The 115,343-nt window shown below is 57.0% G+C and carries 96 protein-coding genes, 4 tRNA genes and 1 pseudogene (2 of these 101 cut by a window edge); 34 read left to right on the top strand and 67 right to left on the bottom strand.

The features are described 5' to 3' along the window. The 11 genes from dapC to BBOMB_RS06835 form a co-directional block, all read right to left on the bottom strand. On the bottom strand, positions 1-563 hold the beginning of the coding sequence (gene dapC / locus BBOMB_RS06885; RefSeq protein ID WP_044087873.1) for a succinyldiaminopimelate transaminase. It extends 631 nt beyond the left edge of the window; only the first 563 of its 1,194 coding nucleotides appear in the window; it begins with the start codon at positions 561-563; its stop codon lies beyond the left edge, outside the window. A 339-nt stretch (positions 564-902) separates the two neighbouring features. Continuing rightward, positions 903-1,226, bottom strand: a complete 324-nt coding sequence (gene fdxA / locus BBOMB_RS06880) for a ferredoxin (protein WP_044087872.1) — start codon at positions 1,224-1,226, stop codon at positions 903-905. Positions 1,227-1,278: 52 nt separating this feature from the next. Next, positions 1,279-2,790: an amino acid permease gene (locus BBOMB_RS06875; protein ID WP_044087871.1), complete on the bottom strand. Its 1,512-nt coding sequence runs from the start codon at positions 2,788-2,790 to the stop codon at positions 1,279-1,281. A 616-nt stretch (positions 2,791-3,406) separates the two neighbouring features. Beyond that, complete coding sequence (locus tag BBOMB_RS06870; RefSeq protein ID WP_052377584.1) at positions 3,407-4,930, bottom strand: FAD-binding protein; 1,524 nt, start codon at positions 4,928-4,930, stop codon at positions 3,407-3,409. Between the two features lie 204 nt (positions 4,931-5,134). Then, a complete protein-coding gene (gene rpmG, locus BBOMB_RS06865; protein WP_044087870.1) occupies positions 5,135-5,305 on the bottom strand; it encodes a 50S ribosomal protein L33 in 171 nt (56 codons plus the stop codon). Positions 5,306-5,353: 48 nt separating this feature from the next. Then, positions 5,354-5,427, bottom strand: a tRNA-Met gene (locus BBOMB_RS06860). A gap of 4 nt (positions 5,428-5,431) precedes the next feature. After that, positions 5,432-5,503, bottom strand: a tRNA-Thr gene (locus BBOMB_RS06855). A 1-nt stretch (position 5,504) separates the two neighbouring features. Next, a tRNA-Tyr gene (locus BBOMB_RS06850) sits at positions 5,505-5,586 on the bottom strand. Between the two features lie 81 nt (positions 5,587-5,667). Further along, entirely contained in the window at positions 5,668-6,786 is a 1,119-nt protein-coding gene (locus tag BBOMB_RS06845) for a histidinol-phosphate transaminase (protein ID WP_044087869.1), read from the bottom strand. 406 nt (positions 6,787-7,192) lie between these two features. Continuing rightward, complete coding sequence (gene groES, locus BBOMB_RS06840; RefSeq protein ID WP_044087868.1) at positions 7,193-7,486, bottom strand: co-chaperone GroES; 294 nt, start codon at positions 7,484-7,486, stop codon at positions 7,193-7,195. A gap of 261 nt (positions 7,487-7,747) precedes the next feature. Beyond that, positions 7,748-9,199, bottom strand: coding sequence for a prolipoprotein diacylglyceryl transferase (locus tag BBOMB_RS06835; RefSeq protein WP_044087867.1), 1,452 nt, complete (start codon positions 9,197-9,199; stop codon positions 7,748-7,750). 305 nt (positions 9,200-9,504) lie between these two features. Between BBOMB_RS06835 and BBOMB_RS06830 the strand changes: the two genes are divergently transcribed. From BBOMB_RS06830 to BBOMB_RS08555, 3 genes and pseudogenes are all read left to right on the top strand, one after another. After that, complete coding sequence (locus BBOMB_RS06830) at positions 9,505-10,200, top strand: 5-formyltetrahydrofolate cyclo-ligase (protein ID WP_052377580.1); 696 nt, start codon at positions 9,505-9,507, stop codon at positions 10,198-10,200. 113 nt (positions 10,201-10,313) lie between these two features. Further along, positions 10,314-10,520 carry an FmdB family zinc ribbon protein gene (locus tag BBOMB_RS06825; RefSeq protein WP_044087886.1) on the top strand — a complete coding sequence of 69 codons (207 nt, stop codon included), beginning with the start codon at positions 10,314-10,316 and terminating at the stop codon, positions 10,518-10,520. Between the two features lie 486 nt (positions 10,521-11,006). Next, positions 11,007-11,396 (top strand): annotated as a pseudogene (locus BBOMB_RS08555) (SAF domain-containing protein); the annotation flags it as partial. 395 nt (positions 11,397-11,791) lie between these two features. Here the strand turns inward: BBOMB_RS08555 and BBOMB_RS06815 are convergent. From BBOMB_RS06815 to BBOMB_RS06740, 16 genes are all read right to left on the bottom strand, one after another. Next, positions 11,792-11,995, bottom strand: coding sequence for a hypothetical protein (locus BBOMB_RS06815; RefSeq protein ID WP_044087865.1), 204 nt, complete (start codon positions 11,993-11,995; stop codon positions 11,792-11,794). Continuing rightward, on the bottom strand, positions 11,992-15,630 hold the full coding sequence (locus BBOMB_RS06810) for a helicase (RefSeq protein ID WP_044087864.1): 3,639 nt from the start codon (positions 15,628-15,630) through the stop codon (positions 11,992-11,994). The genes BBOMB_RS06815 and BBOMB_RS06810 overlap by 4 nt, the downstream gene beginning before the upstream one ends. 97 nt (positions 15,631-15,727) lie before the next feature. After that, entirely contained in the window at positions 15,728-17,410 is a 1,683-nt protein-coding gene (locus BBOMB_RS07770) for a variant leucine-rich repeat-containing protein (RefSeq protein WP_052377579.1), read from the bottom strand. 275 nt (positions 17,411-17,685) lie between these two features. Continuing rightward, entirely contained in the window at positions 17,686-18,066 is a 381-nt protein-coding gene (gene rplL / locus BBOMB_RS06795; RefSeq protein ID WP_044087861.1) for a 50S ribosomal protein L7/L12, read from the bottom strand. A 129-nt stretch (positions 18,067-18,195) separates the two neighbouring features. Next, complete coding sequence (rplJ, locus tag BBOMB_RS06790) at positions 18,196-18,717, bottom strand: 50S ribosomal protein L10 (RefSeq protein WP_044087860.1); 522 nt, start codon at positions 18,715-18,717, stop codon at positions 18,196-18,198. Between the two features lie 444 nt (positions 18,718-19,161). Further along, positions 19,162-20,556: an NCS2 family permease gene (locus BBOMB_RS06785; RefSeq protein ID WP_044087858.1), complete on the bottom strand. Its 1,395-nt coding sequence runs from the start codon at positions 20,554-20,556 to the stop codon at positions 19,162-19,164. Between the two features lie 287 nt (positions 20,557-20,843). After that, on the bottom strand, positions 20,844-24,434 hold the full coding sequence (gene dnaE, locus BBOMB_RS06780; RefSeq protein ID WP_044087885.1) for a DNA polymerase III subunit alpha: 3,591 nt from the start codon (positions 24,432-24,434) through the stop codon (positions 20,844-20,846). 406 nt (positions 24,435-24,840) lie between these two features. Next, positions 24,841-25,776 carry an RluA family pseudouridine synthase gene (locus BBOMB_RS06775; RefSeq protein WP_044087857.1) on the bottom strand — a complete coding sequence of 312 codons (936 nt, stop codon included), beginning with the start codon at positions 25,774-25,776 and terminating at the stop codon, positions 24,841-24,843. 215 nt (positions 25,777-25,991) lie between these two features. Further along, positions 25,992-26,522, bottom strand: coding sequence for a signal peptidase II (locus tag BBOMB_RS06770; protein ID WP_044087856.1), 531 nt, complete (start codon positions 26,520-26,522; stop codon positions 25,992-25,994). A 50-nt stretch (positions 26,523-26,572) separates the two neighbouring features. Continuing rightward, positions 26,573-27,868 carry a DivIVA domain-containing protein gene (locus BBOMB_RS06765; RefSeq protein WP_044087855.1) on the bottom strand — a complete coding sequence of 432 codons (1,296 nt, stop codon included), beginning with the start codon at positions 27,866-27,868 and terminating at the stop codon, positions 26,573-26,575. A 161-nt stretch (positions 27,869-28,029) separates the two neighbouring features. Then, on the bottom strand, positions 28,030-28,989 hold the full coding sequence (locus tag BBOMB_RS06760) for a tetratricopeptide repeat protein (RefSeq protein ID WP_044087853.1): 960 nt from the start codon (positions 28,987-28,989) through the stop codon (positions 28,030-28,032). 90 nt (positions 28,990-29,079) lie between these two features. Continuing rightward, on the bottom strand, positions 29,080-29,901 hold the full coding sequence (locus tag BBOMB_RS06755) for a hypothetical protein (protein ID WP_052377578.1): 822 nt from the start codon (positions 29,899-29,901) through the stop codon (positions 29,080-29,082). Continuing rightward, positions 29,840-30,133 carry a hypothetical protein gene (locus tag BBOMB_RS08550; RefSeq protein ID WP_156097158.1) on the bottom strand — a complete coding sequence of 98 codons (294 nt, stop codon included), beginning with the start codon at positions 30,131-30,133 and terminating at the stop codon, positions 29,840-29,842. The genes BBOMB_RS06755 and BBOMB_RS08550 overlap by 62 nt, the downstream gene beginning before the upstream one ends. Position 30,134: 1 nt before the next feature. Beyond that, positions 30,135-30,524, bottom strand: coding sequence for a hypothetical protein (locus tag BBOMB_RS06750; protein WP_044093330.1), 390 nt, complete (start codon positions 30,522-30,524; stop codon positions 30,135-30,137). Positions 30,525-30,654: 130 nt separating this feature from the next. Further along, positions 30,655-32,019 carry a hypothetical protein gene (locus BBOMB_RS06745; RefSeq protein ID WP_044093329.1) on the bottom strand — a complete coding sequence of 455 codons (1,365 nt, stop codon included), beginning with the start codon at positions 32,017-32,019 and terminating at the stop codon, positions 30,655-30,657. An 80-nt stretch (positions 32,020-32,099) separates the two neighbouring features. Next, positions 32,100-32,945, bottom strand: a complete 846-nt coding sequence (locus tag BBOMB_RS06740) for a YggS family pyridoxal phosphate-dependent enzyme (protein ID WP_044087849.1) — start codon at positions 32,943-32,945, stop codon at positions 32,100-32,102. Positions 32,946-33,424: 479 nt separating this feature from the next. Here BBOMB_RS06740 and BBOMB_RS06735 point away from each other — a divergent pair, with 479 nt between their 5' ends. Both BBOMB_RS06735 and BBOMB_RS06730 read left to right on the top strand, forming a co-directional pair. Next, a complete protein-coding gene (locus BBOMB_RS06735) occupies positions 33,425-34,384 on the top strand; it encodes a nucleoside hydrolase (RefSeq protein ID WP_044087848.1) in 960 nt (319 codons plus the stop codon). A gap of 32 nt (positions 34,385-34,416) precedes the next feature. Beyond that, on the top strand, positions 34,417-35,844 hold the full coding sequence (locus BBOMB_RS06730) for an MFS transporter (RefSeq protein ID WP_044087847.1): 1,428 nt from the start codon (positions 34,417-34,419) through the stop codon (positions 35,842-35,844). Positions 35,845-36,042: 198 nt separating this feature from the next. On the opposite strand, the gene BBOMB_RS06725 is transcribed toward BBOMB_RS06730, so the two are convergent. Genes BBOMB_RS06725 through BBOMB_RS08370 form a run of 3 tightly spaced genes read right to left on the bottom strand, consistent with a single transcriptional unit; the run spans position 36,043 to position 38,409 of the window. Beyond that, the gene (locus BBOMB_RS06725; RefSeq protein WP_269146621.1) at positions 36,043-37,323 is read right to left on the bottom strand and encodes a glutamyl-Q tRNA(Asp) synthetase; all 1,281 of its coding nucleotides are present in this window, start codon (positions 37,321-37,323) and stop codon (positions 36,043-36,045) included. Beyond that, positions 37,308-37,727, bottom strand: a complete 420-nt coding sequence (locus tag BBOMB_RS08375; protein ID WP_238549943.1) for a DUF3152 domain-containing protein — start codon at positions 37,725-37,727, stop codon at positions 37,308-37,310. Before BBOMB_RS08375 ends, BBOMB_RS06725 begins: the two co-directional genes overlap by 16 nt. Then, positions 37,708-38,409 carry a hypothetical protein gene (locus tag BBOMB_RS08370; protein ID WP_052377575.1) on the bottom strand — a complete coding sequence of 234 codons (702 nt, stop codon included), beginning with the start codon at positions 38,407-38,409 and terminating at the stop codon, positions 37,708-37,710. Before BBOMB_RS08370 ends, BBOMB_RS08375 begins: the two co-directional genes overlap by 20 nt. A gap of 283 nt (positions 38,410-38,692) precedes the next feature. On the opposite strand from BBOMB_RS08370, the gene BBOMB_RS06715 reads away from it, so the two are divergent. Then, a tRNA-Lys gene (locus BBOMB_RS06715) sits at positions 38,693-38,766 on the top strand. Here BBOMB_RS06715 and BBOMB_RS07940 read toward each other — a convergent pair. Next, positions 38,732-39,142 carry a helix-turn-helix domain-containing protein gene (locus BBOMB_RS07940; protein ID WP_161787712.1) on the bottom strand — a complete coding sequence of 137 codons (411 nt, stop codon included), beginning with the start codon at positions 39,140-39,142 and terminating at the stop codon, positions 38,732-38,734. The genes BBOMB_RS06715 and BBOMB_RS07940 overlap by 35 nt on opposite strands. Positions 39,143-39,257: 115 nt before the next feature. Here BBOMB_RS07940 and BBOMB_RS07935 point away from each other — a divergent pair, with 115 nt between their 5' ends. The 14 genes from BBOMB_RS07935 to BBOMB_RS06660 all read left to right on the top strand — a co-directional run bounded on the left by BBOMB_RS07935 (position 39,258) and on the right by BBOMB_RS06660 (position 48,096). Then, entirely contained in the window at positions 39,258-39,470 is a 213-nt protein-coding gene (locus BBOMB_RS07935) for a helix-turn-helix domain-containing protein (RefSeq protein WP_081867438.1), read from the top strand. 465 nt (positions 39,471-39,935) lie between these two features. After that, entirely contained in the window at positions 39,936-40,412 is a 477-nt protein-coding gene (locus tag BBOMB_RS08545) for a helix-turn-helix domain-containing protein (protein ID WP_414133082.1), read from the top strand. A 254-nt stretch (positions 40,413-40,666) separates the two neighbouring features. Next, positions 40,667-40,969, top strand: coding sequence for a WhiB family transcriptional regulator (locus tag BBOMB_RS07750; RefSeq protein WP_052377574.1), 303 nt, complete (start codon positions 40,667-40,669; stop codon positions 40,967-40,969). Beyond that, entirely contained in the window at positions 40,938-41,180 is a 243-nt protein-coding gene (locus BBOMB_RS08125; RefSeq protein WP_152570164.1) for a hypothetical protein, read from the top strand. The genes BBOMB_RS07750 and BBOMB_RS08125 overlap by 32 nt, the downstream gene beginning before the upstream one ends. 127 nt (positions 41,181-41,307) lie before the next feature. Continuing rightward, entirely contained in the window at positions 41,308-41,958 is a 651-nt protein-coding gene (locus BBOMB_RS07745) for a hypothetical protein (protein ID WP_052377573.1), read from the top strand. 726 nt (positions 41,959-42,684) lie between these two features. Next, a complete protein-coding gene (locus BBOMB_RS06695) occupies positions 42,685-42,870 on the top strand; it encodes a hypothetical protein (protein WP_044093328.1) in 186 nt (61 codons plus the stop codon). Further along, on the top strand, positions 42,867-43,061 hold the full coding sequence (locus BBOMB_RS06690) for a hypothetical protein (protein ID WP_044088157.1): 195 nt from the start codon (positions 42,867-42,869) through the stop codon (positions 43,059-43,061). The genes BBOMB_RS06695 and BBOMB_RS06690 overlap by 4 nt, the downstream gene beginning before the upstream one ends. Before the next feature lie 52 nt (positions 43,062-43,113). Continuing rightward, positions 43,114-44,589, top strand: coding sequence for a hypothetical protein (locus BBOMB_RS06685; RefSeq protein WP_156097156.1), 1,476 nt, complete (start codon positions 43,114-43,116; stop codon positions 44,587-44,589). Further along, complete coding sequence (locus BBOMB_RS06680) at positions 44,552-45,133, top strand: hypothetical protein (RefSeq protein ID WP_156097154.1); 582 nt, start codon at positions 44,552-44,554, stop codon at positions 45,131-45,133. The genes BBOMB_RS06685 and BBOMB_RS06680 overlap by 38 nt, the downstream gene beginning before the upstream one ends. A gap of 33 nt (positions 45,134-45,166) precedes the next feature. Then, positions 45,167-45,898 carry a hypothetical protein gene (locus tag BBOMB_RS06675; protein ID WP_044093325.1) on the top strand — a complete coding sequence of 244 codons (732 nt, stop codon included), beginning with the start codon at positions 45,167-45,169 and terminating at the stop codon, positions 45,896-45,898. 603 nt (positions 45,899-46,501) lie between these two features. Further along, the gene (locus tag BBOMB_RS06670) at positions 46,502-46,831 is read left to right on the top strand and encodes a hypothetical protein (RefSeq protein WP_044088039.1); all 330 of its coding nucleotides are present in this window, start codon (positions 46,502-46,504) and stop codon (positions 46,829-46,831) included. An 86-nt stretch (positions 46,832-46,917) separates the two neighbouring features. Then, complete coding sequence (locus tag BBOMB_RS07740) at positions 46,918-47,220, top strand: nucleotidyl transferase AbiEii/AbiGii toxin family protein (RefSeq protein ID WP_081867449.1); 303 nt, start codon at positions 46,918-46,920, stop codon at positions 47,218-47,220. 18 nt (positions 47,221-47,238) lie between these two features. Then, positions 47,239-47,766: a nucleotidyl transferase AbiEii/AbiGii toxin family protein gene (locus BBOMB_RS07735; RefSeq protein WP_052377571.1), complete on the top strand. Its 528-nt coding sequence runs from the start codon at positions 47,239-47,241 to the stop codon at positions 47,764-47,766. A gap of 27 nt (positions 47,767-47,793) precedes the next feature. Continuing rightward, positions 47,794-48,096 carry a hypothetical protein gene (locus tag BBOMB_RS06660; RefSeq protein WP_044088028.1) on the top strand — a complete coding sequence of 101 codons (303 nt, stop codon included), beginning with the start codon at positions 47,794-47,796 and terminating at the stop codon, positions 48,094-48,096. Positions 48,097-48,144: 48 nt separating this feature from the next. On the opposite strand, the gene BBOMB_RS06655 is transcribed toward BBOMB_RS06660, so the two are convergent. Together BBOMB_RS06655 and BBOMB_RS08120 are read right to left on the bottom strand one after the other, a co-directional pair. Further along, on the bottom strand, positions 48,145-48,837 hold the full coding sequence (locus tag BBOMB_RS06655; protein WP_238549940.1) for a tyrosine-type recombinase/integrase: 693 nt from the start codon (positions 48,835-48,837) through the stop codon (positions 48,145-48,147). Positions 48,838-49,237: 400 nt separating this feature from the next. After that, on the bottom strand, positions 49,238-49,459 hold the full coding sequence (locus tag BBOMB_RS08120) for a hypothetical protein (protein WP_152570189.1): 222 nt from the start codon (positions 49,457-49,459) through the stop codon (positions 49,238-49,240). 1,055 nt (positions 49,460-50,514) lie between these two features. Between BBOMB_RS08120 and BBOMB_RS06645 the strand changes: the two genes are divergently transcribed. The 3 genes from BBOMB_RS06645 to BBOMB_RS06635 all read left to right on the top strand — a co-directional run bounded on the left by BBOMB_RS06645 (position 50,515) and on the right by BBOMB_RS06635 (position 55,091). Further along, positions 50,515-52,794, top strand: a complete 2,280-nt coding sequence (locus BBOMB_RS06645; RefSeq protein ID WP_044088031.1) for an alpha-galactosidase — start codon at positions 50,515-50,517, stop codon at positions 52,792-52,794. 39 nt (positions 52,795-52,833) lie between these two features. Beyond that, positions 52,834-54,051, top strand: coding sequence for an MFS transporter (locus tag BBOMB_RS06640; protein ID WP_044088032.1), 1,218 nt, complete (start codon positions 52,834-52,836; stop codon positions 54,049-54,051). Positions 54,052-54,200: 149 nt separating this feature from the next. Then, a complete protein-coding gene (locus tag BBOMB_RS06635; protein ID WP_052377570.1) occupies positions 54,201-55,091 on the top strand; it encodes an AraC family transcriptional regulator in 891 nt (296 codons plus the stop codon). Positions 55,092-55,908: 817 nt separating this feature from the next. On the opposite strand, the gene BBOMB_RS07730 is transcribed toward BBOMB_RS06635, so the two are convergent. After that, on the bottom strand, positions 55,909-56,841 hold the full coding sequence (locus BBOMB_RS07730; protein ID WP_052377569.1) for a DUF4190 domain-containing protein: 933 nt from the start codon (positions 56,839-56,841) through the stop codon (positions 55,909-55,911). A gap of 251 nt (positions 56,842-57,092) precedes the next feature. Next, positions 57,093-58,367 (bottom strand): peptidoglycan bridge formation glycyltransferase FemA/FemB family protein, encoded by a 1,275-nt coding sequence (locus tag BBOMB_RS06625; protein WP_044088033.1) that lies wholly within the window; start codon positions 58,365-58,367, stop codon positions 57,093-57,095. Positions 58,368-58,895: 528 nt separating this feature from the next. On the opposite strand from BBOMB_RS06625, the gene msrA reads away from it, so the two are divergent. After that, positions 58,896-59,915, top strand: a complete 1,020-nt coding sequence (gene msrA / locus BBOMB_RS06620) for a peptide-methionine (S)-S-oxide reductase MsrA (protein ID WP_081867435.1) — start codon at positions 58,896-58,898, stop codon at positions 59,913-59,915. Positions 59,916-60,214: 299 nt separating this feature from the next. Here msrA and BBOMB_RS06615 read toward each other — a convergent pair whose 3' ends face one another. Together BBOMB_RS06615 and BBOMB_RS06610 are read right to left on the bottom strand one after the other, a co-directional pair. Continuing rightward, positions 60,215-60,934, bottom strand: coding sequence for a type 1 glutamine amidotransferase (locus BBOMB_RS06615; RefSeq protein WP_044088034.1), 720 nt, complete (start codon positions 60,932-60,934; stop codon positions 60,215-60,217). Between the two features lie 271 nt (positions 60,935-61,205). After that, entirely contained in the window at positions 61,206-62,744 is a 1,539-nt protein-coding gene (locus BBOMB_RS06610; RefSeq protein WP_081867434.1) for a DHA2 family efflux MFS transporter permease subunit, read from the bottom strand. Positions 62,745-63,111: 367 nt separating this feature from the next. Between BBOMB_RS06610 and cysS the strand changes: the two genes are divergently transcribed. From cysS to BBOMB_RS06595, 3 genes are all read left to right on the top strand, one after another. Further along, on the top strand, positions 63,112-64,821 hold the full coding sequence (cysS, locus tag BBOMB_RS06605) for a cysteine--tRNA ligase (RefSeq protein WP_044088046.1): 1,710 nt from the start codon (positions 63,112-63,114) through the stop codon (positions 64,819-64,821). A gap of 81 nt (positions 64,822-64,902) precedes the next feature. Beyond that, a complete protein-coding gene (gene ffh / locus BBOMB_RS06600; RefSeq protein WP_044088035.1) occupies positions 64,903-66,573 on the top strand; it encodes a signal recognition particle protein in 1,671 nt (556 codons plus the stop codon). 302 nt (positions 66,574-66,875) lie between these two features. Next, complete coding sequence (locus BBOMB_RS06595) at positions 66,876-68,129, top strand: endonuclease/exonuclease/phosphatase family protein (RefSeq protein ID WP_238549939.1); 1,254 nt, start codon at positions 66,876-66,878, stop codon at positions 68,127-68,129. A gap of 168 nt (positions 68,130-68,297) precedes the next feature. Here BBOMB_RS06595 and BBOMB_RS06590 read toward each other — a convergent pair whose 3' ends face one another. The 3 genes from BBOMB_RS06590 to BBOMB_RS06580 form a co-directional block, all read right to left on the bottom strand. Then, positions 68,298-69,239: a 3-hydroxyacyl-CoA dehydrogenase family protein gene (locus tag BBOMB_RS06590; protein ID WP_044093323.1), complete on the bottom strand. Its 942-nt coding sequence runs from the start codon at positions 69,237-69,239 to the stop codon at positions 68,298-68,300. Positions 69,240-69,435: 196 nt separating this feature from the next. Next, positions 69,436-72,018, bottom strand: a complete 2,583-nt coding sequence (locus tag BBOMB_RS07725) for a BspA family leucine-rich repeat surface protein (RefSeq protein WP_052377568.1) — start codon at positions 72,016-72,018, stop codon at positions 69,436-69,438. 472 nt (positions 72,019-72,490) lie between these two features. Then, positions 72,491-72,790, bottom strand: coding sequence for a hypothetical protein (locus BBOMB_RS06580; protein WP_044087618.1), 300 nt, complete (start codon positions 72,788-72,790; stop codon positions 72,491-72,493). A 480-nt stretch (positions 72,791-73,270) separates the two neighbouring features. Between BBOMB_RS06580 and rpsP the strand changes: the two genes are divergently transcribed. The 4 genes from rpsP (at position 73,271) to trmD (ending at position 75,736) form a co-directional block, all read left to right on the top strand. Beyond that, on the top strand, positions 73,271-73,738 hold the full coding sequence (gene rpsP, locus BBOMB_RS06575; protein ID WP_044087619.1) for a 30S ribosomal protein S16: 468 nt from the start codon (positions 73,271-73,273) through the stop codon (positions 73,736-73,738). Between the two features lies 1 nt (position 73,739). After that, a complete protein-coding gene (locus tag BBOMB_RS06570; RefSeq protein WP_044087620.1) occupies positions 73,740-73,973 on the top strand; it encodes an RNA-binding protein in 234 nt (77 codons plus the stop codon). Continuing rightward, positions 73,970-74,752 carry a ribosome maturation factor RimM gene (gene rimM, locus BBOMB_RS07720; RefSeq protein ID WP_052377567.1) on the top strand — a complete coding sequence of 261 codons (783 nt, stop codon included), beginning with the start codon at positions 73,970-73,972 and terminating at the stop codon, positions 74,750-74,752. Before BBOMB_RS06570 ends, rimM begins: the two co-directional genes overlap by 4 nt. 99 nt (positions 74,753-74,851) lie before the next feature. Continuing rightward, positions 74,852-75,736: a tRNA (guanosine(37)-N1)-methyltransferase TrmD gene (gene trmD, locus BBOMB_RS06560; RefSeq protein ID WP_044087621.1), complete on the top strand. Its 885-nt coding sequence runs from the start codon at positions 74,852-74,854 to the stop codon at positions 75,734-75,736. A gap of 351 nt (positions 75,737-76,087) precedes the next feature. Here trmD and BBOMB_RS06555 read toward each other — a convergent pair whose 3' ends face one another. After that, entirely contained in the window at positions 76,088-76,663 is a 576-nt protein-coding gene (locus tag BBOMB_RS06555; RefSeq protein WP_044087622.1) for an RsmD family RNA methyltransferase, read from the bottom strand. 422 nt (positions 76,664-77,085) lie between these two features. After that, positions 77,086-79,710: an ATP-dependent DNA helicase RecG gene (locus BBOMB_RS06550; protein WP_044087623.1), complete on the bottom strand. Its 2,625-nt coding sequence runs from the start codon at positions 79,708-79,710 to the stop codon at positions 77,086-77,088. 141 nt (positions 79,711-79,851) lie between these two features. Between BBOMB_RS06550 and BBOMB_RS06545 the strand changes: the two genes are divergently transcribed. Continuing rightward, positions 79,852-80,796: an AEC family transporter gene (locus BBOMB_RS06545; protein WP_044087624.1), complete on the top strand. Its 945-nt coding sequence runs from the start codon at positions 79,852-79,854 to the stop codon at positions 80,794-80,796. A gap of 207 nt (positions 80,797-81,003) precedes the next feature. Here the strand turns inward: BBOMB_RS06545 and BBOMB_RS06540 are convergent, their stop codons facing one another. The 10 genes from BBOMB_RS06540 to BBOMB_RS06490 form a co-directional block, all read right to left on the bottom strand. After that, positions 81,004-82,554 carry a Maf family protein gene (locus BBOMB_RS06540; protein ID WP_044087625.1) on the bottom strand — a complete coding sequence of 517 codons (1,551 nt, stop codon included), beginning with the start codon at positions 82,552-82,554 and terminating at the stop codon, positions 81,004-81,006. Between the two features lie 493 nt (positions 82,555-83,047). Beyond that, positions 83,048-84,301 carry a homoserine kinase gene (locus BBOMB_RS06535; protein ID WP_081867432.1) on the bottom strand — a complete coding sequence of 418 codons (1,254 nt, stop codon included), beginning with the start codon at positions 84,299-84,301 and terminating at the stop codon, positions 83,048-83,050. 507 nt (positions 84,302-84,808) lie between these two features. Continuing rightward, positions 84,809-86,158 carry a homoserine dehydrogenase gene (locus tag BBOMB_RS06530; protein ID WP_044087626.1) on the bottom strand — a complete coding sequence of 450 codons (1,350 nt, stop codon included), beginning with the start codon at positions 86,156-86,158 and terminating at the stop codon, positions 84,809-84,811. Positions 86,159-86,526: 368 nt separating this feature from the next. Continuing rightward, positions 86,527-88,170 carry a diaminopimelate decarboxylase family protein gene (locus BBOMB_RS06525; RefSeq protein WP_044087627.1) on the bottom strand — a complete coding sequence of 548 codons (1,644 nt, stop codon included), beginning with the start codon at positions 88,168-88,170 and terminating at the stop codon, positions 86,527-86,529. Between the two features lie 229 nt (positions 88,171-88,399). Continuing rightward, on the bottom strand, positions 88,400-90,253 hold the full coding sequence (gene argS, locus BBOMB_RS06520) for an arginine--tRNA ligase (protein WP_044087679.1): 1,854 nt from the start codon (positions 90,251-90,253) through the stop codon (positions 88,400-88,402). 598 nt (positions 90,254-90,851) lie between these two features. Then, positions 90,852-93,920, bottom strand: a complete 3,069-nt coding sequence (topA, locus tag BBOMB_RS06510) for a type I DNA topoisomerase (RefSeq protein WP_081867431.1) — start codon at positions 93,918-93,920, stop codon at positions 90,852-90,854. Between the two features lie 545 nt (positions 93,921-94,465). Next, complete coding sequence (locus BBOMB_RS06505; protein ID WP_044087630.1) at positions 94,466-95,659, bottom strand: glycoside hydrolase family 1 protein; 1,194 nt, start codon at positions 95,657-95,659, stop codon at positions 94,466-94,468. Positions 95,660-95,861: 202 nt separating this feature from the next. Continuing rightward, on the bottom strand, positions 95,862-96,776 hold the full coding sequence (locus tag BBOMB_RS06500; RefSeq protein WP_081867430.1) for a carbohydrate ABC transporter permease: 915 nt from the start codon (positions 96,774-96,776) through the stop codon (positions 95,862-95,864). An 8-nt stretch (positions 96,777-96,784) separates the two neighbouring features. Further along, positions 96,785-97,699 carry a carbohydrate ABC transporter permease gene (locus BBOMB_RS06495; protein WP_044087632.1) on the bottom strand — a complete coding sequence of 305 codons (915 nt, stop codon included), beginning with the start codon at positions 97,697-97,699 and terminating at the stop codon, positions 96,785-96,787. Positions 97,700-97,720: 21 nt separating this feature from the next. Then, complete coding sequence (locus BBOMB_RS06490) at positions 97,721-99,010, bottom strand: extracellular solute-binding protein (protein WP_044087633.1); 1,290 nt, start codon at positions 99,008-99,010, stop codon at positions 97,721-97,723. 245 nt (positions 99,011-99,255) lie between these two features. On the opposite strand from BBOMB_RS06490, the gene BBOMB_RS06485 reads away from it, so the two are divergent. Next, positions 99,256-100,383, top strand: coding sequence for a LacI family DNA-binding transcriptional regulator (locus tag BBOMB_RS06485; protein ID WP_052377565.1), 1,128 nt, complete (start codon positions 99,256-99,258; stop codon positions 100,381-100,383). 157 nt (positions 100,384-100,540) lie between these two features. On the opposite strand, the gene BBOMB_RS06480 is transcribed toward BBOMB_RS06485, so the two are convergent. The 9 genes from BBOMB_RS06480 to rpsF form a co-directional block, all read right to left on the bottom strand. Continuing rightward, positions 100,541-101,569, bottom strand: coding sequence for an alpha/beta hydrolase (locus BBOMB_RS06480; protein WP_044087634.1), 1,029 nt, complete (start codon positions 101,567-101,569; stop codon positions 100,541-100,543). 217 nt (positions 101,570-101,786) lie between these two features. Beyond that, positions 101,787-103,562, bottom strand: a complete 1,776-nt coding sequence (gene spxB, locus BBOMB_RS06475; RefSeq protein WP_202961861.1) for a pyruvate oxidase — start codon at positions 103,560-103,562, stop codon at positions 101,787-101,789. 363 nt (positions 103,563-103,925) lie between these two features. After that, positions 103,926-104,255 carry a carboxymuconolactone decarboxylase family protein gene (locus BBOMB_RS06470; RefSeq protein WP_044087635.1) on the bottom strand — a complete coding sequence of 110 codons (330 nt, stop codon included), beginning with the start codon at positions 104,253-104,255 and terminating at the stop codon, positions 103,926-103,928. A 514-nt stretch (positions 104,256-104,769) separates the two neighbouring features. Further along, entirely contained in the window at positions 104,770-105,324 is a 555-nt protein-coding gene (locus BBOMB_RS07715; protein WP_052377564.1) for an MFS transporter, read from the bottom strand. Then, the gene (locus BBOMB_RS06465; RefSeq protein ID WP_162176042.1) at positions 105,324-106,385 is read right to left on the bottom strand and encodes an MFS transporter; all 1,062 of its coding nucleotides are present in this window, start codon (positions 106,383-106,385) and stop codon (positions 105,324-105,326) included. Before BBOMB_RS06465 ends, BBOMB_RS07715 begins: the two co-directional genes overlap by 1 nt. Positions 106,386-106,611: 226 nt before the next feature. Continuing rightward, positions 106,612-107,058, bottom strand: coding sequence for a 50S ribosomal protein L9 (rplI, locus tag BBOMB_RS06460; protein WP_044087636.1), 447 nt, complete (start codon positions 107,056-107,058; stop codon positions 106,612-106,614). A gap of 9 nt (positions 107,059-107,067) precedes the next feature. Continuing rightward, complete coding sequence (gene rpsR, locus BBOMB_RS06455; protein ID WP_044087637.1) at positions 107,068-107,316, bottom strand: 30S ribosomal protein S18; 249 nt, start codon at positions 107,314-107,316, stop codon at positions 107,068-107,070. A gap of 64 nt (positions 107,317-107,380) precedes the next feature. After that, complete coding sequence (locus tag BBOMB_RS06450) at positions 107,381-107,998, bottom strand: single-stranded DNA-binding protein (protein ID WP_044087638.1); 618 nt, start codon at positions 107,996-107,998, stop codon at positions 107,381-107,383. 137 nt (positions 107,999-108,135) lie between these two features. Further along, on the bottom strand, positions 108,136-108,432 hold the full coding sequence (gene rpsF / locus BBOMB_RS06445; protein WP_044087639.1) for a 30S ribosomal protein S6: 297 nt from the start codon (positions 108,430-108,432) through the stop codon (positions 108,136-108,138). 214 nt (positions 108,433-108,646) lie between these two features. On the opposite strand from rpsF, the gene BBOMB_RS06440 reads away from it, so the two are divergent. Continuing rightward, positions 108,647-109,663: a ribose-phosphate diphosphokinase gene (locus tag BBOMB_RS06440; RefSeq protein ID WP_044087640.1), complete on the top strand. Its 1,017-nt coding sequence runs from the start codon at positions 108,647-108,649 to the stop codon at positions 109,661-109,663. A 306-nt stretch (positions 109,664-109,969) separates the two neighbouring features. Here BBOMB_RS06440 and BBOMB_RS06435 read toward each other — a convergent pair whose 3' ends face one another. The 6 genes from BBOMB_RS06435 to BBOMB_RS06410 all read right to left on the bottom strand — a co-directional run. Then, positions 109,970-111,409: an MFS transporter gene (locus BBOMB_RS06435; RefSeq protein ID WP_044087641.1), complete on the bottom strand. Its 1,440-nt coding sequence runs from the start codon at positions 111,407-111,409 to the stop codon at positions 109,970-109,972. 45 nt (positions 111,410-111,454) lie between these two features. Then, complete coding sequence (gene rihC / locus BBOMB_RS06430) at positions 111,455-112,378, bottom strand: ribonucleoside hydrolase RihC (RefSeq protein WP_044087684.1); 924 nt, start codon at positions 112,376-112,378, stop codon at positions 111,455-111,457. Between the two features lie 339 nt (positions 112,379-112,717). Beyond that, positions 112,718-113,536 carry an energy-coupling factor ABC transporter ATP-binding protein gene (locus tag BBOMB_RS06425; protein WP_238549938.1) on the bottom strand — a complete coding sequence of 273 codons (819 nt, stop codon included), beginning with the start codon at positions 113,534-113,536 and terminating at the stop codon, positions 112,718-112,720. Then, on the bottom strand, positions 113,530-114,378 hold the full coding sequence (locus BBOMB_RS06420) for an energy-coupling factor ABC transporter ATP-binding protein (RefSeq protein ID WP_044087643.1): 849 nt from the start codon (positions 114,376-114,378) through the stop codon (positions 113,530-113,532). Before BBOMB_RS06420 ends, BBOMB_RS06425 begins: the two co-directional genes overlap by 7 nt. Beyond that, positions 114,375-115,196 carry an energy-coupling factor transporter transmembrane component T gene (locus BBOMB_RS06415; RefSeq protein WP_044087644.1) on the bottom strand — a complete coding sequence of 274 codons (822 nt, stop codon included), beginning with the start codon at positions 115,194-115,196 and terminating at the stop codon, positions 114,375-114,377. The genes BBOMB_RS06420 and BBOMB_RS06415 overlap by 4 nt, the downstream gene beginning before the upstream one ends. A gap of 1 nt (position 115,197) precedes the next feature. Then, on the bottom strand, positions 115,198-115,343 hold the final stretch of the coding sequence (locus BBOMB_RS06410) for an ECF transporter S component (protein WP_044087645.1). The gene runs 535 nt beyond the window's last position; only the last 146 of its 681 coding nucleotides appear in the window; its start codon lies off the right edge, out of view — the gene reads right to left on this strand; it ends in the stop codon at positions 115,198-115,200.

The raw sequence follows: 115,343 nt of genomic DNA, 5'->3' as shown, positions 1-115,343 counted from the left end.
ATGGAACGCGCCGCTTGCACCACGGCAGCTAGCCGGTCCGGCGAAAGGACCTCACCGGTCGGATTGCACGGCGAATTGACCCAGACGGCCTTGACGCCGGAAACACCGACCCACGACCTGACATCCGAAACGTCGGGCACCTTCAACGCCTTGGCACCCGCAAGCTGCGTCCCTATCTCATATGTCGGGTAGGAGACCGCCGGCTGCACCACCACGTCACCCGGCCCCAAATGAAGCAAGGAAGCCATAAGCGCCACGGCCTCCTTGGAACCCATCGTGGGAACGACATCCGCGTGCAACGCCGCCAGATCCACCTGTCGTTTGTTTTCAAACCAGCGGGTGATGGCTTCACGCAGCATACGACCGCCTTTGGTCGCGGGGTAGCCATGCGCGTCCGTTCCATCGGCATGGGCGGCGAGCGCCTCCCGCACGACATCGGGCACCGGATCGACCGGCGAACCAATCGAGAGGTCCACCATGCCTCCCTCGGCCCGACAAGCCTTTTTCTTGTAGGAAGCGATACGCTCCCAATCATATTGGGTCGAATAAGCAGCAAAACCCATGAAAACCCACTTTCACAGTCCGAATCCAAATCGGAGTCAAGTCCAGAAACCACAGTCCAAAGCAATTTCGACGGATATGACGATGCGGTCTTGGAAGCGAACCCAAACAGTCACTGCGGCAGCCCAACCGCCTGCCCGCTGCAGGCAGGTCTACGAGAACAACACTGGACCTCAGCCAAGACGAGGCCATACGACGAAGCGAACCGAGGTCTGTTTCGTGTCGCATGGAAAGCGGACACTACGCCGAAATGCAAGTCCTACCTAGCATACGCCAACCAAGACCTATCCTAGAACCAGCACTCCTGAGAAGGCGGAATCACACCCCGGCTTGCCAATCAATCAATCCTGGTTCTGTGGAGGTAGCGCAGCTACCCTTGCCGGGTCCTTTCCGGACGGGCCGGCCGCCTGCGCACCACCCAAATCACCAATATCGTTGAAATATTCCACAGCAGCGTCGGTATACCACGCCCATTCCTCAGGCACATCATCCTCATAGAAAATGGCCTCAACGGGGCACACCGGCTCACAGGCTCCGCAATCCACACATTCGTTCGGATTGATATACAGCGAACGATCGCCCTCGTAGATACAGTCCACGGGGCATTCATCCACGCACGCCTTGTCTTTGACGTCCACACACGGCTCAGCGATCACATATGCCATAGCATCTCTCCTTACAGACTGATTCTCTTCAGAATACGCGGCGCGCATGACCTCAGACGGTGGCTGGACCATCCTTCGCAACGTCGAGGTCACCACTGCCCAGCCGCGAATGGCCGTACGAATAGCCGAAATAAATGAGGAAACCGATGAACAGCCAGACCAAGAAACGAATCCATGTCAGGATGTTGAGATTGAGCATGAGCCACAGGCATGCCAATGAAATGAGGACGGGCAGCCACGGGTTGCCCGGAATCTTGAACGGACGGCGCAGGTCCGGACGCTTTTTGCGCAGAATCGGTATTGAAAGCGAGACCAACGTGAACGCGGAAAGCGTGCCGATGTTGATCATGTCGGACAGAACACCGACATTCAGGCAGGAGGCCACAATCGCGACGATGACACTCACTCCAATCTGAAGACGCGCCGGAGTTCCATGCTTGCCAACCCTCGAAAGCACCGGAGGAAGCAGGCCGTCTCGGCTCATGGCGAAGACGATGCGGGTCAGACCCAGCAACATGACCATCACCACGGTCGTCAACCCGATGACGATGGCGAACGAGATGATCTTCGCCGCCCATGTAGCCCCTACCATCTCGAAACCGGTGGCCAGCGAGGGACTCTTGGCCTTGGCCAAGTCCCGGTATGAAACCATGCCATTGGTCACAATGGACACGAGCATGTACATGACGATCACGATAGAAATCCCCATGCCGATGCCGAGCGGTACGTTGCGACCCGGATTCTTGGTCTCCTCCGCGGCGCTCGCAACGGTGTCGAATCCGATAAACGCGAAGAACACCAAAGCCGCACCGGAAATGATGCCTGAAATACCGTAGATCGAGGGCTGCTGACCACTGATCCATTGGAAGAGAGGCTGTTGCATGATCGTGCCGCCCGCTGCTCCAGACACCGAACTCGCCGGTTGTGAGGGCGGGATGAACGGCGAGTAATTCGACGGCTTGATATAGAAGAATCCTACGATGACGACGAAAACAACAATCGCAATCTTGAGGATCGTGAAGGCGCCATCAACGCGGGCGGATATCTGCGTGCCGATGACGAGCAGAACGGTGAAGAAGGCGATCACCACCAAAGGGGCCCAATCGAAGGTGAACGAGCCTAAATGAATCTCCGTGGTGAAATGCCCGCCCATCAAATGGATGAAATCATTGAGGTAGATGCTCCAATATTTGGCGATGACCGAACTCGCCATCAACGTCTCCAGAATGAGGTCCCATCCCACTATCCAAGCCATGAACTCGCCCATCGTGGTATAGGTGAACGTGTAGGCCGAACCTGCGGCGGGAATCATCGCCGCGAACTCCGCATAGCACATCACCGCAGCAGCGCATATCACGCCGGCTATCGCGAAGCTGATGATGGAGGCAGGTCCGGCGTGATACGCGGAGGCCTGCGCACCCACGGAGAAGATTCCGGCACCCACGGCCACGGCCACCCCCATGACAGCCAGATCCCAAGGCCCGAGGGTGCGTTTGAGCTTCCTGTCGCCGCTAGTCGTTTCAGAAAGCGTTTGTTCGACGGACTTCGTCCGGAAAAGATTCATCACAGCCTCCACAACATCCTATTTATAAACCCAAATTATAAGTGCGCATGGTACGGATCGTGACAGAACTCCACATACCGACCACACCGAATCCGTTTGCGTGCGGTCCACCAACCTCCGCAATGATGCCGGCTCGCCGTTGAACCGGCACCACATCTTCTCTCCGCCGCCTCACGGCGACCTACTCTTATCAAAAACCCAGCGGTAATGTGACATTCCTCACACACTGACAAGTTTCATCATACAACACGCAGGCATCAGCCCGAGCGCGTGTCTTTCGTTAGGCAAGGACAAAGAAACACGACCCACGCCACCGGCGCAACGACTCCGTTCATACGTCTCAAGTCTGAAGACATCAGCAGCGCGTACAGGTATTGACAGTTAGCGCAGATATGATGTGCCGCACCCACCACCTCGACCGACAGCCCATCCGACCGATGCGAACCGGCGCAAGCCAGCGGCATCACATGTGTGCCAGTGACCCCGGCGAGCAGAACACCGATGGACACCAATGGACACCAATGGAAGCCATCAAGCCAACGGACATCCAAACCCGAAAGATACCAACGGAGCCGATGAAATCGATGGAGACGATGGAGACGCATGTGCCCAGCAGTCAACCGATGGTGCTGCCCAATACCACCGGTTCAGGAACAAGGACGACCCCGAAGGAGTCGAGAACCCCGCGCTTTATGGCCTGAGCCAGGCGGAGGACATCATCCGAGCTCGCACCACCGCGGTTCGTCAAGGCCAAAGTGTGAACGTCTGACAACCCAGCTCGGCCCGATCCGTCTGCCAAGACGAAGCCCTTATGGAACCCCGCGTGATCGATAAGCCACGCCGCGGAAGTCTTGACTACCGAGGAGCCCTCCGGCCGTTCCCGTAACGGCGATGCGTCATGCCCCGGCGCAAGTGGCGATGAAACGCCCACATCTACCGGATAACGCGGCGCGTCAGCGGGAAGATGTCGGGCCTGTTCCTCCGTCAAAATCGGATTCATGAAAAAGCTGCCGCAACTATGGCGATCAGCCTTCAAGGCCAAAATCCTAGCCCTTTCGGCATGCGGTGCGCCCGCATTCAGCTTCGGAGACTCAGACGAATCCTGAAGCTCCCTGTCCAGCTGACTTTTCGCCGCCTCGATATTTTCCAGCCGTCGGGTGCCGGCCATCCATCTGCCGTCATAGCGATAAGGATCTTCCAACATACCTTTGCGCGCCCGTACGGCGATGACCGCCGCACGCACGGCCGAACCAGGCATGCTATCCCCTGTACCCACACCGAGCACCGAAGCCAGCTGTCCGGAAGTCACCGTGCAGTCCGAGGCCTTAAGCAAACGGAACCTGACGGAAAGCACCACAAAACGTGGAGTCGGGAAAAAACGGTCGGCCGGAACCCCTGGGGCACGGTACATAGAGGCCTTGAGCAACGAGGTGCGGTACCCGAATTCGCAATCACCACGGGAAAGTCGGATCTCACGAGAGGTCAGCCGATCCCAGACATCGACCGAGTCCACACAATCCGCCACCTCCTGACCATAGGCGCCGATGTTCTGCACCACAGACGCCCCCACGGTCCCTGGTATTCCCGAAAGGCCCTGCACTCCGGAGAATCCTCGCTGAGTGCAATACAGTACGAAATCATCCCAATTCGTACCGGCGGTAGCACTCAGAAGCACCATATCCTTCCCACAGCGGCCGCACTGCGCCCCGTCTCGGTATTTTGCCCCTTGAGATTTCACTGCCACGCCCGCGGCATCGGAACCGGTCTGACGAACAACCCCCGCAGAATCCGCAATCCCCTCACATACCGCAGCGCCACCCGGACCATCGGCTTCTGCAGGTTCGCGACGGCGAATCGAAGCATCCTCCACCACGATCTCGCGCCTGGCGTCACGCACCACGACACCGGGAAAATCACCATCGTCGGCCAATAGGTTCGACCCACCGCCGATGATGCACAGCGCACGCCCCTCGCCATCGGCGGCACGTACCGCATCAATGAAGCCACGGGTATCCTGCGGCTGCACGAACCGTGCGATCCTTCCTCCCACACCCATCGTGGTGATATCAGCGAATCTGGGCGTGTCGCCTTCGGACGCTCTCCCCACGACATCATTCCGATGGTGGCACCGGGAATCCATTTTGGCAGAAATCAAATTGGCTTGTGAATGAGTCATACCGCGACCTTACCCTTCCACCCAGTCATACGGCCGCAAGACCGCAAGACCGCAAGAAACGTTCCCAAACCGAAGTGTGTTCCACTGCCAGGACGCCTTATCCGTCCACCAAAGCAAAACGGACTTGAGGGAATCCCCTCAAGTCCGTCAAAAGTCTGAACGACCCGTTCAGCGGGTCTCACGATGCACGGTCTCCTTACGGCAGCGCGAGCAGAACTTCTTCAGCTCGAGGCGATCAGGCGTGTTGCGACGATTCTTCGTCGTGATGTAGTTGCGCTCCTTGCACTCCGTGCACGCGAGCGTAATACCTGGGCGGATCACTGCACTCTTGCTTGCCATACTTCACCTCTACTTGTCGTTTGCCACCGGCTGGCACCGGTGAATTTGTAGCGAGAAAGAGACTCGAACTCTTGACCTCACGATTATGAGTCGTGCGCTCTAGCCAGCTGAGCTATCCCGCCAGAGAGCCTCGAGTGAGAATCGGACTCACGACCTCTTCCTTACCAAGGAAGTGCTCTACCACTGAGCTATCGAGGCGTGGCGGATAGTGGATTCGAACCACTGAAGCTAATAGCGGCTGATTTACAGTCAGCTCCCTTTGACCGCTTGGGAAATCCGCCATTGACCAACGCTTGGCTCAATGAACCTTACGCAGACAACTTGACTATAATGCCACGAATGCACGACAGACGCAAGCCTGTTCATGCAGCGGGGTGTCGCGGCAGCCCTGACTCGGCCGTCCCGGCCATGATTCGTTGGCACACCGCAATCACGGCGTCGTTCGCCTCCGGCTCGCCTATCGAGACTCGAATGCCCTCACCTTCAAAGGCCCGTACGGAAAGCCCCGCTTCAGTGAAGCACTTGACCGCTTCACCAGTGCCCCGGCCCAACGGCAACCATAGGAAATTCGCATAGGGCCGGGGGAAATCCCAACCTTGCCTGCGTAATGCGGCGAAGAGTCGGGTCCGTTCGGATTTGATCGACTCCACACGCCCCATAAGCTCATCTTCCGCATCCAACGATGCCAGCGCCGCAATCTGGGCGCTCTGCGTGACGCCGAACGGGAGGGCGACCTTGCGCATGCCTTCCACAACATCGGCCTGGGCGATGGCGTACCCTATGCGCAGCCCCGCCAAGCCGTAAGCCTTGGAGAAGGTGTGTGCCACGACGATGTTGGGAAACTCGCCATACAACGTCATGGCAACATTGGCGTCAGGGGCGTCGTTGAACTGGAAATACGCCTCGTCAAACAGCACCAACACATCACGAGGCACGGCTTCCATGATGCGGCGTGCTTCCCTGTCGCTCAGCGAAACCGAAGTGGGATTGTTCGGGTTATTGACAATGATCAGACGCGTGCGGTCATTGATCGAATCTATCATGGCCTCAACGTCATGGCCGCCATCAGGACGATTAGGCACCTGCACGCTTCGAGCTCCGGCACCTGTCACGATAATGGGATACGCCTCGAAACTGCGCCAAGGATATATGACCTCGTCACCCGGGCCAGCAACGAGGTTCACCAGCTGGGTGATGACCTCCGTGGAACCGCAGCCCAGCACAACGTTCTCCGGCCGCACCCCGTATGCGGCATACTCCTCAGCGATGCGCCGCACCACATCCCAACCCCGCATATCGGGGTAGCGATTGATGGCCCCGAGCGCCTGCGTCTCGAGTGCCTCACGTACCGAGGGCAGCGGCGGGAATGGGTTCTCATTGCTTGAGACCTTGAAGGTCCTCTGGCTGGAGGCAATCGGAGCTGGCTTGCCTTGTTTGTATGGAGGAATCGTATCGATGACCTGACGATGCTTATATGCCATATCCCAATTATATGCAAGGCCCGAAACCACATGGTTATGCGGTCGCACTCCGGAAGCGCAAGATGCGGTACAACAGCACCGTGGAATCCCAGGACTTCGGAGGGCGACCATGCGACGATGCGATGGAACAACGGCACGGTGCGTCAAACGGCTCAGCGTAACGAACGACGCAGCGGCATAGCGGCATAGCGGCATAGCGGCATAGCCGCACCGCACGGACAGCAAAGTTAACAGGGCAACAATGCACGGCCGAAGTTTTGCAACAACATCACCTTGAAGGCTGAATCACCGGATGACAATAGCCATGACGGTTACGCGAATAAGACGACAATCTCTTCCAACCATCGCTCAAGATGCAGAAGGACCCCTCAGAATGAGGGGTCCTTCCAAATGAATGAAACCAGGTTCAGTTCAGGATAGCCAGAACATCACGAGCACCGACGATGAGGTAATCCTCACCGTTGTAGTGCACCTCGGTTCCGCCGTACTTTGAATAAAGCACCTTGTCTCCGACCTTCACATCCATGGGGACGCGATTGCCGTTATCGTCGCGACGCCCCGGTCCTACTGCCAGAACTTCGCCCTGCTGCGGCTTCTCCTTCGCATTGTCGGGAATGTACAGACCTGACGCGGTCTGTGTCTCGGCCTCAGCCTGCTTGACAATGATCTTGTCTTCCAGCGGTGTAAGTGAAATTGACACTGTGAAACCTCCTTAAAAATCTTCACAATCAATACTCGCGCAAGGACACCGCTTTCAGGGCTGACGACACTTTAAGCACCGTCCTGTTGCGTTTAAGACTATCCTAGCGCGAAAATTAGCACTCTGCCAACTCGAGTGCTAACGCTGTGAGTGAAATGGTGGAGACACAACGCCTGCACCAAACCGACGCACGACATCATGCACGAACTTCGAACGACACAGAGCGCCGAACCACGCGCACAGACGCAACCGACCTCGATATCAAGCGTTGCGCCGAACAAGAATCGACTTCAAACCCTCACCCAAGGAATCGGACGATGCGTCCGGAGCTTCCACCTCGGCAAGTTTTTCAGCGGCATGGAAGGCCTTGGTATCGGAAAACGATGCAACATGAGCCTTCGCCTGTCCTACGACGGCGCTGTGCGCGCGGATCGCCTCCGACTTGAACAACGAATTCTCCTCTTCAACAGCACGCCGCCGCTGCATAGGTTTGCGTGCGTCACGCCTGACTCTGGCATCCGGCACAGCGAGACTTGCCGAAGTACCGGCCTCCTTACGCCTGGACGAGATTGCGGAATCCTGCTCCGCTGGCCGCGAGGGCGTCACCGACTTCCGTTCGCCGTCAGCCTTCGGTTCGGAGTCAACCGCTGGGCTGACCACCGGTTTCGCTTTGGAGACCTGCCTGGTGGACTTGATCTCCAGACTTTGCGGCTCTTCTTTTTGAGTTGATTCCGTTTCGCCTGATCCCAGAGAGAAGGAGATGAGATCCTGCCTACCCGAAGCGGTTTCCTCAACTTCGTCAATGCTGTGCACGTCGGCACTTTCAGCCGAGTCGGCGCTCCCGACAGACCGCACAGTACCCGCGATCCGTGCCGAATCCGGCTGAGTCTTGGAGACATGCGAACCGACACCGGCGGAACCGTTCACGGCGCCACCGCCTCGCTTGGCGACCTGCGAGGCATGACCACTTCCCGACTTGTGGGTCTTGGCGGATTTGCGGTCTTCGCTCACACCAGACTTCTGATTGACAATCCGTTCGATCTCCGCCTGCGCGATAACACTCGTCACCACCCCATTGTCGCGCTCATCGGACCGTGAAGCAGAAGAAATGCCATGCTGTCCCTCCGACGTCTGCTTCGCCACGGCTTTCGTTCTTCCTTCGGACTGCAGAGCGGAAGACTTGGAAGCGAGTCTGGCCTTCATGAGCGCACGGCCGGAGGACCTTTCAAGAGACTTTCTGCGTGCACGCAATCTCAGTTCCCATTGCCGCGCCTGACGAGAAGCTCGAGCGCCCAAAACCAGCACCAGCGCCAGCAGCGTGCCAGGAATAAGTGAGAACAGCATGCTGAAATCAAGTATGAGAGAAAGCACCAGAACCAGTACGGTAAGGAAGAGCAACGACCCGGCAATCATACGCCGACGCCTGATGGCTTCACGACGAGCCTGACGAACCTTCGCCACTCGTTCATATGAAATTCCGGAGCCTGTGGATTGCGCTCTTTGCATGACCGTCCCTCCCTCCGATTCACGACTTCCATCGGAGAAACGCGTCCCACTTTCGGCATCGATCAGATGCAGCGAAGTGGAATACTTGTCCTCCTTGTGCTGCACAACCCGATCCATGCCTTTCAACGCATGTCGGGGCAACAGTACAGCCATCAGAATCACGATAACGGCCAGCACGATGACACTACTCGCCCATTCGTAATCCATATCACTTAAGAATAGAAAGACTTATTGACTTTTCTCATGAAAAATCCCTTGCGTGTCGCACAAACTACATGCATGGTATTCATTTGCGTACGCTTCCCCACCTCCCTGAGCAAGTCAAGGAAGCGAGCGACTCACGGAAAGAATGGAAGTCATGCGGCATACGGCACCCGTCTGCGATATGCATCGTTTATCAGTGACGCCTATGTGGTAATTTGTCGCTAAGTATAAAGGGGCTTCATGACGGCAGACCTTCGGGCCGCTGAAGTCGTGAACATGGCAATGTTCAACACAAAGGCAGGCATCCGATGAGCGACGAACCCAAGCGAACAGTCCCGATTTCGGATTCTCCCGAAACCGAAAAGAAGGCGCTTCGACATGATGCACTGGCGCTGAGGAAGACGCTGGTCAACCCCGGCGTCAAAGACCAGGCGGGTGAGGAACTGGGGAAATTGGCGGGGCCGACGTTGAGGAGCCTGGGTTTGACCGCGCCAACGACCATCGCCGCCTTCATTTCGATGGGTTCCGAGGTCCCCATGTGGCCGCTGCTGGAACTGCTTCATAGGGCCGGTTTCCGCGTCATCGTACCAAAACTGGGCCCATCACAAATCATGCGGATTGATTGGGGCGAGTATGACGGCAAAGACCATGTGACGGTTGAGAAGACGCCGACATGCGGGTTTCGAAGGCCGGAAGAGCCCGACGGTCCGTCGCTCGGAGCCGAGGCTTTGTATGACGCTGATTTGATTCTGATACCGGCATTGGGAGTGGCTCCGGATGGAGCCAGACTGGGACGAGGTGCCGGATGGTACGACAGGGCACTCCCCCACGCAAAGCCCACAACACCGGTGCTCGCCGTCTGTTGGCCTTGGGAGACCAGCACGCCAGTTACACGGCAACGACATGACGTGCCCGTGGACGGAACGCTTACGCCATCATGCGTCAGATGGATAACCGGCTCTCACGAATGCGGGACACCGCCGTTGCAGGACAATCGCTCTTGATTCATCTCCTGCTTCACCATTGATGAACAGTCCGGGTTGGTACTAGGATATGTACAGTTATGTGGAGGGTGTCACGGCAGAGCCGTAACACTGTGAAACCTGTGGAGGGAACGTTGCCTACTTACCATTATCAATGCAAGAATTGCGGATACGATTTCACCCAATGGCAGGAGTTCAGCGACGATCCCATCACCGTCTGCCCGCAATGCTCCGCCAGTCAAGTGCGTAAGATCTATTCGGCAGTGCCTATCGAATTCAAAGGGCACGGTTTCTACCGCACCGACGCGAGCAGCTCATCTTCAGGTTCATCCTCCAAGTGATTCGCATGGTTGGTGTCTTCGGTGCCATCCCGTTCAGGCAATAGGTCGGCGCCAGGGACACCAACGGCCGTGGGAACTCCCTCTGCCACACTTCGCGATGGAGCTTCTGCCATTACCGCTTCGGCCTTATAAGACACACCCGTACTCGATTCGAACATTGCCGTCGATATCCCAGACACCCTTTCTCATACGTCGGCGAGACGTCATGGGAACCCGTCGCCCAGGTTTCACGAAGCACAGCTAGGCCATGAAACATCGTCCTGTGTGCAAATGTACCCGTTCATCATCGCAGAGGCCATGCATCCGATGAGGAGACGGACCATCACCGAGAATGCCCACTTGTTGAACACAATCGTTTATTGAACAGGTCCAAGCCATCGACGGTGATGCACTATGCGACACGCCGACACTGCCCGGCGTGGGCATTTGACCACAATCACCGGGCAAGGCCACCTTTAACACTCTTCATCCGGCAATATAACTTCCATGACTTCGTTATTCGATCGAAAATCCTTCTCCAAATACCATCGAAGCTCAGGGCGGGCGGCGGCAGTGACATTGTCCAAACGCCGGAAAATGAAAACGGCGCAGCATGCCGTCATAGCAGCTTTCCTGGGACTGTCGGTGTTCTTCGGTCTTGACGCCATTCTTACTGCGGGACGCACGCAAACCATCGTGACCGCCGAACGCACGCTTCGGCAGGGAAGCGTCATTCGCCCCAAGGACGTGACCAGTCGCTCGGTTCCTTTTGACCCCGCTTTCGGTGCCGCAATCTCCTCACCCCACGAAGCCGTGGGTCTGAGCGCGGGAATCGACATAAGCAAAGGGAGCGTGATTCTACGGAACATGACCACCCACCAACCCTCCATACCGGTCGGAAGCGCCATCGTGCGGGTACGGATCGCAAATCCTTCTACATTCAATCTCGTGGGAAAGCGCGTCTCCTTGCTATCACCAATGGCCTGCGAACAAATCCCGCAAATGGCGCAATCGAATCACGCAAACGAGCAAAGCCCTCACCAGCAAGCGGGGGATGGGAGGGTATCCGACGATACGAATAAGGCACAGAACAGCGAGGGCATATGCACCATAGCCCAATCAGCACTTGCCATCAGCGAACCGAAACGTGATCCCTCAAGCGAAACCACCATCATGGAGTTCGCACTACGCCCCCAGGAGGCGGTCATCCTCAGCTCGATGCAAGACCGGGTGCCGATCATGGCAGTGACCACTAAATCACCATCGAACGCTGCGGTCTCGGCATATGGACCTCAACGGTCTCGTTCGTTGAATACGGCCCAATGGGGAGGCAGCTCACCAAGGATACGCCTGTCATCCTCGGCCTCGCGTTGCGACCTTGTCAGACGATCCGAAGGTTCTCTCTTCACTCCGTCCACTTCGAATCGTTCACTGCCTCCTCTGACCACACGACGATGGACACGAGGAGAACAGCGGTTGGCATCGTACTCACTCATCGGTTCTCTTTATAGATTTCACCGATGCGAGCAACCACGCGATCGACTTCCTTGTCCGGGTTCACAAACGCCGACACTCCCCAGACGGTTATCACCACCCAGCCCAACTTCTCCAAATCCTCCCTGAGCGTACGATGACGGCGACGCGTGGACTGCACCGACATGAAACGGTCATCGTCGGTCAACACGGCAAGCGCGAAGGGACGGTTGTTAAGCCCTACGACCATAGGTATCCGCACCCCACCGTCGAAACCGTAATCCGTTGCCACCTTAAGACCACGTGCCCTGATCCGTCTCGCCAGATCGTTGAAGAGCACATCGTTCGAGTTCTGAACGACTTGTGGACGTATAAACTTGCCTTTCAGCCCCTCGGCCCATACAAGCATGCTCTTCAGGAGTTTGGTGCCGTCCTGGTGCAAACGGTCATCCTCCATATCATCGGAACCGAAAGTCGAGACAATATCGAGATCGCGTTGAGTCAACGCCAAAGCATCAAGCAGTTTCCCTGCCCCGCTTGGACCTTCAAGCGGCCCGAACTGCTGCAACAGGCGTCCATGCGAAGTCTTGGCGAAACACAGCGAAAGGATGACGTCGGTGGCGCACAAACCAGTCACCTCATCAACTCCTACCAGCCGTACATGACGCAGGAATCTCGACATGGACTTGTCCTTCGCCGCCGCGACCTTCAACTCCGCACCAAGACGCGAACGGAACACCGCCGTCAATGCTATGACGACCAAGGTGTAATCGACAGGAACGACGGTGAATCCTGCGGCTCGCTGTTTGATGAGATTCACCACCTCATCAATCTCCTGCTGGCTGCTTTCAACCAGACCGGTCGAAAGCACCGGAACACCCGTGGCCTGCAAACGGTGTAGCCGGACCCGTCCCTGCACGCTTTCCGTTGCCACATCATTTTCAAGAGCGCCATACCCATGCTCCCGAAGGAAGGTAATGAGCTCCGGATCACAGCCCACCACACGTGGACGAGCCTCGACGCTGGGCAACATATCAATGAGGGACTTCAATGCCTCGGACGTCACCGTCTCCCGATGCGCTATGATCACGATCTGCTTCGCACGACTCACAATGCTTGGCAATTCGACGGACGGCATGTGGGCGCAAGCGTCCACAATGGCGACATCGCACAATATTTCCGGAGCGCTCAGCGCCGCCAAAGTAGACGGAGTTGCGACTATGACGGGCTTCGCGGCAGCAAGTATCTGTCCATGCTCCTGTTTGATACGCCGTAGCGAAACCGAAGCGTTGCTCACGAGCAACGTGTGCAATTGATTCGCCTCCTGTGTGCGGGAAAACAGAAGGTCGCTCAGCCGACGCATGGACTCCTGTTCCACGACGGGACCAACCGAACGGACGTGTTCGGCATCGACTTGGGCGAAACGAGCCGCTGCAGTCTCCAGCGCGGAACCATCCTGGTTGGAGATGATCGCGGAGGAACGCACGATGTCCTCAAATACCGTGGTCCACCAGGCGAGCTGGAATTCACCCTCCACCGCATCCTGACTGACATGACGCTTGCGAAGATCGGTGATGAACTCACCCAGACCCACGCCCTCGAGATTGCGTTCCACCAGCGCACGCAGCGGCAACGTCTCCAGCGCCTGTCGATCGGAATAGAGTTCTTTGAGCCGCTCTTCAAGTCTGTCCATCGGCACCGTGGAGAGGTTCCCTCCCTGAACCGTCGTCGCCAGGACCGCACCCAGCGCCGTGACGCTCTGCGTCAACGCCTCCTGGGTTTCAAGAATCGCATCGAGTTTGGGAGGAAGAACCGGCCAACCGCCGTGAGGCACCAACTCTTTCCAATCTTGCGCCTGTTTGGCAACCACTTTGAGCGCCGCGTTGAGGTCCTCGACCTGTGCACCTGCACGCACGAGCTTCTTCGCCTCCTTGACGTGGCGGCGCCGCTCCCAAAATCCCATCGTGGTACCTGAGGCCTTGCGCTCCGCCTTCGTTTTAGTGGCCTCGATCATCGCATCGATGTCACGCTCGAAAATCTGTGGCTGGAAGACATCAAGCACCCGCCGCACCGCACTGAGCAAAGCTACCTGGCGCCCCCACTCCTCCACCGTCTGCGGAATGGGGAACCCGCACGACTCCACCGTGGATGCCACTTGCGCCCTAGTGGCGGGAAGCAGATTCTGCAAGAGGCGTTCCACACAACGGTACGCACCGTCGGCATCGGCCTTCGAAAACACGGAAGCCTTATACCACGGAGTGTCATTGGGACCCACCGTGTACTCGCCATACTCGCCTGCCTTGCGAAGCTGATTGATCCAGCCCGGCATGTCGTTGCGCACCGCCTGCGCCGTCTGCCGGCTCAGCCTGACGGTTGTGGCGGGATGCGTTTCAAGCTCGGCTATACGAGCCAGGTTCTCGATGGTCTGGTACGCCGAGACACCCCAGTCCTTGCTCACCCCATGCAGGTCGCCAAGATAGCGGGTCAGACGGGAACGCACACCCACAAGCTCATCGGAAAGCTGGTCGAAGTGGGCGACCGATACACCAGGCTGGAAACCGACGGCGGAGATGAGCTGCTGGTCGATGGACTTGGCTATCTGCGGATCAGCCAAATCAAGAACACTCGCGCCTAGACCATGCGCCTTCATCTTGCGGATGAAACTACGTTTTTGCTCGGTCGTCCCAGGAACATAAAGGACGGAACGCTCACCAGCCATGCAACGAGAGGCGATGGCGACCGCATCCAGCGCAGTGTCGGCGTTGATGCCCACATTCAGAAACAACGAATTGCCGGTTCCGGCCAGGTTGGCGGCATATCTGACGACATTATCCACGTCCCCGGCCTCATACTCGTTATGCGGGTCATCATCGAAGGGACTGTATACCGGCAGCTCCTGTCGAGCCAGGCCTTCCCTGGCTTTCCCGTCACCGCAAAGCGCATCAAGAATGACGTTGTGATTCTCTCCGCGAGCCTGTTTGTCGATGATATCCTGACTTTCCGAAAGCAACTGCGTATCAGGATTGATGAAACAGCCTAGAACGATGTCACGCTCGATGTCGAAATCAGCGAACACAGGGCGCGCGTCGTCGATTATAGCGCCAAACACGGCGGACGTGTCAGGAGTGCCCGATTCATACTTCGACCCATCGAACAGGTCATTCTCGTCCAACCTCACGCGCTGGGAGAGCATCATCGATTTGAACACGGGATTGAGATGGACCCGACCGGTGAAACGTATCACCGCATCAGTTTCACGTCCTCCGGACATACGCTCCACCTCGACCGGGTAAAGCAACACCGGCACGGCGTTGCCTTTCCAAGTGGCCACGCCGACCACCAGGGAAAGCTTGGCCACCCCCTGAATGCGTATTTTAGCGGCCTGGTCCTCAAGCACTCGTTCCAACCGTCGCCCCGCAGCACGAAGCATGCCGGCGTCACGGAACAACGAATCAAGCCTTGCCCTGCCACTGGCGAAAAGCTGCGCCACCCCAGAAGGATGGGCATGAGTCATGTCGATCTGAGCGGTGAGTTGACCTACGTCTTCGAGGGGTGAGGGGCTCATTGTCCTGCGATATTCCTCACGCCACGCACGCAGGGTCTGCAACCCTGAAACGCCCTGCCGTTCAGCGCCGCCGGTGTAATTCTGTGCTGTCATTTCGTTTCCCCTGTTGTTGCCCAGTTGTGTGCATCATCAGATGCCACCATCGATCGCGCCTTCAGACTGCCACAGGACGCGAATGCGACCGTTCCCATCACGACCGCCCCTTTCCACTCGACTCACGATACTTTTCGTACCCCGCGTTGCGGGACAACGCCGCATCGATGTCACCGTCACCTTGTGCCGAAAGCCACGCATACAGATCGTCGTATAGATTGGGGTTCATGGCCAGAAAAGGCAGCAGTACCTTATGACGAGCCATTTCGAACTGCATGGAAAAATCGGCGGACTTCGCCGCGTCCTGAGAGGTGAAGCCACCTTCCTCAACCGTCTTCTGCTGATCTGCAAAGCCGCCCTGCGACACCTTTTCGAAGATGGAGCCCGGCTCGAACACGTTCGTCCGCTGCGGGCCACCATCGCCGGAGACGGCATAGCCTATGAAAGCCGAACCCGCCCCGGCCGCGTCGGAACCGCCGACCGACACCGAACCCTCTGGCATCGTGGCAACAGGGGAATCACCTGCACCGTCTTGTATGGGCACGCCTTGCTGCGGAGGAAGATCGTCCACGCCGGAACCATCAACCGAGATGGACTGCGCAACGCCATCACCAGATTCTTCCGAATGCATACCAGGCCCCGCTACGGCATGATGCGACCATCCGGGCTGTCTGCCCCGACCAGCCGACCGCAACCCGTCAGACCCTGAAGCCAGTCGGTCTGCCCCCGAAGCAGATTCCCGAATGACGGGAGAGACCGCCGGGGTCCGTCCATCCTTCATGACCAGCCTGTCGGGCGACGATTCATCAGCCCCACGACGAAGACCCATTGTCGTTCCTTGCGACGCATGGCCTTCCTGAACCGAGACATCCTGCGCCTTTCCCCCATTCGCGCCTTCCTGGCGGACCTGCGACTCCGCATCCAACGCATCCTGGAAAAGATTGCGCTCCTGTGTCTGCGCCACGTTCCCCGATGCGAGGTTGACGGAGATATGATCGACCAACCGTGCGGCCGAACCCGATTCGGAAATTTCAGCGGATGGGCTTGCACCACGCACATCGCCTTCGCGATTCCCTCCTGGTTTCACGACCCCGGCACGGCCATCCACAGGCTCGGATGCCTCGCTTCCGCCACGCTCGACACCGTTCTTCGAGTCGGCGGCTGCAGTACCCCCAAGACCATCGGCGTGGCTTCCTTCGGCGGAAGAACCGGAACCGGAAACTGCATCGTCACCATCGGTGTGGCGGACCTTCTTCGTCACCTCGCTGGCATCAAAGACCCGGGTCGGCTCACCGGCACGCAGACTGAGGATGTCCTCGACCGACATGTCGCCCACCGCCAGATCCTGTTGACTGTCCGTCACGGCATAATCGAATAAGTCGGAGACCTGTGGTCCAGCATCGTCCTGCGTGTCGAGGATAACCGGGGAGAATTGCACAGGCACATCACCCAACTGCATCCATGTACCTTCCTTCGGAAGCACATACGGTGAACCGGCAGTAAGTCCAACCAGATCCTTGTTACCGCCATAGCGATACGTGCCATTGGTGGAACCCAAATCCGTCACCCTCGCCGATCCGCTCCCATCAACCTCGAGCAGGGCATGCCTCTTCGACACCGAGCGTCCGTCGTCATCGATCTCGGCTCTTCTACGCTTGTCATCGCGAAGGGGGCGTATCGGACGCCTGCCTATCTCCACGGACTCATCGGGACCGACGTTCGCCAGTTCGATGCCCCTGACCTTGACAAGCCAATGCGGCAAGTTTCGTTGATCACTCACTTCAATGCCCACCTTCCCGACGCAATCCGACCTGCACCCACAACGGTCACCATCAAATCTAAAACCAAGTTTAAAACCACTTCGCTACCATTACGTCACGGAAGCCACCTCCAGACACACTTAGGAGCCGGGACCTCCGCCGGATGCTCTGCGACTACGTACCAACGATACCCCGATAAACCAACAAAACCCTGTTAACGGAAATCCGTATACAGGGTTTTGTCATTCAAACGCCGCGCCCACAGCAGGCACGACGCGCAATCGAGGACGACGAACTACTTGAGCTCGACAGTGGCGCCAGCGGCTTCGAGATCGGCCTTGGCCTTCTCGGCGTCTTCCTTCTTCGCGCCTTCGAGCACGGCCTTAGGAGCGGAGTCCACGAGAGCCTTGGCCTCTGCAAGACCGAGGTTGGTCAGGGACTTGACGACCTTGATGACGCCGATTTTCTTGTCACCGAAGGAGGTAAGGACGACATCGAACTCGTCCTTTTCGTCCTCCGCAGCACCGCCGGCGGCGGGAGCAGCGGCGACCGCGGCGACAGGCGCAGTGGCTTCGACATCGAACTCATCCTCGAACTTCTTGACGAAGTCGGAGAGCTCCACGAGGGTCATTTCCTTGAACGCGTCCAGCAGTTCATCGCTTGAGAGCTTAGCCATGATGGCTTCCTTTCAATCATTTGCCACGGAATGATCTTGTATGTTTCCGCAGCCAAACATTTGTCTTATTTATTTATCAGAAACTTGAAAGTCGGTTGCTTGAACCGTCCGGTGGAACACCGAACCTGCTCAGGCGGCCTTCTCCTGCTTTTCGCGCAGCGCGTCGAACGTACGCACGGCCTTGGTAGGCAGAGCGTTGAACGTACGAGCGGCCTTGGACATCGTGCCCTTGAGCGCACCGGCCATTTTGGCGAGCAGCGTATCACGGGACTCGAGATCCGCGAGTCTCTGGAAACCATCGGCATCGTACATGGTTCCGTCTGCGAAACCACCCTTGATGACGAGGGCTTTGTTTTCCTTGGCGAAGTCGCGCAGCACCTTCGCAGCCTCCACGTAATCACCCTTCACGAAGGTGATTGCGGACGGGCCGGACAGGACTTCATCGAAGCCCTCATACCCAGCCTCTTTGGCGGCGATGCGTGCCAACGTGTTCTTAGCCACGGCGTAGGAAGTATCGCGGCCTAGCTTTTCACGCAGGTCAGAAACCTGCGGAACGGTAAGCCCGCGGTACTCGGTCAGGTAAACAGCGTCAGCTTCGCGGAACTTGTCCGTCAGCTGCGCAATCACCGCTTCCTTTTCGGGCCTTTTCATGGCGTTCCTTCCTAAGTCGACCGAAAATCGGAATGCCGGAGGAACAGGAACCGCGTACCGCGCCGCACATTCATGCAACAGGCACCGCCCCGACCCGCCAGCCCCGTCTCGCATTCGGTTACTATCAGGGCAATAAAAAAAGCCCTGCACACAGGCAGAGCAAACATGATTCTCATCAACCCTTTCGGGCATTTGCGCAACCTGTGCTGGCTTGGCGAACCAAACTTCGGGGAAAATCCCAACCAACGGTCTGTGGTTAACAATAAATAACTATACATGTACCTGCGGATTTTCTCCACACGCCCGTATGTCCCACCGTGGCGAGACGCGTCCACACGCATCATCCCGCCTCGGACGCCAATGAATGCACCTTTGCTACGTGGTAGCGACCAAAATCGCCGCCTTCCAACATGGGTGGCAGGCGGCGACTCGATAAGGGTGATGTCAGAGCACGGCCTGGAACGCGAAATCAGCGATGAACAGCGCGGTCACCGCCCACATCACCGGATGAACCTCCTTGGCCTCACGCTTGCAGATCTTCACAAGGCAGTACATGATGAAGCCGGCTGCGATGCCATAGGAAATCGAATAGGACAAAGCCATGAAGACGGAAGCGAAAAGCGCCGGAATGGCCTCGGAGATCTCGCCCCATTTCACGTCCTTCAGGCTGGAGGCCATCATGCAGCCGACGACCACGAGCACACCAGCGGTGGCTGCGGACGGGATGGCAGATACCAGCGGGGAGAAGAAGACGGTGACAAGGAAGCAGGCGGAGGTGACGACCGAGGTCAGTCCCGTGCGGCCGCCCGCCGCGATCCCTGCCGAGGACTCCACGTAGGTGGTGATGTTGGAGGTGCCGAAGACGGAACCAACCGAAGTGGCAATCGAATCAGCGAACAGCGTCTTGTCCATCTTAGAGCTGAAGCCCTTGCCGTTCATCATCTCCGCGATGTCGTCGTCGGTGAAGATGCCCGTATGCCGCCCCGTGCCCACCAACGTGCCGATGGTGTCGAAAATGTCGGACATGGAGAACGCGAAGATGGTGACGATGACCAGCGGAAGCCGGGAAACGTTCGAGAACAAGGCCGGAAACCCCTGTTGGGTGAAAATCGCACCGAAAGTCTGCGGAAGCTGTGAGAACGTCTGAGAGATGGACATCGAATTGCTCATGGTTGTTACACCGAACGGAATGCCGATCAGGGCCGACGCGATGATGGAAATGAGCAGCGCACCCTTGACATTAAGTACCGTGAGGACGATGGCCAGCACCAAACCGATGAGGAATACCCAGAGTTCAGGAGTGTTGAGCGTCGCCAGTCCGGGAGTCGCCGCAACCGGAAGACCTTTACCGGCAGCCTTGGGATCCTTGGGCGAGAACTTGATGAAGCCCACGTTGAGCAAACCCACGTACATAACGAACAGGCCGATGCCGCCGCCGATGGCTTGCTGCAGCGACTCGGGGATACAGGCGATGACAAGCTTACGAATGGAAGTGACGGTGATCAGGATATTGATGATGCCGCACAGAAAGACCATGCACAGCGTCTCCTGCCAAGTGAATCCAAGACCTTGGCACACCGTGTAGGTGAAGAACGAGTTCAGTCCCATGCTTGCGGACTGGGCGTAAGGCACGTTCGCGAAGAGGCCCATGATGAGAGTGCCGACGATGGAGGCTATGATGGTGGCTAGGAATACACCACCCCAAGGCATGCCCGTCTGGTGAAGGACCGAGGGGTTGACCACGATGATGTAACTCATCGCGAAGAAGGTGGTAATGCCGGCTGTCACTTCAGTGAGCACCGTGGTGTGATTCTCTTTAAGATGGAAGAACTTGTCCATCGTCTCTCTTTCCTTGGTTTAGGCCCGACCACAGCGACCGGACAGGAAAGACTGCACCGCAACGCCAGCGACCAACGATGCTGACGACTCATTGCCACGATGTCACTCATTGGCTGGATGCGATGCGAAACGCATTATTCGACTGTCACGATGACACTGAAAGCCGAGCAGAGGTTGCTGCGACTCATCCGCAAATTACGCGGATAGCCAGATTCTAACACCTTCGCCGGCCAACATGGACGGACATGGTGTCTTCCGAAGCCACCGGCAAACCTGCAAAAACCACGTTAAGCAGCTGGAATGCACCCAGGGCCGAAGACCGTTTTGAGCTCGGCGAACAGCGACGTGTCGCGCTTGACACGGAAACGATCACCAAAAGTGAGAACCTTGGCGTTGCCGGCGGAATCCAGCACGGCCAGGTGCACTTCGCAGGGTCCGGGGTGGGCGGCCACGATCTGGCCCAGTTGCCGGGCCCGGCCAGGGTCGAGGGCAGTGACGGGGAGAGCCAGCACCACCGGCCTGGCATCCTGGTCCTCCACCGTGGGCACCGAAAGCTCCTGGGCACGCAGACTCACGTCTTCGTCACGCAGCTCTATCTGCCCACGTATCTGCACAATCTCGTCGACGTTGAGTTCGGCGGCGTAATTCGTATATGATTTGCCGAAGAACATGCATTGTATGGAACTTTCCATATCCTCGACGGTGACGATGGCCCAAGGATTGCCCTTCTTCGACATGCGTCGGTCCACACTCGTGACCAGCCCCGCGATGGTGACCTGCCTGCCGTCACCCCCTTCGTGCGCAATGTTGAGCAGCTGCGCGATGGATGTATCACGCAGCCCTGCAAGCACGGCGCTCATGCCGGAAAGCGGGTGGTCCGAGACATACAAGCCAAGCATCTCACGCTCGAAATTGAGTTTGGTCTTTTTGTCCCACTCATCGATGTCCGGAACCTGCACCTGCGCGTCGCCCATCGGGTCCGAACCGCTTTCGCCGTCGGAATCATCATCCAGACCGGCGAACAGATCGAACTGACCTTCGGCTTCCTTGCGCTTGAGACTCACCACCGAATCAATGGCGGATTCATGAATCTGGAACAGCGCCCGACGATTGGAGTCGATGGAATCAAAGGCGCCCGCCTTAATCAGCGACTCCACCAGCCGCTTGTTGAGCGCCGCAAGCGGCACACGGCGGATGAAGTCCATGAAATTGACGAACTTGCCGCGTTTGCTTTCACGCTCGGTGATGATGTCTCCAACGGCCTTATCGCCCACGTTGCGAATCGCACCCAATCCGAAGCGCACCACATCACCCACAGGCGCATACTCCAAACGCGACTCGTTGACATCCGGTGGCAGCACCTGAATGCCCATGCGTCTCGCCTCGCCCAAATACAGGGCGGTCTTGTCTTTGTTGGTGCGCTCGTTCTGGAGCAGCGCAGCCATGAATTCCACCGGATAGTGGGTCTTAAGGTATGCGGTCCAATATGAAATCAGGCCATACGCCGCAGAATGTGCCTTGTTGAATGCATAGCCGGAGAACGGGACGAGGATGTCCCACACAGCCTGGGCGGCCTCCCTGGAGTATCCATGCTTTTCCATGCCTTCGAAGAACGGCACCTGCTCCTGAGCCAGAACCTCGGGCTTCTTCTTGCCCATGGCCCGTCGCAGCACATCCGCCTCACCCAAGGAGTATCCCGCAAGGATTCGGGCCGCCGACTGCACCTGCTCCTGATACACGATGAGGCCATAGGTCTCATCGAGGACAGGTGCCAGTGCCTCAGCGACCTCCGGGTGGATCGGCGTAATCTCCTGCAACCCGTTCTTACGTTTGGCGTAGTTGTTATGCGAGTCCATATCCATAGGGCCCGGTCGATACAGTGCGATCAACGCCGAGATATCATTGAAGTTATCCGGCTTCAGACTTTTGAGCAACGCGCGCATGCCATCGCCATCGAGCTGGAAGACACCTAGGGTGTCGCCACGCGAAAGCAGCTGGAACGTGTCTTTGTCGTCAAGGGGAATCTTCGTATAGTCTATGGGGTCTTTGCCGTTGAGTTCGATGTTCTTCAACGTGTCATGGATGATGGTCAGATTGGACAGGCCGAGGAAGTCGTTCTTGACCAGGCCAAGCGTCTCGCAGGTGTGGTATTCGAACGTAGTGGTCACGGTGCCGTCTGTACGCTCAAGAAGCGGAGAATTATCGGTGATCGGCGTAGATGACATGATCGTCGCACAAGCATGGACTCCCGTCTGGCGAATCAATCCTTCGATGCCCTTGGCTTCGTCAATGATACGACGGGCGTCCGGATCCGACTCATATAGCTCGCGAAACTCACGGGCCTCGGCGTAACGTTTGCTCGACGCGTTGAAGATCTCCTTAAGGCTGGCATCCTTACCGTTCTTGCTCGGAGGCAGGGCCTTGGTGATCTTCTCACCCACGGAGAAGTCATAGCCCATAATCCTGGCGGAGTCCTTCAACGCCTGCTTCGTTTTGATGGTGCCGTAAATCACGCACTGGGCGACCTTGTCATGGCCGTATTTCTCCCCCACATAGTCCAGAACGCGACCGCGGCCTTCCGGGTCGAAATCGATGTCGATATCAGGCAACGAGACACGCTCCGGGTTCAGGAAGCGTTCGAATATCAGACCATGTTTCAGCGGGTCCAGTTCGGTGATGCCCATCGCGTAGGCCACCATCGAACCCGCAGCGCTCCCTCTCCCAGGCCCCACCATCACGTCATGCGTTTTGGCCCAGTTGATGTAGTCAGCCACGACAAGGAAATATCCGCAGAACTGCATCTGGCAGATCACGCCGCACTCATAGTCGGCCTGCGCACGGACCTCGGCCGGGACGGCACCGTCATAACGCTTCTCCAAACCCGCCTGCACATCGTGCAGAAACAGCGAGGTCTCGTCCCACCCCTCGGGGCAGTCGAACCTGGGCATGAACGCGCCGTCTTCGTGATCGTCGAACATGACATTGCACCTGTCGGCGATTTCAAGCGTGTTGTCGCAGGCATCCGGATGATCGCGGAACAGCTCGCGCATCTCCTCTGCGGACTTGATGTAATACCCCGATCCATCGAATTTGAACCTGTCGGGATCATCCAGCCGCGAGCCGGAGTTGATGCAGAGCATGTCGTCCTGGGCTTCCCGATCGGCTTCGTATACATAGTGGGAGTCATTGGTCGCCAGCAACGGCGCACCCAGCGTCTTGGCGATTTTGAGCAGATCGGCGACGACACGGCGCTCGATTCCGAGGCCGTGATCCATGAGCTCAACGTAGAAATTGTCTTTGCCGAAGATGTCCTGCAACTGCCCGGCGGCACGGAGGGCCTCATCGTACTGCCCCAAGCGCAAACGGGTCTGGATGATGCCGGAGGGACAGCCTGACGAACAGATGACGCCCTTGCTGTAACTTTGCAGCACGTCATAATCCATACGTGGATAACGCGCCACACGCCCCTCAAGATTGGCGACCGAGGAAGCCTTGAACAGATTGCGCAACCCCTCGTCGTTCTCAGCCCACATGGTCAAGTGGGTGATCAGACCGCCGCCGGAGACGTCATCGGAACGTTGCGCCTCGGTTCCCCAATGGACGCGGGATTTGTCCTGTCTGGCGGTTTCCGGCGTGACATACGCTTCGATGCCGATGATAGGCTTGATGCCCTCCTTCACCGCCGTGCTCCACATCTCATAGGCACCATGCATGTTGCCGTGGTCGGTGATGCCAACTGCCGGCATGTTGAGCTCTTTTGCCCGCCGGACGAGGTCAGGTATCTTGGAAGCGCCGTCGAGCAGCGAGTAATGCGTATGATTGTGCAGCTGAACGAAATCGCCAGCGGAACCGGCGCCCTCTCGAACGTCCCCATCCATGCCATCACCTATATTCCCCGACTGAGCCATACGTTTCATTCTAATGAGACGTCCGACCCGACCGACCGATGAAAACGGGCTTAAGCCCATGAAAGAAAGCGACACACAAACGCCACTCGATCCGTCGGCCCCATGGATGCGTAACCGGCAAGTGGCTATGAGGATTCGGAGGGCGCAAAGGCCAGAGGAGCCGTTCTTTATACAAAACATCAAGCCGGCAGCCGATTGCAGAACCCAATGCCGCCAGACCGGCAGTCGATCAAGGAGCCCGTATCCATCGATTCGGAATCCAGCGGTCCGGAACCCACAGGCCGAAAGATACGACGGAGCGTCCATCCAAGAAGGTACGCAGGGATGCGGTAGCGGCTGTCTTGTAACACCTTTCGAAGTCCCTACGAGTCCATCGTCAATGGCGTCTTCTGTCCTCCATAACATCAAGCGCGCAACGCAGATCGTCACAGTACTTGGATTCCACAGCGGTCCAGACACCGGTGCGCGGATGGCGGAACTCAAGCTTCATGGAGTGCAGCCATTGTCGGCGCAAGCGCAATGCCCGGGCCAAAACCGGATTCCCTCCATACATGGGGTCTCCAACCAAAGGATGGCCGATGGACGAGAAGTGCACTCTAATCTGATGCGTCCGCCCTGTTTCGAGGTTGACCCGCACCAGCGTCGCCTCACCGAAACGTTTCAGCACATCATAATGAGTAACGGCGCGCTTGCCGCCCTGCGTGACTGTGAAGCGGAAATCCGAGATCCTGGAACGGCCGATCGGTGCCTCTATGGTGGCATGGTCTGCGCTCAGATTCCCCTGCACCAGCGCATGGTAGGTCTTGATCACCTCATGCGCGGCGAACTGGTCGCGCATACGCGGGTAAGCGAAATCGGACTTGCATACAAGCATGAGACCACTGGTACCCACGTCCAGCCTGCTGACAATGCCTTGTCTGCCTTCCCCGCCCTCGGATGTTATATGGATGCCACGGGAGAGCAACGTGTCCAACACGGTCGGCCCCTGCCACCCTGCAGCCTGATGGGCGGCCACGCCCGCCGGTTTATCGACCACGACGACGTCATCGTCCTCGTAGGCGATGGACATCTTCGTGCTCACGGGCCGGGCTGAGGCTTCCTGACTCTCTGGCACGGATTCTTCGAGGCTGAACTCCACGATGTCCCCCGGTTCCAGATGTCCGGATTTGGCCAGGGCTCGGCCGTGTACCACGGCCCGCCCGCCACCGATGAGCCCGGCCGCTTGGGAACGCGACAACCCGAGCATCCGTGAGACGGCGACATCGAAGCGTTGCCCATACAAATCGGAGGGAACTGGTTCGAAACGAGTCATGGTGCCTTTTCTCTTCGCTATCGTAAATTCTGCAGCTGTGAAGCTTTCCCATTATCAGGCTTCCGATCAAGTCGCTGAGCAACAGCGAGGTCTACGCCGGGCACGGCATGAAGACAAACGCCTAGGCCGCGCGACGCGCACGCCGCATGCCCATACAGCCGGCAACTCTATCGGCAAATGGCTTCATTTACGCCACCGAACGCAGGACCCGTGCGTCAAACAGCACCGGAACGCGCCCTATCGGCATCGTCCACGGACTTAGCATCGCCGGAGGACCTGAAAGGAACCTCCCGCAACAGCATCACGACGATGCATACGCCGGCCACCATAAGTATGATGTCGGCCACATTGCCTACGGACCAGCCGTAATCAAGAAAATCGACGACCCTGCCATCAAGAAAGCCGGTGGCATAGACACAGCGGTCAATCAAATTGCCCAAAGCCCCTGCGAAGCCCATGCTCAACACAACGGTCCACTGCAGGGATCGAGCCGCCAACGCCAAGACGACCAAAAGCACGCAAGCGACAATCGCCAGACATGAGATCAACCACGTGTACCCGGACCCCATGCCCAACGAAGCACCGGGATTACGCACTAGCATAAGAGCAAGCACTCCGGGGACAATCTCTATTATCTTTCCTGAGCGTAGAGCAGTCAGCGCCCACAACTTCGTCGCCTGATCGACGGCGAGAAGAACCACCGAAACGCACACAAGGACGGCCACGCGCATGCACAGCCGCCCCATACGTTCACGATCTACGGACACTTAGAACCTTCCGGTCTTTCCCAAGACGATCATTTCCCCGACTTATCGCCGTCAGCAAGCTGCTTGGAATCAGAGATCTGCTCCAGAAGCTGGCTAAGGAAATCGGTGAGGCGGGCACGGTATTCGGTCTCGAACTGCTTAAGTGCCTCAATGTTGTTCTGAGCCACCTTGGACTGTGCGGCAAGCTCCTCACGGACGTTTTGAGCATACTTATCCGCGGCCTCACGCGTCTTGGTGTCGTAATCGGCGGCACGACGCTGCACTTCGGATTCATATCCGTCGGATTGCTTGTGCTTCTCCTGCGAGTATGCATCCGCGTCGATACGTACCTTTTTTGCATAGGAATCCGCACTTTCATGCGTATTGTTGGCATATTCATCGGCCTCGGTGCGCTTACGCCGCGAGTATTCGTCCGCCTTGCGGGTGGTCTGAGTGCTGTAGGCCTCAGCTTCGGAACGGGTCCTAGAAGAATACTCGTTGGCTTTGGTGACGAGCTCCTCATACTTGGCTTGGCTCGCGTCGGTGATTTCCTTCGCTTTGGCCTTGCCTTTATCAACGTACTGGTCGTGCAGCTGCATGGCGAGCGTCAGCATCGCGGTCGCGCGTTCCGGCTCGCTGGCAGACGCCTCGCCGGCACCTGCGATCTTGCGAAGGCTGCCGGTCTGCGTGTCGGGCTCGATCTTGGAGACCTGAGCGCGAAGCTGGTTCTCACGTTGCTTGGATTCCTCAAGCTGCTGCGAAAGCGTCTGGACCTGGGCAGCTTCCTTCTGAGCCTGGGCAAGCTGCTGACGGGTCGAGGTAAGCTGCTGCCCCAACTGCTCGCCACGCGTACGGAATTCGTCGCGCTCATGCTGCACGGCCTTGAGCTGCTCACCCAAATCAGGTTGTCCAGCGACCTTGGCGGCCTGAGCAGTGAGCTGATCGACCTGTGCGTTGAGCCGGTCGACCTGATCCTTGAGCTGCTTGTTCTGGGAAGCGAGTGCCCGGTTGCTTTCCTCGGCTTCTCGCAACTTGGAGGCATCGACCGACTGTTCGGACCCGCCTTCCGTCGAGGAGTTCGCATGGGCCTTCAACGAGGCGTTTTCCTGGGAAAGATGGTCCACCTGTGCGGTCAGGTCAGAAATCTTCGTGTTCAAAGCACTGACATCAGGCCCGAGTGACTGTGTGGACTGCCCGTTCTGAGCAGCCTGCTTGCCGAGAATCTCAACAGTCTGGGTGACCTCATCGAGGAACTCGTCGACTTCGTCCAGATCATATCCTTCTTTGAAATGGACGGTGTTGAAACTATGCTCCCTGATATCTTTCGGTGTTAGTAGAGAAGCCATAAACTGTTACCTCACTTTGGGCATGGTTACCTTGATACTGATACCTGCTATGATGCTACCACGCCATCTGCCCGAACGAATATATAGACAAGAATCGGCCATGGGTACGTCCACGGGCGATCCAAGGATACCGCCAGCATCGTAGACTGCCGGGAACCGCTTCAGTACATCAATGTCGCAAGACGGCGGCGAGCAGATTTAAGACGTTCGTCGTCGGGCTCGGGGATGGCGAAATATTCCAGCAGACGCAAGCGCACGGGTTCGATGTCTCCTCCATGCCCCGCTGCGAGGAAGTCGAGCAGACGGCCGAACGCATCGCCTATCTGACCGCCAATCATATCCACGTCGGCCACGGCAAGCTGGGCATCCACGTCATCCGGTCGGGCTGCGGCCTCATCGCGAACCTTGCGCACATCGGCGTTCGCCGAACGTTCCAGCAACAGTGCCTTTGCTCGCTCCCGAGCCGCCAAGACATCACCAGGGTCGCTCCTGAGCACATCCTCATAGGCTTTGGCCGCGGCAGCGTAATCACCGTTGACGGCTAGCTCATGAGCCTGCCGATGGGCAAGTGGTACCTGCGCATCCACCGCGGGAACGTCACCGGCACCGACATCCGGATCACCCGAATACGGAGCCGAGCCCGCCACACCTGACTGCTGCGCAATCTCGACGACCTTCGGCAGCAACACGTCGACAATCTGCGTCATCTCGTCATCGCTCGGCAGCCCTTGAGCAATAGGCATCAATTGGCCGCCTATAAGAGCAAAGAGCGCCGGGGCACCCTGGACCTGCAACGTCTGGGCCACCGTCGGGTTTTGGGCGATGTCGACACGGGCAAGTTGCATTTTACCGTCCATGGAGTTGACGGCGTCCCCCAATCTGCGTGCCATCGCTATGAGTCTGTCGTCCGTGGCGACCCACAGCAACAGCAACACCGGATATGTCGTGGAGGTCTGCAACACCGCCTGAAAAGTGGAAGCCGTCACATCGATGACATAACCTCCCGCGGCCGGGGCACCGCCTGCTTGCCCGGGTTCAGCTTTCACCTGGTGTTTCAACGAACTCAGATCCACCGCTCCGGCCAACGAAACCCCAGGCCTCATCTGCCCTTCTCCTGCCATGCTGCCTCCTTGTAATGTCCATACGGTATCAGTTTTATCACAAATATCAGCCCGTGAAGCGGACTATCACCTTCACGCGGAACAGCTTTCCTACAACGCCTCGACCTTGACTGGCTGCCGTTCGGCGCCGACGGCCGTCACTTTCTGCCCGGAATCAGCGGCGGGGACATACAACGCCACGACGTTGACATAGGTCACCCGCATGGTGCTCGTGGCCTTTCCGCCGCCGAACAACACCTTCTCCTCATCCGACGCGGTCTGCGATTCACGGCCCTCACCTGCCTGTCTGGTCCACTGCGAATCAATCTGGGCCATCACCAGATCACCGCCGTCGGCGGAGCGCATGACGTAAATGGCGCCTGGCTTGGGGGTGAAGACCTGAGATTGGCTGCCATTGTTGCGCTCCATGCCCTCCTGCACCGTCTGAGAGAGTTTGGACAAATCGTCGCGGAAATGATCATCGGCAAACCGTTTGTCATATTTGCTTTGCGAACCATACGTGAGCAGATCAGCATACTGCTGCACCGCCTGCTTAGGTGTGGTCACCAGTCCCGAATCATCGGCTTCTCCCATCTGAGAACCAATCGAAGGAATGGCGAACTTAGGCAAAGTCACGCTGGGAAACAGCCGGACGACCCCCCAAAGCTGATAATTGCTCCTGGCTTCGGACTGCCGCATGACCATGAGTCGCTTCGACTGCTGGTCGGAGGTGTTCGCAGTAATCGAGAAGACCGAACGAGGCCAGCCGGACGTCGTTGGGATGACCGTCTGAGCCAGGTCTCGCGGAATCGTCGTGCGTGGATCGAGTTTCCCCGTCGAAGCCGCTATCTGGAGTTCACTGGAACGGACCTCATAAGCCGGCCCAGTGACCCGGGGGTTGAGATCGGCGGCGTTTTTTTGTTTTATCCGCATGATCGAGCGTATCAATGATGGACTCACGAATCCTCTTCTCCTGCGCCTCGGTAAGATCGGGCACAGGCGTGGAATCAAGCTTCACATCAGGCTGCAGCGAAGCATTGCCGCAACCGGTCAAAGAAACCATCGTCAACAGGACCCCGAGAACGGATATCGCCACCAGCACACGACGCCGCAGTGATCGGGACATGGCTTCGGCCTTCAACCTACATATCATTCCACTCAGCATTTCATTCCCCATCCTTGCCTCGGCTTACGGCGTTCACTGCCTCGACGACCGCGTCGATGTCCTCCTCATCGACGGCCGCTTGACCAGGTGCACCCTCAGTACCTTCGATATCTTTGTTTTCCTGCGAATCGTCCATACGCGAGGCCACATCGTCGCCATCCACTACATCCGTCCCATTCGCCTCTTTTGTCTCTTCGACCGCCTGAGCGGCATCACTCTGCAAAGCAGTGTCGCTAGTGTTGTCAGAAACCTCAGCGCCGCCAGAGGTCGCGTTCGCATCAAGGATGCCACGTTCTCCATTCACCTCCCTCTTGGCGTCCGACTGAACGGCTCGACCGCCATCGGCATCCTTTTCGGTAGCATCGTTTCCTTCGTCGTTCTTCCGTGTCACCCCCTCCTTTCCGTGGGCCTCGTCGGAAGCTGCCCCAACGCCGCCACGCAAGGAATCGTCTTCCCGACCTTGTGATTCTTCCGGTTCGGCCGAATTTTCGACCTCTTGACCGTCACGAGATTCCTGTCCGCTACCAGAGTCCCGACTGACTCCGGATCCTTCGATGCTTCGGCGGTCCGCTCCACCTTCCGAGTCGGACTGAGTCGGTGATGGCTCGGGCTCGATATGCATCTGCTCCTCGTCCTGATCCTCGACTTCCTGAACCATTTGGCTTTCCTCCTGGGAAAGTCTCTCGAAATAGGCCTGCAAAGCATCGTCCGCAATGGCTGAAGTAAGCTCGATATCCCCGCCGTCCTCTGAATGAACGTCGCCGGTGGCAATGGTGCCAGCGGCCATACCGGATTCGCTTTCGACCCCCGTCCCCCCCGGCCTGCCGTACCAGATTGTGCAGCGACGGATCGACGATGCTCGGCCCCTGCTCCTGCAATTCACGGGCCGAACGCAATCCCTCCTCCGTGACGAGCGCCTCCTGCGCCACCTCTTGGGCGGTCTTTTTCGAATGCCTTCCCGGTCCGGAGGTATGCAGGCCCCTACGCAGCCCCTGCAACGATCCGGTCAATGCCTCCGTTATCGTCACCTCGCCCGGCGAGGCGTCACCGGCTTCGCCCTGCGCCTTTACCGGCTTTTTCCTCGGCTTCGGCGTCATCGCAAAGACGGAAGCGGACAGCACAGTGGCGATCACCAGCAGCGCAGCTGCGATGTAATACGGCAAAGCGGTGTTCGGCACTCTGCTTCGCACCCAACGCATGTTCACCTCACCCACGCGATCGGGCACCGCCTTGCCGAAATCGATGAGCGCCACCTGCGAGTCCTTGGCCTCCACCTTCATCGTCACCGGACGTCCTGCTTTAGCACATGCAACCTGCGACCACATGTCGGAATCCTCGAAGTCCACGGCGTTTTTGTCTGCGTCGGCCTTCTTTGCAGAATCCGAATCCGTCGACTTCGTCGCATCGCGTTCGGCCGTACCCTGCATCATCTGCGTGTGCAGCTGCGTGTGATCATGGAGACCGACGATTCTTTCATACTTGCTTCCGGCAAGCCAGCCGGATACGTCCTTGGCCAGGCCGATGGCCACACAGACCTTGCCCGGCTGCTCCTGCGACACCTTGGAACCCTCATCGGAACCGGCCGAACGACCTGCCCCATCCGCCGTCGCCTTATCCAAGCCAACCTGCAGATTTACCGTCCCGTCAAGCAGCGACAGCATTCCGGGATCCGTAACCGCATAGCGACTGGTCAGGTATCCGGTCGCCGTCACTGAAGCGTTGGGCTTCCACAGCGTGGCGTTGAGCAGGCCCAACGCGAAGAATGTCACTGCAAGCAAGCCGAAAACAGGCGCGACGATGCCGCGCATCACCTTTGCACGTTTCGTTGGCTTGCTGCGGGCTGCATCGGCCCGCTCGCCAGCTTCATGCCGTTCGCTTTCTTGCATAGCGCCTTCTTCGTTAGCAGTCATGGTACATAGATTCTACTAGCCCAGTCTGATAGCATGCCCGGTGTCGGACTACGCGGTCAGATGAAGGCGCGTTCTCCGAAGATGGCGGTGCCCATTCTTACAACCGTCGATCCCTCCGCGACCGCCGCAGCCATGTCATGGGTCATGCCCATGGAAAGCTCCTTGCAAGAAGACGTGCCCGGTTCTGCTGATGACAGGATCTGATCGCGCGTGCGGCGCAAATGGGCGAAGCCTTCACGCACCTTCTTCTCATCTTCCACGTTCGCACCAATGGTCATCAAACCTTGGAGTTCAAGGCCGTCAAGCACTCCGATCTGACCGGCCAACTCCACGGCGGAAGCGGGAGAACAACCGGACTTCGTTTTCTCTCCCGACTCGTTGACTTCCAGCAGAACACCCACCGTGATCCCACGGGCCACGGCACGGCGGGAAAGACGCTCGGCGGACAGCAAGGAATCGACCGACTCGATCGTATCGACCACCGGCAAAACCTTACCGATCTTGTTCGCTTGAAGCTGACCGATGACGTGGAACGGGATATGGACCATATCCGCACGCTCTTCAGCCGCGGCCGCGGCGCCGGAACCAACTGCATCATCTCTGCCGAGCGCGAACCCACGTTGGGCGCACAACCGCCTCAAGCCCTCCGCTTTGGCTTGGATTTCCTGGGGCCTATTCTCCCCGATCATACGGACGCCCGCGTCGATGGCTGCCATGATTTCGCCCACGTCACGAGTCTTGGTCGCTGCCAGCAGCTTCACTGATCCAGCGTCACGCCCAGCAGCGGACTCAGCCTCGGCAATGCCATCAAGCACACGGTGCACCCCGTCGCTAATCTTCCCAGCCCGTTGACTATCGACGGTCTCGTTGGCGAGATCCTTGTGATCCATATAAGCAGTCATCGTTTCCTCGCTTCCCGTTGTGATTGGTCATATCCATAGTATGCGCTCCCATGTCATCATGGTGCGTCGTCTGCGATCGAGGCGAACATGAGACGAAGCAGATTCCAAGACCGCGAGCCCACCTCCGATCATTCATAATCCGACGAGTATCGCAAGCCCACGTATATGCTCGGATTTACCATGGAACATGTCTGACGCCCCACGTACAGGATGCCGGCATATGTCCCCGACACCGCCATCCGGGCGATGCCGTCTCAGAACGAGGCCACCTCTACCTGGTCTGACGGGTCATGCAGGCATCTTCCTCCGCGCTGGACCCTGACTATACGATCTGAACCCAATAAAAACGATATTATATATAAATATTGCTAAATCACTTTATCAATATGTGGAAGCACGCCTGTAAGGCATGCGTCCTTACCGTTTGTCAATGTTGAGACGCATCTCAAGTCAGATGTCGCGAAGTTGAAAGGCGAATAATGAAGAAAATCATTCTTGATCTGGATACCGGCATTGATGACGCGCTTGCCATCTCCTATATCCTCGGCAGTCCCGAAGTCGAGCTGATCGGCATCACCAGTACATTCGGCAATGTGGTTCTGGAACAGGGCATACGCAACGACCTGGCCATCACCGATCTGCTTGGTCACCCGGAAGTGCCGGTCTATCGTGGTCAGTCACATGCCCTGACGGCGGATTCATTCACCGTCTCTGATATTTCAGCATTCATTCACGGCAAGAACGGCATCGGCGACGTGGAAATACCCGATTCCAAACGCACGGTGGAAACCGATATGAATGCTGTCGACTTCATTATCGCATCCGTCAAGAAGTACGGCAAAGACCTCACCTTCGTACCGACTGGCCCTGAGACGAACATCGCCAAAGCCTTGCAGAAAGCCCCTGAAATCAAAGACGAGATCGGCAACATCGTGATGATGGGCGGGGCACTGACCGTCTGCGGCAACTCGGCCCCGTGGGTCGAGGCCAACATCTCACAGGATCCGGAGGCCTGCGACCTGCTTTTCCGCTCTGGCGCACCGGTGACGATGATCGGTTTGGACGTCACGCTGCAGACCCTCATGACCTACGAACATTCCGAGCAATGGCGAGGAATCGGCACTCCAGCCGCCACGTTCCTGGCGGACATGGTCGATTTCTACATCAAAGCCTATGAAACCACCTCGCCGCATCTGGGAGGATGCGGACTGCACGATCCACTCGCCGCGGCCGTCGCAGTCGACCCCACGCTGGTGACCACGTTGCCGATCAACATGAAGGTCGAAACCGAAGCACCGACCCGTGGACGCACCATAGGAGACAACACTCGCCTCAATAACTCGAAGAAAACCATGCAAGTCGCCGTTGGAGTCGATGTTGACCGATTCCTCAACGAGTTCATGACCCGCATCGGCAATCTCGCAGCCTCCGCCAAGTAAGAAAACCCTGATTACATTTCAAGGATGAACATATGACAAAACAAAACAATCAGGACACGACCAGCTCCGTGCCTTCTTCAACAAAAGGGAATGACTCCGAGATTACCAGCGACATGGCAGTAAAGGCGCTCATCCCGCTTCTGATAACATTTGTTCTCGGCACCTTGTGCCTTCAAGGATTCAATCTGGTATTCACCCAGGTCGGTAAGGACGCTGGCGCACCCGCGCAAGCTTCACTCATCACAGCGCTGCCCAGCATCGTCTTGGGTATCGTCTGCTTCGTCTATGGCTCACTTGGTGACTTCGTCTCGCTGAAAAAACTGGTGGTCGCAGGCATCACACTACTGACCATAGGCTCGGTCTTCGGCTTCGTCGCGAACTCCTTCTTCCAAGCAAACATATGGACCGTCATCATCGCCCGAATCATACAGACGGCAGGTGAACAGGTGGCCGGGTCCGTCTACCTCGTGGTCGCCACCAAGTACCTCAAGGATTCACTGAAGGTCGTTTTCTTCGGAATCTTCACCGCCGGTTACCAGGTTTCCGCCGCCATCGGCGTTTTCGCCGCAGGTTTCCTGACCTCCATTCATTGGCAGTATCTCTTCCTAATCCCCGTCGTCACCGTCCTCTTCCTGCCGCTGCTGTTGCACAACCTTCCGAATCATTCCGACACTGGTGAAAAGGTCGACGTCTGGGGCTTCGTGATTTTCGGTGCCGCCACCGCATTCCTTACCCTGTTCTTCTCATACATGGCATGGTGGATGCTCGTAATCTCCGCGCTGCTCTATATCATCTTCGCGGTCTACATCCACAAGGCGAAGAATCCATTCATCACCCCGGATTTCTTCCATAACAAGCGTTGGATCATGGCGATTAGCCTTATCCTCCTATTCTACCTGCCCAACTACTCATTCTCACCAATCTTCAACGCCATCGGCGGTGAAATCTACCACCTCGGCACGCAGACCGTCTCGCTCTACATCGTGTGGGCCTTCGTAGTGGCCGCGATCTTCGGTACCTGCTCCGGCTGGATCATCGATAAGATTGGTAAGAAAGCCGGCATCATCTGCGCGGCCGTCCTGCAGCTGGCAGGCCTGATCATCGCCTCGTTCTGCATCAGAATCAGCCCGGCGGCGTTGGCCGCAGCCGGATGTCTGTACTATGCAGGAGTAGGGCTGCTGTACTCCCCCGTCGTCGACACCGTGTTGGAAACCCTCACGAAGGACGAATCCGGACGCGGCGTGGGCATGAACGATCTCGCCATGAACGTAGCCGGATCGGTCGGCATCGCCATCATCGGCGGACTGATGACCTCCAAGCCTCTGACCGGCTTCAGCCTGGCCGGAGCAACCGGATCAGCCGCGAACTACGGGAACCTGTTCCTTGTGGCTTCCATGGCGACGATCGTGGGCCTGGTCGTCTACCTCATCTTCAACAAGAAGATATATGCCGATGAGTGAATAGGGAAAGAAGCCCCTGTCCTCGTGTGTCTCCCGGGCGCCTTACCGGCACCTGGGAGACACGTCTTTTCGTTGGATTCCACATGTATTGGCCCGTCAGCGCTTCGTCCGTCATTGCGAAGACTTCGACCCAACGTTGGAGACGACCTCCATGACCCGTCTCTAACTCCTGCACCAAGTCGCCGCTTCTCGAACCGGTTACGCCACAGTCGCGCTTTTCGGGCTGACGAGTTCACTCTCCCAATTGACCGTCAACTTTCGGTCGGAAACATCGGTCTTGACCTGTTCCCAAGAAAACCGTTCCAACGCCTCTTGGGCATCCATCGGTACCGGTCCGGCAGCGCCGCAATTACCGATGCCGTCCGACTTGCGCACCCCAAGCAGCCAAGCGCAATAACCAATGACTTGCTCCGGCTCCACCCCGGCTGCACGGAGAACGCCAAGATCAGGCGAACGTTTGCGCTTGGCGAGACGCTGTCCCGAAGGAGCATCAATCAAGGGCACATGGGCATAGACCGGATTGACGGACGTTCCTACAGGACGAGCCTTCCCTGCGGCATCGCCCCGGTCTGATTCGGCGACGTCGTCTGAACCGATGCCGTAGCGTTCTGCGAAGCCCGAAGCAATCAAGGCCTTCCGAATCCATACCTGCAACGCGGTTGATCTCAACAGGTCGCGGCCACGGACGATGTCATTGACACCCATCAGCAAATCATCGACCACAACGACAAGCTGATAAGCGAAAACCCCATCCGAACGTCGGATCACCGTGTCGCCCACATCGCGCGCCAAATCAAAGACCTGCCTGCCGAACACGCGGTCGTCGAAGGCCACGGAACCCCCACCCATCTCATCGTCAGGCACCGCAATACGCCATGAATGCCGTCGTCTGGCTTCCAAGCGCGAGCGCACCTCATTGGGGTCACCGGCCAGCAACGCACGGCACGTTCCCGGATAGATCAGAAACCGATCGCCTTCCTGAGGAGCGCAGGCCGCTCGCAAATCCGCGCGTGAACAGAAGCAGGGATACACCAGCGGGAACCTGCCAGCACTTCCTTTCGGCACGTCCGGCAACCTTCCGGCCGACACAGATGAATCGCCCCGAGTGACCAATACCTTCCCGGACACGTGTGAACGGTCACCAAGAGGAGCGTCGGCATCTAAATCGATGGATTGCAAGGCATACAGCGCCTCGCGGTAAATCGCCGACCGCCGTGACTGGTAGACCGGCTCGCCATCCCAATCAAGCCCAAGCCAATGCAGATCGTCCATGATCCACTTGTCGGCATCGGGTACAGCACGAGAGCCGTCCACATCCTCGATGCGCAAAAACACCCGTCCCGGAAGCCCGATTACCGGATTGACTTGGGACTTGGCCGAAAGCCAAGCGGCGAGCATGGCATAGACGTTGCCTATGTGCATGCGACCAGATGGTGTGGGGGCGAACCGACCGACGGCCGTGTTCACTGGCTGATCCACAGTTCTACGTCCGTAGGCCACTCATTGGTGGTGCACCCGCCAAGATTCATCGACTGTTCCTGCATAAGCGGTGCCGGCTGGCCCGGCGCAGAGCAGAACGGTTCGTTGTCCATGTGCCCAAGCCTATGACCTACTTCATGGTTGATGACCATGACGCGGTAGCGGTCCATCGTGCCACCCGCGGCGAGCCACTGCGGGGTCCCTCCGTTCCACCGGTCGTCGTTGACGATGACCGCTTGGCCCACGCGACAGCTGTATTCATTGGAGCAGTCAGGCGAAAACGAGGTTATCTGGTCGCTTTGTGAAAGGTACAAAACCATGTCGCATCTGCTTGAATCGGCGCTGTATGTGAATGTGGCTCCGGCACGCGGCCAGCCGCGCGGGTCATTGAGCGTACGGAAGATGGTGTTCTCGAATATGACCAGATCGCTGACCGCCCCCCCGCGTAGCTACACAATAGGAATAGTCATGACGAGGCTTGCCGCTTTGCACAGCCGCCTCCTGGGCTTTGGCCAGGATGGCTGCCCTGTCAGTGTCGGTCAGTCGCGGCAGCGCTGTGACCTCGCCTCCCGCGACTTTCATCATTCGCGGTTCTTTCGACGAGGACTCTTCAGAACGTTTTTCCGAAGCGCCGGCTTCAATCCTCCGATCAGCGGCATCGGCGGATCTTGCCATACGCCGCTTACGTGCACCGACCTTCCTTGAACTCGAAACCACCGGGTTGTCTTGTGCCCCATCGACCGCCGAAAACAGACCTCTCCTTAACGACGGCACGAAATACACGGTGAGGGAGACGATGAGCAACACCACGACCACGAAGGACGCCCCGACCGCGATTCGACGACGGTAAACGGCTTTGCGTGCAACGCGACTCCTCTCTCCCGCATGCACACCCGCATTTGGACGCCGGGGCCCTTCGGAGTACTGCGCGGAATCAGAATCATCACGATGCCCATAAGGACCAGATTCTCCCGCCACTTGGCCTGACGAATGGACGTTCATGCCCACCAAGGGAGTTTCTTCATAAGGCGTGGCGGAATCTACGGCACCCTCGGGCTGAAGCCTCTGATTCTTCCCCTCATCCATGTGCATCCTTTCGCCACGTCACATCATTGACAGGCCGCCATGCAGGAACAAGAACCTGTCAAGTCCGTTTCATTCCGACACAAGTATACGACGCAGCCATACATACTGTCGCTAAACCGTCGCAGCTCAGCTGAGCTGCGTATATGCCGCAGCCATTTGAACGTGAACCGCCTGAAGTCGCTTGCGACGCCACCAACCCACGACGAACAAAGGATACGACACACCGATTTGCCTTTCATCAACAGCCCGCGTATAGTTCTTTCTTGGCTTTATGCTGACCAGCGCCCCTATAGCTCAGCTGGTTAGAGCAGCTGACTCTTAATCAGCGTGTCCGGGGTTCGAATCCCCGTGGGGGCACAGATACGGAACCCGCTTCGGCGGGTTCCTTTTTTTGTTCGTCCATCTCGCGGCTAAGCTGCATGAGCAACTCATTCTCACGACGCTTCTCTTCAAGTTTGCGATTCCGATTTGCTAAAAACTCAGCCATGTTTCGAGTATCAAGCAAACTATTCAGATCCATGTCTAGAGCATCAGCAATTGCCAGTCCTTCTTCAAAGCGTAAATGCCGGCTCCCATTTAGCATCTGTGACATTGTCGCACAACTTACATCAAGCTTTTCCACAAGATAGTTTTGAGACAAGCCTTTATCATGCAAAACTTTCTTCACGTTCCAGCAGAATGCTGTAGTTCGATACTCCGCCTTTTTCATAGTCGAAGCGTAACTCGTCTCCATAATACATATCCCTTCTCGCATAACATAACCTACAATCAACATAATAATCGATTTTGCGTTTTCAGATGATAGTTGTATAGTAATTTTTGGATATCCCAAAATAAAGGATCTGAATATGACTGTAAATTCACCTGTTCGCCGATGGCGCGTGGAACATCACATTTCGCAGAAAGATCTCGCTCACGAAATGGGAATATTTCAATCTACACCTTCGCAGAAAGAGCATGGCACACTCAACTGGCAATTCAACGATCTTTTATTTTTCCGCGATCAAGGACTCACATCTGATTTTGTTCTCGGTTTTGATGGACGTCTCCCATCCAGTTAGATGCTGTGAAATATAGATGACAAAGCAAATGCAATGAGAAGGTTAAATATGTATATGAGTTCACTGAAAAGGAAACCTATCAACCGCCCTATCAAGCGCAACATTGCGCACACTAGACGCCAGACCATCTGAAGGATCAGAAGCAGAACCCGACCGCATGTACCAAGAACACGATGTGCCTGCGTTTCTTCTTCCGCTGCGAACGGCTCTTGCATATCTTTGCTCATATTTCGGATTTTAGCCGATACCCCATAAATGAAAAATGCCGGTTCCAATGATCGAGATTGGAACCGGCTGTGTAACAGACGAGCGGCAGACCTGATTTATATTTATATGCACTGTCCTCAACCACTCACCATTAGGAGTCACACATGAGTGATTGTACTCGGCCTTCCTATAGAGGTCATATTCTGAAGAATACCCTATTGTTCGGGGTATGTGGGCGGACAGTCGTTACAAGCAGAGATGAGCTTGGTCACATCCACGACCCCAGCATCTCAGGCCGTCGTGATGCGATGCTGCACCACCCTTCTTATTCAGGGAGGACGGACTGATGGACATGACTTATTCCAGTTACCGTTCAGTTCCCTGGTCGCTCAATTGGAGGCTGATCCTATGAGCACGCAGTGCACGAGTTGGGCCTACCGGTGTCGTGTGGGCAATGCGACCGCAAAGGCGGTGCTGCTGTATCTAGCTGATAGGGCACCTGATGATGGAACGGGTGCTTGGCCGAGCGTGTCCACGATCTGCAAGTTACGGAGTTCAGGGAGCGGAGCGTACGCAACGCCCTCACATATCTGGAAGCTCACGGTTTCATTCGACGCGGCGACCAACGCCATGCAGCTCTGGCGCCAAGAGGGCGCACCAGGCCCAGACAGTATCGAAGTGTGGTATGGGATCTGGCAGTGGACACGGAGCCTGAACGTCTGTCAGCCTGGCTAGATTCCACACATGCTTCGGAGCATGAGGGTGACGGCGCAGACAAGTTGGTGAATCCTGATGGCCCAGGCACCAAAGGACATGCCGTACCCGACAATTCTAGGGGTGCATTAAATGCAGGTCTACTAAAACCACCAGTAAACAACCATCAATTACCCCCTCACGGGTCACCCGTTCGCCGGCCGCGCGCCAACGCCGAAACGTTCGCCTCTCCAAGGAACGGGGTTCATCGCCCGTATCAATGGGAAGGACTCGAAATGACATCATCAGGAGCGAATTTCAAAAGCGCCGTCGGGAAACGTCTGAACGCGCGGGGCGGCACAGCCCAACTGTGCAGATCGTTCCCGCAGCCGTTCGCTGATGCAATGTGGGGACTGGACGAGGAGATTGACTCCACGTCGGAAGGGCAAGTACTCCAACGAGCGGGGGCTGCTGTGTGCGGTGTGTGCCCCTTGCGGATCAACTGCATGGCTCAGGCGATCGCACGCCGTGACCGATACGGGCTGTCGGGCGGCCCTAGGATGGACGATGCGCAAGCAGGTCGCCAGACTCGCGGCTGAGGATGGGGTAGACGTCGCTCATGGATCCGAGCGCAGCCGCTACCGCACGATGCTTTCCTGGCTGACATCAAATCCCGATGCCGAAGCACGGGCCAAGGTCGTCGAGGCCGAGAACCGTAGGAGACAGCGCAGAAAAGGACGCGCGAGGACACCCACGCTCCCCCGAATCCGCGCGTGGGGTCCGGCTCCAGGCCAGATGTCGTTGTTCTGACATGTCTTCGTGCGGGCATACAGACAAGTCTGCAAGATGGAAAACATACAACCATACGGTGGAATTGGAAACAGGAGAACATCATGGAAGAAAATAAAGGCACTGCAAAGGAACAGCACTCACGCAAGTGGTAAGACCGGCCATCGTCATCACTGCGATTGTGTTGGTGTTGGTGTTGTGTGCGGGCGGCTGGACGGTGTGGCGGCATCATGAGGACACACAGGCCAGGCAGGAGTGCACAAGGATCCACTCAGCGGCGCTGCCAGGCTCGCAGCCGGTACCTCGTCCAGCTCGCGGACGGCACGCTCAAGGAAGCCAAGGGCGTGACCGTCGGACAGGTAAGGACCCCGGGACCGTCACGACCCTGGCCGACGATTCCGGACACGTGGGGCCGGACATACCCTCCTGCCCCACCGCAGGCCGTGACGTCGTACGTAAGACGAGCGCAGGGATCGGGAGAGCCCGGTCATGGTATGCGAGGCAGGCCGGGACCCTCAAAACTGATGCGAAGGCAGTGCTCGCCTCCAGGGACGCAAGGATATTGGCGGACGCTCAGGGCGTGTACGACTCTTCTGCGGGCAGGGTCACGGACGAGAACACCCGCACCACGCTCAAGGCCATGCTTGACAGGAAGGATGCACAGGCGGTCAAGGGTGCTGTGGATGCGGTGAACGCGAGCGTGCAGGCCAAGACCGAGGCCGACCGCATCGCCGCCGAAGCCGCCGCCCAAGCCCAAGCCCAAGCCCAAGCACAGGCCCAGGCCGCACAGCAGGCGTAGCAGGCTAGGCCGCGATACACGGGCAGCGGCGCAACCGCACCCCAACAGACCCAAGGCGGCGGAGGGTCTTGGCGAGACCACGTGAACATAGTAAATCCAAGTCCATGTCAGAAAGGTGGAGCCTGCGGCATTGGCTGATTGATTCGGTCGTTTTTCGGGCCCTGGCGGGTTTCCGTCGGGGCCTTTTCCGTGCCTGGAAAAAAGTCGGTTTTGGTTCCGCCGGCATTCCCGAACTGGTGCATAGTAGATAACGAGGGTCCGTGAAGGACCGTAGGAAAACAGAAAAACAGAAAAACAAGGAAAAAGTCCGGCGTCGTCACATGAATCTTGGCGGATCGTTGACGGCGGCCGGCCCGGTCGGAGACGGGTGTATGCCCGCCTCCCTCAATGATAGTTGAGGAGCACTATATGAAACCTACAGGCGGGCATGGCGCATACCCGTCCCCTGACACCACTTCACCGCTTGGGACACCCGAACCTGATAGTCCCCTCCGTCTTCGGCGCTCGGGTGGTTCCGCCCATGGCGGGCGGAAAGCGGTTTGTATATACAAACCGTCTAGCTTGCTGCCATTCCTGTATAACGTTTCTCATTGTCTTGCATGGCCTGCGTGGTATCCTTGTCAACCATAGGGATGACAATCAGGAGTAACGAGGGCGGCGCCCAGGCGCGCGCCAGGGCGTTCACGCACGCCTCCGGCGGGCTGTCCCAGGTCGGCAGGCTCGCCGGTGCCCGACACGTTCGCCGGTCACCTGCCGATGCTCGCCACGGCGTGCCAGTCAATGGCCAAGCTGGACGCCGACCTGCGCAGGCAGGCCGCCGCGTACGCGGCGCGCGGCCATGACGTGAAAGCAGTGCATGTGCAACTGCACGAGACCGATGTCGCGGACGCCAAAGGGGTGGTGTCGGTATGAGCATGGTTGCGCAGTCGATTGACGATCTGGAGTCCGAGGCCTCCCGCATCGCGGGCGTTGCGGGCGACGCTGACGCCCATGTGCACGGCTCCACCTCGCAGCCCGCGAGCACTGCCGCGATCGCTTCTGCAGCGGTGCGCAGGCTCGCCGCCATGGCAGGTCAGCTCGAAAAGATCGCCGGCGAACGATAGCAGGAAGACATTAGGGACTCTTACACACATCGGAGTGAAAGGCGAAGACGACATGGGCATTAGGTTCGACAGGGAGCTAGTGCGCGACGCGATGCAAGCCATGCTGCGCGCGTGCGACAAACGCGATCAGGCCATAGAAGAGGGCATCCGCGCGTGCAACGACTTCATCGCCGACACGAACCTGACCGGCAAGGCATGGCAAGCCGCCAAGGCCGACACACAGGCTCACCAGAAACACGACCTCGAACTCCTGCGCGAACGCAACGAGGAGCACCGGCAGGCCGCCAAACAGACCATCGACCTGGCGGACAGCGCCCCGTACTCGATGATCGACGTGGATGAGGGCAACGCCCTCATCGCACGCCTGAAGGCCATCGACTCCAGGATCGCGGCGATACCCCGGCAGGTCGAGCCCTCCGTGCGCGGCGAGTTCCAGGCCACCGCCGACACCATGCGGGGCGCCGTGGCGAACTACATCGCATGGATCCGGCGCAACAACGCCATCGCCGAGGAAATCGACCAGCAGGGCCTGGCCATCTGGCGACCACTCGACCAACCCATCGCCACCAGCGACAACACGGGCCATGCCGTAGACGCCAACGCGGTCATGGCCAAGTTCCTCGACGACAAGATCAGCAAAAAAGACATGATCAAGTTCTTCAAAAAGCAGTATGGTATGCTCAAGGAGGATGCCGAATTCCTTGCTGACTTCACCAATAAATACCGCAAGTGGGCGAAGAAGCATCCGGTGTTTGACCAGAATGGGAATGTGGCTGATCTAGGCTATCTCTACTGCACTCTCCTGGCGAACATCGCCTACGGTGACGACGGCATATCTCGCTTTATGTGGGCCATTTCCGCCGGTACAGAAAGCAAGACCAAGACAGAACAGTTTCTGATTGACGAACTTGGACACTCACCCAAAGACGCTTCGAAGGTTGTGGGTAATCTAAAGAACAGGCAGAATGATGGAAAGGGCACTTCTGATTTTCTGCATGAGATGGGATCGTTGGCTGCAATGCAGAATCCGAGCAACGGGCATCTGGCTTCCAGCCTGAGCAACTTCACGTGGTCGAACGGTCCACGCAACCAGGAGGAGTCCACTTGGGGTGGCGACATCGCCAGCGGCAAGGCGAGGTTCGACCTTAAGGACATGAACGCCGACATGGACGCCATAAACATCCAGAAGCGCATCGAAAAAGCAGCTGGACCACTGCACCTCAATCGCGTGGACACGATTGGCATCGCCATGCAATACCACCAGGAGATCGTCGCAGGCAAAACCAACCGCGCCGACGAGTTCTGCGCCAACTACGGCAACGGAGATCCGGTAAAGGGACAGAAATGGCTCCAGGACAACGCACAAAGCGTCGGCACAAACTCGATAGGCGGATTCGTCATCAAGGAGAAAGGCGTAAGCTCCAACGGTAATCCAGTCAGCGGAGACGATCAGAAAGCTGCCGCCGACGCGTTCAACAAGCAGATCGACAATGAAAGGAAGCACGGCAATGACGCACCCCTCCAATAATCCGAAACGCCGCAGGCACTGGCCGCGTGTACTTGCCGTATTCCTGACGATCGTGCTGGCTTTTGGCGCGTGGGGCGGATGGCATATGTGGCGCACTTCCCTACCCGTCAGCCACGCACACAACGACCCGATGACCGTGCAGATGCGCGCCATGTTCAGGGAGTATGGGACCCTCCAGAAAGCCATCGCGGCCAGCGATGACAAAGACATCAAGTATCGGAAGCTCGATTACGATATGGGCAATTACATCTCATTTGTAGACGTCACCATGGATGGGAAGACCATGGAAATCATCAGCAATGCCGGACACATTATCGATGATGGCGATGCCTACAGCATCGGTTTTTATCCTGCCACGTCGAATCCCGGCACGGACGTGTGTTCAAGCACTCTATGGCTTAGCGATAAGACTGCCGACTATTTCAGGGACTGCGATACTGGGAAAGAAGAACAAACCTCATTGGGCATGTCACGCGCACAGCAGGAACAGCTGGCCCGCAAAGCTTGCTGGAAGCTGATTGATACGGCGGTTGCACATTGGTGATGGTGTCGGCTCTCCGGCCGTAGAATACCGTTCATGACCGGTTATGATTTGCGTCAGTATTCGTTTGGAGAGGCGCTTGGTCCGGTGTCGTGCTCGGAATCGACACTGAGGCGAAAACTTAACGAGAACGGCCACGGTCTGGGGGCCACGAAGCTAAAGCTGCCGACGCGTTCAACAAGCGGATCGACAATGAACGGAAGCACGGCAATGACGCACCCCTCCAATAGTCCAAAGCGCCGCAGGCGCTGGCCGCGTGTACTTGCCGTATTCCTGACGGTCGTGCTGGCTTTTGGCGCGTGGGGTGGATGGCATGCGTGGCGCACTTCCCTACCCGTCAGCCACGCACACAACGACCCGATGACCGTGCAGATGCGCGCCATGTTCAAAAGCTATCCGCATTTGCGCGATGCCATAAAGGCCAGTGGAAGTGAGCATATCCAATATCGAGAAGAAAGCCTGGATACTTGGAGGCAATACGCGTATGCGGACATTAGGATGAATGGCAAAATCGTGGAAGTCAGCAGCGCTTCGTTTGAGGAAGAAGAGACACAGTATGAGGTCTCCTTTTATCCCAATAAGGCGAATCCTGCCACGGACGAATGCTCAAGCAGTCTATGGCTTAGCAATAAGACTGCCGGCTATTTCGAGGACTGCTCTACTGGGAAAGAGGAACAATCCTCATTGGGCATGTCACGCACACAGCAGGAACAGCTGGCCCGCAAAGCTTGCTGGAAGCTGATTGATACGGCGGTTGCACATTGGTGATGATGTCGGCTCTCCGATCGTAGAATACCATTCGTGACCTGTCGGATGAACCGGTCGGTGACGGCAGGATCGAGGCGTTGCGTGAGGAGAACACGAGCCTGCGCATCGAGAACGCGCTCAGGCTGATCTATGGCGGGCTGAAATATTCGTAAGAGGTCTCGCGTGTGCACCGTCCGCTCGTAGCGTCCATACCGGTCGGCAATCGTCTGGTCGTTGTCGATGCCGATGTACGCACGCCAGGTGCGGCCGACGTGCACGCACCTTGAGACGAGCAGCGTAATGTGTGGCCTAGGCTGAGTGTGCTCGCCATGAGTTGTGCCAGTGTTGTTTGAGGTTTTCGTTTGATGGCTTTGCGCGTGTAGGTTTCAGTTTTCTTTTTGTCGCATGCTATCCAAGCGAGGTAGGCGGCGATAGCGGGCTCGCCTGGAATCCGCCAAGGCCGATGTCAAAAAGGACATCGTGTCGGTACACGTCGGTGGCGACGAAAGAACCTTCCAGGCTTTGTGGATGAAGTACCACAAGTAGTGGGGATGAACCTAGGTGGGAGCTTGATCCTGTTGTATTGTAGAGGTAGTTAATATGCGCATATCGAAGGGAGGGATCATGAAGTACGTTACCGGCGTCCAGGCGTTGAATCTGGGAGACAGGACCGATACTCCCGGTGATTGGCATCACAGCGCCCTGGACTGGGATCACTTGTACATGCTTGACACAGACACCTCCCCTTTCAGTTCTTACGGCATCAATCCATCATGCCTTGTACCTGAGCATGGGAAACTGCCGGTGGCCTCGCATGTACGCGCCTGCCTTGATCTGATCGAGCAGGGGTATTATTCGGATGCGCAGGGCATGCGGGATAACTTCATCAGCAACAGCGCTTACGACCAGGAGATCATGGACCACGTCTGGCTGTTGAGAGACCGGCCTGAGTGACCCCAGATCGACCATTTCATGGGTCATGAGTATTGGGGCAAATGGCTCGCCTACAAGGATGCCCATACACAGAAAGTTGGATGATCATGGATCTTGGCGCTAATCGTAAGGCCATCGAAACGGTGTTGGATGGCTTGAACTCGCAAGATAACAATCCCTTCATTTTGAAGGGTGGTACGGCGCTCATGGAGTGTTATGGGCTGGATCGGTTCAGCGAGGACATCGATCTTGACGCTCACCACGCTTCCGTGCCTGCAAAACGTTTTTTCAATACACTTGAGCAGATTTGCAAAGCCAATGGATACCAATGCAGGCAAGCGAAGGCGGCACCCTATCTGCAGCGTGCGTTCATCACCTACGGCGATCTGAACACCCCGCTGAAAGTCTAGGTATCGCATCGTGAGAAAATGGTGGATCTTCAATCAGTCACCATGCGCAACGGCATAGTGACGTACACTATCAGCAAGCTATGCGTCCTGAAGGCGACGGCATACCTTTCACGCGACAAGATTCGCGACCTGTATGACCTGACGTTCATCCGCGATCAGTACTTCGATCAGCTCTCGCCCGAAGCGAAGGACATCCTGATTAGTGCCTTTGAATACAAGAACCTGGAACAGTTCGATTACCTCGTGCGCACACAGCACGACCCGTTGATCGATACCAGCAGACTCCAGGACCGCTGCTTGGCAATGATGGACAAACTGGGATTGCTTTTACGACCAGCCTCAAGCAACGAAGACCGGGACAGATTTCATGCAGGGATTGACCGACAAGACGTTCGGCTTGGATCATCCGTCAGACCCATTGCCAAACCGGCAAATACGACGATCGCCTCAACGGTAAAAACCGATAAGTATGGAAGGAACAAGGTCATCTACCACGCGAAGTATCTGACCGACAAGTGGCAATCATACTGGCGGCAATACCGATAGAAACAAAACAAGGAAAAAGGAACAGCTATGAAGGATAACCCTGGAACCGATCACGGTTTCCCGCCGCTGGCCTCCGGATCGGGAGCCGGCCCCGTGGTCGATGCGCTTTTCGACGATCCCGTGAGCTTCGACCGGATGGTCGACATCACAATGGCGACTGGCAGACCACAAATGAACGATAAAAGCTGGGAACAGGTAGACCAGGAGTACAGCACACAGGGAGCCACACGACCTGGCAGGGTCTATACGCCCGACCGAGAGATCTCAATCACTGATCTTGATGATATCTTCGCAGGCCGCCCATTGGCGGATGAACATCAGAAGAAATAAAATGCCAGGAGTAACTCCCGGCATCACATTCAGTCTTTTAATTGTTTATTACGTGATGATCGTAATGGGCGACTTTTCGGTGATTTCTCTTAAATCGGCGGACGGCACCAAAATGGAGCTTTGCGTGGTGGCTGGCGAGTCGTGGCCGAGCAGCTCCTGGAACGCACGGGGGTTATTGCCGCTGACCTCATACGAGATACGGCCGAAACGGCGACGGAAGCTGTGTGTGGCCCAGCCGGTGGCCCTTTTGATCACGCGATATACGTGATCGACGCAGCAATGCCCCTTGTATTTGCCTGGGAAGAGCCAGCACCGTTCGCCTTTGCCAGGGAAGAGCCAGCCGCCGTTGGCCTTTGCCTGGATGTCACGCGCCAACAGCGCACTGATGGGCACGATACGGTCCTTGCCGCCCTTGCCGTGCACACACAAGGCGTAGCCATCCCCGTAGGCCACTATGTCGGAGGCGGCGACCTTGGAGATCTCCTCGCGCCGCAACCCGACCTGGGAGCAGAGCTGCACCATCAGCCGGGCCTCGGTATCCGCTGATACTAGTCCTTGCATGACCGCCTCTTCGGGTGCCGGCTGTTTGGCGATCGGTCGCGGACGGCGGATGCCAGGCACGGTTTCGACCGGATTGTTCTGCATCATGCCAGTTCGTACCAGGTACCTGTAAAACTGCATGAGTGCCGCCCTACGGCTGGCTTTGGCCTGGAGCGACCAGTCACCATCAGCAATCCACATACTGACATCCAAGCCGGTGACTTCCGCGGCCGCCTTGCCGATAAATCGAGCAAATGCGGATATCTAATACCACCGGGTCTCACAAGTATGATCCGAAAGCCCCGTGCCTTCATATCGACAACATACGTATCGAGTAATTCGATCCAGGATTCAGGTGGCTGACGGTGAGACCTATACATTATCTTTTGTCCTTTCGAAAAAGGGCCGCATGTGCGGCACTAAAAACAATAAAGACGAAATCTATCGGTCAGCAGCGTATTTGAAAAATAACAGCAGAGGCATTGAATTCATTGCTTCCACTAACCCTATATCAGCGCATCCGGGGTTCGAATCCCCGTGGAGGCACAGTTGAGGAACCCGCTTCGGCGGGTTTTTATGCATGCAATCACGCACTCAAGCATCAAGGCCGCGTGCATGACGGCGCCAAGGCCGCGTGGAACGTCAAGTTCAAGAACCACGCCACCAGCAGCGCCACGCCACCCGGCGACGTGCCACCCATCACACCGCCAGCAAGCGACACCGACCACAACACACCGCCGCAACCACTGGAGCCCACTCCAGGGACCACTTCCAAGATGGCGCATACGGGTACCGACATCTCCCTCGTGCTCTTGACATCCATGGCGGCTTTGAGTGTCGGGTTGATAATTAAAAAGCGTGCGCACCAAGCAATGTGATTTTCGCACGGATTAGGTTGTCAGAAAACAACCTGCGCCATTCCGTTCATTTACTGACGGCAAGTCGGTTGATGGCGGAATGGCAATTTTGTATATAACTTTCCTCGCCTTTATCGGAGCATATCCGAAACCAGAAACCTCTGGGTGTGTTGATAACTTTATTGGCTTCTTTGCCACCCATATTCACATAAAACACGATTTCAAATTGCGGAGAACACGAAAAAGCGTGATTCAACAGTCAAAGTGACGCACAGCCAGCTCTGGTCATATGCGGTACTTGAAAAACGGTTGGTAGGATTCATCTTCGCCATGATGGCTGCTGGAAGGACTATTGATAACCCTACACTACCATGCTAACTGACGAAACGGCGTTTACGGAAAGCCATGTACTGAAGTACCTAAACACGAAGTCAAGCCGAACTGCGAGTATCTTTGCTTGCAGCCACACATTCCGATACACACACTGTACTCGTCATCCCTCGATGCAAAAAGCCCCACGGCCTCTGTCACTGCACCACACAACTACACAGCTTTGCATCAGCGCGCACGTCACCTCTATCGACTATGACTGGCGTACACTTGGCACACGCATTGTACGCTGCATAAAACGCCAAAAGCCCGACGAGTTAATGCAAAAGCCTCCATTCCTATACCATATTATGCCGTTTCCGCGGCGTCATTCTTGCGTTGGGTCAAATTGATGATTTGTGGAATCTAATCACAAAAGAAAAAGGTTTTCATCATCGTGACATAATCACCATAATCTTGCGTAAAGGGTATTTTCCAGCCCATTGGAAGGATTTCACACCTCCGTTTCACGACACAAGGACTAATGGCGCACCGAGTCACACCAAGTTCTGAAGTGCCCACAACCAAGCCCCGTCTTCGCCTTGGTCTGCCAGTGAAAATCCCTATCATAAACATTGATTCGGGTCACTGACGGTGCCACGTCAACGACTCCGACAAGGCAACGGAGGAATTCCTCGAGGAAGAGAGCGATATGAATACACGAAAGTCACAGTGCACTGATAGCACCCCCCAGATCATCGCCCACGATGAGCAGAAACAGTTCCACCTCACCAATGGGCTTGTTAGCTACATCATCATGGCTGACAGCCAGGGCAAGCTTCTCAACCTGTATTTCGGCGCGGCGGTAGCCGACCGGGAGAGCTTCGCCCATCTGGTTGAACTTCAACACCGTCCTCCCGCCACTTGTCGCATCGAAGGAGACCTGACCTACTCCTTGGAGCATCTGCGGCAGGAGTACCCTGAGTACGGGACCGGAGACTACCGACAACCAGCCATCGTGGTTCTCCAAGAGAATGGCTCAAGGCTGACCGATCTGCAGTACAAGAGCTACAAGATCATCGAAGGCAAGCCCAATCTGACCGGACTTCCCGCCACAAGAGCTGAAAAAGAACAGGGCAAGACACTACGAATCATCCTCGAAGATTCACTGACCGGACTCGAAGTGGCTTTGAACTACACGATTTTCGCCGATTCTCCCGTCTTGGCCAGATCCGCCGAAATCATCAATGCGGGCAGTCAGCGCCTCGTAGTCGAGCGTGCCATGAGTCTGAGCCTCGACATGCCCGACAGTGACTATGACATGACGATCTTCACCGGTGCCTGGTCACGAGAGCGCAACCCCCATACTTACCGACTGCACGAGGGAATCCAGGAAATCACCTCTTTGCGCAACGCAAGTGGTCACTTCATGAATCCGACCTCCATCCTTTCGCGTCCCGGCACTAACGAGACGATGGGCGAAGCCTTGGGACTGGCCTTCGTATACTCCGGCAACTTCGACCTGCATGCCGAGGTCGATACCTACCAGGTAACACGCATCCAAGTCGGCATCAACGATGCCAACTTCGCTTGGAGATTAGCACCAGGCGATAGCTTCCAGACCCCCGAGGCGTTGATTTCATGGACGCAGGATGGCCTTCAGGCTTTGAGCCAAGGTTTCCATTCAATGGTCAGGGAACACTTGGTCAGAGAGCCTTGGAATCATCGCACCCGTCCTATCCTGATCAACAACTGGGAAGCCACGTACTTCAACTTCGATGAGGACCGCCTGGTTTCGATTGCTTCCAAAGCCAAAGAGGCTGGAATCGAGCTTTTCGTTCTGGATGACGGTTGGTTCGGGGAACGCAATGGCGATACCGCAGGCTTGGGCGACTGGGCCCCCAACAAGGACAGGCTTCCCCAAGGCATGACAGGTCTCGCCAAGAGAATCAACGACATGGGAATGAAGTTCGGTCTATGGTTCGAGCCAGAGGCCGTCAACAAAGACTCAGACCTCTACCGAACACACCCGGATTGGGCCATCCATACGCCCGACCGCCATATGAACCATGGACGCAACGAATTCCTGTTGGACTTCTCCAATCCCGATGTCGTGGATAACATTTATACCCAAATGCACCGCATCCTCTCCACCGCTAACATCTCCTACATCAAGTGGGACATGAACCGTCTCGTCTCCGAGGGATTTGACAATATCCGTGGGCCCGAGTCCCAAGGCGAATTCCACCATCGGTACATTCTGGGCGTCTACAGCCTTCTTCAGCGTCTCCTGGATGCTTTCCCAGACCTTCTGATCGAGGGTTGCGCTTCGGGTGGCGGCCGATTCGACATGGGCATGCTCTACTACACACCACAGATTTGGTGCTCGGACGACACTGATGCAGTGGAACGCATGAAAATCCAGTATGGCACCAGCTACTTCTATCCACCAAGCACCATGGGTGCCCATGTCTCCATTGTCCCCAACCATCAGACCGGCAGGGTCACGCCGATCACGACCAGGGGGAACGTGGCGATGTTCGGCACTTTCGGCTACGAGCTGGATCTGAACGCCTTGGATGCGCAAGACATGAAGGAAGTACACCAGCAAGTGGCCTTCTACAAGCAGCACCGTGATGTTATGGCATACGGTTCCTTCTATCGTCTCCGCGCCCCTTACGACAACCACCAGTGTGCTTGGATGGTGGTGTCACCAGACCGCCGTACGGCAATAGTCGGTGACTACACGTTGCTTTTGGAACCTAACGGGCCTTACACCAGATTGAAGCTGGAAGGCCTCGACCCAGACGCCGTCTACTCCATTTCCTGTACAGGAGCATCCAGCATCAACGGGATGAGCCTTAAAGGTGACGAACTGATGCGAATCGGCATGATCGATTCCGATGCCGCTTGCGGCGAAATTGGCGGGATCAACCCGCTGGGCAGCACCAAGGATTTCGATTCCCGTCTTTTCGTCCTCACCGCGCGGTGAGTCCGATTTCCACCATCAAGAAGAAGGAGAAAGAAGTTAATGGAAGTCAAAAGTGAAAGCGCACTGACCAAGTCGGCGGTCTTAGGCATATCCCTGATATTAACCAGCGCCCCAGCCATCAACGGTGCCTTGCCGGCTATGCGGCACGACCTGAACATTGGCACTTCGCAGAACGAACTACTCTCAACCATCCCCAGCCTGGCGGTCATCGTTTTCATCATCCTTTCGGGATTCGTGGAACGGTGGTTGGGAACCAAGAAAACCATCTTTATATCTATGATTCTGGCGGGATTAGGCGGGATTGGACCCATGTTCCTCAGTAGTTATCCGCTTATCTTCATCAGCCGTCTCCTATTGGGCTGCGGACTAGGGCTTTACAACTCACTGGCCGTCAACATAATCAGCCAGCTCTACCAAGGGGATACGAGGGCGACCCTGCTCGGTTTCCGCGGCTCTATGGAGAACATCGGCCAGTGTGTGTTGACGGTTTTGGCTGGACTCCTGCTTTCCTTGGGCTGGCATTGGAGTTATGCCATCTACCTGTTGGCATTCCCGCTGGCCATCTTCTTCTACATGGTCGTTCCGGAGCCAGCGAAGGATGACGAGACCTTGTCCGTAGAAGAAAAGACCAAGGCGGCCGACTCTGACGAAGGTAACGGCAATAAGATCGATCCACGCATGGACCACCTCCACCCCTTCGTCTGGGTGCTGGTTCTCTTTTCGGTTTTCATGGTCCTCGATTCGTTGTGTTCAACACTGCGCTTCCCCTCGATTTCTGTCGGTATCAAGGGCGAAGGGTACAACGCCAGCTTCTTCCTTTCGCTGATGCCCATCCTCGGCATTCTGGCCGGTCTTGTCTTCGGCTATCTGAATCGTAAGATCGGCATTGCCGTCCTCTACATCGGCATCGCGCTCTACGTGGTGGGCAACGTTCTGATGGCTATGTCCGCCCACAACTTCGCCTTCGCCTTGATCGGTATGATGATCATCGGCATCCCAGGCGCTTGGTGCTTCCCGTACATTTACACGACAATCGGGGAGATCATGACCCCAAGGATGGGTACCTTGGCCACCTCCTTGATTCTGATTGGGTGCAACATCGGAAACTTCATTTCTCCGCTCTATATGGGTCTGGTCGGCAAGCTCTTCGGCACGGATTCCCTGACGGCGCCCTTCATCGTCCTGGCGGTCGTCTTCGCCCTGATCCTCATCGGCCTGGGCATTTGGAACATCTGCCGCGTCATGAAGCGTCGGTGAAATAAGGTCGGAAGACAGTCCGGTATAAGCAGGTAGCACATCTGAACAGGCTGGACGTGAGATAGGTGGTCGTCTTGGCCGCACTGCCCGTAAGATCGAGTCAGGCGCGGCTGAGACGGCCGACCTGTATGGAAGGGAGCGGGAGCGATATGGAAAACTCGGTCTGGTTTATCCAGCAGCCTATTGAGAGCGCGCAAAACATCTCCTTCGCAGTCTGTGGAATTTCCAGAACCAAACCCGGGCATTCTTTTGGACCTGCTCTGCGCACCTCGCATATCGTCCATATCGTACTAGGTGGCACAGGAACCGTCCGAGTGGGTGAGGCCGAATATCATCTGCATCGCAATGACGGTTTCGTAGTCGGACCAGATATGGCCATCGAATATCACGCGGCGGAGAAGAATCCTTGGACCTACCTGTGGATGGGGTTCAATGGAACCACAGAGAACGACACCTTGTCCGAAATTGGTCTTGACCCAAGCAGGACGGTTTTCCATGTGGACGAGTTCAAGCCCTTTCTCTCACTGATCACTGAATGCTTTTCTTACACGGCAGGCACGGTCCGCGATTCACTTAAACTCAATTCACTGGCTTACGACTTCCTGCATCTGCTGACCGAGCATGTAATCACTAGTGGAGGGCTGAGAAAACCAGTATCATCCACCGATCAAGTCATACAGCGTGCGGTAACGTACATAGCACGCCATCTCAGGGAAGGTATCGGGCCATCCGATGTGGCCAAAGGCCTGCATGTGGATCGCAGCTATCTTTCAAGGCGTTTCCACAAGGTCATGGGAACGACCATGCGCGATTACATCGACGGCATCCGAATGGAAGAAGCCTGCGATCTGATTGCCATGACCAGCCTTTCAGTCAAGGAAACCGCCAGACGCTGCGGGTTCAAGAGCAATGAACAGTTCAACCGCAAATTCAAGGACTGGACGGGCGTGACGCCGATGGAGTACCGTAGGGTACGGGTAGACGCACATGATGACCTAAATATGGACATGGATATTCTCAAGACCCTCCTCAACCGGTAAGCCTCTCCAGGTGGGCGTCACGAAATAAGCGCATATGGGTGGACGATACCAATCGCCGTCGTACATCACAAGTCTTTGCATAGGTTCACAAATTCTCCGGCGCATATTTAACTTATCCTGATTGAGATGAGTCGATCGACGCTCTCCTTAAAATCATCTTTAGCCTTGGCGACGAATACTGGAGGCACTGAGGAATTCCGAAATTCTCCGGCGGTGACGTCTGTAGCTCATTCGAACCAGATTCAGACGGACGGTCCATGGCACAATAAGGCCATGCCCATATTGTCCATAGCGATTGTTCACGGATTCATGTTGGTTTGCAAAAGCGGATGCGCCTTTACCAACCAATGGCGAGCAAGCCATGGGTGTAGATTCAAAACTTGTGATCTTGGAAAAGAAACAATGCAACGTTTGAAGCCACACACGCAACGTTGAATGACCAAGTATCCGAATCGATGAGAGAAGAGGGGAAGCGATCGCCTCGAGCGACAACCCCGTCGCCTTACGACAATCATCACCATCACATCAACCATAAGAGCCCTTACAAAACAGTAAGGAAGACGCGAAATAGGATACATCCAATCCAGGAAAGCATCGACAGACGAGGAATCAAAGGGAGACTTCCCTCGCACCTACCCCTGCACCGAGGGTATAATTACAACTCAGCAACAAGTTCACCCATCACGATGGACCATACTTCAAGTCCATTATCTTAAAGCTTGACTTTCGTAAAACACTGAATCAAGAGGCCATAACAAAACAAGTGGCGCCAAGAAACCAATCTGGCGCCACTCGCATCACGTTTACCAAACCCACATCACGACTGGACCATGCCTTTATCGTCCACTGTTGCGTTATATGAGTACGTGGAACCTATGTGTACGACCACTTTGGCCACCGCATTGGGAAACCCTGCAGCGCGCAGCTGAATCACGTCCTGCTCTATGGCCGGAACCATGATGGAAACGGCCTTCCCCATCTGCTCGTCGATCTTCGCCTTGGTGGCATCATCGATTTGCCCATTGAAATCAGCCTGGGTGGTCATGTCAATCATCAGTGTGTCATTTCCCTGACCGGTCACCTTGCTGGTCAGCTGGCCGTCCGCATCATGAAAGTCCTTGAAATTCTCCGGATGCGCGTCCACCCACGCCTGAACGTCGGCATACCTGCCAGCACTTTGGCTATCGGCCTTACCGGAATCGGCGCCCTGGTCCTTACTACGTTCGGAGTGCGCATCATGGTGGCTTCGGGTCTGGGAGGACGAAGCCGCCGAACCCTCCAGCGCCTCACGGGTTCCTTGCAACACACCGGAAGTGAAAGCCACGGACAGGATGATGGACAAGACCAGGTTGATTCCCGAAATCACGAACGCGGCAATGTTCAGCCCCTGCCCCTTGTACCGGCCCTTCTCTTTGCTCAACTTGACCTGTGCCATGATGGCGATGATCAGGCCGATCAAACCAGAGAAGAACGACACGACAAAAGCCGCAATCGCCATGCCCAGATATTTCTTTTGGGGCTGCTGATATTGAGGTGCCATATTCGGCATGTTGCCAGGTTCCTGATTCTCATAGCCTCCTGCAGGATACGCCGGTGGCATTGTCGGAGGCACTCCCGTAGAGGACTGCTGACCACCTTCATTGCCTTTGGAAAAAATGGGCGCACCCGTATACTGTTGAGGATTGGCGTCAGCATTGCCCGTCCATCCTTGACCCGATCCATTGACGGCTTCGTCATTTTGTGTTTTCACTGGTTCTCCCCACACTTAATGTGTTTCCAATAAACGACAGGTTAAATTATACAGTACACATTCCGAATTAATTCCACGGAGAGTCTTGATGCACCGACATTGACGAACCCTGTCTTCCAAGGCCGCGCCCACTCTAACCCACCTTTGAACAAGCCATCGGAACGGCTCTGCAACAATCCTGAACCGATGGATAATAGTCAGCACCCGCGTTTTACTTCCGAATCACAGGTGCAGGGTATAAACCGAAAGCTCTACCGCACAATGGCCTTCAAGGCCTTGTATAGCTTGTATCTCAAAGGTCGGACGGGCTTGACGAAATTGCCGACCAACTGCTCCACCTCACCTTGGAACGCTTCCTTGAACTTCAACACCCCATCACTGCCGTCGAAGCATCCTGAGACACCGTAGAAATTAAATTTGGGAATTCCTTTTTCAACCGCGAGCCTCATCATGGAGTCCAAAATCAGATACGGCGAATCGAAAGTACGGTAGGTATCGTAAGTGCCGGATTCGAGGTAGACGATCTCCTGGGGCCTGATCAGGAACAACGCTGCCGACAATAAGATGACGTCGCCGTCGGCCTCCTTACGGAAACGGTCGGCCTCATCCACCATTCGCTCGGTCCGTTCTAGCTGGGAATTGACGGTCTTCAAAGAATTATTCAGCTTTCTTCTTCGATTCTTCTCATCATCGTCAATCGAAGCCAGCTTCTCACGCAGTTCCGTGGCTTCCTGACCCAATTTCCGGACCCGCTCCTGCAAATACGCCTTGTAATGCGGCAGATTCACCGTGGCCATGACGAACCGGGCGTCATCACCGTACGCCTCCATGCATTTCTGATAATAATCAAGGCTCTTGCCTTGGAAATGCAACCGCTCAGCCGTCTCCTGGGTAATCTTGGTGAACTCGGGCAACTCTTCAGGACTGGCCTGGTGCAACTCGACCCCGTATGACTGACTTTTGCGGATTCGCTGACGAGCCCTCAAATCGAACGATTTGCGCAACCCCTCGGTATCGGCTATCCCATCCAGGTATTTAACGTATTGCCATTCCGGTTCGCTATCACCGGACATGCGTTTGGAAAACGGCTGATGAACGAAACCGAGATCTTCAAGAACCCCGACAGCCTCGGGATGGTGCTCATGCGACGAAACCTTTTCCCCGTTCCTTGTCTGAATCGTCTCATTGACGACGTTAGGGGAAAGCACCAGATACAATCCCCCAAGCCGACGAACATACGAAATGATTTCCTTCGTCATCAATGCCACGAGGTCTTTGTCAGAAAAATCGACAAGATAACCATGGACCACACGGAATTGATATCCCATATGCACCTTGTCCCCGACCAGAAGCGCTGCTGCGACCACCTGCGCGTTGCCATCCTCCAACCCCACGGTTCGAACAATCCGTCCCGGCTGACGCTTAAGAACCCGAATCATCGGCGCCGACTGCCAGAAGGAACCTTCCGGACAACGGCTCGCGAATGCCTCGAATGTTGACTCGTCGAGTTCTTTAAAAGTGAGCATCGCACTTCCCTAGTAGTAAAACCCCACCTGGCGAAACCTTATCCCTCCATAGTCATAGTATGGAACACCGGCAGAGTTATCGTCATTATCGCGCCCTAGCATACTCAATATTATTGACATGGAAACCAAATAACAAGCTAAGACATCGACAATTGCGGCCGAAAGCTCATCCCTTTACGATGCCCGAAACCAGTGCCGGGATCAGAGGCATTCAAGACCGTTTCCGCGCGAAGTCAACCCACCTGGCAAACGCCTGCGCAACCATGGCGGGACTCAATATGGTACAGCCTCTCCGAAATATGGCATAACCCTACGTTGTCCGTTGACCATGTTCAATGCAGATCCACAGGGTATGGACTAGGATGGCATCCTAACCGAGATCTTTATTCCCCAAAGTGAAGAACGCTGGCTCTATAAGCCGCGATATGGCATACTCTGAGCACAGGGTTCATCACGCAGGACCAACACGCAGCCAAGACTGGATTCGACTGCGCCAACCGGCGTACTGACCAGACACAGGAGCGTATTATGACGGATCAATCGGAAACACAGCAAGGGACAGCCTATTTCGCCGGAGGGTGCTTCTGGGGAATCGAACGATACATGCAGGGCATCGACGGAGTGACCAACACCCGGGTCGGATACGCCCAATCACAACGAAGCAACCCGAGCTACGAAGAAGTATGTTCCGGTGTCACGGATGCCGCGGAAACAGTGGAAGTGACCTATGACCCGAACAGGGTAAGCCTGAACACATTGACACTGCTGTTCCTAGACGTCATCGACCCGTTCAGCTTGAACAGACAGGGCAATGACATGGGCAGGCAGTACCGCAGTGGCATGTTCTTCACCGATGAACGCCAGCGAATGACCTTCACGGAGGCGAGGCAGCGGCTGGCTTACCTCGAAAGCCGCGAACCCGTTGTATCGGTGGAGGAACTGAACAACTTCTTCCCGGCAGAGGAATATCACCAAGACTATCTCGGCAAGAATCCCGGTGGGTACTGCCATATTCCGGTATCGAAAATCATGAACGTCGCCCAACGGCGCAAGGACATCGACCGTGTCTTCGCACTCACACCAGAACAGTACCAAGTGACGCAGCACGCCGCCACCGAGCGACCCTTCACCAATGAATATGACCGGAACTTCAAACCAGGCATCTACGTGGACGTAGTCAGTGGCGAGCCGTTGTTCCTTTCAACCGATAAATTCGACTCGGGATGCGGGTGGCCGGCGTTCTCCAGGCCGATTGCGGGTTCATCGCTCACCGAGCACCGTGACACCACCCTGCCAGGACGCCCACGGATCGAAATCCGCACCGCAAACACACGGATCCACCTGGGTCACGTCTTCGATGACGGACCTGCCGATCGCGGAGGGCTACGCTACTGCATGAATTCGGCTTCCCTGCGTTTCATACCTTTGGAGCGTATGGCCGAGCTGGGTTACGAACGGTTCATTCCCGAACTCTCCGGAAAGACACTCCCCGAGACACAACCCGAAAGGCACCGGCAGGAGGCGGCATCCGGCCGAACTCAGGATTAAGCCGCATCGGAAAACATCGCCTGCGGAAACAAGGGAGTGCTGTTGAATGACCGTTGCCGCGGTTAAGCCGCATCGGAAAACAACACTGGCGGCAACCGCATAAGAATCTCATCTGGTCCCTGCCAATCGACGGGGACCAGGCACGCCGGAAACTGGCACCACACGTCCTTACGGCACGACTTACGGACCGGCATAATGTGACGACTCTCTGATTGGGTCTACTGAAACGAACGAATGGCACATGGGAAAGACCGATGCGGATGGGAACGAATGCCGTCACCTCCGTTCTTCAACCCTTCCTATTCCTCCGCTTGAGCATATGTTTTACACCGAGCCGCGAAGGATCCGAAAACCTGATCGGCCAACGCCTGCATTCCCGGAACATAGCGCTCATAGTCCTCACGAATCTTTTTGACCTGCGACTTCTTGAGGCCCTCCGTCATCCTGGGTTCGCTCAGCCATTCCTCGAGCAGGGCGGCTGTGACCTCCATGTGGAATTGCATTCCCAATGCCGTCTTGTACACGAACGCCTGATTTTCGGTATCAGATGAACTGGCAAGCAACTGTGCACCTTCCGGGAGGGTCACCTTGTCGCCATGCCAGTGCAGAACCTGCAACTGCTTGTCCCACATTGAGAAATACTCGTGCGACCCCACCTTGGTAATCGGCGCGAAGCCTATTTCCTGACGCTTGCCATGCTCTAATTCCCCTCCGAGCGCGGTTGCGATGATCTGATGACCCAAACACACGCCAAGCACCGGAATCTCGGCCCTTACGGCCTTACGCACCAGCTTTGCCTCGATCCTGAGACCCGGATAGGTGCCCACATCCAACGCCCCCATCGGGCCACCCATGATGACCAAACCACTGATATCCGCAATATCGGGGATCTCGGACTTGCCGTTTTCCAGGATGTTGATGGTCTGCGAGGCGAGTCCGCAATCATCGAAGCTATCCAGAATCCTCCCAGGCTTCTCCCACGGCACATGTTGCACAATCAGCGCTTTCGACAATGTCATATATCCATTATGCCACTCATGTTCGCCACGCCGACGCGTGAAACATAATCCCATGGATGCGGCGGATGAAATCCTCGAACAATATGCATCGAGTCGATTGGGATCACACACGTGACCAGGTATGCGAAGAAACCGCGCCCATGATACCGCTGACCGTGTCGACACCACGAATCAAGATTCGTTAATCAGGACCCCATCCCACAATCGGCCATGCCGAATTATGGCAGTGTACATTTGGAATCGCACAACGTTTTCGGATTCAGTCTCGACACTAGTTCGTCCGGAACACGGTCCTGATCAAGTCCAGATACTGAACGCCAAGCACTACGATAAGCACGATGAAGGCGAACGACGCGCCACGCACCGTACCAGACGAAAGTTCGGAGGCTCCTGCCTGACCTGCGGCAAGCAATGTGGCACTCAGCGACGTACCCACTGCCCCCGCGAACTGCTGTGCGGTATTGAAAAACGAATTACCCATCGTCCGGGCGCTACCATCGAGCCTTTGCAGGCCCGTGGTCATGATGTTACCTGAACTCAACCCCATACCGAGCATGTACAGCACGTACAACCAGCAAATCGCACCGTCGCTCAGGCGACCGTTCAGAACGAGCAACGACGCCATCGCCGCAAGCGATAACAGGGGACCGGCAAGTAAAGGCGGCTTAGGCCCGAAGACATCAAGGATACGGCCACTCAGCGGCGCAAAAACCGCTCCGAGCAAGGCACCTGGAAGCAGGCACAGTCCGGCGACGAGGGCCGAGGAATGATTGACCAGCTGGATGTAATTGGGAAGTACAAGGTCGAGCCCCAACATAGCACATTGGAACAGAAAGAATGCAATCATGTAGCCGCTCAAACACCGGTCGCGCAACAAACGGACATCCAGCATCGGCGCATCCACACGCAACTGGCGCATGACGAACAAGGCAAGCGCCACAAAGCCGACGACCAAGGCACCTGCGACCTTCAAACTCATGAACCTCGCAGAAGACATGGAACCGAAACCGATGATGAGGCCGGCAAAGGTTAAAATGATAAGGCCAATGCCGAGAACATCGAACGGAACGTCGCTTACCTCACCGAGTTGCTCAATGCCGTATACCCCCATCACCAATGAAACGAGAATGATGGGTACCAGCAGAACGAAGATGTACCGCCAGCCCACGGACGATACCACAACACCGCCGAATGTGGGGCCAATGGCCGGCGCTATTGCTGTGATGAGAGTGCCGCAGCCCATCATCATGCCTATTTTTTCTGGCGGGACCTCTTCAAGAATGATATTGAACATGAGAGGCAGAGCTATGCCCGCACCGAACCCTTGCAACGCTCTGCCGGCCAGCAACAGAGCGAAGTTCGAGGCCACAATATCTATGATGAGACCCGTGAGAAAACATAGGTTCGCAGTGACGAACAGCGATTTGGAGGTGAATCTAGCCTTGAGCGTCACACTCAGCGGAACCACCACGGAGACTACGAGAAGGTAGATTGTGGTCATCCACTGCACGGTGTCGGTGCTGATGTGAAATTCGTGCATCAAGGTCGGGAAGATGATGTTCGTTGCGGTTTCCACCACTACACCGCTCAATGAAAGCAGACCGGAGGCTACGAAGGCAAGAAATACTTTGCCTGGAATATGGTTTTGCGCGTCCGGAGAATCATCACCGGACCGTTTCGTCCGGCTCGAAGGATGGCCTGCACCTCTCGGTTTGATGGCGCTCCGGTCGACTGACGCCTGATGGGCGTCCTCGTCCGCAGTCTTGGTGGAACATTGTTCTTGAAGTTGATCCTGTGACAGGAACGACATGGAATTCCTTTATTCTTTGCATACGCAGCTTGTGGTGATGTCTCGCAGCCGCACGGGCTGATGCCACAAAGCGTATTGGTTGTCGATGATGATAGTGGGTATAGACATGACTGTTTCAGAGCCAAACTCCTATCGAAAATGCCATGCAGCCAATCCGCATCATAACGGAGACATCGAGAATCCGAGTCCAGCGCTGTCCTTGTCAGACAAATCGCATAGAATCAAGCTTATGGAAAATGCTGAAAAACCGCGGAATGACGACGATGTGCGTACTGGTCAGACGACCGGCATCCCCGAGCGGCAGGCAACCTTGGACAGGTACGCGGCCGGCGATCCGGACCGTGGAAGGAATGAAGCACATCCGGACATGCCGCCAGCATTCCGGAATGAGACAAACCCGGTACCCGTCGCCCCGCTTGCCAAAGACCTACGGGTGTACAACACCGCCACGCACAGCGTCGAAGTATTCAAGCCGATTCTCCCTGGTCGGGTGGGTATGTATGTATGCGGTGCCACGGTGCAGAGTTCGCCGCACATCGGCCACATACGCGCCGCCGTAGCGTTCGACATCATCCGCCGTTGGATGGAACGCCTCGGGTTCAAGGTCACCTTCATCCGCAACGTGACGGACATCGACGACAAGATCCTCGACAAAGCCCGGGCAGCGGGCCAGCAATGGTGGGAACGCGCCTATATTTACGAGCGCGAGTTTACCCACGCTTATGAGGCATTGGGTGTGCAGGCCCCTACGTACGAGCCTAGGGCCACCGGGCACATCGACGAAATGGTGGAACTGATTCAGCGTCTCATCGATGCCGGCCACGCTTACGTCGTCTACGACGAAGAAGGCAGGCCGACCGGCAACGTGTTCTTCGACGTGGCGAGTTGGCCGCATTATGGGGAGCTCACCGGGCAGAAGCAGAACGCCTCCACCTCCTCAGGCGCGGACGGCCGCATCGACGCGACCTGGGATGCCGACAGCACGGTCACCGATGTCATGGGGCCAAGCGTCGACAAAGCCGGCGACGACAAATACAACCCCATCGATCCCGCCGACTATTCCCCCGACAAGCGCGACCCCAGGGATTTCGCCCTGTGGAAGGCATCAAAGCCGACCGATCCCTCCACGGCCCGCTGGAAGACGCCGTTCGGAGAGGGCCGTCCCGGCTGGCACATCGAATGCTCTGCCATGAGCCATCGCTACCTTGGCGACATGTTCGACATTCACGGAGGCGGGCTTGATCTGCGTTTCCCCCATCATGAGAACGAAATGGCCCAGACCCGTGCGGCCGGCTGGCGCACTGCCAATGTATGGATGCACTCCGCCTGGGTGACGGCCAAAGGCGAGAAGATGAGCAAATCGCTCGGCAACGGGCTTTCCGTGCCGGCCGTACTTGCGCAGAACTCCCCCTGGGTGGTGCGCTATGCGCTTGGATCCGTGCATTACCGCTCCATGCTCGAATGGGGCGACCAGACTCTTGCCGAGGCCCAGGCGGCTTATGAACGCATCAGCAACTTCATCGCAAGAGCCGGGGAGGTGCTCGGAGGCCAGCCCACCCGCGAACAGGTGACCGATGTCGACGCCGCGGAACTGCCTGAGGACTTCGTGAACGCCATGAACGACGATTTCAATGTCTCCGGAGCCATAGCCGCGATTTTCACCATGATTCGCGAAGGCAACAAATCCCTCGGCGGATTCGCGCAGGCGCTGGCCACGAAACCAAACTCGCCCGAAGAGGCGGAACACGTCGATTCCCAGCGCAAACAGGCCACCGACAAGCTGGCGAAGAACCTGCTGATGGTCAGAGCCATGCTCGACGTTTTAGGACTCGACCCCTTGGCGCAACCTTGGATGGACTCGGAGACCGCAGGACGGAACGGTTCGGCTGGCAAGTCTTCCAATGCCGAAGCGGAACACAAGCTGCTGGACAAGATGATCGGCCATCAGCTCAAGGCACGTGAGGCCGCACGCAAAGCCCGGAATTTCGCCGTCGCTGATACCATCCGCAACAGCCTGACCGCTATGGGCATCACCATCGAGGACGGGCGGGACGGCTCCACATGGAGCCTGCAATAAGCAAGCCCCCCTTCCTCGAACCCTCGCACATAGGCGGAACCGTCCAATTTCTCCCATGCGGACGGTAGACTTATACATATTATGGCAGCATTCAGTTCTTTGACAGACAAGCTTTCAGATGCATTCAAGCATCTGCGCGGCAAAGGTAAGCTTTCCGAAGCGGACATCGACGGCACGATTCGCGAGATTCGTCGCGCCCTGCTTGATGCCGATGTGGCATTGGAGGTGGTGCGCTCGTTCACCGCACGCATCCGCGAGCGGGCGCTTGGCACCGAAGTCTCAGAGGCGCTCAACCCCGCCCAGCAAGTGGTGAAAATCGTCAATGAGGAGTTGACGAACATACTCGGCGCCGGTGTGGACCGCCCCCTCAATTTCGCAAAAAACCCTCCGACGATCATCATGCTGGCGGGCTTGCAGGGTGCAGGCAAGACCACCTTGGCGGGCAAACTCGGTTTTTGGCTCAAAGACGCTGGTCATACGCCATTGTTGGTCGCAGCGGATCTGCAACGCCCCAATGCGGTGACCCAGCTTGAAGTGGTCGGTGAGCGTGCGGGAGTGCCGGTCTATGCACCCGAACGCGGGGTGGGTGCGGACGGCGGCGAGGCGGTCTATGCTCCGGGCCAGACATCAGGAGACCCGGTCAAGGTGGCTCGCAACTCCATCGACTACGCCAGACAGAAGCTTTACGATACGGTGATCATCGATACCGCAGGCCGCTTGGGCGTCGACGAGAAACTGATGGCTCAGGCCCGTGACATCCGCGATGCCGTGAATCCCAATGAGATTCTCTTCGTCATTGACGCCATGATCGGTCAGGATGCGGTGAAGACGGCGGAAGCCTTTGACAAGGGCGTGGATTTCACCGGCGTGGTGCTCTCCAAGCTCGACGGCGACGCACGAGGAGGCGCCGCACTGTCCGTCGCATCCGTAACCGGCAAGCCGATTCTCTTTGCGTCGAATGGCGAAGGGCTGAAGGATTTCGAGGTGTTCCACCCCGACCGTATGGCCTCGCGTATCCTGGACATGGGCGATATCCTCACCCTGATCGAACAGGCTCAGAAGGAATTCGACGAGCAGCAGGCTATGGAATCCGCCAAGAAAATGGCCAAAGGCACTTATGGTCTTGACGATTTTATGGAACAGCTGCAACAAATTCGGAAGCTGGGGTCCATGAAGAGCTTGCTTGGCATGATACCTGGCATGGGAGCCTACCGCAAGCAAATCGAACAATTCGACGAGCGCGAGGTGGACCGCACGGAGGCCATCATCAATTCCATGACCCCAGAAGAACGGCGTAATCCCGACATCATCGATGGATCACGCCGGGCACGCATTGCCTACGGTTCAGGTAACACTGTTTCCGCAGTCAACGGTCTTCTGCAACGCTTTGAACAAGCGTCTAAAATGATGAAACGCATGACCAACAAGGTGGCCGGTGGAATCCCAGGATTCGGCGGCCCATTCATGGGCGGCAATGCCGGGAAAAGCGGCAGGAACGGGAAGAAGAACAAGAAAGGCAAGTCCAAGTCCGGCAACCCAATGAAACGTGAAGCTGAGGAAAAGGCCTTGCGTGAGAGGCTCTCCGGAAAAGGCGGCAACGGCGGAGCCAACTCCGGTTCAGCCTTCGCGAAAAAACCAAATCCCAACGCACTTCCGCCTGAATTCCAGCAAGCGATGGGCGCGATGGTGAATGGCGACGGCCCCGATCTTCCACCAAACCTAGGCGGAGGCCTGGCCGGCCTGCTCGGCTGATCGGTCGATTACCGGCCGACCGTCATCCCAATTGACGGCAACCAATATCCGGACGGCATCATAAGTCGAGCGTTGATTTGGGGAGACCGGTTCGGTCCGGGTCATCTAGCTTGCATCCGATTCGGTCCGGGTCATCTAGCTTGCATCCGATTCGGTCCGGGTCATCCAGCCTATATCCGTTTCGGGTCAAGCCGTCCAACCCGGACCGACCGACCCGAGCCGATTGTCATTCACTGACCAGCGATCGTCACTGCCTGAGCATGACACACGTACTGAACGATTTTCACGGATTGGAAGACGTATTGAACGTATTGACGGCGATTTCTGCGCTACTGGCGGTATGGTCCCTGCTGCGATTCCTGCCAGCGGGTTGGGATGGGTATGGACCGCTCCCCTACATCATCGCCTTGCTGCGGTTCCTTTGGATTCCAGCGACGGCATGTCTTGCCGGCGCCATCCTATTCCAAGACGCTCCCGCGATGTTCATCGCGGCGTTCGTACTCCTGTTGATTTTCACCGTCAATTCCCCTTGGTATCGTCGCCGCAACCCACGAAAGCCAATGGCCGACAACGGTTCGTCCGCACATAGGGAAAGTTTAAAGGGCGAAAGCTCAAGGAGCACAAACCAGAAGAGCGAAAAGGAACAACGCAAGGAAGCAAAGAGCGGAGGTTCATGCCCCGTCGGAACCGCGAATGGCCGTTTCGAACCTGCATCCGCCGGGACCGACGCAGCGAACGCATCTCGTAATCCCTCCCATGAGACGAACCACCCGCAGCGCCGGGAAACCGGCGATGCAGACATCATGGTGATGACCCTCAACTGCCAATACGGGCACGCCGACGCCTCATCCATCATAAGAGCCGTCCGTCAGCACGACGTCACCGTGCTGGCACTCCAAGAGCTCAGCGGAAAGCTGGTCAACGAACTTGAACTGCTCGGACTTTCCCGGATTCTTCCCTATCATCAGTTCGGGCTCATCAGAGATACCGACAATGGTGGATTCAATGGCCTCTGGTCAGCGCAACCGCCGCAGGACTCCTACCCCGATGCAACCGACATCAAAGCCGCTTCGGTTCCCTGCATGACGCTTGACGGCATGGACTTCTATAGCGCCCACACCAAATCTCCCATGCGAGGCTGCCGTCAATGGTCGCAAGGCATTACGGCGTTAGGACGATTGTGCCCGCAATCCCCCGCTGTCGTTCCCTTCACCGGTACGAACACGGACGCAAATCATGAAACAACACACGTCGAGCAGGTTGCCGCCACACATTCCACGGGCCAACGTATGAACACCGTCATCATCATGGGTGATCTCAACTCATGCCTCGACCATCCCAGCTTCCGTACCCTGCTCACCCATGCGTCGTTGATGGATGCAGGCAACGACGAGACACACGGTCGAGTAGCAAGTTTCCCGTCATGGCTGCGCTGGCCAAGGCTTGAACTCGACCATATACTCTTCTCCGGGGGCATCAACGCCCCAGACACATTCTCCCTGCCCATTGACGGCAGTGATCATCGGGCATTGCTGTCACGACTCCGCATGGAGTAATGGAACCAAATCAGCAGAGGCATTGCTTAGCAACCATCGATTACCAGCCGTTTCCGGCTAGACCGCAGACGCCCAATAAGCCCGACACGTGCCCCGCAACGCAACTGCGCAGGCAGACCCTTTCCCACCTCCAACGCCGTGATTCGTGGCATCCGGACCGACACCATATCAGTCGCGTTTGAGCGCTTCGAGTAACTCCCGATCGCGATCGGCGATGGTCCGCTTGGCCTGCTCGCCTTCCCAACCGTAGAACCCGGTACCGGTCTTGGCACCCAAATTCCCTTCAGCTACTTTGGCTTTCAAGGTCTCATCCTCACCGGACCGAGCAGACAAGTCGGCATAAAGATACTTCGAAAGGCTGTCAAACACATCAAGACCACCCAAATCGGCACTGGCAATGGGTCCAAGAATCGACCAGCGCCGGCCAAGACTGTACTTGACGATGTCATCGACCGCCTCAGGAGTGGCGATGCCCTTACTGACGATGTTCATGCATTCACGTATCACAGCCATCTGGATACGATTGCCCACGAATCCCAATGACTCGGTCTTCAACGGGGCCGCATGCTTACCCACATGGTTCATCAACTCAACCGTCGTATTTACCGTATCCTGGGATGTCTTGGCCCCAGGTACCACCTCGACCAACGGCATGAGTTGGGCGGGATTCCAGAAATGCGCCACCACGAACCGCTCAGGATGCTCCAGCACCGACGCAATCCGGGTGGGGCTCAGACCCGACGAATTCGTTGCCAAAATTGTCTCATCACCTACGATTCCCTCGACCTTCCGCCACACCTCATGCTTCACGTCCATGTCTTCGATAACGGATTCGATGACGAAATCAACATCCGAAAGCTCACCATAATCCGTAGTGGCATGCACCCTCCGCAAAACCGCCGACCGCTCTTCAGTTTTGAGTGAACCTGCGGAGATAAAGGTGTCAACATCCCGCTCAATGAGTTTGGTTCCACGTTCCAACGCCTCTTGGAACGTATCAACCAATGTCACGTCATACCCATTCATCGCAAATTGAAGAGCGGTGGCATGCCCCATCGTACCCGCGCCAAGATTTCCTATTTTCTTGATATTGTTCAGTTGCAAACCCATGTCAATCTCCTATATATCGAACCACGCTGTGATTTCTTATCTTAATGCTTCTCAGTAAAGAAAATGCTCAAGGTCGCCGAGATACCTACCGCTTGCACACCCTTCCTAAGCATGCCAGTCATGTTTCCCTAAATCGTAAAAGGGTCGCCTTCCAGATGAACCTGGAAAACGACCCACATCGCACTAGTAAAGCAGCCTACACGGTCAATGAACTGTCCGCACCCTTGCCTTTACGAGTCCAGCGCAACACACTCAAGCCACCACCGGCAGCCAGCAACACCAAGGAAAGCAACACCGCAACGCCCGCCACAGCACCGGTCTTGGACAAGACGGACGCCGGAGCCGGAGCTGCCGTACTCAAACCTGACGAGCCTGACTCACTCGATGAAGCGCCAGCAGCAACACCATTACCGGAACCACGATTAGCCGCGGGATCGGCCTTCACGACCAGCGTGACCGTGCGAGGCTGCTCACCCAACACTACATCCGCGATCCTGCCGTCCTGCTTGATCGTGACACCGGTGGAACCATCAGCATGATCGAACAGGTAGCCCGGAGCGACCGGCACGCTCACATGCGCACCAACCACACCGTCCTTAGGCGAACGCGAAGCCATCGCGGCCGCCACCTGCACCGGCAGGCTCTTACCATCCATGTCAACGTACTCGAACGACACCTTCCCAGCCAAACGAACCGGAGCCACAGGATCAACCCCGACCATGATCTCAAGCTCGCTATCGCCAGTACCCAGGACGACACCCAACGACTTGCCATCCGCGGCGACCTTCGCGTCCGTCGAACCCCGCAGGTCACGCACACCAGTGAACTTGTAACCAGCAGCCGGACCGATCTTGAAATAATCACCCGCACGGCAATCCGACTTCTTACCATCCACCTCGCACTTCACGGGCGAACGCGAAGCCATCGCACCAGCCACCTGCACCGGCAGGCTCTTACCATCCTGGCCCACGTACCTGAACGACACCCGCCCGGCCGGCTTGCGCGCCAACGTGACCGTCACCGTACGATCCGAAACACCATACACACCGGAAAGCACACCACCGGCACACGAATCAGAAGACACCGAGGACGAGACGCCCTTCAACCGCCACACCGAATTATCCGGAAGTGAAAGCGAGAACCGCCCATCAGACGCACCCGCCTTCGAAACAGGAAGCCCAAGACCAGACACCACATCAGAGGCAAGCGCCTTACCGTCCTCACCAACATACTTGAACGACACCAAAACCCCACGCTTATACGTCACGGGAGCAGTACGAACCTTCGCACCATCGGCAGGCCTGCGCAACAGACCCTGATCGGGATCCACGGTCGAACAGGAAGCCTGGTCGCCGTCCTTGACATAACAGGCGCCACCCTCAGCAGACGGATCCACCTGAACCCAACGACCAGAAAGAGACGAAACACCAGCATTATCACCGAAATAGGCATTGGGACCCAATTTCAACGACGCAAGAGCAGACGCATTATCGAACATGTATTCCATGTTCGTGACTTGGCTCGTATCCCAACCGCTCAAATCCAACGACGCAAGAGCAGACGCACCATCGAACATGTGCGACATATTCTGGACATTGCCTGTCTTCCAGTTACTCACATCCAACGATGCCAAACCAAGTGCGTAAGTGAACATGTACGACATGTCCGTGACATTGCGCGTATCCCAACCGCTCACATCCAACGACATAAGGCCAATCGCTGTAGAGAACATGCTCGCCATGTTTGTGACCTTGCTCGTATCCCACCGGCTTACATCCAACGAACTCACACCAGCTGTATTCATGAACATGCTCGCCATGTTTGTGACCTTACTCGTATCCCACCGGCTTACATCCAACGACGCCAAACCAGACACGTAAGTGAACATGTACGACATGTCCTCGACTTTGCCCGTCTTCCAGTTACTTACCTCCAACGACGTAAGAGACGTACCATCGAACATGTGCGACATGTTCGTGACTTGGCTCGTATCCCACCGGCTCACATCCAACGACGCAAGAGCATTCGCATCCTTGAACATATACGACATGTTCGTGACTTGGCTCGTATCCAACCCGCTCACATCCAGTGTCCTCAACATAAAATCAGCCTCGAACGCGTAGCTCAGATCCGTTGCGCCCTTGATATTCGCCAAGCCCGTCACCTTCGTCAGGCTCTGCATGCCACCCAAATGGACATAGTCACCCGCGACCAGCTGGATGGGATTGTCTATCGAAACCGAAACAACGTTATTCCTATCCAAATTCCCAAACTCCGCGTAGAAATCCAGAACCCAAGAACTCGTCTTCTTGCCTTGCAGGGCAGCTTTGCCGGTCACATGCACCGCGTACATGCCATTGCCGGCATCCGCCGCACACCAGCCGTCACCAGAATCCACAGCCGACTGACCGGCACACACGCCACCAGTCTGCGCCGAAACCACAGGCCCGGCCTGCGCACCAGGCGCCTCCTTCTTTACGTCACCGGAGACCGGGGCCTTCACCGGAACCGCAGCAGCCTTCTTCGCCGCCAGACCAGCTCCGGCAGTCGAGGCATCCTTGCCCGCCTCACCGTGATCGGGATCAACGGCACCAGCCATGGCATCCCTGGAAGCGCCCCGCGCCGCACCAACCGCAGTCGAAGCCCAGGCAGGGGCAACCTCACCAGCCGAAGCCGGCAACGAAGCGAACAAGCCACCAAGCATCGCCACCGTACCCAACATGCCCACCAGAGCGCGAGACCAACGAGCCAAACCCTTACCTTCTTCTCTTGTAACCATCACGCAACACCTCTTCTTCGACAACATCGTAACGCACCCCGCACGACCCAGATTCAGCCATACACGCGACCACACGTTTTTGCACCCAGGCCCGAAGGATATACATAAAGCATAATCTTTACACACCACAACAAAATATATCTTCCTTTCGACAAATCTGCATAAAAATAAAATAAATAAAATATAGGTCATCGACTATCATATGAGCGACATCAGAACGAAACGTGCACAATAAAACCCATTCCCCAGAGCAGAACTCGTCTCAAGGCGCCAAAGCGAGACAAAGCCACCATGCGGCAAGCTGAAGGAAGGCATCGGCGATAAAACCGCACGTTACAACCACGGACAACACCCGGTTACAAGCGAGGAGAAGCCCTCACCCCCAGAACCGGGTACAAATCGACATCAAAAAAGGCCGCCTCCGGGAATCCACACACGAAAACGGCCATCAGCCTAAATGATAGGTCATACATCAGTAGTTGACGGACACACCATGAACGGCTATACCGCTGACATAGACCGTGCCTGCCTCACCAAATATAAAGTCATCATCACCATCGGCACGACCATACCTGTCGCCACCATCATCACCATCACCGGCACGACGACGCAACAACAGATACACCGCCTCCATCGCAAACCCGCCGACCAAAGCACCCGACAGGAAATACGGCAGCCACGTCACATAACGCACACCACGCACCCCACCGATAACAGCCGACCGCTGATCGGCACACGGATCGGACACCTGACGCACCTGACCAGGCACCACACGGCCATTGTATCAATGGTTTTCCTTCCTCATAACATCCCTTCAACCGCATATGTAGAAAGGAGATAACGATTCGTTCTACATCCAGCTCACAGCATGAGTAATCCAAGGGTTCCGCTAAACGGAAATACACACTGCCATGCATACCATGACAATTTGGCAAACGTTTACCATTTGGCAGCCTGAATACCGGCACCAATTCTCCGCAGAATACAACACCGTAGTCAAACCGTGCACGCTTGACGGGTCGGCCGTCGGAAGGCGCACAATTCAGGATGAACACGTACCTCCATTTCGAAACACCCGCGTCTGAGCTCGAGGAAAAACAAGGCCATCATCCAGCCTTTGAGATATACTTCTTGAGTTATTCGTGACTGGGCAGACCCTCTCATACTGCTTTAGTCCGAGGAACGAGCAAGCGCGAGAGAGCATGCCCCACATGTCCACTCAACCCTGCATTGCATTATAAGGAGAGCCTTTATGGCAACCAAGATTCGTTTGAAGCGTCTCGGTAAGAAGTTCTATGCCTTCTACCGCGTGGTCATCACCGATTCGCGCAACAAGCGCGACGGCAAGTCGATCGAGGAAATCGGCGTATACGACCCGAACAAGCAGCCTTCACTGATTCAGATCGATTCGGATCGCGCTCAGTATTGGCTCGGCGTGGGCGCCCAGCCCAGCGACGCCGTGCTGAACCTGCTCAAGATCACCGGCGACTGGCAGAAGTTCAAAGGCATCGAAGGTGCCGAGGGCACCCTGAAGACCGCCGAGGAAGGTGCCGACGCCGCCACTCGCGTGGAGGAAGTCGAAGCCAAGGCTCAGAAGCTCAAGGCGGCCCAGTCCGAAGCAAAGGCCAAGGCCGCGGGAGCTGAGAAAGATGAGGCGGCCGAAGCCGCCGCCGACGTGACTGCCGCCACCGACACCGCTTCCGAAGAGAAAGCTGAGTAAGTTGCTCGCGCAGGCTGTGGAACATCTGATCAGGAACATCGTTGACTTCCCCGACGACGTCTCGGTGAAGTCGCATGAAAACGGTCGTGGTGAACTGCTCCGGGTTCGCGTGAATCCAGAAGACACGGGGCGCGTCATAGGCCGGCAGGGCCGCACTGCGAACGCGATTCGCACTGTGGCGCAGGCGCTTTCCGACCATAGCGTTCGAGTCGACATCATGGACGTGCGTCGGTGAACGGCGAGACGACAGGTTCGCAGCAGGTAGACCCGCAGCAGCATGAACTGTTGCGGGTCTGCCGTATCGGCCGAGCGCAGGGACTGAAGGGCGAAGTCAACGTGACCACTTTCACCGATGACCCCGAACGCCGGTATGCGCCCGACAGCGCTCTGACCGCCGTCAACCGCCATATCTACTCCACAAGGCCGCAGGAGATCGGCACGAAGAAAAGCATGGAAGGCGTGGAGGATGCGGCCGCCAGGAACGGTGGAGATGCCGCCAGGGGCGGGAGAAACTCCGGAAACGCTGGAAGCACACAGAACGCCGGAAGCACCGTGAACGCACGGAACGCTCAAACCGATCAAGATATTGAATATACGGAATACAGCGTGCAATCCGCTCGAATCCAAAAAAACCGCTGGGTTCTAAAACTTTCCGGCGTGAATGACCGCACTGCGGCCGAAGCCCTCAACGGCACCGATTTGTATGTTCAGGCCGACGACGCCGAGGAAATGATGGAGGAAGACGCCTGGTACCCCAAAGACCTACTCGGACTTACCGCCATCCTGGACGAGAGCAACGCCATCGGCGCGCCGGCGGGCCAGGTCGTCGGGAAGGTTGTGGACGTCAACGATACCGGTGCCCAGTGGCTTTTGAAAATACGTCTCGCCAACCCTCCTGCGGAGGCCGAAGCAACGGCCCTGGTGCCGTTCGTGGATGCCATCGTACCGCAGATCGACCTTGAAGCCGGCACACTGACGCTCGACCCTCCTGGCGGTCTCATTCCAGGGTTGTAAAGCAATCACCACAAAACATATCCGAACGAACCCGTTGCCGGACGCGCCCAAGTTGCGCGACCTCACCTCAGTGCAACTTCCGTGAACAACTGGAATCCAATGAAAATCGACATCATAACCGTTTTCCCCGAATATTTCACCGCACTTGGCATCGGACTGTTCGGAAAAGCCCAGGAACGAGGGCTGCTCCAAGTCATCACGCACAATCTTCGCGACTGGACTCACGATGTGCATCACTCCGTGGACGATACGCCGGTGGGCGGGGGCGCCGGCATGGTGATGAAGCCCGAAGTCTGGGCGGAGTGTCTTGACGAACTGTTGGGAATGAAGGCCGAAACGGAAGAGACCTCCGGCATGACCGGAAACGAACTTGGCATCGCCCGGCATCCAGCCGATGCAGCACCAGCACCATCGCCGCAGGAAACAAGTACGGATGCCCGCCCCATACTCATCTTCCCCAATCCCTCGGCTCCATTGTTCAACCAGAAGGCAGCCACCGAGCTTTCACACGCCCGACACCTCGTTTTCGGCTGCGGACGCTACGAGGGCTACGACGCGCGCATCCCGTGCTATTATCGCGATCGTGGACTCGACGTGCGGGAATATTCCATCGGAGACTATGTCCTCAATGGAGGAGAAGCCGCCGTGTCGGTGATGCTTGAAGCCATTACGCGGCTCATCCCAGGTTTCATGGGCAACCCGGACTCCATCGTGGAGGAATCGTACACCGGCTCGAACGCATTGCTCGAACATCTGCAATACACGCGTCCCACCACTTGGCGAGGATTGACCGTCCCCTCCATCCTCACCAGCGGCGACCACGGCAAAGTGGACAGGTTCCGCAGGGACGAGGCGCTTGAGCGAACAGACCGCATCAGACCGGATCTCATCGAGGCCTTAGATTGCTCGGCGCTCGACAAAGCCGACAGGAAAACGCTGGCGAGTTTGGGTTGGGAAGTGTCTGGAACACATCCGCACCGCTGAATCGGGAGTGACTCCTGCGGTTTCCCTAAGTTACGTTCTTATCGAGTTTTTGCGTTTCCAGGGTTTTGCTGTCCTTTCCGAGTTCGACTACCTTTCAAGATTCGCCAATCCCCTCTCACGGCCCCGTTCGTTGTCCGTTCCTAGATTTCCTGCTCTTTCGTAGCATCTCCGCCATTGCCGCGGCACCACGTTCCGGCTTCCGCACCTCCGGAAGCCGTCTGCCGTCCGCCCCATATTCATTAGTGAGATTTTCACACAATCAGGACGGTATTGCCCCTCGTCCACTGGAACTGCAACGCTTGTGCTACTTACTTCGGCAAGAAGCCAAAAGACAGGATCAAATCAAACCCGTCAAAGGACGGAGAATGTGAATACTTTTGTCTCGCCATATTCACGACAATCATCGATGGTCCAACGTTTCGGAGCCTCCAGGGCCTGGGAACGAACGGAGCGCTCGAAAAGCATGATTGTCTCTTCATTCACGGCCGGGCTGTCCGTCAGATCGATGATGAGTGCGTTACATGCCTCCGTGCTGAACGCATAAGGCGGATCGGCCAGGATAAGGTCAAATGCGGGACCATGATAACCGGCGGCGAACCGTTCGGCACGTTTGCGCATGACTCGAGCGTGCATGGCGGAAGGATCCCATGAACGTTGCATAGTCAGGGACTTCAAGGTGCGTGTGAGTTCCACTGCGGCTGGGCCCGCCGACTCGACGGCGAGCAACTCATTGGCCCCACGCGAAAGCGCCTCGATGCCCAGTGCACCAGTACCGGCGAAAAGATCGAGCACCCGCGCCCCATCAAGCACGCCGAGGGCATCAAGCCGCGAAAACATGGCTTCTTTAGTGCGGTCAGTGGTAGGTCTGGTACCGGGCTTGGCAGGCGGCAACTGGAACCCTTTGAATCGGCCTGAGATAATGCGCATACAGCCACTGTAGCGTCAGGCCTGCCGCACAATCGGTGCGGCGAATGCCTAACGAGCGGCACGGAAGGGAGACAAAGCCAAGAAACGGCACAAATACTGCCACCGCACGGCATGACACGTGGCAACTGAACGTAACCGCAATAACTTATGCCACGAAACGGCACAACATGCAACCAACACCACAGACCCGTCACAGCCGACACTACCAACCTCTGCCCAACACGCAGAACCTTTTACGGCTGAACCCGCAGACGCCTTTGCAGATGACACCACAACCCGCCACAGCCGATGGCTCAATACAGCATACCTATGCAGCAAGCGCTGCGGTTCACGTCAGCATAAGGTAATCAAGAACGTCACTCGATGTGGACGCAGCCACACGTCCGTAGCTCGGATACGCTAAAACGCTCACCGTTCGGCCTCTAGCTGCTGAGAATCTGTTTTTCCGTGCCACGGGTGAAGTCCAGGACGGCACCAGCCAAGTCAGGGGCACCCTTGAGATCGGGATCCCCTTCAAGCAACCGTTCGGCGCGCTTTCTTGCATCGACGATAATGGCCTTGTCCTTAACCACGCGCAACAGTTTCAACCCGGATTTGCCTCCGGACTGCCGGTCACCGACGACGTCACCGGCACCACGCAGCTCAAGATCCGCCTCGGCAATCCGTGCACCGTCGCTGGAAGTTCGAATCACCTCAAGGCGCTCCTGCGCGATGCTCCCCGGCTCGGCGCGGGAGATGAGGAAAGCCCACGCATCCGTGCCGCCACGGCCCACACGGCCACGTAGCTGATGTAGCTGCGACAAACCGAACCGATCCGCATCGAAAATGACGATACAGCTGGCCTGAGGCACGTCAACGCCCACCTCAATGACCGTGGTGGAAACCAGAACCGGGGTTCGCCCCGATTTGAAATCGGCCATCACCCGGAGTTTGGTCTCATCATCGTCGCGCCCGGTAAGCGTTGCGAACTCAACGCCTTGGAATTGCGGCAACACTGAGAGTCTAGCCTTCATCTGACCAACTGAATGCAAGGGTGCCTTAGGTTCGCCGGTTCCGTCACCCTCCGAATCGGAGGTGCCTTCGAACTCCACAAAATCCGGCTCCGTGAAGCCCTGCCCCGTTCCTTCCTTGTGGCGTTGCGCGCCCGCGCCAGCCGTGTTGGCAGATGCTGCATCGACCTTAGACACACCAACCACCCCGCCGTTAGCCGCGCCAGCCACACTACTCGCGCCACCCGCGCCAATCACACCCACACCATCGTCCGCCTCATCGGAGTCCTCCTCGATACGAGGGCAAACGATGTATACCCGCTCCCCTGCATCGATACGCCGCCGCAGATGCGTGAACATGCGTGACATCGTGACATTGTCCGCCTCAGGCACGACCACGGTCTTCACAGGCCTACGCCCTCCCGGCAGCTGCGTGAGTTCGGAGACGTCAAGGTCACCAAACCAGGTCATGGCGGCCGACCTCGGTATGGGAGTCGCGGTCATGACCAGCATGTGCGGAGCCTTACCCCCTGGGATAGGTTTCCCATCAGCATCCTTCGTGTTGAGATCCTTCACCACCTCACGTTGCTCCACTCCAAACCGATGCTGCTCGTCGATGACCGTGAGCGCGAGGTTCGGAATCTGCACGTGCCTGGACAAAGCGGCATGGGTGGCCACGATGATGCCCGGCGAACCATTGGCCATGCGAGCCAGAGCCTGCCTTCGCTGGGACAGCTTCATGCCGCCTGTAAACAGAGTGACATCCACCGGTGTGGCGAGCTTGGAAACCATGGAACCGATCGTACGCTCATGCTGTTCCGCCAGCACAAGCGTAGGGGCCACAAGCAAAGCCTGACCGCCGGAGGCCACCGCCTGAAGCATAGCCGCAAGAGCGACGACCGTCTTGCCGCTGCCGACCTCACCCTCAAGCAGCCGCTGCATAGGGAAGAGACGCTGCATGTCCATGCCCATTTCGTCTATCACCTGACGTTGACCCGAAGTGAGGTCGAACGGGAGTGAATCGATGAATTCCTCTCGCAGTCCGGTTTGCGTGCATGGGAAAGCATGGGCCGTGCGCGACTGCTGGCGGGCCTGCAAAACAGCAATCTGGGATACGAACGCCTCTTCATACCGCAGCGTCTTAAGACCTTCTGCGAACTGCTCCACGCTATGAGGGTCATGAACTGCGGCGAACGCGGCGGCCCGGTGCAGCAAGCCGCATTCGTCGATGACTTTTTGCGGGAGCACGTCGGGGACGAACGGAGCACTGACCGCGTGGATGCTCGAAACGTCCTCCTGGAAGCCGTCGGTGCCCGAGAGCCGACCCAGGGCCTTGCCCGAAGCCGAGGAAGAATTCGGCATCGCACCCTGTTCTTCGGTTTCGTGGTCCGACTCTACCAGAACGCCCAACGCCTTGAGCAATACCAGAATTACCTCGTGGATATGTTCGCTGGAGATACGCGAATTGGCGTGGTATATCGGTCGAGGCCTGCACACATGAAGCAGGGCTTCGGACTGGTTTGAGGCGTCGAATTTGAGGCTGCCCGGTGATGCGAGCGCCGCGGACGGACGGTCCGTGGCATCGGCAACGCCGCCGATGCCCGCAAGAGCCACCGTCAGCACTTCAGGGTGCATGAACTGTGGCTGGTTGTTGTACTCGCCCAACGTACCGGCCACCACCACCTGTGCTCCGGAATGCATCCGCATGCCAAGCCAGTCCATGTACGGTTTCTTGTGTGAGAAGAACGTGAGTCTCACCAACGATGCAGGGACATGGCGCGATGCCGCGAAGACGGAATCGTCGACCATCGCCTCGAACCGGTAGCCTCGCCTGCCTCCCATGGGGATGATTTGGAAGCCACGTACCACTGCGGGAAATGCCAACGCCTGGCCGACCTGTACCTCTCCTACCGCACGAGCGGGGACGGGGTCCGTCACACGGAACGGATAATAGGCCAGAGCTTCCTCCACGGTCTCGATGCCAAGCGATTTGAGTGCACTCACCTTGCGCTTATTGGCTATAAGGTGGGAGATTGGGGTTAACGGCGTCACGTCCATACGACCATTGTAAGGATTCGCACGAACGTCCTTGACAAAGCTGGTTCGAAAAGCCGCATGGCAGGACGCATCACGCTCTTCTCGACAGGGTGAGGCACTATTGAGGCGGGCATACGCAGGAAAGAACGAACTGGAGGCAGTATGACCGGGTTACTTAGCGCGATGCAGGGATTCTTCGTCATCGCCGTGATCATTGTAGCGGGTTATGTGACGGCGCGTATGCGCATCGGCGGCCCCAGCGCACAGATGGTGCTCAACAAGGTGAGTTTCTTCGTCACGAATCCTTGCCTCATGTTTGCGATACTCTCGAAAGAACCCATTTTGGAGATTTTCCATTCCTCCATCGTCGTGGCCTTTTTTTCGGCACTGACGGTGGGTCTACTGTTCCTGCTGCTCAACAGACTGTTCTTCCATATGGGCGCCGCCGACGCGACCGTGGGTGCGCTCAATTCGCTGTACTTGAACTCTAACAACATCGGCCTGCCGATCGCCACTTACATTCTGGGCAACCCCGCGCTCGTGGCGCCTATCCTTGTCATGCAGCAGGCCATTTTCACCCCCATCGCGCTGACGGTGCTCGACATCACGACTTCAGGCAAGACATCGGCCAAGCGAATCCTCATGCAGCCGTTGCATCAGCCGCTGCTCATCGGCTCGTTGGGCGGTATCCTCATATCGGCCTTGGCCGCGAAAATCGGATACTATCCGATTCCGAAGTTCATTTACGACCCCATCAACATCCTGGGGCAGAGCGCGGTCCCCATGATCCTCATGGCGTTCGGCATGTCCATTTACGGCACCACGCCGCTGCAGAACAAGTCGGCACGACCGGCCGTATACACCGTGACCGTGCTGAAAAACGTCATCATGCCAATCATCGCGTTCCTGCTGGCAAAGTATGTCATGGGGTTCTCGGGGAAGGTGCTTTACGCCTGCGTCGTGCTGGCCGCACTCCCGGCCGGGCAGAACGTCTACAATTACGCTGCGCGTTATAAGGCCGGCATGGAATTCGCCCGCGACGGCATCCTGCTTTCCACCGTCACCAGCCCGGTCTGCATAGCCCTCATCGCCGCATTGCTGAGCTGAATGACGATTCACGACGCACGCCGGGAACCAAGACGGAAATGATCAAGACCGGGAAACCAAACGGGAAAGCAAACGGAGAATAATCCAGACCTAAAGAACCAGACCGGGAAACCAAACCGGGAATAATCCAGACCTAAAGAACCGGACCAGGAAACCACACCAAGAAAAACCGACCCAACGAACGGCGAACTCGCGCGGACAACGGATTCACTTGCCCTTGTACTCCCGCGCCAGCCGATCGAGACGCTCGGTGAATCCCGGCCAATCCGTACGGAACGCCGTGAGCAGCTTGAGACCGGCCACGTTTGGCACAGGCACCCAACCTATCTTCAGACTCTCGTCATCATTGGGGTGAGGGTCCACCCGATGCCCGGGCTTCTCGAACGCAATCACCGTGGTATAAGCCCAAGGACCGTGCTCCTCACGATGGGTTCCTACGACCTCGATGTCGTCCGGAGTGATGTTCGCCTCCTCATAGGATTCGCGCAACGCCCCCTCAATCGGAGTCTCACCAGCCGTAATCGCACCGCCGGGAATGCCCCACGTGCCACCTTCCGCACTCCACTGCGCGCGATGCTGCATCACGATATCGGTAACTTCGCCCGTCCGCTCATCGCGCCGAGCAAGCAGAATTCCCGCCGCACCGTGACGACCCCAATGCCTGCTGCCGCAGACGCATTCCACCCACCCGTCACCGGGCTGACGAATACGTCCCTGTGGCGACGTGGCGGCCGCGACACGCAGCTCGATGTCCGAATCCTGAGCCTGCGGCCTAGAGCCAAAGCCTGGCTGAACCGCGGAAGTGTTCTGCCAGTTCCACAGCCATGTCCAGTCGATGCCCAATTTTCCCGTCAAACGCCGCAACAAGGGAAGGCTGATACCCAGCACTCCGCTGGGGTCTCCCTCAACACTCTCGATGAACGGGCCGCCCAATCCTTCCAGAGTGAAGCATCCCGCCACTTCCAGAGGCTCACCCGTGGAAACATAGGCCTCAACCTGTTCGTCGGTGTAGTCTGCGAACCGTACCCGGGCATGGCTTGCCTCGGTGAGCTCACGGCCGGTGGCGAAATCGATGACGCAGTGGCCTGTCCACAGCTCGCCGGACTTGCCTCTCATTGCCGTCAGACGCTCACGCGCCACCTGCGGAGTATGGGGTTTGCCGAACGTCTCGCCCCCAAACAGGAACATCGAATCGCACCCTATGATCAACGGACCGTGCGACGAACTTTCGAACCCATGCAAACCGGCCATCGCCTCGTCGAGCGGCTCGGTACGGGTGGGAACGGCCAGACCCGAAAAATCTTGCGTGACCGTACGGTCGATGTCAGAAGTGCCGTCGGACGAATGCTTCACATCTGCGGGCCGGAATCGTGCATCTGCCACCGGGGGTTTCGCGCCTGCGAACCGAGATTGCGAACCAGTCTGAGTCTCATCGGATTGCACGCCACCCGCGCCGGCATCCGTGACCTGCGGCGCCTGTAGCGGGTATGCGGTGACCTGTTCGCCGTGTGCATCCGCCGCCACCTGTGCGACGGAACGATAATATGAAGCCACAGCCCGCGCCTTCGCCCGGGCGAGGATCTCGACGCGCTGCTTCGCATCAAGATCGGCCACACGGCCGCCAAACCGAGCGGCAGCGGCCTCAAGGGCCGCCGGTTCGTCTACATGCGAGACGCTGACATTGGGGTTCACTCCGGCCTGCAGAAGCACCCTGCGGCGCGACGGGGAACTTGAGGCAAGTATCACGGAAACGCTCATATCACTCCAGACCTTACACGCGAAAAGCGGGCAACGTGCGCCCCATGCAACGCACACCCTTCATCATCTGCCCTTCATACTACCCCAATGGGTAATGTTGCGGCTCGCGCACCATCCACAAGCCGCAACACCCTTCACGGCCCCGCCCATAGGCGAACCGCATCACCCATTCATGGTTTGCGCACCATCCACAAGCCACGCATTCGTCAAGCCACGCATTCGTCAAGCCACACGTCCCAAGCCACGCATTCGTTCAACGTCGTACTCGTTCAGCAGCACATTCATCAAACCACACATACATCAAACCGGAATCGAAGGTCACCCGCCGGCAAGAAGAACCGTTGCCGACAGCCAGCCAACACCCCAGCCAGCGGCTAAACCGGCAGGCCGGCAAAACTCAAACCCGCAAGTCACTTACTACTAGTGACCCCGCGAGACACAGCTTTCCGTCAACTGCGCTGGAACGGATACACCGTCGAACGAATCCCCGATGTCAGGAAACGCAAACCGACACGCCGCCGACATTGACGGGAAGGTGGAGCACACGCCAATGTCCGGAATTCAGCTGTCCGGCGGCAGCAGCGTCAATCTGCGAGCGAGCCTGACCATAATGGAGCACCAGAACGCACGGGCCTGCACCCGACACGGCCGCCGCAAAGCCCTGCGAGCGCAACCGCTCGATCAACTCCCATGAGGAAGGCATCAAAGCCTTGCGGTAGGGCTGATGCAGAAGGTCTTGCGTGGCCGCAAAAAGGAGCTGGTTGCCGTGGGCCGCATCCGTACAATTCATGGCGGCCGGCAATAGCGCCACACGTGAGACGTTGTGAACCGCCGAAGCGTATGGAACCCGTGCAGGAAGCGCCTGACGCGCACGTTGCGTCGAAAGTTCGAAATCCGGAACGAACACCGACGCATGGACGTCCGGGCTTACCGGGTAACGGACGGTGTGGAAGCCGGTCTGCAGCGGCTCGGCATCCGCGATCTTAAGTGACCCCGTACCTTCACCGGCCTGTTGTTTCCACGATACCGTAAGCCCACCGTAGACCGCAGGAGCCACATTGTCGGGGTGACCTTCAGCCTCGGCGGCCAACGCGAATATCGGATCCTTTCCCACAGCCGCGCCTTCAGACGAACGTTCAGATGGACATTCAGACGAACGTTCAGACGAAGTTCCCTGACCAAAGGCACCGAGAGAGACATCCCGAACATCGTCACCGAGACCCGCGAATGCCGCGGCCGCGCTGATGCCCGCCACTATGGCCTCGGCCGACGACCCCATGCCACGCGCCTGCGGAATCCGGTTGCATGACTCCAGTGTGAATCCGAACCTAGGAAGCCCGAACGTACGGCAGGCCCGACGGAACATGGAGACCACCAGATGGGTCTCATCACGCGGCAGCGTGTCTTCTCCCTCACCGTGGATGATGACGCGGACACCGTCCGGTTCCGAGCCGCCGGCGCTCATGGGGCGGTTCTGTGCTGAACCGTTCGCAGCGGGATTGCGGGTGAAGGTGAGTTCGTCGTAGTAGTCCAGCGCCAGACCTACGGAATCGAATCCCGACCCGAGGTTTGCGCTGGTGGCCGGGACTCGAACCTTCACCTGGCTTATGACCGGGCGAGGCGTATCGGGGAGCGGGTCCGTTCTTGCAGCGCCGAAGGCACCGTTCACGTCATTGATGCCGTTGACCGTATTGATGCTAGTGCCTCCATTGCAATCAGCGATGCCCTTGATGTCATTGACAGCCATACATGCCTCCTTGGGATGGATTGTATAACGCGATGTGTGTCATTGCCTCGACCTCAACGGTGAGGCGCTTGCCGGTCTCGATTCCGACGCCGGGTTCGGGTTCGGGTTCGGATGTTTGGTGACTGATGTTCGAGTTCAGGCTTTGGATATTTGAGTTCCGATATTCGGGTTCGCATATTCAAGTTCGGATGCCGGAACTCAGGTTCAAACTGCTGGGTCGTACGCCCCGTGACTAAAAACGGGTCTCTTCACGGATTGCCCGTCGCAGGGCGGTTGTTGCTGGCTCATATTGCTGATTGTCGAGCGCAGGCTTCGGATCCTGCGCTCCGGTGCGGCAGCCTGCGGCAAAACGTGGCGGTACGGAATCCATGAAGCGGCATGCACGTTACGGAATTCACGGTACGGACGCCGGGTGCGTGCGAACCAACCACGGACTCGCTCCCAGGTCGGACACGCGAAGCCTGCACACTGTGATTGCGCCACCGAACGCCGTTCTCCATGTCCGTCCTATTCCATAACGCGCAGAATCGAAGGCTCACCCACCACGAAGCTGAAGTCACAGATATCCTTGATGCATTCTCGCAACGTGACTTCGTTGCAATGATGCGTCACCAGGCGAAGCGTCTGAATCTCGCCCGAATAGCCGGGATCGTGCGGGGTGGGCTGCAGGTCCTGGTTGATGCCGTTGATGGACAGCCCGTAATCGGCGAACTTCTGGGAGATTTTCGCCAATATGCCGGGGCGGTCGCAAATCTGGAACCGTACGGCGAAGACCGCCTGAGAAGCGCTCAGAGGAGCCTTGGGAAGGTCGTTGTACAGTTCGATGGCCTGCCCGGTCGATCCCTGTGCGATATGGCGGGCAACCGTCACCACATCACCCACCACCGCCGAAGCGGTCGGCGCCCCGCCGGCACCGCGCCCGTAGAACATGAGGTCATCGGCGGCCTCGGCATGGACGAACGCCGCGTTGAAGCTGCCACGCACGGATGCCAGCGGATGGTCAAGAGGAATCAACGCCGGGTACACGCGGGCCGACACCCCGGCCTCGCCGTTCTCAACGACAGCCAGAAGTTTGACGACCTTGCCTTCGGCCGTGGCCGCGGCTATGTCATCGGACGTGATTCTCGTAATGCCTTCGACTGCCACGTCGTCGATACCGATGTCGGTGTGGAAGGCCAACGATGCCACGATTGCCGCCTTATTGGCGGCATCGATTCCCTCGACATCGCCCGTGGGATCGGCCTCCGCGTAGCCCTTCTCCTGTGCATCCTTCAATGCCACGTCGAAATCAAGCCCTTTGGTGGTCATCTCATCGAGAATGTAGTTCGTGGTGCCGTTGAGTATGCCCAGGACGCTATCGACCCTGTCGCCGGAAAGCGACTCGCGCAACGGCCGAATGAAGGGGATGGCTCCTCCCACGGCGGCTTCGAAATAGATGTCCGCATGATGGGCAGCCGCGGCCCGATAGAGTTCAGGGCCGAACTTGGCGAGCAGAGCCTTGTTGGCGGTCACCACCGAAGTGCCGGCGTTCAGGGCCTGCAGCACCAGCGTGCGGGCCGGCTCCAACCCGCCGATGAGTTCGACCGCGATATCGGCGCCGCGAACCACCGCCTCAGTGTCCTCGGTAAGCAAGGCCTTGTCAAGCCACGGATAATCGACATCGCTCGGATTGCGGCAAGCCACGCCGGAAAGCCTGATTGGCCGCCCTATGCGGTTCGTCAGCTCATCGCCCTGCTCCACCAGAAGGCGCGCGGTCTGAGAACCCACCGTCCCCGCTCCGAGCAGCCCCACATTGATGGGAACGTCTTCTCTTCCGTCTTCCCGACCGCGAACCCCGGCGGCAGCCTGATCTGCCATATTCTTCCCCCACCGTCTCGTTGCTTGGTTTCAGCTTCAATAGTACGGAAAGAAAACGACAGGTGCCCCTTCGGTTCCAAAACGGACCTTCGGATTTCGAAAGACAAACGCCCAGACTCTAAATAAGTTAAACAATGCAGCCGAAGACGACAAACTACACGAACACACGTCACCAGCACTTCACAAAGCGCCCTCCCCGGCGGGTTCAAGGCAGCCCAGCCAGCAGTCCTTGCCCCGGGCGCATTCTCAGACAAGGTTCAAGGCGGCTTTTCCGGCAGCGTTCCCGAGACAGGCCCAGAACCACGGACCTGCACGGTCCAACCGTCAAGATACACCGGCCGTATTGCGCTAGGCACGCCGGATCGCGCTTACGCGCTTACATCGAGACCAAGCAGGTCATCGACGGTCTGTCTGCGCATCATCAGATGGGCGTCCTGCTCGCTGACCGCAACCACGGCCGGGATGAGTGCCTGGTTATAGTTGCTGGCCATGGTGCGCCCATATGCTCCGGTGACGGGAATGGCGAGGATATCCCCACGTTTGAGGTCGTGCGGCAACCGACATTCACGTACGAGAACATCGCCCGATTCACAGTGCATGCCCACCACTCTGGCAATCATGCTCCCGTCATCCTCACCGGTCTGTTTCATGCATCCGGCACCATCGGCGTCCGCTCCTCCCGCGAATCCAGCTACGGCCACAGTATAATTCGCGCCATAGAGCATCGGACGAATGTTGTCGCTCATGCCTCCATCCACCGAGACATAGGTTCTCTGGGAGATTCGATGGCCTTGGTCGTCCTTCGTGTCGGCGGGCAGGGCTACATGCTTGATGGTGCCGACCCGGTACAGCGTCACCCCGGCGGGGCCGACGATAGAACGCCCTGGTTCGAATGAGATGATGGGAGCAGGCATTCCAAGAGCCTTGTTGACCGTGGCCACCGCCTCGGAGAGCCGTGCGAGTTCACGAGGGATGTCCATGGCTTCCTCATCATCTGTATACGCCACGGAATAGCCGCCTCCCAGATCCACTTCGGGAAGAACGTACGCATCAGTGGCATAGAACGTACGACGCAGAAGCATCATGCGCTGTCCGGCCTGAATGAAGGCGTTCGCATCATGAATCTGCGAACCGATGTGGGAATGGATGCCGACCAGCTCAAGGTCATTCGAACGTGCAGCAATGTCTTTGAGGACCGCCACCGCCGGACCATTCGCCACTGCGTCCATTGCACGCGCCAACGCCAGCTCGGTATCCGTCGGCTTCACATCTCCGACATCATAGGGGTAGCGGATGGCGTCGTTCCTACCATCGGCATCGGCATCGGCACCAGTGTCGGCGGCGGCGTCCGTGTCACCGACAGTCGTCGGAACCGTTTGGGCGCTGTTTCCACACCCCTTCCCAAGTCCGTCAAGCACATCGAAAATCTTCGGATCCGCGCCTGCGGGAAGCAGAGCCAGACCGAATTTCTGATCCTCATGGGCGGTGGAGATGTATTCGTGTCCGCCGGCGTGGATGCCACAAGTCACACGCACCATGACACGCGCCCGCTTACCCAGACGCCGTGCTATGGAGGCCACGCGCTCAGGATCGTCCGGGCTGTCCACCACGATTTTATTGAAGCCTTCCGCTATTGCCAGCTCAAGTTCGGCATCGGACTTGTTGTTGCCATGCAGAACGAGGCGACGTCCAGGTATGCCTGCCGCGAGCGCTATACGCATCTCACCCATCGAGCATGTGTCGATAAGCATGCCCTCTTGCGAAACGATGCGGCAGACCTCCTTCGAGAGAAAAGCCTTCCCGGCGTAGCTTACGTGAGTGGTGGCGGTCGGAAATGCCTTTGCGGCCGCCTGCACGAACCCGCCGGCGCGGGCCCGCAGTTCATCCGTGTCCATGACATACAACGGGGAGCCGAATCGCTCAAGCAGGGAGGCAGCCGAGTTTCCGTGGAACGTCAACTCGCCATGTTCGTTCCGATCCGTGGCTTTGGGCCAAATCGCGCTGATTGCCATCGTTACCGTCCTTTTCGTCTGCCTGCCGTATCTCGGCACGAGGACGAGCCTTTGCGCCGCATATCCTCACATGCGCCGGGTCGTGACCCCCGGCACCTCACTTCAACACCTAAGCTTTCAACTCGGCCACACCGATGCCGCCTGCGCGGCATCAAGCCTCGAACCCGCCTGAAACCGAAACCGCATACCGGAATCTGCACCGCACGCCACCTACGCTCAGGCGTGCGGGTCACATTCTCTCCGGGGCGCTCACGCCGAGCATGTCCAGACCGGACGCGATGACCATTCTCACGGCGTCGTTGAGTTTCAGTCGAGCCGCCGCGCGGGCCGGTTCGGGGTCCTTGGCGATGCGCAAAGCCTCACGTTCGGCTTTATTCTTGCGTTCCTCTAATTCGGTGAGCGCCATCGGCACCACCCGTTCCAAGTTGTACCACTTGTGGTACGCACCCGCGAGCGCTTCCAAGTAGTGCGCGATCTTGTGCGGGGCGCGCAGGTCACCGGCTTCGGCCACCACGGAAGGCCATTGGGCCAATGAGGCCAGCACCTCGCCGTCGGCCGGTGTGTCAAGCAGTCCCAGCGAAGCCTTGCCGGCATCGATGCCGGCATCGGCCGCGTTGCGGTCCACATTGCAGGCACGGGCGTGCGCGTACTGCACGTAGTACACGGGGTTCTCGTTGGTGTGCGAGGCGAGCACGTCGAGGTCGATGTCGACGCTCGTGTTGTAATCGGTGCGTGCCAGCGAATAGCGGGAGGCATCCACGCCTATGGCATCCACGAGATCGTCTATGGTGACGACGTTGCCCGCACGCTTCGACATGCGAACAGCCTTGCCGTCCTTCATCACGTTGACCATCTGACCGATGAGTATCTGCATGTTCTCGCCGGGAACGTCACCGAAGGCGGCGCACATGGCCATCATGCGGCCAATGTACCCGTGATGGTCGGCTCCGAGCATATAGATGGCCACATCGGCCGGATCCACAGCACGGTGGCGCTTGTCCCAGTAATAGGCGATATCAGCGGCAAAGTAGGCGTACTCGCCGTTTGACTTGATGATGACACGGTCCTTGTCATCCCCGTGTTTCGTGGCGGCGAACCAAGTGGCGCCATCCTTGTCGAAGACGTCTCCCCGACCTCGCAGATATTCGATGGCCTTTTGCGCCGCACCCGACTGGTACAGGCTGTTCTCATGGAACCACACGTCGTAATCCACCCGGAAGTCCTTCATGGATTGCTGGATTTCGGCGAACATCATCGGAACCGCACGGGCGCGGAATTCCTCGCGCTGCGGCGAATCCCCTTCTCCCAGGGCATTGCCGTCCTTATCGACACCGGTGTCCACACGCGGCAGGTTGAGGATGTCGACGCCATCGGCAGCGGCCTGAGCCACGACTCGATCGACGATCTCGTTGATGTACGCGCCTTTATACCCGTCGGCGGGTGTCTCTTCGCCGTGGGCTGCGGCGACCAGAGACTTGGCGAAACGGTTGATCTGCTCCCCGTGGTCGTTGAAGTAATATTCACGGACGACCTTGGCGCCATTGGCCTCAAGCACGCGAGCCATGGAATCCCCCGTTGCGGCCCAGCGCACGCCGCCGATATGAATCGGTCCGGTAGGGTTGGCCGAGACGAACTCAAGATTGAGTGTTTTGCCGCCCAAGTGCCCGTTACGGCCGAAAGTCGTACCCTCCTCGGACAAGCGTTCGCCGCCTTCGTTACGGTATTCGCTTTGGATCGGGCAGCGGCCCGAAAGCACAGCCTCCACCACTTGGGCGGCCGAAGCGGCATCCAATGTGACGTTGATGAAGCCGGGACCGGCCACCTCCACGGATCTGATGCCGGGAGTCCTGCTCAGCTCGGCGGCGAATCTCTCAGCCAGATCCCGGGGTTTCATGCGTGCTTTCTTCGCCAACTGCATCGCCGCATTGCTGGACCAATCCCCGTGGGTACGGTCTTTCGGCCTCATGACGGTGAGTTCATCGGCAGATGGCACCATCTGCGCAGTCAATTCGCCGGCATCGCCGTCCTCCGCCAAAGCTCGGGCTATTTTCGAAATCTCTTCACTTAACGATTCAGGGGTCATTCCACCCATGGTACCGTGTTTGTCTGACGTGACGCGGCATTTGGGGCAACATCCTATCCGGGGTCATCTCGGCACCCCGGATGGTGCGCAGCGTGTTCATCAGCGCAACAATGACCACCCTCCCAGGCCGCTCGGCACAGGCCGCTCGGCACAAGGTCATTCGACGCCAAGAAGCAAGCAAAAGAAGCCGGCACAAGGAACCAATACGAGGAACCAACTCGCGGCGGTTAGCACAGACGACCGGCGCAGGGAAACCGGCATCAAGGGAACCGAGTCGAAGGAAGCGGCCACCCGATGCCACAACAATGTGATGCTGCCAAGGGGTTCCAGAGTGACGTCAGTGCGAAGAAATAGCATACCGAAGAAACAGCATACCGAAAGCATGACTGTCAAGAAGTATGGAGGCCAGGAGTGACGACCGTCAGAGGAATGACCGTCAGAGGGACGACAGTCAGGAGGTATGGCAGGCCGCTCCGGTTCGGACCGACCGGCCAGCGCACACCCGTCGAGGCCAACGTCACGACTCACGCCCATTGGTGTTGGGCAGATGACATGACGCTACTGTGCCGAAGGCTTTTTCGCACCGGCTCTCCCAGACTCACTTCTTCTTGCCGTCGTTTTCTTTGCCGACGTTTTCTTCGCCGTGGCTTTGCCGGCAGCAGCGGTTTTCGATGACGCAGCCTTTCGAGTACCGGTTTTTTTTGGCGGCCGTACGCTTCGTCCGGGTCGCATTGGTGGACGCCCTACGGCTCGTCGAGCGACGCGCCCGACGCTTGACCGGTCCCGCGGCACGCTTCTCAGCAAGCAATCGAAAGGCCTCTGCGGGCTCGATGGACTCGGGTGTGTACTGCCTGGGTAAGGTGCGGTTGGTCTCTCCATCGGTGATGTAGGCTCCGTAGAAACCATCCTTGATCGTCACACTCTTCCCGTTTTCCGGGTCGGCACCAAGCTCACGCAACGGCGGTTTGGAAGCACGCCCACGGCCACGACCGTATTTGGGTTGAGCGAAGAGTTCCTTGGCCTGTTCGATGGTCACGGAGAAAATCTCGTCTTCGCTGGAAAGCGAACGGGTCTCGGACTTGCCATCAGCATCCGTCTTTGTCAGGTACGGGCCGTAACGCCCATTGTTGGCTTCCACCACCGCCTGGGACACTTCACCGGATTCAGAGTCGGTCTCTTCCAACTCGCCTACTTTGCGCGGCATGCTGAGGAGCCTGAGAGCGTCGTCAAGAGTGACGGTCTCAGGAGTCATACTCTTGAAGAGCGAGGCCATCTTCGGCTTCGGCGCGGCGGACTTCTTCGCCGCCGGATGCGACGACCCTTTGCCGCGCGAACCGGAAGCCTTGGCCTGCCCTTGTGCGGCCCCCTTCGTCGTACGGCCCTCCGCGGTCGCTGCTTTCGCACCGGGTTCGGCGCCCTTCTTGTCGTCTTCATCGGACGCGACGTCGGACCTATTCGACACCGCGCCTTCGTCTTCCGGCGCCATCAAAGCCACGTAAGGCCCGAACCGGCCGGTTCGAAGCTCCACCGTCCCACCGGTCTTGGGATCCGTACCGAGGATCTTCGGCCCCCCGGCATTGGTGCGAATCAGTTCATGACCGGCCTCCACGGTGAGTTCATCCGGGGCCATGGTATCGGGAAGCATGGCATGCTTCGGATTCCCTTCGGCATCGAGGTTTTCCGTGTCTTCAAGATACGGGCCATACCGACCTACACGCACTTGAAGCCCGTCGCCAATCTCGATGGTGTTGATGGCCCGGGCATCGATGTCTCCAAGCTGGGCCACCTGCTGAGCCAAGCCTTCGTGGGCCTCATCTGCGGACGCAGCAGCACCGTCGCCCGACCCGAAGTAGAAACGGGTAAGCCAGTCCTTGCTCGTTTCCTCACCGTGCGCGATTTTATCGAGCCCGTTCTCCATATCTGCGGTGAACTGGTAATCGACGTACTTCGGGAAGTTCTGTTCGAGCAGCTTGGTGACGGCGAAAGCCAACCAGGAAGGAATCAACGCCCTTCCACGCTCATAGACATACCCACGGTCGATGATGGTGGAGATGATGCTGGCGTATGTCGACGGCCGCCCAATCTCCTTGGCCTCCAGCGTTTTGACGAGCGAAGCTTCAGTGTACCGGGCAGGCGGCTGGGTCTCATGCCCGTCCGCGGTAACGGTCGAAGCGCCAAGCCTGTCGCCGGTGGTCATGGGCGGAAGCGTCACATCAGCCTCGTTGCCGTCACGCCGAGGCCATCCGGAAGCCTTGAGGAACCCCGGGAAATCAATCACCGTTCCGGATGCTTGGAACCCGGCTTCACCCTCGGCCCCCGCAGCAGAACCGTCATCCACATCATGCAGGCCGTCAACGGGTGCGCTCAGGCGAACCGTCGCCGTCGAACCTGTCGCATCAGCCATTTGAGAAGCGAGCGTGCGCTGCCAAATCAAGGTATAAAGCTTCAATTGGTCAGGCGGGACTTTGGTCGCCAGTTCATCGGGATCACGGAAATTCGATCCCGCAGGGCGAATGCACTCGTGCGCCTCCTGGGCGCCAGCCGTCTTAGTGGCATACTGCTTGGGACCGTCCGAAAGATATTCCTTGCCGAAATGCCGCATAACGCCCTGACGGGCGGCATGGATGGCTTCCTGGGAAAGCGTGACCGAATCGGTACGCATATAGGTGATGTAACCATTCTCGTACAACCCCTGAGCCGCACGCATGGTCTGACGCGAACTCATGGATAAGCGGTTCCCTGCAGCCTGTTGCAGGGTTGAGGTGGTGAACGGCGGCACTGGACGACGACGGTACGGCTTGGTTTCCATGGAAACGACGGTGAACTCAGCGTCCTGCAATACTTCGGCAAGCCTTTGAGCGCGTGCCTCATCCAAGTGAACCACACCTTCCTTCGCGCTGGAAGGCACCAAAGTCCCATCATCATTGAAATCCTTGGAACCAGCCAAGCGCTTGCCATCCAAGGTGACCATGCGAGCCTGGAACGTTCCGGAAACATCTTCGTCCGACCCACCGACCGCCTTAGCCGTACCCGAAGCGGACAGCTCAGCCGTCACGTCCCAATAGGGCACCCGTACGAACGCCATGCGCTCGCGCTCGCGCTCGACAATGAGCCGTGTGGCGACTGACTGCACACGTCCTGCGGAAAGGCCCGGCCCCACCTTTCGCCACAGCACCGGAGAAAGCTCGTACCCGTACAGCCTGTCGAGCACGCGACGGGTCTCTTGGGCGTCCACCATATCGGCATCCACCTGCCGAGTGTGGCTGAGTGAGTCCTTGATGGCTTCAGGGGTGATTTCATGGAATACCATGCGTTTGACCGGTACCTTGGGTTTCAGCGTCTGCACCAAATGCCAGGCTATGGCCTCCCCCTCACGATCCTCATCAGTCGCCAGATAGAGGGTGTCCGCATCCTTCAGTGCGGTTTTCAGCTCCGCAACCGTCTTCTTCTTTTGCGGACCAACCACATAATATGGTTCGAAGCCGTCGTTCACGTCCACCCCGAAACGTCCGAACTTCTCCTTTTTCGCGGCAGGCACCTCACTCGGTTGGGCAAGGTCCCGAATATGGCCCACCGAGGCCTTGACCGTGTAGCCTTTACCCAGATACCCACCGATTTTCTTGGCTTTGGTGGGAGACTCCACGATGACAAGCTTGGTACCAGCCATAACCGCTCCTTTCATATCCGTGTCGCTACCATGCACTTCTCATTGAACGCCGCTATCGCAAGGACATCATAACTCCACGTTCTAGTAAACCGCGCGGAGAAGCGTGGCGCGGACCCATGCAGACACCGGTTGTGCTGCGCCGCAACCCGCCCCGAAGGCATCGCCTTTGTTAGTATTGCACGATACCACTACCAGCGAGCACGATTGCACAAATCCCCCACGTTCCAGTACACTCCAGTCCCGCGAACGAACCTGCCTCCCAAACCCGTCTCCGCGACCAAGGAAACCCAGCATCTACCCACATGTCACGGCGCACGATTCGAGGTTCCTATGTGCGGCACGCACCACATCCAGCAGATTCGGAAGAAGACAGGGAACATCATGAATTCCCGAAATTCCGAACGGTCGGCAAACGCAACGACGATTCATCATGGGAGGCTTGGCAATGGCACTGCGGCGATGCCCATCGAATGCGAAAGGCGGTTCGCCCCGCCGGAAGCATCGTTCCGGTGCGGGGGCGAACCACTTTGAGGTTCGCGTCAAAACTATCTCTCGGATGGATCGCCCACCGTACCCGTCTTCGCAACATTTCCAAGCCATTGAAGGGAAAGCTTAGGTTTGCGTTCAAAGGTTTCGTGGTCGACCGCCACAAGTCCGAAAGTAGGCTTGAACGAGCCCCATTCATAATTGTCCAATAAGGACCAGTGTATGTAACCACGTACGTCTATGCCGTCATCCATCGCGGAGCGAATTGCACAAAGCGCGCCATATGTATAGTCCAGCCGACGCTTGTCATCGGCTGTGGCGATACCGTTCTCCGTCACGACGATCGGAGTATGACCGGACTTATCCCAAGCATTGCGCACTCCGATACCCACGGCAGGCGGGAAATACTCCCAACCGGTGAGCGTGCGTTCGACATCGTCGGGGAATGGCACTGGTCCGTCCTTGCCGATGAACGTGCGCAAATATCCCTGCACGCCAAGCCAATCATCGCCGTTTGCAACCTCAAGATAATAATTCTCACGCGGATATGCGTATTCCTCCGTCTCCTTCTCACAACCAGGCATGGCATGGAAAGCCTGCGTGGCCACGGTCCAGCCGACCATCAGCGAAGGATATTCCCCATGCAGCACATCACAGGCGGCCTTATGCGCCTTGGCAAGCGTGCCCCCGATCGTCAGATCGGGCTGCGGCAAGGAAGCCGCGGCCATGTCCGCACCATCAGTGCCATTCCAAGTCATGGCCACCATATTGGGCTCATTGATGGTGCACACCCACTTCACATCATGAAGAATAGGAGAAACCTCTTTCACATATCGGACGAAGAGATCGACGGCGTCGGCAGACCTCCAACCTCCTTTACGTGCGAACCAGGACGGCAAAGTCATATGGTGCAAGGTGACCATGGGTTCCACGCCATAGCGGTGGCAGGCTTCTATCATATTACGGTAATGGATGATCTGAGCCTTGGAAAAACACCCCTCCTCAGGCTCGATACGTGCCCACTCCAAAGAAAAGCGGTAATACTGCAATCCAGATGACGCCAGCAACCTGATGTCTTCGTCATAACGGTTATAGCTGTCACAGGCATCCCCCGAAGCCTCCGACAAACCGCCGTTTTGCATATGCTCACGCTCCCACCAATCCGAAGAGACGTTGTTGCCTTCGATTTGATGCGCCGCCGTGGCCGCTCCCCAAAAGAACGTGTTGGGAAATTGTAAGGTCTTTCCTGTCATTCTGTATTTCCTTCTACTTCATTGCATACGAAAGGTCGGTCACCATAGTGATCATCCGCAACACACATGCCTCTGGTAACTAAGCGACCGACCATCCTATGCTAGATTCAGCGTCTGAACATTGCATGAATACCGAATAAGCTATACCCAATAACTAGCATCTCAGTATGTTTCATCACCTCAGACACCACCTTTTGCTTCTTTATTTGATGCCTGACATCGCCACACCTTGGATGAAATAACGCTGCAGGAAGATGAACAGGAGCATGATCGGCGTGATGATGAGCACCGAGCCCGCAAGCAACACGCTGTAGTTGGTCGCATTCTGCCCCGTTGAGTAGAGCGACAAGGCCACCGGCAGCGTGTACCTGTCGGAACTCTGCGCCGCTACCAACGGCCACAGGAAGTTATTCCAGGAGGATAGGAACGTCAGAATGCTCAACGTCGCGAGCGCCGGCCCGCACTGCGGCAATACTATCTGCGCGAATATGCGTAGCTCACCGGCACCATCGATCCTCGCCGCTTCCATCAAGGCATCAGGAACATCACCGATGAACTGACGCATAAGAAAGACACCAATAGGTTGGACCAAATAGGGGAGAATCAATGATGCATAGCTGTTCAGCAGGTGCATGTCGGATATGATGACGAACAACGGCACGAATGTCGCGACCGACGGAATCATCAACGTCACCATGACACAGCCAAAAAGAATCTTCTTACCGGCGAAATCCATCTTGGCCAATGCATAACCCACCATGGAGCAGAACACCACATTCCCGAGCACGACCATGACTGCCACAATCAGGCTATTGACGAAATAATTTCCGAAATGCAACTGCGTGAACCACTGATAGAAATTCCCCAGCGTGGCATGTTGCGGAAACAGCTTCGGCGGCACGGCCATGATCTCCTGCTGAGTTTTCAGGGACCCCAGAATCATCCAAAAGAACGGAAATATCCAAACAACGGCCACAAAGGCCAACACAATATAGACTAAACCGTGCGCACGCATAAAACGTTTATACCATGGCAATACGTTCTCAGGAGTCTCGATTCCGGATACCCGATTAGCCCGACTTACATTCTGCACGGAGGCAACATCCAAATTATTCATCTTCCCTCCTACTTATCCGAGCGCATGATACGGAACTGCAAAGCGCTCACCAAGGCTATGATCAGGAACAAGACCCAGCTGGCGGCGGATGACATTCCATATTGTCCAAAACCGAACTTTTTGTAGATGTAGTACGAGGCCGACAACGTAGCATCCAAAGGGCCGCCTTGCGTCATCACGAACGACTCGTCGAAAAACTGCAAATAGGCGACCGAGACCAGAACCAGGGACAGCAGGATCGTAGGCTTGAGCAACGGCAGCGTGATATGGAAAAAGCGTTTCCAAGCATTGCATCCATCGATCGAAGCAGCTTCCTCAAGTTCGGGATTGACGCTCTGCAGACCTGCGATAAAGATGATCATGCTTGTTCCGACGTTACGCCAAACAGTCATGATAATCAGCGCAAACAGCGCGACATGTGTATCGTTGAGCCAATTGGGTCCATGAATGCCGATCGCCCCCAAGAGATTATTGAGCAAGCCATCACCCTGGAGTATATAGCGCCAAACCACGGACACCGCAACGACGCTCGCCACGACCGGCGCGTAGAAAATGGCTCTGAAAAACGAATTGACGTGCCGTAGACCTTTGTTCAAAGCCACCGCGAGCGCCATAGCCACGACCAGAGTGAGCGGTACACCGATGATCACGAATATTCCGGTCACCACAAGGGAATGACGGAACAGCGGATCTTTGAATAATGCGGCATACTGCTGCAATCCCACAAAGTTCACGTTGAATGGAGTCCGCAAATCACGCGCAGTAATGTCAGTGAACGACATGTATAGAGCGGAGAGGAGCGGCAATAACATGAAAAGACCGAAAATGACAATGAACGGCAGGGAGAAGCCCCAAGCAATCATCGTCTGGTGTCGGCGCAAGGCACCATCAGTACCTTGCGCCTTATTATTTTTGCTATGCATAGTCAATGCCTGCCGCCATGCCTATTTGCCAAGTCCGATGCCATCGGCTTGAGACTGCATGTTCTTAAGACCTGCATCAACACTTTCGGCATTGCGGTAGATCTTCTCCACCTCGGAATCAGCTACGGAGGAGACCTGCTGCCAAGTGCTTATTGTCGGAGCCGCTTTGGCATTCTTAAGTTGCTCACCGAAAGCCACGAGTTTGTCGTCACCCTTCAGCTGTGGATCGTTCCAAGCATCCTGCTGAGTTGGCAAATCGGTGGAAATCTTGTACCACAAGACCTGATTCGCCGGCTTGCTGGCCCAACGTATGAACTTCCACGCAATCGCCTGTTTCTTTGAATCCTTGAACACAACCCAGTCACAACCGCCAAGATACGAAACCGAAGGCTTTGATGAAGCGCTTTCCTTGGGGATAAGTGCGGTACCAAACTTTTCATTCATACCGGTTCCACCAGCTTCGTTGATCTGTCCCACCGATGTCGGCCCTCCGAACAGCATGGCAGTCTTGCCGGCCACGAATTCTTTGGTGTCTGCGCCCGGATTGGCATCGACGTTGACATCGGACAGCCCTTCCTTGAAGAAGCTCGCGGAGAATTCCATACCCTTCTTAAACTCCGGCGTGTCAAGCGTCCACTTTCCATCCTTGGTGTAATCAGCACCGGCAGAGAAATAAAATGGACATGCCCCCATAAAAGCATCGGTACCTTTAGGCAACTGACGCAAGGGATTTTCAACACCCGCTTTTTCCTTTAGATCCTTTGAAGCCTGTTTAAGCTCATCCCAAGTCTTAGGAGGCTGATCCCAGCCCGCCTGCTTCAACAGATCCTTGCGATAGTAAAGGACTCGGGTATCCGCATACCATGGCAAGCCTATAGTCTTGCCACCAAGCTTGACTTCTTTCATCGCGTCCGGCGAGAAACCCTTTTCACTCAGATTCTTAGGATTTTCGGCAAAAGCATTAGAGAAATCAGCCATCCAGGTGTTCGCCATCTGCGCCATGTCAGGCTCCTTGCCGGCGGCAATGGCCGTCTGGAACTTATCGTGTGCTGAAGACCATGGGATGGACGTCACCGTAACGCGAGCATCAGGATTTTCTTTGTTGAACTCCTTTACGAATTTAGGCAATAATTCACCCTCGTTGCCAATCGCCCAGATGTTGAGGTCGCCCTTGGCGGGTTTGTCATCAATCGTGCTCACCGCATCGGCATTATCCGATCCGGTACTGTTGTTTCTGCCACAGGCGCCAAGAGAAGCAACGGCTGCAACGCTGAGCCCCATCGCGACGATGCGATTCCAATGTTGTTTCATTTCGGTTTCTCCTATCTGAAATGTGCAAATCATTGCACTATTATTGAAGCGCTTCATTTTCAATTTGTCAACTCATGTGTGTTGATAGTCGAAAGGTGTTTGAACGCTTGCACATGATAACGCTCAACTCTTTGAAAACATTGCCCTCGCGACACCAACACATTCGCACCCCTATGCTTATAATGGTTGGCGTTAGCCGCATATCAACGTGACTGACAGAGTTGTTCGGCGGCTAAGGCAGGGAAATGGCAGCGATCAAAAGAAGCACGTTATACGATGTCGCGGTTAAGGCTGACGTCTCGATCGGCACCGTGTCGCATGTGTTCCACCATCCGGAACGCGTGAAGGATGACACGCGGGCCAAGGTCTTGAAGGCCGCTCAGGATCTGCATTACTTTCCGAGCAGCGATGCCCGTGGTCTAGCGAGCGGTAAAACGAACGCCATTGGATTATTCTCCTTCGACATGCTCATCACCCACCCTCTCTGGCCTCAGCTGCAAGGCAAAATCACGCAAAACATAGATGACGAGAATTCCGACGGCGATGTCCCCGAACGATTTTTGCCAGCCACATATCCACTGTATGTGGATGAAATAGAGCACGGCTTCGAACTTGAGTGCAAAGAACGAAACCAGGCATTGTTCCTGACTTCATTAAGCAATGGCGAATATGAATCATTCACCAATGCCGTGGGTAGGGTCGATGGAATAGCGCTCTTCGAAGGGTTCAAACAAAATCCAGCCATCCTCAAAAGCATTTCCGAACGGCTTCCTCTCGTACTTCTCAGCGAACCAAAGCAGAAAGCCAATATTCTGACCATCCAAGCCGACAACGAAGCAGGCATCAACGCCATCGCCGATCATCTTGTTCAGAAACATCATGTCTCGAGCATGACTTTCCTAGGACCGCTTGCGGCTCCTGATACATATGAGCGATACCATGCCTTGCAGAAGTATTCCCGCGAGCACCAAATTACGCTAACCGAACCTTTCCAAGGTTCGTGGCTTAATCAGAACAGCACGTACGAGGAATATAGGGCGGAAATACAATCCGTCATCGAAAGAGGCCTTCTCCCGGAAGCGGTAGTGTGTGTAACCGACCAGCTAGCACTGAGTTTCATCGCCGTTCTGCAATCCTTGGGCTTACGCGTGCCCGAGGACGTAATCGTCACCGGCTTCGACGGAATCATCGCCGGCCGGCTTTCAAATCCGAAACTGACTACCATACGACAGCCCAGTGAGGGAATGGGACGATTGGCGGCGAAATTGCTCATCAAACAAAATGGGCAACCCTGGAAGGAACCCTTGTCCATTCGCCTGCCCGTAAAGCTATGGATCGGCGAAAGTTGCGGCTGTAAAATGCAGGATACGTGAAATAATCATTCCCGAGATGCAAACAACGAAACTAAGCGTAAACCGAAATGACGTAGATTTCGTCATTTCGGTCAGACCAGCCATCAATATAGCTAATCCGCGCATGGCCAAATGCATCCAAACGCCCCGCTACGGGCGCGAATCAAAACCTCAGGATTCAGATACGGCCGTATGAGAACTCGCGTATTCGCCGCAACGTCTCCTGACTCTCAGGCAACCAACTCATGCATACAGGGTAAACGTGCCCAAGCGCCCGTCCCTTGGGTGCATAAACGTCATGCAACTCGAAATCACGACCGTGACGGCTGAGCTCCGAAGCCAGTCGCAAGGAATGACACTCAATGAAGTCATCGCTGCTGGTGTTCAGGAAGACCGAAGGCAACTCAACCTCATCCGTCAGCGTTCCCAAATCGACATAGTGCTCCGCATCACCCACCAAACCACGGAACATCGCCGGGGCCAGAACTTCCCAGCCATCAAACACCTGAGCTGGGTCACGAGGGGGCCGGCCAGCCGCGAGATCCACATACGACGTAAGGTCGAAAAGTCCCGAAACCAAAGCGGCGCCCTTCCAACGAAGACCTGAGCGTTCGATACCGAACGCCCGCGACATGGCATCAGAAGACTCGATCGCCAAAGCATACAAGCCAAGCGTGCCCCCGGCCGAATCCCCCGTGATGAACAGCGAGCCGGAATCCACCGGATAATCGCCCAAATGCTCCCCGATCCACGAGAATGCACTGAATACATCACGCAACTGACCGAGAAAATCAATTTGAGGAAACGGCCTGTAACTCAACGAAAGGACAGCAAAGCCTTGTTCAGCAAGATTCACGTTGAAATTACGATTGAGCTCCTTGTACCCGTATGTGAACCCGCCGCCGTGAATGTCGACATACACAGGAAGGGCATGCCCACCACGCAACACAGCGTCATGCGGCAGGTAGACATCCAGCTTATGCCCGCGAATACCGTCATCCAAGTACGGGATGTCATCGAAACAGTCAACGTCTTCAGGCACCCTCCAGTAGTGCGAACGAGGACAGTCGGCCTTGGCCATACCCACGCGGGCGGAGACCACCGCACGTGCCAAACCGGGCTCCACGCCTTTGAGGTCACCGTCGATCTCGGTCCATTCTTCGGACCTCAGCCGTTCCTCATCAGTCAACGCCAATACACCAGCCATACGAACCTTCTTTCCCAGGCATGCACATCTTCAGCCGTATCTTCAACATTGAATCGCCTTCTTTGCGAGCCTATGCCAAATACGGCGCATGCCTACAAACAGGATAGGCGATGGTACTCACAGAAGATCCTCGGCGGTTCCAGGTATCGCGAAGGGCGGCGTCATACCGGCTGATCCGATATGACGCCGCCCTCCACGCGCCTTCCACAAGCGGGAACTAGGCACCGAACCTATTCAGCAGCTCGCTCACCGGCGTAAGTCCTTCAGTGTGATATGTGGCCTTGAACTGGTCGACGTATTCCTGGCTGAACCTGGCATCAGGCTCCAAGGCCAGCTGCTCGACCGGTAGCGGACGGTCATTGGCGATTTTGACATCGATCACCACCGGACCACGCCTCTGCTCCGTATACTGGGCCGCTTCCTCGAACGCCTGCCTCAGCTCTGCGAGGGTGTGCACCTCATAGCCCTTGGCTCCCAGACCGGCTGCCGCGGTACCGTAGTCGGCATCGATCAAATCGACACCACTGTGTGCCTGGTGGTTATCGTCCTGTTCGGCTTCGATGAATCCCAAAGCCTCATTGGTCAACACCACGTTGATGATCGGCTCTCGGTACTTTACCTGAGTAAGAATGTCCTGCATGTTCATCGCGAAGCCGCCGTCGCCGCTGATTGAGAACACCTGCCTGTCCGGATAGCTCTCCTGCGCCCCAATCGCCGCCGGCACCGCGTTGCCCATGGTTGCATACCATGCGGAGGTGGCGAACTTCTGGGTGGGCACCATGTCAAGCAACCTCACCGCATCAATGGTGACATTGCCTACATCCACGGAGAACACCGCATCGGATTTTGCGATGCGGTTGATTTGGGTGAATACGGCATCCACGTCAAGCGGAGTCTTGTCGACTTCAGCACGCGCGGCAAGCCACTGGTTCCAGTTTTTCTTGTCTGCGACCATCGCGTCGTAATAGGTCCTCGACTCCACCGGTCGGGCAATTTGAACCATCGCCTGCAACGTCGCCTTCGCGTCAGCGACGATGCCCAAATCCACCCTGTGGCGCTTACCCATATCAGTGGCTTTGGTGTTGACCTGTATCACCGTGGTCTCGGGACCGACAAAGAATGGCAGGAACGGCATGTTCGCGCCGATGAACAAGACCACATCAGCCGTGCGCGCCGCGTCCACACCCGGTTTGGAAGCCACGCGACCGGCAGAAAGCATATAAGCCGGATCACTGTCAGCAAGCACGCCTTTGACCAGAGCTGTTGACATGATCGGTATCTGCAGTTTGTCCGAAAGCTCCTTGATTTCCTTGCCGGCTCCACGGGCGCCCATGCCGAAGTAGATGAGCGGCCGCTTGGCGTTCGTCAGCATTTCGGTCGCCCTACGGACGAGTCCCATATCCGGTGCCGGGTACTCGTTTGTGGAGGCATAGTCATGCGCCGTGGCATGGAACGTGTCGTCGATCTGCTGCCAACCCAGGTCTTTGGGAATAATGACGACAGCCACGCCTGAATGTTCATAAGCCTGACGAATCGCCTGGTCAACCACCGCAGGAAGCTGCTCGGCCGTCATGACGGTTCGGTTGAAGCACGCCACGTCAGCGAAGATTGGTTCCTCTGGCAGCTCCTGGAAATAATCGGTGTTCATGGCGCTGGTCGGCACCTGAGCCACCAAAGCCAACACCGGCACATGATCGTGTTTGGCATCATACAGACCATTGAGCAGATGCACCGCACCCGGGCCCGCGGAACCGAAGCATACCCCTATCCTGCCGGTGAATTTCGCCTCTCCTGCGGCGGCCAGGGCACCCGCCTCCTCATGACGCACCTGAATGTATTTCATGGTGTCGGACCTGACATGGAGGGCGTCCATGGTCGAATCGAACGACCCTCCCGGCAGGCCGAAAACGTGTTCCACGCCCCACTCCTCGAGCACCTTGATCATGGCCTGCGAAGCCGTGATCCTTGCAGACTCCGGTTTCATGTCACTCATGTGATTGTTCATTTCGCCCCTTTCACAGACGACACCAACAACGGATGCCGGCCGTGCCAAGCGCCTCGACCCTTGAACCGCCTTGCACCAGTTGATGTTGACTTCAGTATATGACCGAACATAGGTCGGCCATCGCCTTTACAGCTGCCAGCGCAGAAACGCAATCGGCGGTGAAGTCGCAATGCCTCACCCCCGTTCCATTGTCATGGGGCCACAGTGCGAGGGCGGACACAGGGGAGACTTAGGGAAAACGAACGAACGCAACGACGTTCAGCGACCGGTGATTGCGACGGCAAGTGCCAACGCACGCCGATATAAGGATAAGTCACGATCAACCGGATGCCGTGCACAGAGGCCGCTTAATCAATCCGCGTCGTCGCTCCACACCTCCTTGGCGCGGTTGAAGGCGGACCAGGCCTTGGGCCAGCCCACATAAAACGCGAGATGAGTGATCATCTCCGAAATCTCCTGCTTCGTGATACCGTTTTTCTTACCCAGGTTCAAATGCGCATCAAGCTGCTCAGTGGCGCCCATGGCGATGATGGCGGAGATCGTGATCATGGAGCGATCATGCGCCGAAAGCTCGCTTTCACGGCTCCAGACCTCGCCAAAAAGCACGTCGTCGTTCAAATGCGCGAATTCAGGTGCGAATTTTCCGAGTCTATCGTGCCCAGCAGTTTGTTTGACAGCCATTTCATTCCTCCTTGTAGACATAGCGAAGACCGATCGCGTCAGTAAGCGTCGGGCCGCCAACGGCAACCCGCCAGGCTCCCATCAGACTCGGCAACCAATCTCGCCAACCGACCAACCACATCAACGTACCACCCTACCGCTTCAAGTCGCATCGAAGTCAAATCAGGCCACAATGCCGAAGCTTCAGTCCCGAACCTCACAGCGCCAACGGACTGACGCCCGGGGCGCCGGCGCACTTCGCCCACGATTGACGGGATACCGGGAATCGCCGTCACCGGCGTCAGACATTCTGTACGATCGGAATACACGGCTTGAACCAGAAAGCTTCCACATTCCCGAACGCCCTACTGTCGTCTCACGTTCGGCGGACGGTAACCGTATAACGTCTGACACACCCTTCACATCTGATGTACCCTCTCATGCTTATCGCCCCATGCCGCCGACAGGGACTTGCACCGGTGCTGGAAATGCCTCCGTCACGAAACATCAGCATCCCCGCATCCCCATTCACACTTCAGCCTCCCCGCACAGCATTAGGTAAATGAAACGGGCAGCAGGAAATATCAGACCTGAATGCTGCGGACCTGATCACCCAGCTGGGCCGGACCCTGATCGAAACGAACGTAAGGCAAACGGCCACCACACCAACGGCTACTACCAGCAGGAACGCATGTCTGGCTCCGACGAGATTGGCCACCGCCACATTTCCAGGCATGTGAATCGTGCTTATCGACAATGACATGGAGAAGACCGTAGTCCCCAACGATCCGGCGTATTGCTGCAGTACGTTGAACAAAGGGTTGAAATCCGTCTGGCGCGCCGGTTCGACGAACTTGCTTGCATCCGACATGGTATTCCCATACCCCAGGTTGAACCCAAGCCTCAAGAAGGCGTAAAGGAAACCGATAAGCACTATTCCGGCATTGCCTGCCAGAAGGTACATCGCCACTGCACCCAACAGAACGAGCACGTTCGAGGCCGAAAGGATGCGGGCCGGCCCATGCCGGTCGTACAACCTTCCCGCAATCGGCGCCATGACCGCACCCAGCAACGACCCTGGAAGCAGCATCAGCCTGCGGCCATAGAATCCACATGGAGGAAGTTCTCAGCGAATACGGGCAGCATGAAGGAACAACCGATGTTGACGAACTGAAGGATGAAATAATTGCAGCCGCGCAACGCGACGATCGGCTTCTTCAGGATGCGCAGGTCAAGTAGGGGCGAACGTGCGGCCAGACAGCGCCACACGAACAAGAACAACGCTACGACCGCCACGGCGATGGCGATCGCGACATGCGACGACCAACCGCCGCTGACGCTGATCTGGTCAAAGATCTGTGTGATGCCAAGCATTGCAAAGCACAGCAGCACGAGTCCCAAGCCATCGAAGGAAGAACCTCCACCAACCCGTTTGCCCGACGCCTCAAGACGCACATTGCATTCGCCTATGACCCACGCGACGAGGATGAGCGGAACCAGCCCAGCGAAAATCGCGCGCCATTGGAGGAAGTTGTTGATGGTTCCGCCATAGGTGGGGCCCAAAGCCGGCGCGAACGAAGTAATCATATTGGCAATGCCCATGTAGGCACCTCGCCGGTTGATGGGGACCAAAGAAAGAATCAGGTTGATCATCAACGGCGTGGAGATGCCGGTAGCCATGGCCTGTAACAGGCGGCCGGAAAGCAACACCCAAAAACCCGTGCCGGGCAGCGAACACAGGACGACGCCCACGAGGCAAAGCACCGATGCGGTGCGGAACAGGACCCGTGCGTCGAAACGCTTCATCAGATAAGCCGAGGCACTCATCATGAGCGTGACCATCAGCAGATATCCCGAAGTCAGCAACTGCACCGTGGAAAGTGGCTCCCCGAACTCCTTCTGCAACCTCGGGAAAGTGACGTTGAGCGAGGTCTCCGTAAGAATCCCGATGAACGAAAGCATCCCCACACCCGCAATGGACAGCTTGGTCGACATCGGAACGTTCGCATCCGGGGACGAGCCGCCTGAAAGGCCGGCACCGCCTTCACCGCAGTCGTTTTTCAGGGACCGTTCTCTTGCTTGCGAACTGCTGTCTGCGCACACGAATACAGCGCCTTCCTTCCCGATTTTCCAACCGCTGACTTTCAACAAATCTTCACCTATAGCCGAGCCCGATCCACTGCCTTGTTCAGTTCGATCTTTCCATGGCGGCTTCAGCCCTGCCCACGTTCGATGCATGCTATTGGAAAGGCCCGGAAAAGGGCACACGCCAGTATGTTGCATCGCCGCGACCAGAGGAGAGTCACAAAAAGTAGAAAGGTGCCTCCACACCCATTGAAGGGACATGAAGACACCTTGCCATATACCGAGAAAAGACCTACTCGGAAACGACCCTCACGGTGAAGGAAGCCGAGATTTCCGGATGCAACGTCACAGTCGCGGCGAAGTCACCGGTGGTTTTGATGGAATCGACCTTGATGGACTTCGGATCGACGGCAGCCTTGGATTCAAGCGCTTTCGCGATATCCGCAGTGGAGATTCCACCGAAAAGCTTGCCTGACTCGGAGACCTTCGCGCTGATTTCCACAACGGTTCCCTCTATTGCGCTCTTGGCGGCGACGGCATCCTCACGGGTGGCCACTGACTTGGCCAGGCGGGCGCGCTTCAGCGCATCGATCTGCGCAGCGGCACCCTTGCTGTAGGCAAAGCCGAAGCCCTGTGGAATAAGGTAGTTACGGGCATAACCAGCCCTGACCTCTACAACGTCGCCACTCTGGCCGAGGTTGGAAACGGTTTTGGTAAGAATGATCTTGGTAGTAGCCATGTCCCCTCCTCAGCGGCCGTTGCCGGAATAGGGCAGCAAAGCCATCTCGCGCGCGTTCTTGATGGCACGGGAGATCTCACGCTGCTGTTGGATGGTGACACCGGTGATGCGGCGGGAACGAATCTTGCCACGATCGGAGATGAACTTACGAAGCAGAGCGACGTCCTTATAGTCAATCTCATGAATCTTCGCGGCGCTCAATGGATTTGGCTTTTTCTTGAATGGTTTGACCGGTGGTTGCGGCCTTTTGCGTGACATTTCTGATGTACTCCTTACTACAAATAATGAAACTGATACTGATAACCGTTACGCTGTTCGGCGCTTAGAACTCAGGATCGTCGTCCCCGCCGAACTCAGAGTCCGACCCGAACGAGCCGAATCCCTCTCCCGACGTGGTGGATTGCCCCCAAGGATCAGCTGCAGGCGCGGCATTCTGAGTTCCCTGACCTGCGGCCTGACCGGATGTCGAGGCACCGCCCTGATATCCACCGGCTCCACCTTGGTAGGCCCCCTGCCCAGCAGGAACGCCTCCGGCTTGGAAGCCGCCCCGCGAACCGCCTTGGAAACCTCCGGAAGAAGATTGACGTTGGACTTGGGCCGTCGCGTAGCGCAGGGAGGGGCCGATCTCATCGACCGTCATCTCCACGACCGTGCGGTTCGTGCCATCGTTCGCCTGGTAGGAGCGCTGCTGCAACCGTCCCGTGGCGATCACGCGCATGCCCTTGGTCAGGCTGTTGGCGCAATGGTCCGCCAAATCCCGCCAGGCGGAACAGCGCATGAACAGCGCATTGCCGTCCACCCACTGGTTCGTGTTGCGGTCGAACGTACGCGGGGTGGAAGCGATGGTGAAACTCGCCACGCTCGCACCACTGCCGATGGTGCGCAACTCCGGATCCGCAGTCAGATTCCCGATGATCGTAATCGTCGTCTCACCAGCCATGATCCGCCTCCTTAAGACTCGGTGGTCTTGTCGACTTGTATACGGCACCTTGAACAAGGTCTCGTAACGCCGCCCTCCAACGGCCGCCGCCCTCGGACGGACCAGTCGTGCATAACGGCTTCAAATGTAAACGGTTGTTACTTCACGTCCTTGCGCATGATTTTTGTGCGCAACACGGAATCGTTGAGGTTAAGCACACGGTCAAGTTCGGCGCTCACAGCGGGTTCGCAGCTGTAGTTGACCACAACGTAGTTGCCCTCGTTCTTGTCGTCAATCTCATAGGCGAGCTTGCGGCGACCCCAGATATCGGGCTCTTCCACTTTACCGCCCTCGTTAGTGACGGTTTCCATATACTGATCGGTCAGCTTCCTCAGAGCTCGCTCATCAAGCTCAGGATCGGCGATGAACATCAGTTCATACTTGTGTGCAGACATCACCCACCTCCTTTGGACTCAAGTCGGCCACGGCGTTTCCGTGACAGGAGTGTGTATGCATGCCGTTGGAAGTCTTGATTCTTGCCAACAGCCTTACTAGTTTAACCTGCGATGCTGACAGCCGCGACGCCGTCGCACCCGCTTTGCGCCAGGGTGCCTGTATAATTGGAATGTCGCGATGAACGTGGCATGATCGTGAACCGGAAGGCGGGATATGTCGGCGATCTTAGATGGCAGACCGAAAAAACGTATGGCTGTAGTGACAGGTCGTGCTTACCCTGAGCAAGCCGAGGCGACCGCCGAATATCTCGGCTGTGAACTGCTTGAAACCACTGCCTACGATTTTGCGAACGGCGAGATGTACGTCAGGTTCACCCAACCCGTGCGTGGTGCCGATGTGTTCGTACTCCAAAGCCACACCAATCCGATCAACAAATGGATCATGGAACAGCTGCTGATGATCGATGCCCTCAAACGGGCCTCCGCACGTTCGATCACCGTAGTCGCGCCATTCCTCGGATATTCGCGTCAGGACAAGAAGGGCTTGGGCCGCGAGCCCATAACCGCCCGTCTCATGTTCGACCTCCTGTACACGGCCGGCGCAGACCGCATCATGACGGTGGACCTCCACGCCTCGCAGGAGCAGGGCTTCTTCAACGGTCCAGTGGACCACCTGACGGCCATGCCAATATTGCTGGACTACGTGCGCGGATCCATGCCCCTGGAGAACACGACCATCGTGTCCCCTGATGCCGGACGAATCAAGGTGTCCGAACGTTGGGCCGCGAAACTAGGCGGACTCCCCCTGGCCTTCATCCACAAGACCCGTGACGTGACCAGACCAAACCACGCCGTGGCGCACGGCATCATCGGCGACGTGGGCGGACGTGACTGCGTCGTCGTGGATGACATGATCGACACCGCCGGCACAATCTGCGAAGCGGTCCGCACACTGCGCGAGGCCGGGGCGAAATCCGTCACCTTGGTGGCCACGCACGGCATCCTTTCAGGTCCTGCGGTGGAACGCCTCAGGGAGAGCGGGGCACGCGAGATTGTCCTGATGGACACCGTGCCCGTACCCGAAGCCAAACGCCTGCCGAATATGACGGTACTCTCCATAGCCCCGCTTCTGGCCGCAGGCATTCGGTCGGTTTTCGAATCCGGTTCAGTCAGTGGCCTTATGGACGGCCTGCCCGAAGATATGCATCCGCGCAACCTGTACGCGCACTAAAAGTCTATCCGCAGCCCAAAAACATCGGCTGGCTCACTTGGGACTGTGTATTCCTGGAAGTCGCCCGTCAAAGACGAAGCTACTGCCTATTGACGGCCGTTTTATACCGTTTTTCAATCCGCACCACGTTAGCTGGTCGGACCTTGCACAGCTGGAGGGGCCTGTTACGCCATCGCGTTGCCGATGCGTCCCCACTGGAATCCGGATACGCAAATGGGGGCGGGTTCCAACGAACCTCGCCCCCGCAATCGAACTGTCCGAACCGCTCAAGACTATGAAGCCCGAGCAGCGGCGGAAGAGTTCTATCTAGTCCTCAGGCGCACGCGAATGAGAGTAGATCATCTTCATGGAGAACAGGAAGATCACCAATGCGACGAGGATGACGACGCCGCCGATCATGAACACATTGGCATACGTCGAAGCGAGCCCCTGTTCCGTGCCGGCCAGGCTGCCGGAGCCCAACGCCCCGTTCGCCATCACCTGTCCGAAGAGGGCAACGCCGATGGAACCGGTGATGGCCTGGATGAGGTCGTTGAAGCCGAGCACTCGCCCGGATTCCTCCGCTTCAACCGTCAACGTGGCGGTATCGACGATAGGTTGGTAGAAGAAAGACGTACCGAAGTAATACAGGCACGGAGCCACGGCGAGCGCCCAGACCTTGCCTGCCGGAATGAGGAAGGCCAGAAGGATCAGGCCGCCGCCCATGCAGGTAAGCGCGAGAATGATCGATGCCTTGCGGCCGATGCGCTGGATGATTGGACCTGCGACGAAACCCATCACCGCAGCGAGAATGATGGACCACACCAAGAGGTTCGATACTTTCGATGAATCGATATGATACACGTTCAGACCGATGTTGTTCACGCCCGCGTTGAGGGTGTAGCTGAAGAAGTAGCCCACGAAGATGACGATCATGGTCATATCGAACGCCGGGTTCTTGAACAGCTCAGGGGTGACAAACGGATTCTTCGCCTTGAAGATGTACACCACGAACGCCACGAGGGAGACGACGGAGGCGATGCCCCAGCCCCAGCTGATGTCGGTGAAGAACATGGTGACGCAGGCCGCGAACAGACCGATGAGCACGAAGCCGGCGATGTCGATCTTCGCCCCCTCGGCGTGCTCATCGGGAAGGTTCTTGGCAAGGAACGGCAGAAGGAAGACCGCGAGGATGCCGATGGCGAAGAGCCAGCGCCAATCCAGAAGCGTCATGTAGCCGGCGAGGAACACACCCAAGGCGGCGGCGAAACGGAAGACCGCCACGAACACGCCGTACCAGATCACACGCTTCCTCTTTTCCACGTACTTGGAGACAAGCACCAGGAAGATGGAGCCGGAGACCTGCCAACCCGCCGATTGCAGCACGCGCGCGGCGATGACGAGCCAGATGTTCAGCGTACCGAAGCAACCCAGGATGGATCCGAGGATGAATACGACGGTACCTATCAGCATCATCTTCTTGAGCGAGACGAAATCACCCAACGACCCATAGATGACGCAGACAATACCGAGCACGATGCCCGGCAGGGAGGTGATCAGCGGCGCAAGGTTCTTCTGTCCCAGCTGGTCACCGATGTTGACATAGATCATGCCGAAGGCCTGCTGTTGCAGGACGCCCATCGTAAAGATGACGAGCACGATCGGAATCGCGACCCTGACCATCTTGTTCATACGCGCGAATTCCGGCGTGCCTTCTTCAGGCACGGGAATGCCGTTATGCTTTTCTTTGACTGAGGCATCAGCCATTGTTTTTCCTTTCTTTTTGTTGGAAATTTAGGAAATCCGGAAAGCTCAGTGGCGGCGCGCCTTGAGGACGCGCTCGACGTAGTGTTCGCGGAACGCATCCACGTCCACGTCCACGCAGACTTTGGCATTGACCGCTTGTCCAAGGATGCCGTCGAAATCGACGACGGTGGCGCCCATGGTGATCGGGCTGGAGACCTCGACGTCCACGAAGGCGTCGCGCACTTCGAAGAGTTCGGGTTCCAGCAGGAACATGGCGGCCGAAGGGTCGTACATCTTCACTCCATCCTCGATATGCCCGCCGTCGTATGAACGGAAAAGGTCGCTGACCATGCGGCCGACTTCGCCGCCATCACCCATGCGGTCGAGGTCCTCGACGGTCAAACGCGCCTTGCGGCCGATGTCAAGACCCACCATCGTCACCGGAATGCCGGAACGGAAGACCATCTTGGCCGCATGGGGATCGACGGAGATGTTGAACTCTCCATAAACACCGATGTTGCCGCGCTCCGTAGAGCCTCCCATCATGATGATTTCGGCGATATGGCTCTTGACCTCCGGGAAGGTGGCCAGAAGCAGGGCGATGTTCGTCAGCGGTCCGATGGTTAGAAGCGTGACGGGCTCGTCGCTTTCCATGAGCACCTTGCGCTCAGCAAGCACCGCGTTGTCGTCCAGAAGCAGGGACTGGTCGGCTTCTGGGAACTCGAACGAGCCCATGCCGGACTTGCCGTGCGCCTCCGTGGCGAACTGGTTGTCGCGCAGCAGCGGAGCCTGGGCGCCGCGGGCCACCGGAATCCGGGAGCCGAGGAAAGTCAGCAACTTCAACGCATTGCGCGTGGTGTGCCCGATGCCGACGTTGCCCGAGACCGAGGCAATGAGTCTGACATCGAATTCAGGGTTATTGAAAAGAATCGCGATTGCCGCGGCATCATCGATGCCCGGATCGGTGTCAATAATCAGCGGTCGTGTCATGGTGGTGTTCTCCTTTTTGTTCACTTTGACCGGAAAGCCTGGAGTTGATTCGCGACTTTCCTCAGTCGTGTACGGCACATACAAACGAAGCGGCGATTCTGCCTGGAATGTTTCCCTTGGGACCAGACCGTTCGCCGCGTCGATAGATCCGAATCCCGAACGCGAAAAGCAATCATGCGGCATCTCGCGCATGGCGAGGCGCCGCCGCAGCCCGAGACATGGCGGCAAGGCGCACCGGTCTTCCCTGGTATGACGTAGCTGATCCTTGCAGGCCGATCCGACGAGCGCATGAAACGTTGCGCTCCCGTCGGCACTGAACTCCTATATGTCCTCAAGGCTTCATACCTCGCTTTCTTTTTGCCGCTTCACAGCATCCATAAGCCCCTCCACCGTGAACACGGTCTCTTTCAGCCCGGCGGCCCGACCCACCTTGGTGATGGGAGGAGGCGCAACGAAGGAACGCCGGAGCACATCCGGTTGCGAAAACACCTCGTCCACGTCTCCGTCCACAAGCACGTTCCCCTGGTTCATCACCACCACGCGTCGAAAGTTGCGCGTGACGAATTTCATATCATGGGAGATGGTGATGCAAAGTCGATTCTGTCGAGCCAACGTCTTGATGATCTGCTCCAGCCGTCGGTTGCCGGCCATATCCTGGCCGCAGGTGGGTTCGTCAAAGACCACGATGCCCGGCTCCATCATGAGCACGGCGCCTATGGTGCAGAATTTTTTCTCCGTGGCCGTCAGATCGAAAGGATGGACATCCAACTTGTCATCCAATCCCACAAGCCCCGATATCCGCTCCAAGCGGTCCGCTATGACGCGTTCGTCCAACCCCATCTGCAAGGGTCCGAACTCCAATTCCTTACGCACGGTCTCCAGAAACAGCTGGTCATCGGGATTCTGGAAAACATAACCTACCGTTCCCGCCCAACGCGCGGTGGAACGTTCGTTGACGTCGACTCCGTTGATCAGCACGTTTCCGCTGGTCGGTCTCAATATGCCATTGAAATGCTTGACAAGTGTGGTCTTCCCCGCGCCATTCTGGCCTATGATGGCCACCGGATCGTTGCCTTGCAGCGATAGGTTCACGCCTTTGAGCGCACGATGCCCGCTTCCGTACCGATATTCGAGATTCCGTGTTTCAACGCTCAGCATAGTGCCTCCCTGGTTGCATCGATTGCGCCGCTTTGCGTTACATCGGGTTTGTGCCCGCTCATGCCGGCCTCGTAAAGTGACCGCGTGATCTTAAGGAAATCAGGGGCCTCAACGCCATGCACGTCAAGATCGGCAGCGGAAAAGACCTCCTGCGGCGTCCCCAGGGCCGCGACCTTGCCCCGGTCAAGCACCATCACCTTATCCGCGTGCTCCGCAACGCGCTCCATGTCGTGGTCGACCATGACGATGGTGACGCCACGCTCGTTCAATCGCCTGACAATGTCGAAGATCTCCTCACCGCCCATAGGGTCGAGCTGTGTGGTGCACTCGTCGAGGACCAGGATTTCAGGCTGCATGATGAAGGTCGAACCAAACGCGACGCGCTGGACCTGACCGCCTGATAGTTCAGCCGGGTTGCGGTCCAGAATATCGTCGATGCGCATCATTCGCGCCACATCTTGCACACGACGCTCCATCTCCTCATAGGCGATCCCACGATTGCCCAAACTGTAGGCCAACTCCTCGGCAACCGTTCCAGCGGTGTAGGAAAGCTGGTTGAAGGGGTTCTGAAACACCAACCCTATGGTTTCCGAAAGCTGGGCGACTGTGGATTGCCGCATCGACTTGCCTTCGACCAGGATGTCCCCACGGATCTTCCCAGAGAAATAATGCGGCACCAAACCGACGAAGGCGTTGCACAACGTGGACTTTCCAGCGCCGTTAGCCCCGATGATGCAGAAGAAGTCGCCCTTCATGATTTCAAAATTCACGTTCTTCAGTGCTCTTGCATCGGCGCCTTGGTATTCAAACGAAAAATTCCTCACGGCAATCGACGCGCTCATCTCGAACCCCCGATCAGTACCGGCAAGGGGATGATCCCACAATGCCACATCACGCTCAAGACGGCCACCATGATCAGAAAGAGCAACAGGCCGCAGCCTACGACGAAATCAGCACGTCTGGCGTGCACCTGGACATAGCTGGTCCGACGCACGCCGTCGATGCCGAAACCCCGGGTCTCCAACGTCATGCCACGCTCCTGGGCGTCGGTGAGCGATGAAAGGACCACCGGACCAAGAATCGGTATATAGGCCTTGAGCCTGGCGACCAGTCCTCCCTGCGTATCAAGACCCCGGGCGTTCTGCGCCTGCTGGATGACGGCGAGGCGCAACTGCATCTGCGGAACCACATTGAGGCTTGCCAGTATAAGATAGCCGATTTTGGAGCTTACCCCCACCTGGGTGAGCGCAGCGACAAGGCGGCCTGCATACGTCGTTTTGTTCATCAGGTAAAAGGACCCTAAAAACACGAGCAAAGTCGTCACAAGCTTGGCTGCATGCTCGATCCCCTCCAACCCGAACCGTACGAATCCCCAGTCAGCGATAATGGTGACGTTGCGCGAACTGTAGCCACCCTGGATGAAAAGAAGCATGACGGCGACCGGCACGCCGAAGCCCAATATGAGCTTCATGAAGGGATGGCCGAGTTTGGACAAAAAAGCCACGACGACGAGCACAAGCACCAATGCCGCGCCTAAAGTAAAATCAGGCCAGAGCAAAGCACTAAGGCCCAATGCCAGCACCGCCACTATCTTCGTGATCGGATGCATGCGCTCCAAAGGAGTACCCAGCGAATGAAATGAATTAAGTGCGTGCGCCATGTCACCTCCCTACGAATTCCACCGGTTCGCTGTCATCATCATCTTCGTCCACATCGCTGAACCGTACCGGCCCCGCTTCCTTCACAGAACCCATCGCATATTGGCTGAGAAAACGCTGCGGAACACCGGAGACGATGAGGTAGGCGA

The sequence above is a fragment of the Bifidobacterium bombi DSM 19703 genome, assembly GCF_000737845.1.
Classification (GTDB): domain Bacteria; phylum Actinomycetota; class Actinomycetes; order Actinomycetales; family Bifidobacteriaceae; genus Bifidobacterium; species Bifidobacterium bombi.
This window is presented reverse-complemented; position numbering and strand designations above follow the sequence as displayed.

What these genes read in the sequence shown, in the direction of transcription:
- fdxA (WP_044087872.1), bottom strand. Translation starts at nt 1,226, where the DNA reads ATGGCATATGTGATCGCTGAGCCGTGTGTGGACGTCAAAGACAAGGCG.
- BBOMB_RS06875 (WP_044087871.1), bottom strand. Translation starts at nt 2,790, where the DNA reads ATGAATCTTTTCCGGACGAAGTCCGTCGAACAAACGCTTTCTGAAACG.
- BBOMB_RS06870 (WP_052377584.1), bottom strand. Translation starts at nt 4,930, where the DNA reads ATGGATTCCCGGTGCCACCATCGGAATGATGTCGTGGGGAGAGCGTCC.
- rpmG (WP_044087870.1), bottom strand. Translation starts at nt 5,305, where the DNA reads ATGGCAAGCAAGAGTGCAGTGATCCGCCCAGGTATTACGCTCGCGTGC.
- BBOMB_RS06845 (WP_044087869.1), bottom strand. Translation starts at nt 6,786, where the DNA reads ATGGCATATAAGCATCGTCAGGTCATCGATACGATTCCTCCATACAAA.
- BBOMB_RS06835 (WP_044087867.1), bottom strand. Translation starts at nt 9,199, where the DNA reads ATGGATTACGAATGGGCGAGTAGTGTCATCGTGCTGGCCGTTATCGTG.
- BBOMB_RS06830 (WP_052377580.1), top strand. Translation starts at nt 9,505, where the DNA reads ATGAGCGACGAACCCAAGCGAACAGTCCCGATTTCGGATTCTCCCGAA.
- BBOMB_RS06815 (WP_044087865.1), bottom strand. Translation starts at nt 11,995, where the DNA reads ATGAGTGAGTACGATGCCAACCGCTGTTCTCCTCGTGTCCATCGTCGT.
- BBOMB_RS06810 (WP_044087864.1), bottom strand. Translation starts at nt 15,630, where the DNA reads ATGACAGCACAGAATTACACCGGCGGCGCTGAACGGCAGGGCGTTTCA.
- rplL (WP_044087861.1), bottom strand. Translation starts at nt 18,066, where the DNA reads ATGGCTAAGCTCTCAAGCGATGAACTGCTGGACGCGTTCAAGGAAATG.
- rplJ (WP_044087860.1), bottom strand. Translation starts at nt 18,717, where the DNA reads ATGAAAAGGCCCGAAAAGGAAGCGGTGATTGCGCAGCTGACGGACAAG.
- BBOMB_RS06785 (WP_044087858.1), bottom strand. Translation starts at nt 20,556, where the DNA reads ATGGACAAGTTCTTCCATCTTAAAGAGAATCACACCACGGTGCTCACT.
- dnaE (WP_044087885.1), bottom strand. Translation starts at nt 24,434, where the DNA reads ATGGATGGGGACGTTCGAGAGGGCGCCGGTTCCGCTGGCGATTTCGTT.
- BBOMB_RS06775 (WP_044087857.1), bottom strand. Translation starts at nt 25,776, where the DNA reads ATGACTCGTTTCGAACCAGTTCCCTCCGATTTGTATGGGCAACGCTTC.
- BBOMB_RS06770 (WP_044087856.1), bottom strand. Translation starts at nt 26,522, where the DNA reads ATGGGGCGGCTGTGCATGCGCGTGGCCGTCCTTGTGTGCGTTTCGGTG.
- BBOMB_RS06765 (WP_044087855.1), bottom strand. Translation starts at nt 27,868, where the DNA reads ATGGCTTCTCTACTAACACCGAAAGATATCAGGGAGCATAGTTTCAAC.
- BBOMB_RS06760 (WP_044087853.1), bottom strand. Translation starts at nt 28,989, where the DNA reads ATGGCAGGAGAAGGGCAGATGAGGCCTGGGGTTTCGTTGGCCGGAGCG.
- BBOMB_RS06755 (WP_052377578.1), bottom strand. Translation starts at nt 29,901, where the DNA reads ATGCGGATAAAACAAAAAAACGCCGCCGATCTCAACCCCCGGGTCACT.
- BBOMB_RS08550 (WP_156097158.1), bottom strand. Translation starts at nt 30,133, where the DNA reads ATGCTGAGTGGAATGATATGTAGGTTGAAGGCCGAAGCCATGTCCCGA.
- BBOMB_RS06745 (WP_044093329.1), bottom strand. Translation starts at nt 32,019, where the DNA reads ATGCAAGAAAGCGAACGGCATGAAGCTGGCGAGCGGGCCGATGCAGCC.
- BBOMB_RS06740 (WP_044087849.1), bottom strand. Translation starts at nt 32,945, where the DNA reads ATGACTGCTTATATGGATCACAAGGATCTCGCCAACGAGACCGTCGAT.
- BBOMB_RS06735 (WP_044087848.1), top strand. Translation starts at nt 33,425, where the DNA reads ATGAAGAAAATCATTCTTGATCTGGATACCGGCATTGATGACGCGCTT.
- BBOMB_RS06730 (WP_044087847.1), top strand. Translation starts at nt 34,417, where the DNA reads ATGACAAAACAAAACAATCAGGACACGACCAGCTCCGTGCCTTCTTCA.
- BBOMB_RS08370 (WP_052377575.1), bottom strand. Translation starts at nt 38,409, where the DNA reads ATGGATGAGGGGAAGAATCAGAGGCTTCAGCCCGAGGGTGCCGTAGAT.
- BBOMB_RS07940 (WP_161787712.1), bottom strand. Translation starts at nt 39,142, where the DNA reads ATGGAGACGAGTTACGCTTCGACTATGAAAAAGGCGGAGTATCGAACT.
- BBOMB_RS07935 (WP_081867438.1), top strand. Translation starts at nt 39,258, where the DNA reads ATGACTGTAAATTCACCTGTTCGCCGATGGCGCGTGGAACATCACATT.
- BBOMB_RS08545 (WP_414133082.1), top strand. Translation starts at nt 39,936, where the DNA reads ATGAGCTTGGTCACATCCACGACCCCAGCATCTCAGGCCGTCGTGATG.
- BBOMB_RS07750 (WP_052377574.1), top strand. Translation starts at nt 40,667, where the DNA reads ATGACATCATCAGGAGCGAATTTCAAAAGCGCCGTCGGGAAACGTCTG.
- BBOMB_RS08125 (WP_152570164.1), top strand. Translation starts at nt 40,938, where the DNA reads ATGCGCAAGCAGGTCGCCAGACTCGCGGCTGAGGATGGGGTAGACGTC.
- BBOMB_RS06690 (WP_044088157.1), top strand. Translation starts at nt 42,867, where the DNA reads ATGAGCATGGTTGCGCAGTCGATTGACGATCTGGAGTCCGAGGCCTCC.
- BBOMB_RS06685 (WP_156097156.1), top strand. Translation starts at nt 43,114, where the DNA reads ATGGGCATTAGGTTCGACAGGGAGCTAGTGCGCGACGCGATGCAAGCC.
- BBOMB_RS06680 (WP_156097154.1), top strand. Translation starts at nt 44,552, where the DNA reads ATGAAAGGAAGCACGGCAATGACGCACCCCTCCAATAATCCGAAACGC.
- BBOMB_RS06675 (WP_044093325.1), top strand. Translation starts at nt 45,167, where the DNA reads ATGACCGGTTATGATTTGCGTCAGTATTCGTTTGGAGAGGCGCTTGGT.
- BBOMB_RS06670 (WP_044088039.1), top strand. Translation starts at nt 46,502, where the DNA reads ATGAAGTACGTTACCGGCGTCCAGGCGTTGAATCTGGGAGACAGGACC.
- BBOMB_RS07740 (WP_081867449.1), top strand. Translation starts at nt 46,918, where the DNA reads ATGGATCTTGGCGCTAATCGTAAGGCCATCGAAACGGTGTTGGATGGC.
- BBOMB_RS07735 (WP_052377571.1), top strand. Translation starts at nt 47,239, where the DNA reads ATGGTGGATCTTCAATCAGTCACCATGCGCAACGGCATAGTGACGTAC.
- BBOMB_RS06660 (WP_044088028.1), top strand. Translation starts at nt 47,794, where the DNA reads ATGAAGGATAACCCTGGAACCGATCACGGTTTCCCGCCGCTGGCCTCC.
- BBOMB_RS06655 (WP_238549940.1), bottom strand. Translation starts at nt 48,837, where the DNA reads ATGTGGATTGCTGATGGTGACTGGTCGCTCCAGGCCAAAGCCAGCCGT.
- BBOMB_RS08120 (WP_152570189.1), bottom strand. Translation starts at nt 49,459, where the DNA reads ATGGATGTCAAGAGCACGAGGGAGATGTCGGTACCCGTATGCGCCATC.
- BBOMB_RS06645 (WP_044088031.1), top strand. Translation starts at nt 50,515, where the DNA reads ATGAATACACGAAAGTCACAGTGCACTGATAGCACCCCCCAGATCATC.
- BBOMB_RS06640 (WP_044088032.1), top strand. Translation starts at nt 52,834, where the DNA reads ATGGAAGTCAAAAGTGAAAGCGCACTGACCAAGTCGGCGGTCTTAGGC.
- BBOMB_RS06635 (WP_052377570.1), top strand. Translation starts at nt 54,201, where the DNA reads ATGGAAAACTCGGTCTGGTTTATCCAGCAGCCTATTGAGAGCGCGCAA.
- BBOMB_RS06625 (WP_044088033.1), bottom strand. Translation starts at nt 58,367, where the DNA reads ATGCTCACTTTTAAAGAACTCGACGAGTCAACATTCGAGGCATTCGCG.
- msrA (WP_081867435.1), top strand. Translation starts at nt 58,896, where the DNA reads ATGACGGATCAATCGGAAACACAGCAAGGGACAGCCTATTTCGCCGGA.
- BBOMB_RS06615 (WP_044088034.1), bottom strand. Translation starts at nt 60,934, where the DNA reads ATGACATTGTCGAAAGCGCTGATTGTGCAACATGTGCCGTGGGAGAAG.
- BBOMB_RS06610 (WP_081867434.1), bottom strand. Translation starts at nt 62,744, where the DNA reads ATGTCGTTCCTGTCACAGGATCAACTTCAAGAACAATGTTCCACCAAG.
- cysS (WP_044088046.1), top strand. Translation starts at nt 63,112, where the DNA reads ATGCCGCCAGCATTCCGGAATGAGACAAACCCGGTACCCGTCGCCCCG.
- ffh (WP_044088035.1), top strand. Translation starts at nt 64,903, where the DNA reads ATGGCAGCATTCAGTTCTTTGACAGACAAGCTTTCAGATGCATTCAAG.
- BBOMB_RS06590 (WP_044093323.1), bottom strand. Translation starts at nt 69,239, where the DNA reads ATGGGTTTGCAACTGAACAATATCAAGAAAATAGGAAATCTTGGCGCG.
- BBOMB_RS07725 (WP_052377568.1), bottom strand. Translation starts at nt 72,018, where the DNA reads ATGGTTACAAGAGAAGAAGGTAAGGGTTTGGCTCGTTGGTCTCGCGCT.
- rpsP (WP_044087619.1), top strand. Translation starts at nt 73,271, where the DNA reads ATGGCAACCAAGATTCGTTTGAAGCGTCTCGGTAAGAAGTTCTATGCC.
- trmD (WP_044087621.1), top strand. Translation starts at nt 74,852, where the DNA reads ATGAAAATCGACATCATAACCGTTTTCCCCGAATATTTCACCGCACTT.
- BBOMB_RS06555 (WP_044087622.1), bottom strand. Translation starts at nt 76,663, where the DNA reads ATGCGCATTATCTCAGGCCGATTCAAAGGGTTCCAGTTGCCGCCTGCC.
- BBOMB_RS06550 (WP_044087623.1), bottom strand. Translation starts at nt 79,710, where the DNA reads ATGGACGTGACGCCGTTAACCCCAATCTCCCACCTTATAGCCAATAAG.
- BBOMB_RS06545 (WP_044087624.1), top strand. Translation starts at nt 79,852, where the DNA reads ATGACCGGGTTACTTAGCGCGATGCAGGGATTCTTCGTCATCGCCGTG.
- BBOMB_RS06540 (WP_044087625.1), bottom strand. Translation starts at nt 82,554, where the DNA reads ATGAGCGTTTCCGTGATACTTGCCTCAAGTTCCCCGTCGCGCCGCAGG.
- BBOMB_RS06535 (WP_081867432.1), bottom strand. Translation starts at nt 84,301, where the DNA reads ATGGCTGTCAATGACATCAAGGGCATCGCTGATTGCAATGGAGGCACT.
- BBOMB_RS06530 (WP_044087626.1), bottom strand. Translation starts at nt 86,158, where the DNA reads ATGGCAGATCAGGCTGCCGCCGGGGTTCGCGGTCGGGAAGACGGAAGA.
- BBOMB_RS06525 (WP_044087627.1), bottom strand. Translation starts at nt 88,170, where the DNA reads ATGGCAATCAGCGCGATTTGGCCCAAAGCCACGGATCGGAACGAACAT.
- argS (WP_044087679.1), bottom strand. Translation starts at nt 90,253, where the DNA reads ATGACCCCTGAATCGTTAAGTGAAGAGATTTCGAAAATAGCCCGAGCT.
- topA (WP_081867431.1), bottom strand. Translation starts at nt 93,920, where the DNA reads ATGGCTGGTACCAAGCTTGTCATCGTGGAGTCTCCCACCAAAGCCAAG.
- BBOMB_RS06505 (WP_044087630.1), bottom strand. Translation starts at nt 95,659, where the DNA reads ATGACAGGAAAGACCTTACAATTTCCCAACACGTTCTTTTGGGGAGCG.
- BBOMB_RS06500 (WP_081867430.1), bottom strand. Translation starts at nt 96,776, where the DNA reads ATGAATAATTTGGATGTTGCCTCCGTGCAGAATGTAAGTCGGGCTAAT.
- BBOMB_RS06495 (WP_044087632.1), bottom strand. Translation starts at nt 97,699, where the DNA reads ATGCATAGCAAAAATAATAAGGCGCAAGGTACTGATGGTGCCTTGCGC.
- BBOMB_RS06490 (WP_044087633.1), bottom strand. Translation starts at nt 99,010, where the DNA reads ATGAAACAACATTGGAATCGCATCGTCGCGATGGGGCTCAGCGTTGCA.
- BBOMB_RS06485 (WP_052377565.1), top strand. Translation starts at nt 99,256, where the DNA reads ATGGCAGCGATCAAAAGAAGCACGTTATACGATGTCGCGGTTAAGGCT.
- BBOMB_RS06480 (WP_044087634.1), bottom strand. Translation starts at nt 101,569, where the DNA reads ATGGCTGGTGTATTGGCGTTGACTGATGAGGAACGGCTGAGGTCCGAA.
- spxB (WP_202961861.1), bottom strand. Translation starts at nt 103,562, where the DNA reads ATGAGTGACATGAAACCGGAGTCTGCAAGGATCACGGCTTCGCAGGCC.
- BBOMB_RS06470 (WP_044087635.1), bottom strand. Translation starts at nt 104,255, where the DNA reads ATGGCTGTCAAACAAACTGCTGGGCACGATAGACTCGGAAAATTCGCA.
- BBOMB_RS07715 (WP_052377564.1), bottom strand. Translation starts at nt 105,324, where the DNA reads ATGCTGCTTCCAGGGTCGTTGCTGGGTGCGGTCATGGCGCCGATTGCG.
- rplI (WP_044087636.1), bottom strand. Translation starts at nt 107,058, where the DNA reads ATGGCTACTACCAAGATCATTCTTACCAAAACCGTTTCCAACCTCGGC.
- rpsR (WP_044087637.1), bottom strand. Translation starts at nt 107,316, where the DNA reads ATGTCACGCAAAAGGCCGCAACCACCGGTCAAACCATTCAAGAAAAAG.
- BBOMB_RS06450 (WP_044087638.1), bottom strand. Translation starts at nt 107,998, where the DNA reads ATGGCTGGTGAGACGACGATTACGATCATCGGGAATCTGACTGCGGAT.
- rpsF (WP_044087639.1), bottom strand. Translation starts at nt 108,432, where the DNA reads ATGTCTGCACACAAGTATGAACTGATGTTCATCGCCGATCCTGAGCTT.
- BBOMB_RS06440 (WP_044087640.1), top strand. Translation starts at nt 108,647, where the DNA reads ATGTCGGCGATCTTAGATGGCAGACCGAAAAAACGTATGGCTGTAGTG.
- BBOMB_RS06435 (WP_044087641.1), bottom strand. Translation starts at nt 111,409, where the DNA reads ATGGCTGATGCCTCAGTCAAAGAAAAGCATAACGGCATTCCCGTGCCT.
- rihC (WP_044087684.1), bottom strand. Translation starts at nt 112,378, where the DNA reads ATGACACGACCGCTGATTATTGACACCGATCCGGGCATCGATGATGCC.
- BBOMB_RS06425 (WP_238549938.1), bottom strand. Translation starts at nt 113,536, where the DNA reads ATGCTGAGCGTTGAAACACGGAATCTCGAATATCGGTACGGAAGCGGG.
- BBOMB_RS06420 (WP_044087643.1), bottom strand. Translation starts at nt 114,378, where the DNA reads ATGAGCGCGTCGATTGCCGTGAGGAATTTTTCGTTTGAATACCAAGGC.
- BBOMB_RS06415 (WP_044087644.1), bottom strand. Translation starts at nt 115,196, where the DNA reads ATGGCGCACGCACTTAATTCATTTCATTCGCTGGGTACTCCTTTGGAG.